The 115,343-nt window shown below is 40.3% G+C and carries 122 protein-coding genes and 2 pseudogenes (2 of these 124 only partly in view); 56 read left to right on the top strand and 68 right to left on the bottom strand.

The genetic code is table 11. The features are described 5' to 3' along the window. Window positions 1–864, bottom strand: partial view of an MDR family MFS transporter gene (locus tag MHB83_RS13965; RefSeq protein WP_137055674.1) — the 5' portion only. Its footprint begins 657 nt before the window's first position; the window shows 864 of its 1,521 coding nt (coding positions 1–864); its start codon is at window positions 862–864; its stop codon lies beyond the left edge, outside the window. A gap of 170 nt (window positions 865–1,034) precedes the next feature. Here MHB83_RS13965 and MHB83_RS13960 point away from each other — a divergent pair, with 170 nt between their 5' ends. The 17 genes from MHB83_RS13960 (at window position 1,035) to MHB83_RS13880 (ending at window position 21,534) form a co-directional block, all read left to right on the top strand. Beyond that, window positions 1,035–1,454, top strand: coding sequence for a MarR family transcriptional regulator (locus MHB83_RS13960; RefSeq protein WP_050945458.1), 420 nt, complete (start codon window positions 1,035–1,037; stop codon window positions 1,452–1,454). 369 nt (window positions 1,455–1,823) lie between these two features. Beyond that, window positions 1,824–3,302: a T7SS effector LXG polymorphic toxin gene (locus tag MHB83_RS13955; protein WP_342496408.1), complete on the top strand. Its 1,479-nt coding sequence runs from the start codon at window positions 1,824–1,826 to the stop codon at window positions 3,300–3,302. A gap of 14 nt (window positions 3,303–3,316) precedes the next feature. Then, window positions 3,317–3,757 (top strand): rhs-associated protein, encoded by a 441-nt coding sequence (locus MHB83_RS13950; RefSeq protein WP_212046441.1) that lies wholly within the window; start codon window positions 3,317–3,319, stop codon window positions 3,755–3,757. Between the two features lie 482 nt (window positions 3,758–4,239). Beyond that, a complete protein-coding gene (locus MHB83_RS13945) occupies window positions 4,240–6,276 on the top strand; it encodes a BglG family transcription antiterminator (RefSeq protein ID WP_342496407.1) in 2,037 nt (678 codons plus the stop codon). Between the two features lie 15 nt (window positions 6,277–6,291). Further along, window positions 6,292–6,558 (top strand): PTS sugar transporter subunit IIB, encoded by a 267-nt coding sequence (locus MHB83_RS13940; RefSeq protein WP_050944853.1) that lies wholly within the window; start codon window positions 6,292–6,294, stop codon window positions 6,556–6,558. Between the two features lie 25 nt (window positions 6,559–6,583). Continuing rightward, window positions 6,584–7,846: a PTS ascorbate transporter subunit IIC gene (locus MHB83_RS13935; protein ID WP_106028859.1), complete on the top strand. Its 1,263-nt coding sequence runs from the start codon at window positions 6,584–6,586 to the stop codon at window positions 7,844–7,846. 17 nt (window positions 7,847–7,863) lie between these two features. Continuing rightward, window positions 7,864–8,559: a D-allulose 6-phosphate 3-epimerase gene (alsE, locus tag MHB83_RS13930; RefSeq protein ID WP_335355807.1), complete on the top strand. Its 696-nt coding sequence runs from the start codon at window positions 7,864–7,866 to the stop codon at window positions 8,557–8,559. Between the two features lie 178 nt (window positions 8,560–8,737). Beyond that, window positions 8,738–9,778, top strand: coding sequence for a LacI family DNA-binding transcriptional regulator (locus tag MHB83_RS13925; RefSeq protein WP_335355808.1), 1,041 nt, complete (start codon window positions 8,738–8,740; stop codon window positions 9,776–9,778). A gap of 217 nt (window positions 9,779–9,995) precedes the next feature. Continuing rightward, on the top strand, window positions 9,996–11,252 hold the full coding sequence (locus MHB83_RS13920) for an ABC transporter substrate-binding protein (RefSeq protein ID WP_310023941.1): 1,257 nt from the start codon (window positions 9,996–9,998) through the stop codon (window positions 11,250–11,252). A gap of 30 nt (window positions 11,253–11,282) precedes the next feature. After that, window positions 11,283–12,215 (top strand): sugar ABC transporter permease, encoded by a 933-nt coding sequence (locus MHB83_RS13915; RefSeq protein WP_050944858.1) that lies wholly within the window; start codon window positions 11,283–11,285, stop codon window positions 12,213–12,215. Further along, complete coding sequence (locus MHB83_RS13910; protein WP_335355809.1) at window positions 12,215–13,045, top strand: carbohydrate ABC transporter permease; 831 nt, start codon at window positions 12,215–12,217, stop codon at window positions 13,043–13,045. Before MHB83_RS13915 ends, MHB83_RS13910 begins: the two co-directional genes overlap by 1 nt. 31 nt (window positions 13,046–13,076) lie before the next feature. Then, entirely contained in the window at window positions 13,077–14,417 is a 1,341-nt protein-coding gene (locus tag MHB83_RS13905) for an alpha-glucosidase/alpha-galactosidase (protein ID WP_342496406.1), read from the top strand. Between the two features lie 336 nt (window positions 14,418–14,753). Continuing rightward, entirely contained in the window at window positions 14,754–16,214 is a 1,461-nt protein-coding gene (locus tag MHB83_RS13900; RefSeq protein WP_003211356.1) for a CoA-acylating methylmalonate-semialdehyde dehydrogenase, read from the top strand. A gap of 222 nt (window positions 16,215–16,436) precedes the next feature. Continuing rightward, complete coding sequence (locus MHB83_RS13895) at window positions 16,437–17,972, top strand: glycoside hydrolase family 43 protein (RefSeq protein ID WP_342496405.1); 1,536 nt, start codon at window positions 16,437–16,439, stop codon at window positions 17,970–17,972. Between the two features lie 53 nt (window positions 17,973–18,025). Continuing rightward, a complete protein-coding gene (locus tag MHB83_RS13890) occupies window positions 18,026–19,291 on the top strand; it encodes a glucuronoxylanase (protein ID WP_226805255.1) in 1,266 nt (421 codons plus the stop codon). A gap of 129 nt (window positions 19,292–19,420) precedes the next feature. Continuing rightward, window positions 19,421–20,128 (top strand): response regulator transcription factor, encoded by a 708-nt coding sequence (locus MHB83_RS13885; RefSeq protein ID WP_050944863.1) that lies wholly within the window; start codon window positions 19,421–19,423, stop codon window positions 20,126–20,128. 2 nt (window positions 20,129–20,130) lie between these two features. Next, window positions 20,131–21,534 (top strand): HAMP domain-containing sensor histidine kinase, encoded by a 1,404-nt coding sequence (locus MHB83_RS13880; RefSeq protein WP_342496404.1) that lies wholly within the window; start codon window positions 20,131–20,133, stop codon window positions 21,532–21,534. 54 nt (window positions 21,535–21,588) lie between these two features. Here MHB83_RS13880 and MHB83_RS13875 read toward each other — a convergent pair whose 3' ends face one another. Further along, window positions 21,589–21,897: a DUF4870 domain-containing protein gene (locus tag MHB83_RS13875; protein WP_050944865.1), complete on the bottom strand. Its 309-nt coding sequence runs from the start codon at window positions 21,895–21,897 to the stop codon at window positions 21,589–21,591. Window positions 21,898–22,272: 375 nt separating this feature from the next. On the opposite strand from MHB83_RS13875, the gene MHB83_RS13870 reads away from it, so the two are divergent. The 7 genes from MHB83_RS13870 (at window position 22,273) to MHB83_RS13840 (ending at window position 29,172) form a co-directional block, all read left to right on the top strand. Further along, a complete protein-coding gene (locus MHB83_RS13870) occupies window positions 22,273–23,115 on the top strand; it encodes a PRD domain-containing protein (protein WP_050944866.1) in 843 nt (280 codons plus the stop codon). A gap of 119 nt (window positions 23,116–23,234) precedes the next feature. Further along, the gene (locus tag MHB83_RS13865) at window positions 23,235–25,124 is read left to right on the top strand and encodes a beta-glucoside-specific PTS transporter subunit IIABC (protein WP_251190467.1); all 1,890 of its coding nucleotides are present in this window, start codon (window positions 23,235–23,237) and stop codon (window positions 25,122–25,124) included. A gap of 14 nt (window positions 25,125–25,138) precedes the next feature. Next, the gene (locus tag MHB83_RS13860) at window positions 25,139–26,614 is read left to right on the top strand and encodes a family 1 glycosylhydrolase (protein ID WP_106032518.1); all 1,476 of its coding nucleotides are present in this window, start codon (window positions 25,139–25,141) and stop codon (window positions 26,612–26,614) included. 192 nt (window positions 26,615–26,806) lie between these two features. Continuing rightward, a complete protein-coding gene (locus MHB83_RS13855) occupies window positions 26,807–27,217 on the top strand; it encodes a MerR family transcriptional regulator (protein WP_342496403.1) in 411 nt (136 codons plus the stop codon). Between the two features lie 18 nt (window positions 27,218–27,235). After that, window positions 27,236–28,162: an alpha/beta hydrolase gene (locus MHB83_RS13850; RefSeq protein ID WP_342496402.1), complete on the top strand. Its 927-nt coding sequence runs from the start codon at window positions 27,236–27,238 to the stop codon at window positions 28,160–28,162. 196 nt (window positions 28,163–28,358) lie between these two features. Next, complete coding sequence (locus MHB83_RS13845) at window positions 28,359–28,631, top strand: DUF2651 family protein (protein WP_050944871.1); 273 nt, start codon at window positions 28,359–28,361, stop codon at window positions 28,629–28,631. Window positions 28,632–28,749: 118 nt separating this feature from the next. Beyond that, the gene (locus tag MHB83_RS13840; RefSeq protein ID WP_268458542.1) at window positions 28,750–29,172 is read left to right on the top strand and encodes a cytidine deaminase; all 423 of its coding nucleotides are present in this window, start codon (window positions 28,750–28,752) and stop codon (window positions 29,170–29,172) included. Between the two features lie 43 nt (window positions 29,173–29,215). Here MHB83_RS13840 and MHB83_RS13835 read toward each other — a convergent pair whose 3' ends face one another. Then, window positions 29,216–29,983, bottom strand: a complete 768-nt coding sequence (locus MHB83_RS13835) for a pentapeptide repeat-containing protein (protein WP_253622568.1) — start codon at window positions 29,981–29,983, stop codon at window positions 29,216–29,218. A 168-nt stretch (window positions 29,984–30,151) separates the two neighbouring features. On the opposite strand from MHB83_RS13835, the gene MHB83_RS13830 reads away from it, so the two are divergent. After that, window positions 30,152–31,297, top strand: coding sequence for a choline esterase (locus MHB83_RS13830; protein WP_253622569.1), 1,146 nt, complete (start codon window positions 30,152–30,154; stop codon window positions 31,295–31,297). A gap of 245 nt (window positions 31,298–31,542) precedes the next feature. Here MHB83_RS13830 and MHB83_RS13825 read toward each other — a convergent pair whose 3' ends face one another. Continuing rightward, complete coding sequence (locus MHB83_RS13825) at window positions 31,543–31,731, bottom strand: hypothetical protein (RefSeq protein ID WP_253622570.1); 189 nt, start codon at window positions 31,729–31,731, stop codon at window positions 31,543–31,545. A gap of 220 nt (window positions 31,732–31,951) precedes the next feature. Between MHB83_RS13825 and MHB83_RS13820 the strand changes: the two genes are divergently transcribed. From MHB83_RS13820 to MHB83_RS13800, 5 genes are all read left to right on the top strand, one after another. Continuing rightward, the gene (locus tag MHB83_RS13820) at window positions 31,952–33,121 is read left to right on the top strand and encodes an NAD(P)/FAD-dependent oxidoreductase (RefSeq protein WP_050944880.1); all 1,170 of its coding nucleotides are present in this window, start codon (window positions 31,952–31,954) and stop codon (window positions 33,119–33,121) included. Between the two features lie 42 nt (window positions 33,122–33,163). Further along, window positions 33,164–33,844: a TetR/AcrR family transcriptional regulator gene (locus MHB83_RS13815; RefSeq protein WP_170965983.1), complete on the top strand. Its 681-nt coding sequence runs from the start codon at window positions 33,164–33,166 to the stop codon at window positions 33,842–33,844. A 162-nt stretch (window positions 33,845–34,006) separates the two neighbouring features. Then, a complete protein-coding gene (locus MHB83_RS13810) occupies window positions 34,007–34,657 on the top strand; it encodes a PAS domain-containing protein (protein ID WP_137054543.1) in 651 nt (216 codons plus the stop codon). Window positions 34,658–34,668: 11 nt separating this feature from the next. Next, window positions 34,669–35,043 (top strand): RidA family protein, encoded by a 375-nt coding sequence (locus MHB83_RS13805; protein WP_050944882.1) that lies wholly within the window; start codon window positions 34,669–34,671, stop codon window positions 35,041–35,043. 72 nt (window positions 35,044–35,115) lie between these two features. Beyond that, window positions 35,116–36,219 carry a threonine synthase gene (locus tag MHB83_RS13800; RefSeq protein WP_253622571.1) on the top strand — a complete coding sequence of 368 codons (1,104 nt, stop codon included), beginning with the start codon at window positions 35,116–35,118 and terminating at the stop codon, window positions 36,217–36,219. Between the two features lie 1,043 nt (window positions 36,220–37,262). Here MHB83_RS13800 and helD read toward each other — a convergent pair. Next, a complete protein-coding gene (gene helD, locus MHB83_RS13795) occupies window positions 37,263–39,608 on the bottom strand; it encodes an RNA polymerase recycling motor HelD (protein WP_342496401.1) in 2,346 nt (781 codons plus the stop codon). Window positions 39,609–39,720: 112 nt separating this feature from the next. On the opposite strand from helD, the gene MHB83_RS13790 reads away from it, so the two are divergent. Further along, window positions 39,721–40,362 (top strand): TetR/AcrR family transcriptional regulator, encoded by a 642-nt coding sequence (locus MHB83_RS13790; protein WP_050944885.1) that lies wholly within the window; start codon window positions 39,721–39,723, stop codon window positions 40,360–40,362. Between the two features lie 169 nt (window positions 40,363–40,531). Further along, window positions 40,532–41,449 (top strand): class I SAM-dependent methyltransferase, encoded by a 918-nt coding sequence (locus MHB83_RS13785; RefSeq protein ID WP_050944886.1) that lies wholly within the window; start codon window positions 40,532–40,534, stop codon window positions 41,447–41,449. A 22-nt stretch (window positions 41,450–41,471) separates the two neighbouring features. Here the strand turns inward: MHB83_RS13785 and MHB83_RS13780 are convergent. After that, window positions 41,472–42,111 (bottom strand): annotated as a pseudogene (locus MHB83_RS13780) (IS3 family transposase); the annotation flags it as partial. A gap of 112 nt (window positions 42,112–42,223) precedes the next feature. On the opposite strand from MHB83_RS13780, the gene MHB83_RS13775 reads away from it, so the two are divergent. Beyond that, window positions 42,224–42,538, top strand: coding sequence for a hypothetical protein (locus MHB83_RS13775; RefSeq protein WP_335355678.1), 315 nt, complete (start codon window positions 42,224–42,226; stop codon window positions 42,536–42,538). A gap of 349 nt (window positions 42,539–42,887) precedes the next feature. On the opposite strand, the pseudogene MHB83_RS13770 reads toward MHB83_RS13775, so the two are convergent. Both MHB83_RS13770 and MHB83_RS13765 read right to left on the bottom strand, forming a co-directional pair. After that, window positions 42,888–43,056 (bottom strand): annotated as a pseudogene (locus MHB83_RS13770) (acetyltransferase); the annotation flags it as partial. After that, window positions 43,047–43,220 carry a maltose acetyltransferase domain-containing protein gene (locus MHB83_RS13765; protein ID WP_249118362.1) on the bottom strand — a complete coding sequence of 58 codons (174 nt, stop codon included), beginning with the start codon at window positions 43,218–43,220 and terminating at the stop codon, window positions 43,047–43,049. The pseudogene MHB83_RS13770 and the gene MHB83_RS13765, both read right to left, overlap by 10 nt. 205 nt (window positions 43,221–43,425) lie before the next feature. Here MHB83_RS13765 and MHB83_RS13760 point away from each other — a divergent pair, with 205 nt between their 5' ends. The 3 genes from MHB83_RS13760 (at window position 43,426) to MHB83_RS13750 (ending at window position 45,303) form a co-directional block, all read left to right on the top strand. Then, window positions 43,426–44,604, top strand: coding sequence for an MFS transporter (locus tag MHB83_RS13760; protein ID WP_321998928.1), 1,179 nt, complete (start codon window positions 43,426–43,428; stop codon window positions 44,602–44,604). Window positions 44,605–44,798: 194 nt separating this feature from the next. Beyond that, window positions 44,799–45,134 (top strand): hypothetical protein, encoded by a 336-nt coding sequence (locus MHB83_RS13755; protein ID WP_003210975.1) that lies wholly within the window; start codon window positions 44,799–44,801, stop codon window positions 45,132–45,134. 43 nt (window positions 45,135–45,177) lie between these two features. Continuing rightward, the gene (locus tag MHB83_RS13750; RefSeq protein ID WP_003210976.1) at window positions 45,178–45,303 is read left to right on the top strand and encodes a hypothetical protein; all 126 of its coding nucleotides are present in this window, start codon (window positions 45,178–45,180) and stop codon (window positions 45,301–45,303) included. 53 nt (window positions 45,304–45,356) lie between these two features. On the opposite strand, the gene parC is transcribed toward MHB83_RS13750, so the two are convergent. The 3 genes from parC to MHB83_RS13735 form a co-directional block, all read right to left on the bottom strand. Beyond that, complete coding sequence (gene parC / locus MHB83_RS13745) at window positions 45,357–47,795, bottom strand: DNA topoisomerase IV subunit A (RefSeq protein WP_212046464.1); 2,439 nt, start codon at window positions 47,793–47,795, stop codon at window positions 45,357–45,359. A 2-nt stretch (window positions 47,796–47,797) separates the two neighbouring features. Beyond that, complete coding sequence (parE, locus tag MHB83_RS13740; protein WP_335355675.1) at window positions 47,798–49,765, bottom strand: DNA topoisomerase IV subunit B; 1,968 nt, start codon at window positions 49,763–49,765, stop codon at window positions 47,798–47,800. A 414-nt stretch (window positions 49,766–50,179) separates the two neighbouring features. Next, entirely contained in the window at window positions 50,180–50,593 is a 414-nt protein-coding gene (locus MHB83_RS13735) for a CoA-binding protein (protein ID WP_050944892.1), read from the bottom strand. Window positions 50,594–50,747: 154 nt separating this feature from the next. On the opposite strand from MHB83_RS13735, the gene plsY reads away from it, so the two are divergent. Continuing rightward, the gene (gene plsY / locus MHB83_RS13730) at window positions 50,748–51,329 is read left to right on the top strand and encodes a glycerol-3-phosphate 1-O-acyltransferase PlsY (protein ID WP_003212462.1); all 582 of its coding nucleotides are present in this window, start codon (window positions 50,748–50,750) and stop codon (window positions 51,327–51,329) included. Between the two features lie 99 nt (window positions 51,330–51,428). Further along, window positions 51,429–51,716, top strand: coding sequence for a HesB/YadR/YfhF family protein (locus MHB83_RS13725; RefSeq protein ID WP_003210876.1), 288 nt, complete (start codon window positions 51,429–51,431; stop codon window positions 51,714–51,716). A gap of 39 nt (window positions 51,717–51,755) precedes the next feature. Here the strand turns inward: MHB83_RS13725 and MHB83_RS13720 are convergent, their stop codons facing one another. The 7 genes from MHB83_RS13720 to acnA all read right to left on the bottom strand — a co-directional run bounded on the left by MHB83_RS13720 (window position 51,756) and on the right by acnA (window position 56,550). Continuing rightward, entirely contained in the window at window positions 51,756–52,067 is a 312-nt protein-coding gene (locus MHB83_RS13720) for a hypothetical protein (protein WP_050944893.1), read from the bottom strand. A gap of 3 nt (window positions 52,068–52,070) precedes the next feature. Then, window positions 52,071–52,493, bottom strand: a complete 423-nt coding sequence (locus MHB83_RS13715) for a thioesterase family protein (protein ID WP_003211985.1) — start codon at window positions 52,491–52,493, stop codon at window positions 52,071–52,073. Between the two features lie 103 nt (window positions 52,494–52,596). Then, complete coding sequence (gene tlp, locus MHB83_RS13710) at window positions 52,597–52,839, bottom strand: small acid-soluble spore protein Tlp (protein ID WP_003211760.1); 243 nt, start codon at window positions 52,837–52,839, stop codon at window positions 52,597–52,599. A gap of 13 nt (window positions 52,840–52,852) precedes the next feature. Then, window positions 52,853–52,996, bottom strand: a complete 144-nt coding sequence (locus MHB83_RS13705; protein WP_008357830.1) for an acid-soluble spore protein N — start codon at window positions 52,994–52,996, stop codon at window positions 52,853–52,855. Window positions 52,997–53,047: 51 nt separating this feature from the next. Then, entirely contained in the window at window positions 53,048–53,173 is a 126-nt protein-coding gene (locus tag MHB83_RS13700) for an FbpB family small basic protein (protein WP_003211002.1), read from the bottom strand. A gap of 71 nt (window positions 53,174–53,244) precedes the next feature. Next, entirely contained in the window at window positions 53,245–53,748 is a 504-nt protein-coding gene (locus MHB83_RS13695; protein WP_050944895.1) for a TlpA disulfide reductase family protein, read from the bottom strand. 72 nt (window positions 53,749–53,820) lie between these two features. Continuing rightward, a complete protein-coding gene (gene acnA, locus MHB83_RS13690) occupies window positions 53,821–56,550 on the bottom strand; it encodes an aconitate hydratase AcnA (protein WP_050944896.1) in 2,730 nt (909 codons plus the stop codon). Window positions 56,551–56,770: 220 nt separating this feature from the next. Here acnA and sspO point away from each other — a divergent pair, with 220 nt between their 5' ends. The 4 genes from sspO (at window position 56,771) to MHB83_RS13670 (ending at window position 58,273) form a co-directional block, all read left to right on the top strand. Continuing rightward, complete coding sequence (gene sspO / locus MHB83_RS13685) at window positions 56,771–56,917, top strand: small acid-soluble spore protein O (RefSeq protein WP_003210995.1); 147 nt, start codon at window positions 56,771–56,773, stop codon at window positions 56,915–56,917. Window positions 56,918–56,933: 16 nt separating this feature from the next. Then, window positions 56,934–57,080: a small acid-soluble spore protein P gene (locus MHB83_RS13680; RefSeq protein WP_003211331.1), complete on the top strand. Its 147-nt coding sequence runs from the start codon at window positions 56,934–56,936 to the stop codon at window positions 57,078–57,080. Window positions 57,081–57,182: 102 nt separating this feature from the next. Then, window positions 57,183–57,584 (top strand): spore coat protein, encoded by a 402-nt coding sequence (locus MHB83_RS13675; RefSeq protein WP_050944897.1) that lies wholly within the window; start codon window positions 57,183–57,185, stop codon window positions 57,582–57,584. 260 nt (window positions 57,585–57,844) lie between these two features. Beyond that, a complete protein-coding gene (locus tag MHB83_RS13670; protein WP_044141405.1) occupies window positions 57,845–58,273 on the top strand; it encodes a DUF2621 domain-containing protein in 429 nt (142 codons plus the stop codon). Between the two features lie 171 nt (window positions 58,274–58,444). On the opposite strand, the gene MHB83_RS13665 is transcribed toward MHB83_RS13670, so the two are convergent. After that, complete coding sequence (locus tag MHB83_RS13665; protein ID WP_050944898.1) at window positions 58,445–58,927, bottom strand: CcdC protein domain-containing protein; 483 nt, start codon at window positions 58,925–58,927, stop codon at window positions 58,445–58,447. Window positions 58,928–59,021: 94 nt separating this feature from the next. Continuing rightward, entirely contained in the window at window positions 59,022–59,729 is a 708-nt protein-coding gene (locus MHB83_RS13660; RefSeq protein ID WP_113387035.1) for a cytochrome c biogenesis protein CcdA, read from the bottom strand. Between the two features lie 214 nt (window positions 59,730–59,943). Between MHB83_RS13660 and MHB83_RS13655 the strand changes: the two genes are divergently transcribed. Next, window positions 59,944–60,111 (top strand): aspartyl-phosphate phosphatase Spo0E family protein, encoded by a 168-nt coding sequence (locus MHB83_RS13655; protein ID WP_003211291.1) that lies wholly within the window; start codon window positions 59,944–59,946, stop codon window positions 60,109–60,111. Window positions 60,112–60,374: 263 nt separating this feature from the next. Here the strand turns inward: MHB83_RS13655 and MHB83_RS13650 are convergent, their stop codons facing one another. The 6 genes from MHB83_RS13650 to yneA form a co-directional block, all read right to left on the bottom strand. Next, window positions 60,375–60,593 (bottom strand): YneF family protein, encoded by a 219-nt coding sequence (locus tag MHB83_RS13650; protein ID WP_003212379.1) that lies wholly within the window; start codon window positions 60,591–60,593, stop codon window positions 60,375–60,377. A gap of 84 nt (window positions 60,594–60,677) precedes the next feature. After that, window positions 60,678–61,124 carry a sporulation inhibitor of replication protein SirA gene (gene sirA, locus MHB83_RS13645; protein ID WP_003212113.1) on the bottom strand — a complete coding sequence of 149 codons (447 nt, stop codon included), beginning with the start codon at window positions 61,122–61,124 and terminating at the stop codon, window positions 60,678–60,680. 198 nt (window positions 61,125–61,322) lie between these two features. Beyond that, the gene (gene tkt, locus MHB83_RS13640) at window positions 61,323–63,326 is read right to left on the bottom strand and encodes a transketolase (RefSeq protein ID WP_050944901.1); all 2,004 of its coding nucleotides are present in this window, start codon (window positions 63,324–63,326) and stop codon (window positions 61,323–61,325) included. A gap of 187 nt (window positions 63,327–63,513) precedes the next feature. After that, a complete protein-coding gene (locus MHB83_RS13635) occupies window positions 63,514–63,744 on the bottom strand; it encodes a DUF896 domain-containing protein (protein WP_003211509.1) in 231 nt (76 codons plus the stop codon). 69 nt (window positions 63,745–63,813) lie between these two features. After that, window positions 63,814–64,461, bottom strand: a complete 648-nt coding sequence (locus MHB83_RS13630; protein ID WP_003211322.1) for a recombinase family protein — start codon at window positions 64,459–64,461, stop codon at window positions 63,814–63,816. A gap of 17 nt (window positions 64,462–64,478) precedes the next feature. Beyond that, window positions 64,479–64,790 carry a cell division suppressor protein YneA gene (gene yneA / locus MHB83_RS13625; protein ID WP_003211955.1) on the bottom strand — a complete coding sequence of 104 codons (312 nt, stop codon included), beginning with the start codon at window positions 64,788–64,790 and terminating at the stop codon, window positions 64,479–64,481. A 159-nt stretch (window positions 64,791–64,949) separates the two neighbouring features. Here yneA and lexA point away from each other — a divergent pair, with 159 nt between their 5' ends. Next, complete coding sequence (gene lexA, locus MHB83_RS13620) at window positions 64,950–65,570, top strand: transcriptional repressor LexA (protein ID WP_003212311.1); 621 nt, start codon at window positions 64,950–64,952, stop codon at window positions 65,568–65,570. A gap of 45 nt (window positions 65,571–65,615) precedes the next feature. Here lexA and MHB83_RS13615 read toward each other — a convergent pair whose 3' ends face one another. Next, on the bottom strand, window positions 65,616–66,050 hold the full coding sequence (locus tag MHB83_RS13615) for a hypothetical protein (RefSeq protein WP_003212431.1): 435 nt from the start codon (window positions 66,048–66,050) through the stop codon (window positions 65,616–65,618). 294 nt (window positions 66,051–66,344) lie between these two features. Here MHB83_RS13615 and MHB83_RS13610 point away from each other — a divergent pair, with 294 nt between their 5' ends. After that, window positions 66,345–66,887, top strand: a complete 543-nt coding sequence (locus MHB83_RS13610; RefSeq protein WP_003211360.1) for an IseA DL-endopeptidase inhibitor family protein — start codon at window positions 66,345–66,347, stop codon at window positions 66,885–66,887. 32 nt (window positions 66,888–66,919) lie between these two features. Here MHB83_RS13610 and MHB83_RS13605 read toward each other — a convergent pair whose 3' ends face one another. From MHB83_RS13605 to MHB83_RS13575, 7 genes are all read right to left on the bottom strand, one after another. Beyond that, window positions 66,920–67,768, bottom strand: a complete 849-nt coding sequence (locus MHB83_RS13605) for an STAS domain-containing protein (RefSeq protein WP_342496400.1) — start codon at window positions 67,766–67,768, stop codon at window positions 66,920–66,922. A 148-nt stretch (window positions 67,769–67,916) separates the two neighbouring features. Further along, a complete protein-coding gene (locus MHB83_RS13600) occupies window positions 67,917–68,297 on the bottom strand; it encodes a NucA/NucB deoxyribonuclease domain-containing protein (protein ID WP_223251181.1) in 381 nt (126 codons plus the stop codon). 262 nt (window positions 68,298–68,559) lie between these two features. Continuing rightward, window positions 68,560–69,468 (bottom strand): trypsin-like serine protease, encoded by a 909-nt coding sequence (locus MHB83_RS13595; protein WP_003212025.1) that lies wholly within the window; start codon window positions 69,466–69,468, stop codon window positions 68,560–68,562. A 196-nt stretch (window positions 69,469–69,664) separates the two neighbouring features. Further along, window positions 69,665–72,808, bottom strand: a complete 3,144-nt coding sequence (locus MHB83_RS13590) for a bifunctional cytochrome P450/NADPH--P450 reductase (RefSeq protein WP_212046466.1) — start codon at window positions 72,806–72,808, stop codon at window positions 69,665–69,667. Window positions 72,809–72,833: 25 nt separating this feature from the next. Then, the gene (locus MHB83_RS13585; RefSeq protein WP_340901412.1) at window positions 72,834–73,379 is read right to left on the bottom strand and encodes a TetR/AcrR family transcriptional regulator; all 546 of its coding nucleotides are present in this window, start codon (window positions 73,377–73,379) and stop codon (window positions 72,834–72,836) included. A gap of 253 nt (window positions 73,380–73,632) precedes the next feature. Next, the gene (locus tag MHB83_RS13580; protein ID WP_137054583.1) at window positions 73,633–74,343 is read right to left on the bottom strand and encodes a DUF421 domain-containing protein; all 711 of its coding nucleotides are present in this window, start codon (window positions 74,341–74,343) and stop codon (window positions 73,633–73,635) included. Window positions 74,344–74,407: 64 nt separating this feature from the next. Beyond that, the gene (locus MHB83_RS13575; protein WP_342496399.1) at window positions 74,408–76,624 is read right to left on the bottom strand and encodes an RNA ligase; all 2,217 of its coding nucleotides are present in this window, start codon (window positions 76,622–76,624) and stop codon (window positions 74,408–74,410) included. 110 nt (window positions 76,625–76,734) lie between these two features. Between MHB83_RS13575 and MHB83_RS13570 the strand changes: the two genes are divergently transcribed. Continuing rightward, window positions 76,735–76,926, top strand: coding sequence for a TIGR00366 family protein (locus tag MHB83_RS13570; RefSeq protein ID WP_137054585.1), 192 nt, complete (start codon window positions 76,735–76,737; stop codon window positions 76,924–76,926). An 11-nt stretch (window positions 76,927–76,937) separates the two neighbouring features. Here the strand turns inward: MHB83_RS13570 and MHB83_RS13565 are convergent, their stop codons facing one another. From MHB83_RS13565 to MHB83_RS13530, 8 genes are all read right to left on the bottom strand, one after another. Further along, a complete protein-coding gene (locus MHB83_RS13565; protein ID WP_050944906.1) occupies window positions 76,938–77,846 on the bottom strand; it encodes a DMT family transporter in 909 nt (302 codons plus the stop codon). A 144-nt stretch (window positions 77,847–77,990) separates the two neighbouring features. Further along, a complete protein-coding gene (locus MHB83_RS13560; protein ID WP_342496398.1) occupies window positions 77,991–78,713 on the bottom strand; it encodes a lactate utilization protein C in 723 nt (240 codons plus the stop codon). After that, the gene (locus MHB83_RS13555; RefSeq protein WP_342496397.1) at window positions 78,713–80,134 is read right to left on the bottom strand and encodes a LutB/LldF family L-lactate oxidation iron-sulfur protein; all 1,422 of its coding nucleotides are present in this window, start codon (window positions 80,132–80,134) and stop codon (window positions 78,713–78,715) included. Before MHB83_RS13555 ends, MHB83_RS13560 begins: the two co-directional genes overlap by 1 nt. Window positions 80,135–80,155: 21 nt before the next feature. After that, window positions 80,156–80,872, bottom strand: a complete 717-nt coding sequence (locus MHB83_RS13550) for a (Fe-S)-binding protein (protein WP_003211416.1) — start codon at window positions 80,870–80,872, stop codon at window positions 80,156–80,158. A gap of 240 nt (window positions 80,873–81,112) precedes the next feature. Next, entirely contained in the window at window positions 81,113–82,708 is a 1,596-nt protein-coding gene (locus MHB83_RS13545; protein ID WP_342496396.1) for a M48 family metallopeptidase, read from the bottom strand. A 261-nt stretch (window positions 82,709–82,969) separates the two neighbouring features. Then, the gene (locus MHB83_RS13540; RefSeq protein WP_342496395.1) at window positions 82,970–83,821 is read right to left on the bottom strand and encodes an SDR family oxidoreductase; all 852 of its coding nucleotides are present in this window, start codon (window positions 83,819–83,821) and stop codon (window positions 82,970–82,972) included. Window positions 83,822–83,923: 102 nt separating this feature from the next. After that, complete coding sequence (locus MHB83_RS13535; RefSeq protein ID WP_342496394.1) at window positions 83,924–84,337, bottom strand: Rrf2 family transcriptional regulator; 414 nt, start codon at window positions 84,335–84,337, stop codon at window positions 83,924–83,926. A 48-nt stretch (window positions 84,338–84,385) separates the two neighbouring features. Then, window positions 84,386–84,859, bottom strand: a complete 474-nt coding sequence (locus tag MHB83_RS13530) for a VOC family protein (RefSeq protein WP_050944912.1) — start codon at window positions 84,857–84,859, stop codon at window positions 84,386–84,388. A gap of 160 nt (window positions 84,860–85,019) precedes the next feature. On the opposite strand from MHB83_RS13530, the gene MHB83_RS13525 reads away from it, so the two are divergent. Continuing rightward, window positions 85,020–85,463, top strand: coding sequence for a DUF2188 domain-containing protein (locus MHB83_RS13525; RefSeq protein WP_268458593.1), 444 nt, complete (start codon window positions 85,020–85,022; stop codon window positions 85,461–85,463). Window positions 85,464–85,486: 23 nt separating this feature from the next. On the opposite strand, the gene MHB83_RS13520 is transcribed toward MHB83_RS13525, so the two are convergent. Next, window positions 85,487–86,335, bottom strand: coding sequence for a Ku protein (locus MHB83_RS13520; RefSeq protein WP_342496393.1), 849 nt, complete (start codon window positions 86,333–86,335; stop codon window positions 85,487–85,489). Window positions 86,336–86,451: 116 nt separating this feature from the next. On the opposite strand from MHB83_RS13520, the gene MHB83_RS13515 reads away from it, so the two are divergent. After that, entirely contained in the window at window positions 86,452–88,317 is a 1,866-nt protein-coding gene (locus MHB83_RS13515; protein ID WP_342496392.1) for a DNA ligase D, read from the top strand. 34 nt (window positions 88,318–88,351) lie between these two features. After that, window positions 88,352–89,047 carry a YoaK family protein gene (locus MHB83_RS13510; protein ID WP_050944914.1) on the top strand — a complete coding sequence of 232 codons (696 nt, stop codon included), beginning with the start codon at window positions 88,352–88,354 and terminating at the stop codon, window positions 89,045–89,047. Window positions 89,048–89,088: 41 nt separating this feature from the next. Here the strand turns inward: MHB83_RS13510 and MHB83_RS13505 are convergent, their stop codons facing one another. The 3 genes from MHB83_RS13505 to MHB83_RS13495 all read right to left on the bottom strand — a co-directional run bounded on the left by MHB83_RS13505 (window position 89,089) and on the right by MHB83_RS13495 (window position 91,529). Beyond that, window positions 89,089–89,310, bottom strand: a complete 222-nt coding sequence (locus MHB83_RS13505; protein WP_008343948.1) for a hypothetical protein — start codon at window positions 89,308–89,310, stop codon at window positions 89,089–89,091. Between the two features lie 458 nt (window positions 89,311–89,768). After that, window positions 89,769–90,881 (bottom strand): tetratricopeptide repeat protein, encoded by a 1,113-nt coding sequence (locus MHB83_RS13500; protein ID WP_050944915.1) that lies wholly within the window; start codon window positions 90,879–90,881, stop codon window positions 89,769–89,771. A 255-nt stretch (window positions 90,882–91,136) separates the two neighbouring features. Then, window positions 91,137–91,529 (bottom strand): hypothetical protein, encoded by a 393-nt coding sequence (locus MHB83_RS13495; protein ID WP_233421740.1) that lies wholly within the window; start codon window positions 91,527–91,529, stop codon window positions 91,137–91,139. Between MHB83_RS13495 and MHB83_RS13490 the strand changes: the two genes are divergently transcribed. Then, window positions 91,528–92,433 carry a DUF4573 domain-containing protein gene (locus MHB83_RS13490; protein WP_342496844.1) on the top strand — a complete coding sequence of 302 codons (906 nt, stop codon included), beginning with the start codon at window positions 91,528–91,530 and terminating at the stop codon, window positions 92,431–92,433. The genes MHB83_RS13495 and MHB83_RS13490 overlap by 2 nt on opposite strands. Here MHB83_RS13490 and MHB83_RS13485 read toward each other — a convergent pair. Both MHB83_RS13485 and MHB83_RS13480 read right to left on the bottom strand, forming a co-directional pair. Continuing rightward, window positions 92,417–92,761, bottom strand: a complete 345-nt coding sequence (locus MHB83_RS13485; RefSeq protein WP_034660755.1) for an S-Ena type endospore appendage — start codon at window positions 92,759–92,761, stop codon at window positions 92,417–92,419. The two genes, MHB83_RS13490 and MHB83_RS13485, sit on opposite strands and share 17 nt — an antisense overlap. 74 nt (window positions 92,762–92,835) lie before the next feature. Beyond that, the gene (locus tag MHB83_RS13480; RefSeq protein ID WP_050944918.1) at window positions 92,836–93,489 is read right to left on the bottom strand and encodes a CotZ-related putative spore coat protein; all 654 of its coding nucleotides are present in this window, start codon (window positions 93,487–93,489) and stop codon (window positions 92,836–92,838) included. Window positions 93,490–93,895: 406 nt separating this feature from the next. Between MHB83_RS13480 and MHB83_RS13475 the strand changes: the two genes are divergently transcribed. Further along, a complete protein-coding gene (locus MHB83_RS13475) occupies window positions 93,896–94,267 on the top strand; it encodes an iron chaperone (protein ID WP_050944919.1) in 372 nt (123 codons plus the stop codon). A gap of 52 nt (window positions 94,268–94,319) precedes the next feature. Here MHB83_RS13475 and MHB83_RS13470 read toward each other — a convergent pair whose 3' ends face one another. Both MHB83_RS13470 and MHB83_RS13465 read right to left on the bottom strand, forming a co-directional pair. After that, entirely contained in the window at window positions 94,320–94,901 is a 582-nt protein-coding gene (locus tag MHB83_RS13470; protein ID WP_050944921.1) for an undecaprenyl-diphosphatase, read from the bottom strand. A 139-nt stretch (window positions 94,902–95,040) separates the two neighbouring features. Next, window positions 95,041–95,580: a GNAT family N-acetyltransferase gene (locus MHB83_RS13465; protein WP_050944923.1), complete on the bottom strand. Its 540-nt coding sequence runs from the start codon at window positions 95,578–95,580 to the stop codon at window positions 95,041–95,043. A gap of 207 nt (window positions 95,581–95,787) precedes the next feature. Here MHB83_RS13465 and MHB83_RS13460 point away from each other — a divergent pair, with 207 nt between their 5' ends. Further along, on the top strand, window positions 95,788–96,249 hold the full coding sequence (locus MHB83_RS13460) for a macro domain-containing protein (RefSeq protein WP_050944924.1): 462 nt from the start codon (window positions 95,788–95,790) through the stop codon (window positions 96,247–96,249). A 79-nt stretch (window positions 96,250–96,328) separates the two neighbouring features. On the opposite strand, the gene MHB83_RS13455 is transcribed toward MHB83_RS13460, so the two are convergent. The 9 genes from MHB83_RS13455 to spoVK all read right to left on the bottom strand — a co-directional run bounded on the left by MHB83_RS13455 (window position 96,329) and on the right by spoVK (window position 106,107). Then, window positions 96,329–96,805 carry an immunity protein YezG family protein gene (locus MHB83_RS13455; RefSeq protein ID WP_050944926.1) on the bottom strand — a complete coding sequence of 159 codons (477 nt, stop codon included), beginning with the start codon at window positions 96,803–96,805 and terminating at the stop codon, window positions 96,329–96,331. Window positions 96,806–96,808: 3 nt separating this feature from the next. Then, window positions 96,809–98,734, bottom strand: a complete 1,926-nt coding sequence (locus MHB83_RS13450) for a T7SS effector LXG polymorphic toxin (RefSeq protein ID WP_340900602.1) — start codon at window positions 98,732–98,734, stop codon at window positions 96,809–96,811. An 89-nt stretch (window positions 98,735–98,823) separates the two neighbouring features. Then, on the bottom strand, window positions 98,824–98,964 hold the full coding sequence (locus tag MHB83_RS13445) for a hypothetical protein (protein WP_309216768.1): 141 nt from the start codon (window positions 98,962–98,964) through the stop codon (window positions 98,824–98,826). After that, complete coding sequence (locus tag MHB83_RS13440) at window positions 98,965–100,074, bottom strand: hypothetical protein (RefSeq protein WP_212045883.1); 1,110 nt, start codon at window positions 100,072–100,074, stop codon at window positions 98,965–98,967. Window positions 100,075–100,568: 494 nt separating this feature from the next. Continuing rightward, the gene (gene glnA, locus MHB83_RS13435; RefSeq protein WP_003211015.1) at window positions 100,569–101,903 is read right to left on the bottom strand and encodes a type I glutamate--ammonia ligase; all 1,335 of its coding nucleotides are present in this window, start codon (window positions 101,901–101,903) and stop codon (window positions 100,569–100,571) included. 59 nt (window positions 101,904–101,962) lie between these two features. Next, window positions 101,963–102,373, bottom strand: a complete 411-nt coding sequence (locus tag MHB83_RS13430) for a MerR family transcriptional regulator (RefSeq protein ID WP_212045882.1) — start codon at window positions 102,371–102,373, stop codon at window positions 101,963–101,965. Between the two features lie 91 nt (window positions 102,374–102,464). Next, a complete protein-coding gene (locus MHB83_RS13425; RefSeq protein WP_050944937.1) occupies window positions 102,465–103,745 on the bottom strand; it encodes an aminotransferase class I/II-fold pyridoxal phosphate-dependent enzyme in 1,281 nt (426 codons plus the stop codon). Between the two features lie 18 nt (window positions 103,746–103,763). Then, on the bottom strand, window positions 103,764–105,026 hold the full coding sequence (gene hflX / locus MHB83_RS13420) for a GTPase HflX (RefSeq protein WP_050944939.1): 1,263 nt from the start codon (window positions 105,024–105,026) through the stop codon (window positions 103,764–103,766). Window positions 105,027–105,147: 121 nt separating this feature from the next. Continuing rightward, window positions 105,148–106,107 (bottom strand): stage V sporulation protein K, encoded by a 960-nt coding sequence (gene spoVK / locus MHB83_RS13415; protein ID WP_003211912.1) that lies wholly within the window; start codon window positions 106,105–106,107, stop codon window positions 105,148–105,150. Window positions 106,108–106,427: 320 nt separating this feature from the next. On the opposite strand from spoVK, the gene MHB83_RS13410 reads away from it, so the two are divergent. After that, window positions 106,428–107,186, top strand: a complete 759-nt coding sequence (locus tag MHB83_RS13410) for an N-acetylmuramoyl-L-alanine amidase (RefSeq protein ID WP_050944941.1) — start codon at window positions 106,428–106,430, stop codon at window positions 107,184–107,186. Between the two features lie 67 nt (window positions 107,187–107,253). Here the strand turns inward: MHB83_RS13410 and MHB83_RS13405 are convergent, their stop codons facing one another. From MHB83_RS13405 to MHB83_RS13365, 9 genes are all read right to left on the bottom strand, one after another. Beyond that, window positions 107,254–107,871 (bottom strand): hypothetical protein, encoded by a 618-nt coding sequence (locus MHB83_RS13405; RefSeq protein WP_050944943.1) that lies wholly within the window; start codon window positions 107,869–107,871, stop codon window positions 107,254–107,256. 84 nt (window positions 107,872–107,955) lie between these two features. After that, on the bottom strand, window positions 107,956–108,936 hold the full coding sequence (gene nrdF / locus MHB83_RS13400; protein WP_003212452.1) for a class 1b ribonucleoside-diphosphate reductase subunit beta: 981 nt from the start codon (window positions 108,934–108,936) through the stop codon (window positions 107,956–107,958). A 17-nt stretch (window positions 108,937–108,953) separates the two neighbouring features. Next, window positions 108,954–111,056, bottom strand: coding sequence for a class 1b ribonucleoside-diphosphate reductase subunit alpha (nrdE, locus tag MHB83_RS13395; protein ID WP_003212060.1), 2,103 nt, complete (start codon window positions 111,054–111,056; stop codon window positions 108,954–108,956). Beyond that, window positions 111,016–111,408, bottom strand: a complete 393-nt coding sequence (nrdI, locus tag MHB83_RS13390) for a class Ib ribonucleoside-diphosphate reductase assembly flavoprotein NrdI (protein ID WP_008360380.1) — start codon at window positions 111,406–111,408, stop codon at window positions 111,016–111,018. Before nrdI ends, nrdE begins: the two co-directional genes overlap by 41 nt. Window positions 111,409–111,673: 265 nt before the next feature. Next, window positions 111,674–111,886: a hypothetical protein gene (locus MHB83_RS13385; RefSeq protein WP_003212415.1), complete on the bottom strand. Its 213-nt coding sequence runs from the start codon at window positions 111,884–111,886 to the stop codon at window positions 111,674–111,676. A gap of 79 nt (window positions 111,887–111,965) precedes the next feature. Further along, on the bottom strand, window positions 111,966–112,298 hold the full coding sequence (locus MHB83_RS13380; protein WP_137054605.1) for a YmzC family protein: 333 nt from the start codon (window positions 112,296–112,298) through the stop codon (window positions 111,966–111,968). Between the two features lie 161 nt (window positions 112,299–112,459). Then, window positions 112,460–112,681 carry an RNA chaperone Hfq gene (gene hfq, locus MHB83_RS13375; protein ID WP_003211269.1) on the bottom strand — a complete coding sequence of 74 codons (222 nt, stop codon included), beginning with the start codon at window positions 112,679–112,681 and terminating at the stop codon, window positions 112,460–112,462. 25 nt (window positions 112,682–112,706) lie between these two features. Next, the gene (gene miaA, locus MHB83_RS13370; RefSeq protein ID WP_342496391.1) at window positions 112,707–113,663 is read right to left on the bottom strand and encodes a tRNA (adenosine(37)-N6)-dimethylallyltransferase MiaA; all 957 of its coding nucleotides are present in this window, start codon (window positions 113,661–113,663) and stop codon (window positions 112,707–112,709) included. A gap of 69 nt (window positions 113,664–113,732) precedes the next feature. Beyond that, window positions 113,733–114,134 carry a YmaF family protein gene (locus MHB83_RS13365; protein WP_003211728.1) on the bottom strand — a complete coding sequence of 134 codons (402 nt, stop codon included), beginning with the start codon at window positions 114,132–114,134 and terminating at the stop codon, window positions 113,733–113,735. 104 nt (window positions 114,135–114,238) lie between these two features. Here MHB83_RS13365 and MHB83_RS13360 point away from each other — a divergent pair, with 104 nt between their 5' ends. The 3 genes from MHB83_RS13360 to MHB83_RS13350 all read left to right on the top strand — a co-directional run. Continuing rightward, complete coding sequence (locus MHB83_RS13360; protein ID WP_251190513.1) at window positions 114,239–114,487, top strand: spore coat protein; 249 nt, start codon at window positions 114,239–114,241, stop codon at window positions 114,485–114,487. A 113-nt stretch (window positions 114,488–114,600) separates the two neighbouring features. After that, on the top strand, window positions 114,601–115,143 hold the full coding sequence (locus tag MHB83_RS13355) for a TetR/AcrR family transcriptional regulator (protein WP_342496390.1): 543 nt from the start codon (window positions 114,601–114,603) through the stop codon (window positions 115,141–115,143). Window positions 115,144–115,145: 2 nt separating this feature from the next. Beyond that, window positions 115,146–115,343 carry the 5' portion of a multidrug efflux SMR transporter gene (locus tag MHB83_RS13350; protein ID WP_003211368.1) on the top strand. It continues 120 nt past the right edge of the window, so the window shows 198 of its 318 coding nt (coding positions 1–198); the start codon lies at window positions 115,146–115,148; its stop codon lies off the right edge, out of view.

Genomic DNA, 115,343 nt, shown 5'->3' with positions numbered 1-115,343 from the left:
AATGAAGACGGCAAGAATAATAAATGTTCCGCCATATAAAAACGCCAAAATTTGAGATGTCGCAAATAAACGATTTTTAAACATCCAAAATGAAATAATCGGTTCCTCCGCTTTACGCTCAACAATAAAGAAGATGGTACCAAACACAACAAACACGGCAAAAAGTGTGAGGATTTGCACCGAATCCCATGCATAGGATTTACCGCCAAGCTCAAGAGCGAACATCAAGCTGACAACCGCCACGACAAGTGTAATAGCACCTGACCAGTCAATTTTCTGCTTGCGATGTTCTAGTGATTCATGATAGTATCTGGCGATCAAGAACACACTAACAATACCAATTGGCACGTTAATATAGAAAACCCAATGCCAGCCGATTGAATCTGTGATAATAGCTCCTAATAGTGGTCCTAGTACACTCGATAAACCAAACACTGCACCAAACATACCGGACATTTTCCCGCGTTTTTCAGGCGGGAAGATATCAAAGATGATCGTAAACGCGATCGGAAGAAGGGCACCGCCTCCAAGCCCTTGAATGGCTCGGTAAATAATGAGCTGATCCATCGTTTGTGCGATACCGCAAAGCGCAGATCCAATTAAAAAGAAAATAAGTCCAAACAGAAAAAAACGCTTTCGACCATACATATCAGAAAGCTTTCCGTAAATCGGCATTCCAGCCATTACTGCCACCATATAAGAAGCCGTCACCCAAGCAAATTTATCAAAACTGCCCAAATCTGCTACGATGCTTCCCATTGCTGTTGCAACAATGGTATTGTCCATCGCCGCCATAAAAATTCCTAACAGCAAACCGATGACAACTAAGCGAGTGGATGCCTTGCCTTTATCCACATGATTCATTTCATTTACCTCCTGCTTACGTTCTCTCCTTATTTTTGCTATGATCAACTTAAATATAAAGTAAGAGAACATTTATCTTGATGATCAAGATAAATTGATTTTAAAGGGAGGAGAACAAGTTGTCAATAAAGAACGACGCAGAAGACAGAGCAGACCTGATCATCCATACAATGAGGCGCCTCGCCACACGAACGGTTTTATTCCACCAAGCGGCCGCACAATCGCTTGGCCTTTTCCCAACAGACCTCAAATCAGCCGATTTATTAAACGAACTCGGTCCTCTCACAGCAGGAGAATTAAGTGAAAAAACAGGTCTTAGCTCAGGTGCGGTCACAGCTCTGATTGACCGCCTTGAAAAAGCAGGCTACGCCAAAAGAGAAAAGGACCCAAAAGACAAACGAAGAGTCATCATCGTTCCATTAACAGCAGGGAAATCACAGGTAAAAGAACTCTTTCGATCCTTATCGGCATCAACAAAACAGCTTACAAACGAATACAAACGAGAAGAATTAGACTTAATTATTCAATTTATTACCGAAGCAGCAGATATTATGGATCAAGAGCTGCAATTACTTAAGTCTAAATCGTAAGAGAGCACACTGTTGCGGGTGTGCTTTTTCTATGAGCTGTTCAAATAAGATAATAAAAATTTGCAGATTGGTCGATTAGTGACCACTTCCTTACCATGTAAGTGTTCTACAACACTTGTATAAAATGGAGCAACTCAAACGGTTTTAATCAAAGGATGGTTGTAAAAGTCTCCTTTTAATTATTACTGACGATGGCGTGGCTAAGGCGTTCTTTTAAAACACGGATTATTTACATATTAAGTACTGTTTTTGTATCTATATTCCTATTTAATGACAAACTTTGTGTTGGTAAAATTGACCTTGTCAATGAATAGGAAGGAGTGAATTCTTCTGGGGAAGATACTTGATGCAAAAGCACTAACAAGTGCCATGGATGCAAGGGCAAAACACTACCAGGAACTCCGTGAACAAATGGTCAATTTGAAAAAGACACTTCAAGGCGTGGCTAACCTCGGTGATGATTTCACTGGAAAAGGTGCCGATAACATTAAAAGCTTTTATAAAGAACTGGCTGGAAATGTAGATATGTTTATCAGCTTCATTGATAAGCAAAAAGCCTTTCATGAAGGTGTTTCTGGGACACTTGATGATACGAGTTTTGGCGGCGAAACCTTCGTAGAAGAACACTTTTTAGACAACGCTGTACATATGGGCATCAAAAATGCCAAAAGCATTGTGAAGGATCAAAAAAAGGCGCTTAAAACGATTTTTCAAGACATCGACGACCTCATTTCTCTAGAAGTATTTGATAGTCAAACCTTTGATGAAAAAATTGCAGATGCGGAAGACGAGCGAAAAAAGACGATCAAAGACCTAAGAGAGCTTGATCAAAATTTAAAAGATGAATATGCTTTGTCAGAAACGGAGCAGCAAGCTACAATGGCATTGTATACGGAAATGATGAATGCCACAAATGACGGAAAAGCCATTTCGCCTATGAATTTTGACAAGAAAGCGTATCAAAATAGTGAAATCTACAAGGCAAAAAGCGATATTGAGAAGCAAACTTCTGAATATCTGAAAATCAAAAAAGAACAAGAAGAGGCCCGTGAGAATGCAAAGGAACAGGAAGCACTCGCCAACCGTCCTTGGTATGAAAAAGCACTTGATTATGGCGGAAATATCGTCAATGAATTGACAGGTGTGAACGATGCAAAACGTGCCGCAACAGGTGTTGACCCGATCACAGGTGAAGAGCTCACCGCAGGACAGCGCGTCGCCGCAGGCGGCATGGCAGCAGCAGGTTATATCCCAATCGTCGGATGGGCAGGTCGTATTTTCAAAGGTGGAAAAGCCGTCTATAAAACAACTCAAGCCACATCAGCCGCAGTCAGAGCAGTCGACATTTACAAGACATCGCAAAAATCCTTTGACGCCTTAAAAACATCTCAAAAAGGCTTATATGGTCTTACCGCCACCAACGGTTTCAGCGAAGCGATTACAGGGCGTGATATGTTTGGGAATAAGATCTCAAAAGAACAGCAGGAAGCGAGTATGAATGCGGCTCTGGGAATGCTTTTGCCGTTTGGGGCGAAAGGGATTCACGGTAAAATAGGGGTTAAGGCTACAAATAAAAACAAGTCATATGAGCAATCTCGAAATGAAGCATTGGTTTGGTTGGAGGAAAGAGGCTTCAAATCTGAAAAACAAACCTTTGGAAAATTTGGATATACTAGAAATAAACCTATAGGTAGACAAACTGAGGACGGTAAAGTAGGTTTCCGAATCGAACATGATAGTAGAAGTGGTGCTCATATTAACGTTTGGGCTGGGAAAGAAAAGGGACCGCATTTTCAATTTGATGCATCCGAAAAAACAGTTAAAAAAATACAAAAACATTTTAGATAAAGGGGTTAATTTTATTGAATACTTATGATGAAGATCTAATAAAGGATTTGGAATTAAAAGACCTTCTTAATTGTGTCAAAGTAAATAAAAATCCAGAAATTTATTTAGATTTAATAGAACAAAAATTTGAATTTGATGGGTCGAAAATAGATTGGTTACAAACTAATAACCATCATAGTAAGAACTCAAATAATGAATCTTTACTTCCTGATGCTCTTCTATTTATAACTGAATTAAAAGAAAAATATTTAGCTAATAACTTACAAGTAATTTACATAGGGGATAATCTTACAGAGTTTGGGTACCAGTTTGAATTAAAGCATATAGAAGAGTTACTAGTCTATTTTTTAGATATCCCACAGCATCACTACTTTGTACCATTAGAAGGTGATTGGTGTATTTGCATTTCTTATGAAAACTATTTGGATTTCGGTTTTAGTTTAAACAAGAAATAATTTTAAGCGTCACGTATAGGAAAAATAAAAGATTATAGAAAGTAGAAAAACCTTGATTGACTTTATGCCTTTCAAGGTTTTTGCGTTTATTGGGCTTTAAACCGAGAAAAAGCCGACAAAAAGGGAACCTTTTTCAGCGTGGATCATCAGTACATATTGTGTGAATAAGAATGCCAAAAGCATTGTGAAGGGTCAAAAAAGGCATGTGAAACGATTTTAAGGACATTCATGACCTCATTACGAAGGGTTTGTTTCTATCACGAAAAAAAGACAAAGGACTAAAATAAACATTACAAGTCTGAAAGCATACTCATACGGGTGTGCTTTTTCTTATAGCAAAAGAGCACCCAAAAACCTGCACAGCATTTGCTGAAAACATTTGGGCTTCTTTGACGCAGGGGAGTTGATTAGACTTATAACCAAAGGGAAGAAGGGAGGAATTCGAACTGCACTTAACCAAAAGGGGTACGACTTTATTATCGATGCTGATTCACACGACATCTTATTTATCAATTGAAGATTTACAGAACCGACTGAATGTCTCTACTCGAACCGTCTACTCTGAAATCAAACGAATGAATAGCTGGCTGAAAACTCATGAGCTTAGTGGCGTTCAGCGAAAAGATCAACTTGGCTACTACTTACTCACACATGAAAAAAAAGTCATTATTCAAAAAGCGAACACCATTCTCGTTGGTTCTGATTATGAACCATGTGTAAAGGAAAGAAGGGCGATCCTGCTCTTATCCATTGCATGCAGTGAGAAACGTCTAAAAATTGATGATTTTATGAAGCTGACCAAAGTGAGCCGAAATACATTGCTTGAAGATATGAAACAGCTAAAAGAAGCACTTTCAAAGCAGCAGCTCACGCTTCACTATCAGGCAGCCTGCGGCTATTTGATTTCAGGAAAAGAAAGAATGATTCGATTGGCGCTGAAACCTTATATTCATTCCATTCGCACCATGATAAAAAACGAAAAAGCGTTTCCATCTTTTTGGTTAAAGGGGCCAATTTCATATAAGCGGTTAAAGCATCTCCTCGAGCAGTCAGAACAAGAGCTTAAGCTCGAGTTTGCAGATGACATGCTGGATCAGCTCTCTTTGGATCTCTTTTTCTACTTTAAGCGGATGAAGCTAGGACGTGCTGTACACCTTTCAAACGAAGAAAAGCGTACATTGCAGGAAACAGATGAATGCTTGGAGGCTATTCGTTTCATGGCACGAATTCAAAAAGAAACTGGCCTTCAAGTTCATGATGATGAAATCTATTTTCTTAGCACTCTATGGCTCAGCGCCAAGAAACAAAAGCTTCCATCAAGTCAAAAGCCAGAAGAGCATCTCATTCGCACCATTGCCAGACAAATGATTGTTGATTTTCAGCGATATGCATGTATCTCCTTTCAAGAGTACGAAGCCTTGGAGCAAAACTTAACCATGCATCTCATTCCTGCCTATTACAGACTCATCTATCACATCGATATCAACAATGAATTAACAGAATCTATTAAAAAAACACAGCCAGAGGTGTTTGACATCACTCAAAAGGTCGTATGCCATTTAGAAAAGGCGACCTGCTCCAAGATAAGTGATCATGAAATTGCTTACGTGGCGATGCATTTTGGTGGTTGGATGAGAAGAGAAGGGATTTCGCCAATTGTGCGGCGTTCTGTATACATTGTTTGCGGCGAAGGAATTGGCACAAGTCATATGCTGAAAACACAGCTTATCGAATTAATCGGTTATATCGATGTACGTGATCTATTATCAAAGCGCTCATATGAACAACTGTCATCGATTGATGTCGACTTTGTTGTGTCAACAACACCTATTTCGTTTAAAGGAAAGCCAGTTCATCTCGTTCATCCCATCCTTACTGCCTATGAGAAAAAAACCTTACTTCAATATGGAGAAGGTGCAGAAACTAGGTTTGATGAGAAAAATGTGAACGCTTTATTCAACATCATTCAACAACATACCATCGTACAAAATGAAAATGCACTGCTTCGTGATCTTAAAGCGCTACTGCATCCCGCATATGTATCCCATCAGAAAGGGTGGAAACCAGTGTTAAACGATTTATTAACAGAAAAAACCATTCATCTCCAACAAACAGCAGAAACATGGCAAGAGGCCATCACAAAAGCAGCGCAGCCTTTACTCGATCAAAATGCCATTCAGAAAGGTTATGTGGAGGCCATGATTCAGTCCGTTCATCAAAATGGACCTTATATTGTGATCGCGCCACAAGTAGCCATTCCGCATGCTAGACCAGAGGACGGCGTGAACGAATTAAGCATGTCACTCATGTCATTCGAACGGCCCGTTTTTTTCTCTAAGGATGAAAAAAAACAAGTTCGTCTCATCATTGTGCTAGCAGCCATTGACAGTATCACTCACCTGAAAGCGCTCAAACAGCTGACCATGCTGTTAAGTGATGAAAAACGGAGGAAACAACTGATTGAAGCAAATGAATTAGCATCGGTGCAAAAACTAATTGATCAATTTTCACAACGATAAAGGAGGAAAAAGAGAATGAAAAAAATTCTTGTTGTGTGCGGAAACGGATTAGGAAGCAGCTTTATCGTAGAAATGAATGTCAAAAAAGCATTAGAAGAGTTAGGGCTTGTAGCTGAAGTGGACCATACCGATCTCAGCACAAGTAAAAATGAACTGGCTGATCTATATATCGGAGCAACAGACATTATCGATCAGCTGGATGACGGCACAAGAAAGGTCGCTGGATTAAATAACTTGTTAGACCAGGAAGCTATTAAAGACGTCCTTCGTAAACACATTTAAGCCACGAAAAAGGGGGATTCACATCATGATAGAACTGATCATGAACGATATATTGGGCACACCAGCCATTCTCATCGGTTTGTTTGCACTAGCTGGTTTACTTTTGCAGAAAAAATCAGCTGCCGATACCGTGTCAGGCACCTTAAAAACAACGATGGGTTTTTTAATATTAGGAGCGGGCGCCACAGTCGTGTCTGATTCACTTGGCGTTTTTCGAAAAATGTTTGAAGCAGCATTTCACATTCAAGGGGTTGTCCCAAATACAGATGCCATGGCAGCCATTGCTCAAAAGGAATTCGGGACACAGACGGCTCTCATTATGATTTTTGGCATGCTGGTCAATTTATTATTGGCAAAATTCACCCCCTTTAAATACGTCTTTTTAACAGGACACCATACCTTGTATATGGCTGCAATGCTCGCAGTCGTTCTTTCGACAGCAGGAATGCAAGGAGCGCTTCTTGTCACTATCGGTTCAATTATATTAGGGACCGCTATGGTCATTGCACCCGCTATTCTTCAGCCATTCACAAGGAAAGTCACTGGAAGCGATGATCTTGCGCTTGGACACTTCAGTACCTTCGGTTATTTTACAGCGGGAATGATCGGAAAATGGATCGGTCGTCCAGAGAGATCAACAGAAACCATTCAAGTGCCTAAATCACTCGGCTTTCTACGAGATACATCTGTGGCCATTTCAATCACGATGGCTTTGCTCTTCTTTGCGATTGCACCGTTTGCTGGTATTCCCTTTATAGAACAAATGAGTGGGGGCACGAACTTCGCCGTCTTCATTCTCATCCAGGCGATAACCTTTGCTGCTGGTGTGTACATTATTTTAGCCGGGGTTCGGATGGCAATCGGTGAAATCGTGCCTGCTTTCAAAGGGATTGCCGATCGTTTTGTGAAAGGGGCAAAACCGGCACTTGACGCACCAACCGTTTTTCCATTTGCTCCAAATGCAGTCATTATCGGTTTTTTATGCAGCTTTGCAGGAGGCATTGTATCCATTTTTCTTTTACCATTGTTTGGTTTAACTGTCATTGTTCCTGGTCTAGTCCCGCACTTTTTTTGCGGCGCTACAGCAGGAGTGTATGGTAATGCAACTGGAGGCGTGAGAGGGGCTGTCGCTGGGGCATTTGCAAATGGATTGCTTCTTTCTTTTTTACCTGCTTGTTTATTACCTGTGTTAGGAACCCTTGGTTTTGAAGGGACAACTTTTGGAGATACAGACTTTGGTATCATCGGAATCTTGATTGGATTGATCAAGCTTTTATTTCAACTGTAAAAAGGAGGAACCTGGGAATGACAGCCATTTTTTCACCTTCACTGATGTGCATGGATTTAACGCATTTCCGCGAACATATTCATATTCTCAACACAAGAGCAGATCGATATCATGTCGATGTCATGGATGGTCATTACGTGAAAAATATCACCTTATCACCCTTTTTCATAGAACAGCTCCGAAAACTGACAGATAGACCAATTGATGTGCATCTTATGGCTGAATTCCCCCAAGAATTTTTAATTGATGCCTGTATTGATGCTGGCGCAAGCATGATCTGCTTACACCCAGAGGTCGTGCAAAAGGACGTTTTTAGGATCATTCGGCATATCCATCAAAGAGACTGCGAGGTTGGCTTTGTCTTAAATCCAGCCACACCAATTGCAGTGTTAGATTCCTATATACATTTAATAGACCGAGTGACGATCATGACGATTGATCCAGGCTTTGCAGGGCAGCCTTTTATTAAAGAAATGCTTCAGAAAATGAAACAGGTGAAAGATGTAAAAGAGAAGGGAGGCTACACGTTTTCAATTGAAGTAGACGGCTCCTGTAATGAGAGCACGTTCCGGCTGCTTGCTGAGGCTGGAAACGAGATCTATATTATCGGTACCTCAGGTTTATTTGGACTTCACCATCAACTTGATACAGCTTGGGAGACAATGAAGCAATTGTTTTCAAAAGAAACAGCCTCAATTGAATCACGTTATTAAAAGAGGATGAAACCCATCCTCTTTTTTACGCAACTTTACTAAAACATCGTATCTAACCAAAACATACTCGAAAACAAAATAAAAAATCATAACTTCACACTTGAAAGCGCTTTATCAACATGTTATCCTTCAAATATCTTTAGTAAATATTTAGTCAAAAACCAAGAGGAGTTTGCCTATGACCACACTCAAAGATATTGCTCATGATGCAAAAGTGTCCGTTTCTACTGTATCCCGTGTGTTAAATGGCGATCAAACCCTTGCCGTTTCGCACGCAACAAGACAAAACATCCTCGACATTGCAAAGAAGTTAAACTATACCCCAGTGAGAGCAAGAAAAGCCGATCAAACAGAGGAAAAAAGCCCATCTGAATCCCCAATCATTGGTATCGTTGTCGCTCAATCCATTGACGAAGAATTAAATGACCCCTTTTTTTCATCGATTCGAAAAGGAATTGAAAAAGAATATGCCAAACAAGGGCTCTCCACCCTCCATACCTTTCGCCTGAGAAGCATGGATAAAGGGGCGATGCTAAAGGATATTGACGGTTTGATCGTCATTGGACGAATTAGCCCTGATACGGTGGAAAAAATGACAAATCGAATGGAACACATTGTTTTTATCAATCATTATGCGGATGAGGATTTATATGATTGTGTACATGTCGATTTTGTCAGAGCGGCAGATCGAGCGATTCGCCATCTGCAATCGCTTGGCTATACACATCTAGGCTATATTGGCGGAAAGGAGCGAGAGCATTATTTCGAAGGTAATGCTGTGATTGAGGACGAAAGACAAACGACGTTTATGAAAAGAATGCAAGAGGCAGGTAGTCTTCATCTGGATGACATCCATATTGGAGAATACTCCATGCAAGAAGGCTATACGCTCATGCAGAAGGCCATTAAAAAAGGAAACCTGCCACAAGCCTTTTTTATCGGAAGTGATTCAATGGCGATCGGTGCAATGCGAGCGCTCAACGAAGCCGGTCTGCGTGTTCCTTTCGATGTATCCATTGTTGGGTTTAATGACATTGAAGCGGCTTCATTTTCAAGCCCGCCGCTTACAACCGTCAAAGTATATACAGAAGAAATGGGGGAAGTCGGTCTGAAGCTTTTGCTTGAGAGAATAAACGGCAGAAAGCTTCCTCTAAAAGTCGTCGTGCCAACAAAACTCATCGAACGAGGCAGCACATGTCTCATCCATGAAAGGGGGTGAACCCGAGATTTCAGCAAACAAAAAAGAGACAAAAAAGCAGAAAGCAAGCTGCTAGCATGATGGCCAGATCATGCGAAGAACAAGGCAGCCTACTGGTATGCTCTCTTATCTCTTTGAAAAGAATAGAATTCCAGTATAATGGACTTCTTTTGTTTCCGCAACTGCATGAATTCTACCGATTATCGTCTGAATTTTCAGTGATTAAAAGGAGGAAACCATGAATAAAAAAATCATGCTACTCACTGCGGCCTTTATCTTGACCATTCTTTTGTCTGCTTGTAGCAATAACAGTACGTCCGAAGCAAACGGAAAGGTCACCCTAACTCTCTTTTCGACGATGAGCAACAGCGGGGAAAGAAAAGCGTTTGAAGAAGTGATTCGTGAGTTTGAAAAAGAGCATCCACATCTTCGAATCGATGCCAACTTCCCAGGCAACAGCTATGAAGATACGATCCGCGTCAAAATGGGGGCAAACGATATGCCGGATCTGTTTGACACACATGGCTGGGCAAAACTGCGCTACAGCGAGTATGTGGCTGATTTAAAAGAAATGGATTGGGTGAAACAGCTTGATCCTTCACTCGATCAAATTTTAAAGGACCAAGATGGCAAAGTATACGCGTATCCGCTGAATCAAGCAAAAGACGGGCTTAGCTTTAATGCCAATCTATTAAAGGACTATGACATTGAAATCCCTAGAACACTTGATGAGCTAAAATCCGCTTTGCTGACAGTGAAGGAAAAGAGCAAAGGAGAGGTTGTGCCGCTCTGGATACCAGGAGGAGACAACTCAAATATCGCCCAAGTCTTTGATGAACTCGCCACACCTTTATTGATCACCAGTCCAAACCACCGATACGGAAAAGACCTTGAAAACGGATCATTTGATTGGTCTCTCTATACACCGCTTGCACAGTTCATGAAGGAGCTGAAGGATCAAGATCTTTTAAACAAAGATGTCCTCACAGCAAAACTATCTCAAGCACCTGAACTGATGGCACAAAACAAAATAGCCTTCACCTTTGTCGGAGGCTCATTAGGACCTGAAGCATCTGAACTCAATCCATCGATCAAAGTAGGGACGATGCCAGTTCCATCTATTCATGAAGGAGATAAGCAAAGCTGGATTGGAGGAGAACGGTTTACGGTCGCTGCATGGAAAGACTCCAAGCATCTAAAAGAAGCAAAACAATTCATTGATTTTCTCGCAAAGCCTGAAAATGCGAAAAAGATCGCAGAAGGCACATCCTCTGAAGCAGCCTTAACGCAAGTGAAAGCGAAAAACTATTACTCTACGTTTTACGATCAATACGAACAGGTGAAGATTGAACCGTATTTCGATCGAAAATACTTACCAAGCGGCATGTGGGCTGTCATGGCAACATCGGGTCAAGAATTATTAGCAGGCTCCATTACACCAGAACAATTATCGAAGAAGATGGAAGAAGAATATAAGCGTCTGAAAAAACAATAGCAGGCTCATGCTGAAACAGGAGTGAAGCCAATGAATGACATCACAAAAGCACAGCAGCCAGCCGCATTCACCTCTTTACCAAAACAGAAAATGAAAAAAAGCCAGAATTCATCCCTTTGGTGGATGTACTTGCCAGCTGTTCTCGTCGTCAGTACCTTTATCATTTATCCTTTTTTGAACGGAATTCAGCTATCTTTTACGAATTGGAATGGGTTCTCACAAACTTATGAATGGATTGGGCTGGATCAATATAAGCGCCTGCTTCAGGACCCAACGACATGGCTTGTTGTTAAAAATACACTTCTATACGGCATCGGTAGCACCATCTTACAAAATATCATCGGACTTGGATATGCTCTTTTATTAAATCAAAGCTTAAAAATGAGAGCGATCGCAAGAACAATTGTCTATTTACCTGTCATGATTAGTCCGATTGCGATGGGCTATATTTGGTATTTTGTGTTTGCTTACCAAGGCGGTGCCTTAAACGATGTGGTGACGCTTTTTGGATTTGATCAAATGAATGCGCTTGGCAATCCGCAACTAAACACATGGATCATTGTGCTCGTCAACACCTATCAATTCGTCGGGATCGCGATGATCATTTATTTAGCAGGACTGCAAAGCATTCCTAAGGATTATTATGAAGCCGCACAATTAGACGGTGCATCCAGCCTCCAGCAATTCAGGCGAATTACATTGCCTCTCCTTATACCGTCTATCACCATTAATGTTGTGCTAAATGTCATTGGCGGGCTCAAGCTCTTTGATGTCATTGTGGCGCTTACTGGCGGCGGACCTGGAGATTCCTCGCAATCGATGTCGACCTTTATGTATGATCTGTATTTCAAACGTCAGGATGCAGGCTATGCAGCAACGCAAGGGGTCTTCATGGCGGTCATCATCCTTGTCATTAGTGTCGCAGCGCTGATGTATTTCAAACGAAAGGAGACCGAGGTGTGATGGAAAATGCCTTTAAACGTAAGAAGAGATGGTACACCTTCCTCGCCCTTTTGGTGACATTGCTTCATCTCATTCCATTTTATATCTTGGTAACGACATCATTAAAGGGGATAGGAGATTTCAGTTCAAAATGGCTGTTTCCAAAAGCGCTTCATCTTGAAAACTTTCGCACGGCATGGACAGAGGCTCAGCTTGGCCAATCCTTTTTGAATACCGTGATCATTACGTTCAGCTCTGCTGTATGCCTCATCTTTCTTGGCTCTCTTGCAGCCTATCCGCTCGCAAGGAGAAGCACAAAGCTAAATCAAGCAGTTTATGTTTTATTCATCGCCATTATGGTCATTCCACCACTCACAGCCCTTGTCCCTCTCTATAAAATGGTCGTTCAAATCGGGATGATGAACACCTATCAAATCGCTATTTTAAATAATGTCGCTGCTTTTTTGCCGCTAACGATTTTCTTATACGCAGGCTTTATCCGGTCGACCATTCCAAAGGAGCTTGAAGAAGCAGCCCGTATTGATGGAGCTGGGACACTTAGAGTTTTTTTCACCGTCATTTTTCCGCTTCTGAAACCCATTACCGCTTCTGTTTTAATCATTGCCTGTGTGTATATTTGGAACGACTATCAATTTGCCATCTTCTTTTTGCAAGATAAAGAGATGCATACACTCACAGTCGCCTTATCCCATTTTTTTGGTCAAAATCAACATCAGCTTCAGCTCGTTGGTGCTGCTGCGCTCATTGCAATGCTGCCGATGGTGACGATGTTTTTACTGTTGCAAAAATATTTTATCGCAGGGCTTTCACAAGGCTCTGTCAAAGGGTAGTTCAATATGGATGCGAAAAGGAGAGTCGTCTATGTCTAAAATTACATTTATCGGTGCAGGGAGTACCGTGTTTGCTAAAAATATATTAGGAGATTGTTTGTTCGTCCCTGCACTAACCGGTTTTGAATTCGCTTTATATGATATCGACCACAACCGGCTGAAAGAATCCGAAACGATGCTCCGCCATTTAAAAGAGAACTACGGTGCACATGTGGCCATTAAGTCCTATCACAACCGAAAAGAAGCCTTAAAGGATGCGAAATATGTGATCAATGCCATCCAGGTTGGAGGCTACCGGCCAAGCACGGTGATTGATTTTGAGATTCCGAAAAACTATGGGTTAAGACAAACGATTGCGGATACGGTTGGCATCGGCGGCATCTTCCGCTTCCTTCGAACAATTCCTGTGATGCTTGATTTTGCAAAGGAGATGGAAGAGGTTTGCCCAAATGCTTTATTGTTAAATTACACAAATCCAATGGCCACACTGACAGGCGCGATGCAGCGCTATACACAGGTTCAAACAGTGGGTCTTTGTCATAGTGTGCAGGTGTGTACAAAGGATCTATTTGAATCACTTGAAATGGATCATGAAGGCATTGAAGAAAAAATTGCCGGCATTAATCATATGGCATGGTTATTAGAAGTGAAACGGGACGGAAAAGACTTGTACCCAGACATCAAAAAAAGAGCAAAAGAAAAGCAGCAATCGCGGCATCATGATATGGTACGTTTTGAGCTGATGGATAAATTCGGGTACTATGTCACTGAATCCTCAGAGCACAATGCCGAATACCACCCTTATTTCATTAAATCACGCTATCCAGAACTGATTGGTCAATTTAATATTCCGCTTGATGAATACCCGAGACGCTGCGAGGAACAAATCAACAACTGGAATACCATGAAGCATGACCTTGTGGGCAATACACAGATCACACATACTCGCTCAAAAGAATATGGTTCTCGTATCATTGAAGCGATCGAAACGAACGTTCCCTTTAAATTTGCTGGGAATGTGCTGAACACAGGAGGCCTCATTCACAACCTGCCTGAAAAAGCGTGTGTCGAAGTGCCGTGTGTTGCAGATCAGAGCGGTATCATGCCATGCTATGTCGGAGAGATCCCTGAACAATTGGCTGGACTGAACCGGACCAATATCAACTCACAGCTCATGACAATCGAAGCAGCAATCAGCGGCAAAAAAGAGCACATTTATCAAGCGGCATTACTTGATCCACACACAAGCGCTGAACTATCGATTGATGACATCATCAAATTATGCGATGAACTCATTGAAGCACATGGTGAGATGCTTCCGCATTTTGCAGAACCGAATCAATATGCCGCATCAACCAACTTACAGAAATAAACCAGCCTCTACCTGATGCTACGCGCATCAGGTTTTTTTATGCTGCAAAAAGAGGATTGACTGAAAGCGTTTTTAATATTATGATTTTTCTAAAGTTAACCAACAGTTAATCAAAAATACATCATGAATGAATCACATTCCGGAATCATTTCTCACAAACAAATGGACGGTTGGCAACCTTTCACACGTTAGAGCAAGCTTTTATCACAACGTAAACCAAAACGACAATAATATTTGACAAAGAGTGTATACAGATGGGCGCCCATTAGATGAGACAATGACAACCAAACACATCCTATAAGCATGACATTTTTTCATAAAAAGGAGAGAGGGAACATGACCAAAACAGATGTACAAATGTTGAAAAATTATATTGGCGGACAATGGATTGAGGCAGAAACTAGTCAAACAGAGGCAGTATATAACCCAGCTACTGGCGAGATCATCGCAGAAGTGCCGCTATCAACAAAAAAAGATGTCGAACGTGCGGTACAGGCAGCACAACAAGCATTTACCACTTGGTCGAAAACCCCCGTTCCCCGCCGTGCCCGCATTTTATTTAAATATCAGCAGTTACTCGTTGAAAAATGGGATGAGCTGGCTGAACTCGTCACGATTGAAAACGGAAAAAGCATAACAGAAGCAAAAGGAGAAGTGCAGCGCGGGATTGAATGTGTCGAATTTGCCGCTGGTGCACCAACCTTAATGATGGGAAAACAATTACCAGATATCGCATCTGGACTCGAATCCGGCATGTACCGCTATCCAATTGGCGTCATCGGCGGGATTACACCATTTAACTTTCCGATGATGGTCCCTTGCTGGATGTTTCCGCTTGCCATTGCGTGCGGAAATACGTTTGTTTTAAAACCTTCAGAGCGCACGCCGATTCTTGCCGCGCGATTAGCCGAGCTATTCGAAGAAGCAGGTCTTCCAAAAGGGGTTCTCAACATTGTCAATGGGGCTCACGATGTCGTCAATGGTCTGCTTGAACATCAAAAGGTCAAAGCCATTTCATTTGTCGGCTCTCAGCCAGTCGCAGAATACGTCTATAAAAAAGGCACAGAGCATGGCAAACGTGTCCAAGCACTTGCAGGAGCAAAAAATCACTCCATTGTTCTCAAAGATGCAGATTTAGACGCGGCAACGAAACAAATCATTGGTGCTGCCTTTGGATCAGCAGGAGAGCGCTGCATGGCTGCGGCCGTTGTCGCAGTGGAAGAAGAAGTGGCAGATGAGCTCATTCAAAAATTAGTTGATGAATCGAACGAGCTCGTCATTGGAAATGGAATAAATGAAGAGGTCTTTCTTGGTCCAGTCATTCGAAAGGAACATAAAGAACGAACGCTTCAATACATCCAGTCAGGGATTGAAGAAGGCGCAAGTCTCATTCGTGATGGCAGGAAAGATCACGAAACAAATGGAAAAGGGTATTTCGTTGGACCAACGATCTTTGACCATGTGACAAATCAAATGAAAATTTGGCAGGACGAGATTTTCGCCCCAGTCTTATCCATTGTTCGTGTCTCTTCACTAACAGAAGCAATCGACCTGTCCAATCAATCAAAATTTGCGAACGGTGCCTGCCTGTATACAGACAGTGCATCAAGCATCAGAGAATTTCGCGAAAACATCGACGCAGGGATGCTCGGCGTCAATATCGGTGTTCCCGCACCAATGGCATTTTTCCCGTTTTCCGGCTGGAAGGATTCTTTCTACGGGGACTTGCACGCGAATGGAACAGACGGAGTAGAGTTTTACACAAGAAAGAAAATGGTGACCGCGCGTTATATGTGATCAACAATCATAAATAAGCTAAGAAAATGCAGTTCCAAAAGGAGAACTGCATTTTTTTGTTGTCTCCTAGTCAAAAAGTAAGGGTTTTCATCGTTGTTTTAGCAGCGATTCTCCCAAGAAATCATCCTTTGTATTCATTCTTCATCAGCGTCTATCAACATAATTTGAAATTGGGCGTAAACCCCAAGATTAGGAAGATGAAAACAGGAGGAAAATGACACGATGAGAAAGAGGATGAAGTGCGGTTTAGGTTTATTGATTCTTGCTTTGGTACTGAGCTGTATACCTGTATATGATGCGAGTGCAGCAAGTACCCCCATTGCAAAACGAGTAGGAAATGCAAATCCGCTCATAGACCATCACCTGGGGGCAGATCCGTTTGCGCTCACCTATAACGGAAGAGTGTACATTTATATGTCGAGCGATGACTATGAGTATCACAGCAATGGAACGATTAAGGACAATTCTTTTGCAAATTTGAATAGGGTTTTTGTCATCTCTTCGGCGGATATGGTGAACTGGACAGATCACGGAGCGATTCCAGTAGCAGGTGCCAATGGGGCCAATGGCGGGAAAGGGATTGCCAAATGGGCAGGCGCATCTTGGGCTCCAGCCGCTGCGGTGAAGAAGATCAATGGGAAGGATAAATTTTTCCTTTATTTTGCTAACAGCGGTGGAGGGATTGGCGTCCTGACAGCGGACAGCCCGATTGGTCCATGGAAAGATCCTATCGGAAAAGCGCTCGTCACGCCAAATACACCAGGGATGTCAGGTGTTGTATGGCTGTTTGATCCAGCCGTATTTGTAGATGATGACGGGACCGGTTATCTATATGCTGGTGGAGGCGTTCCAGGCGGTTCAAATCCAACGCAGGGACAATGGGCCAATCCTAAAACAGCAAGAGTTCTGAAGCTAGGGCCTGACATGACAAGTGTGGTCGGTAGTGCATCAACCATTGATGCTCCTTTCATGTTTGAAGATTCAGGGATGCATAAGTATAACGGTACCTATTACTATTCCTATTGCATCAATTTTGGCGGCTCTCACCCAGCAGATAAACCACCAGGCGAGATCGGCTATATGAGGAGCTCAAGTCCTATGGGTCCCTTTACGTATAAAGGACACTTCTTGAAAAATCCGGGTGCATTTTTCGGTGGCGGCGGTAACAACCATCATGCTGTGTTCAATTTTAAAAACGAGTGGTATGTCGTGTATCACACACAAACGGTGAGTTCTGCCTTATACGGAGCAGGGAAAGGCTACAGATCTCCCCACATTAATAAGCTTGTGCATAATGCTGACGGCTCCCTTCGAGAGGTCGCAGCCAATTTTGAAGGCGTTAAACAGCTTTCCAACTTAAATCCTTATCAACGGGTAGAAGCTGAAACATTCGCTTGGAATGGGCGCATTTTAACAGAGGCCTCCTCAGCACCTGGTGGGCCAGCCAATAACCAGCACGTCACAAACATTCAAAACGGCGATTGGGTGGCTGTCAGTAATGTCGATTTCGGATCGAGAGGTGCCAGAACCTTTAAAGCCAATGTAGCAGCCGCTTCAGGCGGACAAATTGAAGTACGTCTTGGCAGTCCAGACGGTAGAATTGCTGGAACACTCAATGTCCCTTCCACAGGCGGAAACTGGCGAGAAATAGAAGCGGCAGTAAACGGGGCAACGGGAGTACACAACGTATTTTTTGTCTTCAAAGGAAATGGTGCCAACCTATTCCAATTTGATTCCTGGCAGTTTACTCAAAGGTAAACAAAATCTGATGCTACGGCATCGATTAATGGTTGATGGGAGAGTGGGAAAATTTGATGTCCATAATCAAAAAACCAATTTGCACTTTATTGGTCTGCTTCACTATGTTGTCTGTCATGTTTTTAGGGCCTGGGGTAACTGAGGTGTCAGCGGCAGATGCGAATATTAATGTCAACGCGGAAAGACAAGTGATCCGCGGCTTTGGCGGAATGAACCACCCGGCCTGGATTGGTGATTTGACCGGCCCTCAAAGGGATACCGCCTTTGGCAATGGACAGAATCAGTTAGGATTCTCCATTTTACGGATTTATGTAGACGAGAACAGAAATAATTGGCACAGAGAAGTCGCCACCGCCAAAAGAGCGATAGAGCACGGCGCTTTGGTGATCGCTTCGCCTTGGAATCCTCCAAGCCATATGGTAGAGACTTTCAACCGTAATGGTGCGTCTGCAAAGCGGCTGAGATACAATCAATACGCCGCATATGCTCAGCATTTGAATGATTTTGTGACATTCATGAAAAATAATGGCGTCAATCTCTATGCCATTTCTGTACAGAACGAGCCTGATTATGCACATGAATGGACATGGTGGACACCTCAGGAAATCCTGCGATTCATGAGAGAAAATGCTGGCTCCATAAATGCACGTGTGATTGCACCAGAATCCTTTCAATACCTTAAGAATATCTCAGATCCTATCTTAAACGATCCGCAGGCGCTTAGAAATATGGACATTCTCGGTGCCCATCTGTACGGAACCCAAATCAGTCAGCTTCCGTATCCTCTTTTCAAACAAAAAGGAGGGGGAAAAGAGCTGTGGATGACAGAGGTCTACTACCCGAATAGTGATAACAATTCAGCGGACCGCTGGCCTGAGGCATTAGGGGTATCAGAGCATATTCACCATTCAATGGTGGAAGGGGACTTTCAGGCGTATGTGTGGTGGTACATCCGGAGATCATACGGTCCTATGAAAGAAGATGGAATGATTAGCAAGCGCGGATACAACATGGCGCATTTCTCCAAGTTTGTGCGTCCAGGGTACGTCAGAATTGATGCAACGAAAAGCCCTGAACCGAATGTTTTCGTCTCAGCCTATAAAGGAAACAATCAGGTCGTCATTGTCGCGATTAACAAAAACAATACAGGAGTCAATCAACACTTTGTCATGCAAAACGGAACTGCTTCCCAAGCGTCAAGATGGATCACGAGCAGCAACAGTAACCTCCAGCCTGGAACTGACTTAAACATATCAGGAAATCAATTTTGGGCTCATCTCCCTGCTCAAAGTGTGACAACATTTGTGGTCAAACGCTAAAAAACACCAAAAGCCAATTTTCTCATTAACAAAGAAAATTGGCTTTTTCTGTGTAAATAGAAAGTTGATTTTTCACGACGTCTCCACTTTGGGTATAATAATAACAATGACTTCAGGAGAGTGATCATAATGCCAAAACTTCAAAGCAAAGTATTGATTATAGATGACGAAAAAGAAATCTTAGAATTAATCCATACCGTATTAACAAGAGAAGGCATTGACCGGGTGATAACAGCTTCAACTGCCCGTGATGGGCTCTCGCAATTCCATCAAGAACAACCCGATCTCGTCATACTGGATATTATGCTACCAGACGGTGAAGGCTACGATATTTGCAAACAAATCAGAGACGTCTCGCATGTTCCGATTATCTTTTTATCAGCAAAGGGAGAGGAATCAGACAAAATTGTAGGACTTGCCATTGGCGGTGATGATTATATTACAAAGCCGTTCAGTCCAAAAGAAGTCGCCTACCGGGTAAAAGCCCAGCTTAGACGGTCGTCATACTTACAGCCTTCTCAAGCAGAACCCATCATCAAAAAAGGGCCATTTGAGTTAAACGAGCAGCAAGCCGAACTGACGAAAAACGGAGCGGCGATTGAGCTCACTCCGAAAGAACTTATGCTGATGACCTATTTCTTGCAGCACCCGAATCGCGTGATCAGTAAAGAAACGCTTTATCAAACGGTTTGGGGAGAGGATTTCTTCGGTTCTGATAATACGGTGATGGTTCATATACGAAGACTTCGGGAGAAAATAGAAAATTCCCCATCTACACCAGAATTTCTCGTAACGGTTAAAGGACTTGGCTATAAATTCGTTGTAAAGGATGCGTAAAGATGAAATGGCGATTAACAGGCAGATATATGGTCTCTGTCATTATCGTGACCATTATCACGGTCTTTATTAACTTATTTGGATTCATGATTTGGCTTGTACTACAAGCAAGCAGCCAGCAAAACGAAGAAAATACGCCGGAAACCTTCACAAGAACATTTGAACAATACATCACCTTGTCCGATCAAGATATCACTGTGAGCAAAGAAGGACAGCAAGCCTTAAAACAACAAAATGCATGGATTCAAATATTAGACGAAAATGGACAAGATGTTTATCATGCACAAGCACCTAAAGGCTTAAAAAGCAAATACACACCTATAGAAATCGTAAACTTACATAAATATAAAGATAAGCAATTGATGTCGACTATCTATGCTGGGGGGAAAAATGGAAAGGGCAAGGAATACAGCTACTTTATCGGATTTAAGGACCCTTCCATCGGAAAATATTTATTTTCGTTCAATACGAAAGACTTAATATCGCAATTCAATATCGGGACGATGATTTTATTATCGATTGATGCCATCATTGCCTTAGTCATTGGATACTTATTCAGCCGGCAGCTCATCAAACCGCTCGGCCGTGCCATTTATGGCATCCAGCGGCTCGCAAACGGAGATTATACGACGAAGCTGCCAACTAAGGGGATATATAAAGATGTCTTCTATAATGTCAATCACTTATCAGAACAGCTCGCTTCAAGCCAAAAAGAAAAAGACAAATTAGAGCAAATGCGGGAAGAGTGGATCAGCCATATTTCTCATGATATTAAAACACCATTATCCTCCATTCAAGGCTATGCAGAAATCATGAAAGATCCAAATTATCCTCTTTCAGATCAAGACATCAAACATTATGCCAGCATCATAGAGAATAAATCACTGTACATCAAAGATGTCATGGAGGATCTCAATTTAACAACAAGGCTGAAAAATAACGACGTGATGCTGCATAAAGAGCTGGTGAACATTGTACCGTTGCTGCGTGAAACGTTAATTGATATCCTCAACGATTCGAGATATGCAGATCAGACCATTGAGCTGCAAACGAATGTAGACAAGCTTATGCTGAATATTGATACGATCCTCATACGAAGAGCGGTCACCAATCTCATTTTAAATGCCCTTGTTCACAATGATGCTGATGTGAACATCATTGTACAGCTTGAACAAAAAGAAAACACCCACATTACGATTCAAGACAACGGCAAAGGAATCGAAGAGGCAGAGCTAGAAAAAGTGTTTGACCGCTACTATAGAGGGACAAATACAGGAGGGACACATGCAGGCTCTGGTCTTGGAATGGCGATTGCAAAGGATATTATCCAAAAACACGGCGGGGATACTACGATACGCAGTATGATAGGGGAAGGAACAACGATTGATATCCAATTACCCGCATGAACGGACATACAAAAAAACGGTTCTGCTCAATCACAGAACCGTTTTTTTCAACTATTATTCTGAAAACACTTTAATGCCTTTCACAATGTTCCAAATGAAGAAGTAGATCGCGACAAGGAATGTCACAGCATACGTTGCAATTAAGAACGGACCAGCATGACTGATATCGTTCATGCCAAGTAACCCTGAACCGGCAATACCGATGCCAAAAATCAAATAAGGAATTAAATGCGTCCAAAGCGATTTTTTCGCATGATATTTCACTTCGTCCTTTCCTAAGAAATAGACGATAATTGGAAACAGAAACGGTGCAAAAAAGATACTGAAGTAACATAATGAAGACAAAATTTTATTTTCTCTCAAACCTTTTCACCTCTATGATTGATTTAGAAGAGGGGACCATTTGACTCTTCCCTCACTTCCTTACAACCCCATTGTACAACCTCAACCTTAACTTGTATTAATCCGAACCTTACAGCAACCTTAAAAATGTTAAACCGTAAAATGATCAATGAAAGATAAAATGATTATAGGTATTTCAATCTATTTTTTCAGAAAAAATAGTTGACTTTGGTCATCCCTCTGTTTAAAATAAAGTCGTAACCGATGCAGGAGTGTTACTGATATGATCAGGCACCACCAAGTCAGGTAAACAGTTTGTACATTTTGTACGTTGTTTGCTGAGATTTTGGTGTTTTTTTATGCTTTTTTTAGCATTTTAGGTAAGGTGGGATGAGGATGTTCACCGTCGTTAAAGTTTTAAATAATAATATCGTATTAGCTCTAACAGAGACTCAAAATGAAGTCGTTGTTTTTGGAACAGGAATAGGTTTTAAAAAGAAGAAAGGTGATACTCTTGATGAGAGCGCTGTCAGTAAGACATTTTATTCTGATCAGACGTCTCCATTAGAATCTCAACTTGCCGCTATCCCAACTGATATCCTTTTATTAACTGAAAAAATCATTCGTGTGGGCGAAGAGATGTTGAATAAGAAGTTAGGTTCCAGCGTGCTCTTTTCGCTATCCGATCATCTTACCTTTGCTATTCAAAGGCACGAAGAAAAAATGGCGTATGAAAACCCCATTGTGTGGGAAATTCCACATCTCTATTTTCAAGAATATCAAATCGGGAAAAAAGCACTGACAATTATTCAAAAAATGATGGGCATTTCTTTTGAAGATACTGAAGCTTCACTCATTGCCCTGCATTTTGTAAACGCTCAAATAGATGGTCAGTCTATGGGAGACACCATTAAGATGACTCACCTCACGAAGGAAATCGTCAAAATTATTCAAAATATTTTCGAGATGATATTGGATAAATCATCCATTAATTATTCGAGGTTTATCACACACTTGAGATATTTTATTGTGAGGCAGGAAACCAATCACCCGCCGCAACAGATGGATGACTCGTTAAAAGAATTAATTCAGGATCGTTATATGAAGAGTTATGCCTGCGGATTGATTATCAAAGAAATGTTAAAACGAGAATTCAATTGGAATGTGACAGAAGACGAACTTGTTTTTTTAGTCATCCATATTGAAAGAATCACAAAGGAACACCAAAAAAATAACTGATTTCTTTTAGGCGTGTTATGAAAAAGCATTAACCTAAACAAATCTCCATGAAGAAGAATGATCTTTTCTCATGGCGGATTTTGTTTAGGTTTTTTTTGTGAAAATGAAGGGGTGAAGGCATGGAAAACAAAGAATTGGCTCAAGAAATTGTGAATTTAATCGGTGGAACCGAAAATATATCTCAAAGTTGGCATTGTATCACGAGACTAAGATTTAATCTCAACGATGAAAGCCAAGTAAAAGTAGATGAGCTGAAAACATTAGATGGGGTTTTAGGTGCACAATTTCAAAGTGGACAATTCCAAGTCATTATTGGAGCAAAGGTAGCAGAGGTCTATGAGGAAATTGATCATCTGGTTGGTCATAGCAGCAATGAATCTGCTCCTGTTAAAAACACGTCAAAGATGAATCCAATTGAAGTCGTATTCGATGTGATCAGCGGGATTTTCACACCTATTTTGCCAGCGATTGTTGGGAGTGGATTGATCAAAGGGATCATGGCACTGCTTGTTAGCTTAGGCTGGCTGACGGAAACAAGCGCTACCTATCAAGTGCTTCAAATCTTTTCAAATGCTGTCTTTTACTTTTTACCTTTCCTCATTGCTTATTCGGCAGCGAAGAAGTTTAAAACAAGAGAATCTCTCGCGCTCGCATTAGCAGGAATTTTACTATATCCAACGATGATCGAAGGTGCAGCAAAAGGAGCAGACCCGTTAAGCTTTTTAGGGTTAAGTATTCCACTAAATAATTACACATCTTCCGTATTACCAATTATTTTAGGTGTGCTATTACTAAGCTTTGTCGATAAGTGGATAACAAAAGCGATCCCAAAATCCTTAAGTATCGTATTTACACCGGTACTGAGCCTGATGATCACGGCTCCTCTTACACTGGCTTTTATAGCTCCTATTGGAAACGTTTCCGGGCAGTATTTAGAAATCTTTTTCACTTCTTTGTTCAATTTCGCTGGTCCGATTGCCGGTTTATTAATGGGCGGCTTGATGCCACTCATTGTGTTAACTGGGATGCATTACGCATTCTTCCCAAGCACGTTAGCCAGCTTTGAAAAAGTGGGTTACGATATCATGCTGCTTCCGATGAATTTCATTGCGAATATGGCACAAGCAGGTGCTGTGTTAGGGGTCATCATCCGCACCAAAAGGGTAGAAACAAGGTCTTTAGCGCTTTCAACATTGCTTCCTAGTTTCTTTGGTATCACTGAACCAGCCATTTATGGAGTCACGCTTAGACTAAAAAAACCTTTTTATGCTTCATTAATTGGCGGCGCAGTCGGTGGATGCTTTTACGGTTTATTTTCAGTTAAAACGACAGCCTTTTCGATCCCAGGCATTACTTCACTGCCCACTTACATTATGAAAGGAACGAATAATTTCCAGCTGGCTCTGATTGGAATCGCTTTGAGCTTCATTGTGTCACTTCTCGTCACCATTTTCCTTGGATTTAAGGAGTCAGTCACCGTTAACGAGCAAGCAGCAGAAAAGCCAAATCACACTGTGAGTACAGAGAATCAACAAATGTCTAGACAAACAAGCCCTTTCGAAGTTCAAGCACCTATGAGTGGAAAGGTCATTCCTTTATCTGAAGTGAATGATTCAGTGTTCTCAAGTGAAATGATGGGGAAGGGAGTCGCAATTTTGCCTGATAAGGGGGTGGTACAAGCACCGTTCTCAGGAAAAGTAGTGACTGTTACGCCTACTAAACATGCCATCGGACTCGTTTCAGATGATGGAATTGAATTATTGATCCACGTGGGGATTGATACCGTCAGCCTAAATGGCCAATTCTTTGATGTACTGGTAAAAGAGGGCGATGAGATGAAGACCGGGGATCATTTATTATCGTTTGATATAGAAGGAATTCAATCAAACCATTTAGATGTAGTGACACCTATTATCGTCACAAATTCAACGCAATACCTTGATGTGATTCATACAGGTGACGCTCATGTCACCGCAGGTCAAAATAAGCTCTTAATGCTTATTCACTAATATAAAGAGAAGGGATGATTGAAATGAAGAATGTAAAAAAAGGATTTTCAGATGATTTTTTATGGGGTGGCGCAACTGCTGCCAATCAAATAGAAGGCGCGTACTTAGAAGGTGGCAAGGGCCTATCGACGTCAGACTTTGCTGCATATAAAGATCCTTATGAAAAAGGAAAAGTGAACAACTTTACTTTCGATGTTAGTTCAGCTGAATTAAAAAGATACAAGGAACAACCTGATGAATTTGATTTCCCGAAAAGACGCGGAATCGATTTTTACCATCGATATGAAGAGGATATTGCACTATTTGCAGAAATGGGCTTTAAAGTGTTTCGCTTGTCTATATCATGGGCAAGAATCTTCCCAACTGGTTTAGAGGAAAAGCCGAACGAAGAAGGATTGGCTTTTTATGATCAAGTATTTGATGAATGTGCGAAATATGGAATTGAACCGTTAGTCACGATGTCTCACTATGAAATGCCGATTACTTTAACAGAGAAATATAATGGATGGATGAGTAGAGAGCTTGTGCCGTTGTTTGAAAAATATGCCCGCGCCATTTTAGAAAGATATAAAGATAAAGTGAAGTATTGGATTACATTCAATGAAATGAATATGAACCTCAACAGCCTTTACACCGGTGCTGGAATTTTAGAGGACCTAGTAGACCATAAATTACAGGCTGCGTATCAAGCGTCACATCATCAATTTATCGCCAGCGCTCTCACAGTGAAGGCAGCAAAAGAAATCATTCCTCATGCACAAATTGGCTGTATGATTAACCAAATTGAAGCCTATGCAAAAACAACAAAGCCAGAGGACCAGCTGCAAGCGGTAAAATCGAACCAATTGAATATGTTCTATCCAGATGTTCAAGCTAGAGGAGAATATCCAACATACATGGTAAAATACTTTGCAGACAACGACATCAAGCTGGATATCAAAGAGCAGGATGAACAAATTTTGAAAGAGGGCATTGTTGATTTTGTGGCAATCAGCTACTATATGTCCCACGTTGCAGAAGCGCGAGAAGATGCGGCTGAGCTAGCGGGTACATTTGATAGTCCAATCAAAAATGAGCATTTGGAGCTATCACAATGGGATTGGCCAATTGATCCGATGGGACTCCGCATTTCATTAATCAAGCTGTATGACAGATACCAAAAGCCTTTATTTGTTTGTGAAAATGGACTTGGCGCAAGAGATACATTGACACCAGACGGAGAAATACACGACGATTATCGAATTGATTATTTAAAACAACATATTGAACAAATGAAAGAAGCAGTCAAAGAAGGTGTCGACTTAATGGGGTATACGCCTTGGGGATGCATCGACTTAATTAGCTGCGGAACTTCTCAAATGAGTAAACGCTATGGTTTGATCTATGTAGATCAAGACGATAGAGGGAATGGTACATTAAATCGTTACCGAAAAGATTCCTTCTACTGGTACAAAAATGTGATTGCAACAAATGGAGAAGATTTATCATAATCCAGATTGAATGATGAAAACATCATTGCGCCCGCCTTTATTTGCCGGGTGCGATGGTGTTTTATTTGTTTACCGAAAAGAAACCCAAATCATGTCATAGCAAGCCAATAAATGTTTCACCTTGACCTTGAAGTATAGTTCAACCTTTATAATATATATATAGTAAGACAAAATAATGACAAAGGAGTAACGATGGAGTTGATGACTAGAGGAGAACTTGCCAAAAAAACAGGAATAAGTCCTGCCGCAATTCGTTACTATGAAGAGCACAACATATTACCTGCTCCAAGACGACGTTCAAACGGTTACAGATTCTATACAGAAGACTATGTTGTGAAGATTCAATTGATCAAAGATGCGAAAACATTGGGTTATTCATTAAAGGAAATAGCTGAAATCATGGACATGCTAAGTCAAGACATAGAACTTGATACGCTAAGAAAAATTGTCCATCTTAAACATGAAGAAATTGAAAGGAAAATCAAAAGCCTTCGTCTCATTCAAGACCTTTTATCTAACTTATTAAAAACTCCTGAAAAAAAAGTACAAGTCTACCTGGAATCATTTCGTGTACCAAATGAGGATGATCAATCATCATATTGAGTGAAAGGAGAGAAAAAAATGAGTGTAGAAATTTATCATGGTGAACGTTCTGAAGAAAGTATTCAATTTGAAACATTATTCGCTTCGCAAAGTAATAAAGAGAGTTTTTCTAGTATCGAGCACACAAAAAAATTTCTTGAGCAAAAAGGAATTGAAAATACGCAGCCTTATGCCATTGGAGATGATGTGAAGTTAATGAGTGAGGTACAAGAGCAAACATTCGAAGGCATGCAAGTTTTCACATTAAATGAACAAGCATCACAAAATCAAAAAGTCATTCTCTATCTACATGGCGGTGCATGGACAAATCAGCCTTTGAATGTCCACTGGTGGTTCATGGATAAAATGGCGCAATCACTAGGTGCGAAAGTGGTCGCTCCTATTTATCCAAAAGTGCCTCATTATAGCTATAAGGATACGTATCCGAAAATTCTTAACCTATATAAAGACCTTCTGAAAACTGCCGGAAGTGCCAATCAATTGACGATTATGGGAGATTCAGCTGGTGGAAACATCTCACTTGGTCTGGCGCACCTTTTAAAGAAGGAGAATCTGCCACAGCCGAAGGATATTATTTTATTATCTGCATGTGTCGACATGAGCTTAAGCAATCCTCTCATGTTTGAATATGCAAAAAAGGACCCGATTCTAGGTTATGAAGGAATGGAAGCCATTGCAAAGATTTGGATAGCTGATCAACATGTAACTGACCCAATGATCAGTCCCATTTACGGTGACTTCAAAGGACTTGCGAAGATTACTCATTTCATTGGAACACATGATATGTTATATCCAGATGCCATAAAGCTCGATGAAAAACTAACAGAACAAGGAATTGACATCAAAACCTTTGTTTATCCTGAAATGCTTCATGTATTTGTTGTCATGCCAATCCCTGAGGCACAAGATGCTCAGGAGAAAATCATTCAGGTGATCAATCGTTAGGGATTCCGTTCACACCAAAAAGACTGCTTCCTTTTAAGCAGTCTTTTTAAATATAATCACAATATCCATTCACTACAGATTCCACTTCCTTAAATTCCAATTTTTGTTTACAACGATCGTATTTCCCATTAATATAATGATTGTTCGCTTCTTCATTGGATTTAAATAAATGACGGCTAGTAAAGGAGAGTGAATGATGATTGTTTCCTTTCTTCAACCTATGGCTCTGATCTTGTTTACATTGCCTTTGTTATCTTTGATATGGGGGATTGTCGGCTATTTCATCTTTAAGCGGGTCTACGTCGTTCTAGTGATCACATTTGCAGCTTCAACCGTTTTTATCTTTGCCTATACGGGGTTCGATTTGTCGAATATGTATTGGGTCGTCGCAATGACTTTTCTATGCATGTGTACCTCTCTCATCACAAAAATCATCCAATTTATGATTCAACGCTATAAAAAAGCATAAAGAAGCTTATGCCTGCAAACATAAGCTTTATTTTTGTTTCCACTCATCTTCGGGCAAACAGTTCATTACCTAATGTTTGGTATAATAGATACGAGCATGGAAGGGGAAGGAGAACACGTTGGAAACTTTTGATTTATCCCAAGAAGATCTTGAATTAATAGACGAAGCAAAAAAGAAGATTATCAGTCTTTATGAAGATGATAAACACCATGTAGGGGCAGCGATCCGCATGAAAACAGGAGAAATAATGTCGGCTGTCCATATAGAAGCCTATATCGGACGGGTAACTGTTTGTGCAGAAGCCATTGCGATTGGCAGTGCTTTATCGAAAGGACATAAGGATTTTGATACAATTGTGGCAGTGAGACACCCCTATTCAGATGAAGAAGATAGAAAAATTAGGGTAGTAAGCCCTTGCGGCATCTGCCGAGAGCTCATTTCAGACTTCGGACCAGCATGTTTTGTCATCATCGAGATGGCTGGGGAGCTGGTCAAGGTGAAAATCGAAGAACTCATACCGCTCAAATATACTCGAAGCTGATGTGCCCCATAGATATACAGTAGGAGGATGGATGCAGAAAACGTCAAGTGTGATCCTTACTGCATCCAAGATGACTGAAAAATCGCTCAACAAAAGCAACCCCATATATTTTCTCCATATGATTCATGTTAAAAATATACTGTTCCATATGCTCAAGCTTGCGCAGACTACGCACTAGTATTTTCCGTTCATCGTCAGAAAGAGCAGGGTCATCATTTACCTTCTCCAAAGCCATTTTCACTCGTGCAGATACCTTTTCAACATAGAGTTGGTTTTTGGATGCTGGCGGAATACATGCCGACAGGTCACAGCCTGTAAAACGAACACCGTCAAGGGTGCAGTTTTCAAAATCGGCGATCAGCTTTTGTTTGCCATTTCCCTCAAACGTTATATCTATTAGCTTACCAGCAAAGGTACAATTGACGATATTCGCTACCTGTAAAACGCGGTCATTGAATCTACATTTAGAGAAAATGCAATCGATAAACGTAGCATTCTCCAAGGTCATTCCCCTCATATCGCAAGAAGAAAATACGCAATTGGTGAAGACAGCTTCGTTTTTGCCAATGCCCACAGAACGCAAGTCGGAACGACTAAAAGTACAATGATCAATCGTACTACCGGCAAAAAATCTTGCATTCGTGAGATCACACGTATCAAATACAAGATGATCCAGGTGACAGCTCCAAAAAATAGGAGAACGAACATTTGAGTTGATGATTGTCGTTCTGCTGATTGTTTCGTGTTCATACCTGGCAATATCAGAAAATGATTCGTAGTCTATTGATATACCAGACTCAAGTCTTCTCATCGCTATCACCCTATCATTTCTTCAGAATTTTTTACAATCAAGAATTCCATTCAGCAAGTTCATTTCATTTTTCTTATCACTTGTATTTGACTCAAGATTATATCACAAAACGATACTCACCCAGCAAAGAACAGATATCCATTTTCAAGATGAAAGGGGCATAAAAGAATGAAAAGGTATGACACATTCCCAAAACCAATCGGTAGCTATATAGCCGGCCGAATCCAGATGGATTTTGAGTATACCGCATCAGATCACTCAAAAAGAGAATTGACCGCGTTTATATACTATCCATCTGATAGCAGCGAAGGGAAGACTGCATCAACGTACATGTTTCCTGAAGTCTACGAGATGCTTCATGAGCAGCCACTTGTCACTGAATATTTGAAGGAAATAAACTTCTTCTCTACCGATATCAAGACTCATTGTTATGACGATCTTGCTCTTTCCGGGAAGGAAAAGCGCTATCCAGTGGTATTCTATGTTTGCGGCGGGGGTGGTTCACCAGAATGGGGGACAGCCATCTGTACAGACATGGCAAGCCAAGGGTATGTTGTCGTCAGTATCGGTCATCAGGATAGCACCATGTATAAACGGAAAGATGGGAAGCTGGTGAATGTCTCAAAGGATTTTTCGGATGTCATAATGACGTTTTCTGAAGATCCAGAGATGATGGCGCTGGCTAGTAAGATGAAAATGCGGCCTGACGATGAAACGGCTATTGAGATGTGCCGTAACGTCCTTACCTTGCCAACCATTAACAAGTTAACAAGATATAGTGAACAACAGGCAGAAGATGTAAGGTACGTAGCCGATTATCTTCACAAACTAGACTCTGGAGAATGGAAGTCTATCTTTCGTAACAGACTGCTGCTCGGCATCGGCATGGGCATCGCAGGGCATTCTTATGGCGGGCCTACAGCGGCTATTGTTTGCCGGGATGACGACCGGTTTGTCTGCGGGGTTGGCTTAGATAGTGGTGCATTCGGCCTTCTCGACAGCGACCTCAATAAACCCTTTTTGCTCCTGTTTTCTGAACCGAATTATTATATGAATGCGATCATTGGTGATAACAACAGCATGGAAACCTATTATTTCTCTGTTGATGGTGCTGCACATTTAGATTACTGTGACATCGTGTTTACCGGTGTAGATGAGGAACTTAGAGGCACAAGGGATGTATTAGAGATGCGAAATCTTGTGACGGACTATACGAAGACCTTTTTTGATCATTACATCCTGCAAAAGGCTGTACGTGTAGAAAGCCTGTCATATGAAGGTGTAGACTTAATCAAGAAAACCAGCAACAAGTGAGATAGGGGAAGCTGCTGATAGCAGCCTTTTAAAGAGTCAGTTTAAAGTTGAATAACTTATTTAATTCATAAGCAAAAAGAGCAGTCAACAACCTCTCTTTTTTCGTGTGTTAATCTTTATGTTTTTTAATGGACTTTTTGTGATATGAGTCAGCTTATATCACATTCTTTAAATTCATATCAAGGTAAGTCACAAAAACGTAAACACATCTCCATTGTTCCAATGATAGATTGTGTTTAGGTTTTTTAGCGATTGAATCGTTTTCGAAGAACTAGGCATGAGATAGCAAAAACTGCGAAAGCGCCTGCTGATCCAGCAGCAAACATCAGCCCAGATTGTTCTAATTTGGATTTGAATAACAAAGGGACAGAAAGAATGAGCGCGGCACCACTAAAGCCCAATCCTAATATCAACATTGCCAATAATTTATTCATAGAAACACCTCTTACACTCACAATTTGAACAATGAAAACCTTTAATATTCCTAGATGGAGTGTATCATATGATGGCGGGCGAGTGGTTTCTTTTCATTAAAACACAATCGTGAAACAAACAAATTTCAAACGAACACTGTTCTTTACGAACAATGTTCGTTATAATATAAATGAGATGTAGCTTTAAACGATTTCCATAAAAGAAGAGGAGATGCATACGATGACGGCATTATCTAAGAACCAAAAGCAAATCGCTATTATTGGAGGAGGACCTGGGGGGCTAACACTCGCCTTAATTCTGCAGAATTACGGTATACAAACAACCATCTACGAACGGGAGATGCATGACAAGAGTCTTGAACGAGGAGGCTCACTGGATATTCACGAAGAAACAGGCCAAAAAGCATTAAAAGAAGCAGGAGTTTATGAGAAATTTCAAAGGAATGCCCGTTATGAAGGAGAAGATTTCCGATTACTTGATAAATCAGGAAGAATTTATTTAGATGAAGAAACGGAATCAGATCAAAAAGGCACTCGTCCAGAAATTGATCGTGGTGTGTTGTGCGAACTGCTGTTAGATCAAATTGATGCTGCAAACATCAAATATGGATATAAACTAGAAAGATGCGTTTCATTAGAAAACGGCATGACGGAGCTTCATTTTGAAAACGGGGTTGTCGAGACAGTTGACCTTTTGATTGGGGCTGATGGTGCATTTTCTCGTGTGCGTCCTCTGTTAACAGATATTGAGATTGAATACTCTGGGCTCACGATGCTGGAATTGAATGTCCTAAGCGTAGAGGCGAACCACCCTGATTTAGCTGAATTTAATAAACGTGGTAAGATGTTTGCTTTAGCTGATCACAAAGGGATAATTGGGCAGTTGAACGGAGATGGACGAATCAAAGTGTATGCAAGCCTTATGGTAGAACGCAGCTGGATCGAGACTTGTGGTATACCGTTTCATCAAGCGAAAGAAGCAAAAGAACAATTATTAGAGTTATTTAGTGATTGGGATGATCAGCTGAAAAAGTATATTCGTTATGCAGAAGATGCCATCATTCCAAGACGGATTTATACGCTTCCTACCGGTTTTAAATGGAACCGTCATAAAGGAGTAACGCTTATCGGTGATGCAGCTCATGTCATGTCACCATTCGCAGGCGAGGGTGTAAACATGGCGATGTTTGATGCAAGGGAGCTAGCACTTGCTATTGTCCGACATCCTCATGATATTGAAAAGGCCATTGAGGAATACGAAGACATGATGTACGAATATTCATCGGAAAAGGCACATGAATCGGAGAATAGTTTAAAACTGTGTTTTTCAAAAGACGCTGCGGTCAAGCTTGCAGATATGATGAATTCTTTTCAAGAAAACGGTGATTGATGCTCAATTTACTATTTTACTTTGACATGTTATAAAGAGAGTATGAACAATTCAAATCGTCGTATTATAAGTCGCCGGTCTCGGCCGGCTAAAGAGCCCTTAAGCCGTGAGCTCATTGTGAAAACGGCCTATGAGCTTCTTAAGGAGCAAGGGATAGAGGGCATGAGTATGCGTAAGGTGGCTAAAGCATTGGATACGGGACCTGCATCCTTGTATGTCTACGTGAACAATTTTCAAGAACTCAGTGCTTACGTATTGGATTATGGTCTCGGCCAAATGGTTTACCCAGATTCAGAGAATGGCACATGGAAAGAACAGTTATTTGACATATTGCATACTTATTTCCTACTGCTATTCGAAAAACCTGGTCTCGCTGAAATTTCTCTTTCCACCATCCCGCAAGGAACGAACTTTCTTCAGTTGACCGAACGTATTCTCGCTGCATTAAATGAAGGCGGGATCAAATCTACATCCGCTGCATGGGGAGTAGACCTATTGCTGTTATACGTATCTTCGGTAGCTTACGAAAAGGTCTCTTGGAAGAAACATGACTCTTCGCAGATTTCAGACATTAAAAAAACATTTCATGATGCAGACAAAACGCGTTTTCCTTTCATTCATAGTGTAAAAGAAGAAATGTTTGCAGGTGATACCATATCAATGGAACGGTTCAGGTGGGGAATTGACGTCATTTTGTATGGAATCCAGAAAGAAATCAATTAGAAAGGAGCACAAGCAAAAAGCAGTCAATGGCTGCTTTTTTTATATGGTGATTTTCACATTTATGATCTTGTGAGCATCATGATATATAAATAAATCTATATATTGTTTTTATATATAAAAAATTATATAATCTAGTGGAATAAAAAAATGAGGTGCTTAGGCATGGAACATATTAAAAATTTATTAGAGAGTTATATTCCTTTAGCAAAATCTACTGCAAAAATGTTTGGACCAAATTGTGAAGTGGTGATTCATGATTTAACGAACCCTCAAGCATCTGTCATGTTTACAGTAAATAACCATGTGACAGGAAGACAAATCGGCCAATCATTTGATCATCTAGTAAAGACTGTATTACAATCAGAAGATTTTAAAGAAGATTATCTGGCTGGCTATACATTTGTAACAGAAGATAAGCGTACGATTCGTTCTTCGACTTCACTAATACGTGATTCAAAGCAAAAAGTGATTGGTGCTTTCTGTATCAACTTTGATGTTGAAGCCCTGCATCAAATGCAGCAATTTATGGATACTTTTCTTTCTACACAAGTGGAAGCTCCAGAGAAAGAAACAACATCAAATGATGATCTTGAAAATGTGGAAGAAATAGTAGATCAATTGATTCAACAAATCATTCAAAACAGTGTTCACCCAGTCATGAAACGTCATGAAAAAATTGAACTAATTAAATTCATGGATGAAAAGGGCATTTTTTTAATGAAAGGATCTGTTGAGAAGGTCGCATCTATGTTAGGCATTTCCAAAGTAACCGTCTATAGCTATTTGGATGAAATCAAAAATAAATCGAGGTAAGGAGAGTCAAAATGGAAAGCATACTCGAGGTAGGAAATCTAAAATCAAACGGACACTATGCATTCGCAACCATTCATCAAAACACGGTCTATGTTTCAGGACAATTTGCCATCAATCCCGAAACGAGAGAAAAAGAGTTCGGCCCCATTGAAGAAGAGACATTACAAGCGCTTAAGAATGTAGAGATGATTGTAGAGGCTGCTGGAAGTAACAAAGAGAAGATTTTGCGCATGACATTATACATTTCGGATATTCACTTATGGGACAAAGTTGATGCGGTTTATACTGACTTTTTTGGTGAACATAAACCAGCACGTACTATTGTACCAACGAATGAATTACATTTTGGTTTCAAAATTGAAATTGATGCCATTGCATATATTTAAGATCTTTTTTTGCCTACTCTATATAAAAAATTATATTTCGTATAAAAAAATATTTGAAGGGGTTGATGATTGATGAATCAATTGATTTGTAACCATTGCGGGAAAAAGTATGAGATGACACCAACTCTATGGAGATGTGATTGTGATGGAGTATTAAACCTAGTGAAAGATACCCCAAAAATAGATATCACAGCTTGGGATCACTATCCAAACTCATTATGGCGTTATGTTGAAACCATGCCATTTTCAAAAGATTCTAAGACTTGGGAAACTGTCACAATGGGGGAGGGTCAAACCCCTTTAATCGTTCTAGATCCTAATGAGCCAAACACTTATGTAAAAGTTGATTATATGATGCCGACATTATCCTTTAAAGACCGAGGAGCCGCTGTTTTGATGACAAAGGCTAAGGAACTCGGGGTATCAAAAGTGATTGCTGATAGTAGTGGGAATGCAGGAACGGCGATTGCAGCTTATGCAGCACGCTGCGAGATTGCCTGTGACATCTATCTAAGCGATGACACTTCTCCTAAAAAGGTCGCTCAAATAAAAGCCCATGGAGCAACGATTAAAGAAATTCGTGGTACTCGAGAGGATATTGCAGCCGCAGCCCAAAAAGCAGTAGACGACGAAGACGTTTTTTATGCAAGCCATGTCTATAACCCTTATTTTTTTGAAGGAACAAAAACATACGCCTATGAAATCTATGAGCAACTAAAAGGAGCACCTGATGCTTTAATCATTCCGGTTGGAAATGGTACTCTCCTCCTAGGTGCGTATTATGGTTTTAAAGAGTTATTTGAAAATGGTCTCATTCATAACATACCGAAAATCGTTGCAGTACAAGCGAAAAACTGTGCACCCCTTGTGAAAGCTTATCAAAATGAAGAAAAATCAGCAGCACCTGTGACGAATAAAGGGACCTTAGCAGAAGGGATCGCCATTGCTGCCCCGGCGCGCTCCAAACAAATTTTAGAAGCTGTACTAGATACGAATGGTACATTTATTGATATTGAAGAAGATGAGATCTTAAATGCACGATCTAAACTGAGTGAAAAAGGATTTTATGTCGAAGTGACATCTGCAGTCAATTTTGCTGGCTACATGAAATATCAAAAGGAACCAGAAGAAACCATTGTCATACCTCTTTGTGGTGCAGGGATTAAATCAAAATAACCTTAGGGGAAAATCACGCAGAACTCAGGTAGAATAGAGAGTTGCGTGCCTCGTTGACCTATTATATGATCAATCAGGAGTGACGTTTGCGAGTGTTGAAAACATTGATCATTACAATTTGAAAACGGAGGAATGATTCGTGGGATTGGATTTTACTCATTGCGAAGCACATTGGTCTTACACCGATTGAGAACTTTGCAGATGACATCATTCCTTTGCTGGAACTTTCGGATTCTGATAGCTACTTAATGCCAGATGTTTGTAGGACCGTTGCAGTTAGATTACGTCAACTGATCCACAATTGGCCTGATGATGATATAGATAAAAAGAACGCTCTCTATCTGGCAGAAGGAATGGAGTCAGCTCATCAACAAAATGAGCCAATAAGCTTTATTTAAAATTAAGAATTGTCATATGACAGCTCATTTAACTCAAAAACCTCTATGACTGGTTTAATTAATTGAGGACGTAGAGGTTTTTGAGATGATGCACAGAAGGGAAGATGTACAAGAAGGTAAATATAGATCCATTGAATGCTTCATTGACACTAGTGAAATAAGGATTCTATAATTTAATGGATCCAATTTTTATACTCTTTTCATAGAAGTTAAAAATGGATCCATAATAAACGACTAATAAATCAAAATAAAGATAAGAAGTAGCAAAGTTTTCTTCTCCTAGCAAACCAAGTGTAAACACCATGGAATTAGAAGGTGAAAATTGTTAGCTATTCGGCACCTACACATTCCTCCAAGATTATTTCATCATTTGACTCCGAAATTAGTAAAGAAATGTAGACTTCGTACAGTTACAGATAGTTGATGACTTAAAAAAGAGCCAGCTCTTTTTGGGGTCCTACCAGCCAAACGCGGAAAACATACGCTAAGACAATTTCTAGATGGATAAAGCCGATTTTTCCTACGCTAAGGATTCATCGGCTTTCATATTTAATGTCAAAGAAAAAGAAGCATCCGCAAATCTGGCAGGAATTGAAGTGATAGGGCGGCTTTTAAACGCTTAGCAATTCCTCATTGAAATTATACTCAAACTGTAATCTCATACGAATTTTCAGGAATCTTATTCATAAACGTGCTCATTTCCCCTACGGAGAAAAGATGAAGCTCGTGCATAGCCCTCGTACATGCAGTGTAAAAGAGTTTCCTTTCAAATTCTCTTCCATATTTTATATTAGAAGCATCGTATATGATCACAGCATCAAATTCGATTCCCTTTGCTAAATAAGCAGGGAGAATTAAGATACCTTTTTGATAGGAAATCGCACTTTGTTCAATCATCTTGAGATCCATTTGCTTACTCAATTGCTCATAGGATTCCTTGCATTCTTTTCCCGTTTTACATATCACAGCGATTGTTTCATGGTTTGCTGACTGCAGTTGACGAATCTTCTGTGTTATTCGAGATTGAAGGGTGTCAAGATCCTCAACCTTCGTAAAAGTAGGCTTCTGACCATCTCTGTTAAAAGCTTCAATAGTTTCTCCTTCTTCTATAATTCCCTTTGTGAATTCAACGATTTGACGAGTTGAACGGTAGCTTTTCGTTAACTCTACTCTCTCAAAATTTTCTTTTACATATAATTCGCTTGATAGTAAGGTTGGTGCATTTAGAGTATGGGCATATATCGCCTGATTAAAATCACCTAGAATCGTCATTCGGCAATAAGGAAAAAGCTGCTTAAGAACAAAAAACTGAAAGGGTGAATAATCCTGTGCTTCATCAATTAATAAATGGCGTATTCTTGTGTTTATTCTTTTTCCCTCAAGTTTATCTTGGAGATACAAATAAGGCGCTGCATCTTCATACGTCATTTCTTTTCTTTGCAGCTTTTTTAATGTATACGAACAAATTTCTTCCCAACTTTCAGGAAGTGTATCTTTAAGCTTTTGAAGGATGTTGTCTTTCTGTTTAAACAGTTGACAGTAAATCGCCGCTACATTAATAAACTTTAGTTTCTTTACAGCTGTTCGTATTGGTTTAAAGTGTTTTTTGACAATCATTTTAGCTATTTTCTTTTGCTCCTGTTCAAAATCGTCGAACGTATTCTCAGAAAATCTTCCTTCCTTCAGTAGCTCACTATAAACTTTTGTATACTCTTCAAGTTCTAACAGATCACTTTCTTCTATTACCCAATCTTTGGTTCTTTCCAATTTTTCTTTCTTTCCTAACTCTTTTAGAAGCCATTCCTTTACTAACTGCATACGATTTGGAATGGAGATAGATGCATCTAGTGAATAAAAATAGTTTTTAATTTGTTCAGCTCTAATCAACATTTCTCCTCGGAAAGAAATATTTTTAAAGATAAGCTCTTCACTCGAGAGAATAACAACATAGGAATCAATCAAAGCTTTAAAATCGCTACTCGCTTTATACCGTATTCCTTTTCTTCTTGCAGGATACTTTTTATGGTCCTGACATGTAAGCATATATTCCATTTGCGTAAACGGATGTTCAACATCAAATTGTTTTCCAAGACGCTTCTCCACATATTCTTGGAATGTGAGCTGCTGCATATTGTCCTCCCCTAAATCAGGGAGGACAGAAGCAATGTAGCGATTAAATAAAGAATTAGGTGAAAAAAGCATAATATTTTCAGCCGTGATCTCATTCTGGTAGTGATATAGCAAATAAGCAACTCTTTGAAGAGCTGCAGAGGTTTTCCCACTTCCAGCAACCCCTTGTACAACTAAATACTTGCTTTTCACGTTACGAATAATCTGATTTTGCTCTTTCTGAATGGTAGCAACAATGCTTTTCATATTGGTACTCGCATTATTGCCAAGTACTTCTTTCAAAAGTTCATCGCCAATGGTAACATCCGTATCAAACATCGTTTTGATTTGCCCATCTCTCGTGATAAACTGACGCTTTAACTCTATTTCTCCTTGAATTATCCCTTCTACTGTTTCGTATTGGGCTGATCCTGGAGAGTAATCATAATAAATACTGGAAATAGGGGCTCTCCAATCATAAATAAGAAATGTTTCTTCATTTTCATCCATTAAACTCGAAACTCCAAGGTACACGTTATTTGTTGTCTCCTTACCATTTTCGAGAAAATCAACACGGGCGAAATATGGAGAATCTTTTAATCGAGATAAGGTCTTCCTCTGCTTATCTAGCTGACGGTGCGTTCTTTCTCTCTCGGACAGCATCTCCGCCTGCTGTCTAATGCTTGATAAGGTTTCACCAGCATCTTCAGGATTATCTAGATTTATTTTTACATCATCCCAAAAGGTTTTCTTTAGATGATTGACATCTTTCTTTAATCCACCAGAATCATGATCCAACTTAACGACTTTTTTTTCAATTTCTCTTAAAACAATACGAATGCGCTCCTCTTCATACTTTCGCACTTGGTTTCCATTCTTCACCTCTTCACACTCCTTAAAGATGTTAAAAGTAAATAAATAATACATCATTGACCGTCGGTCGGTCAATGATGTATCTTTAAAAGACAATTATAAGTCTCGAGGGGGGAGTTCCATGAAAAGAATTGTCAAAAAACCCGAAGAAAGAAGAAGCGAGATTATTTCCGTCGCAAAAGATTTGTTTTCATCTAATGGGTACGAGAATACTACGATTAGCGATATTATTAAAAAAATTGGAGTTGCAAAAGGCACTTTTTATCATTATTTCAAGTCAAAAGATGAAATTGCGGACGCAGTAATTCAAGACTCTATTGATTCAAGTGTTCAAGTGTTTAAACAAATTAATAATAACTCCGATTTAAAAGCAATAGAGAAGTTTATAAATATTATTCAGTTTTTTTCACAGGAAACATCAAATCATTTCAGTGATGGATTAATGACTCATTTACATCACAAAGATAACGTTCTTCTACATCAGAAAATGAAAGTTTGCATGATAAAAGAATATGTACCAATTATTTCATCTGTTTTGAAGCAAGGAGTAGAAGAAGGTGTATTTCACACGGATTTTCCAGATGAAATTACGGAATTCTTATTAGTCGGACTCCATTTTATGCTTGATCCCAGCCTTTTCTCATTGACTCACGAACAGCTCATTGCCAAACTAGATGCGATTGACGAGATTTATGAAAAACTATTAGGTGCTCCAAAAGGTAGCTTCCCTTCAATAAAACAATATTTCGAAAAGTTGTATTGACCTTGTTAAAGCATTTAAGGTTACGAAATAAAACAAAAAAATTCGATTTACGCTTGACAAAATTTTTATTTGTGCTATAATTTACTTTTGTTTTTTTCGGTTATATAATAGGGTTCTCCTGGCCAGGGGAACCCTATTTTTTTGTTCTATAATAAAGGAGAGTGTTTGTATGAAGAAAGATGAGTCAAGTGTAACTTCGTTAATATCAGCTTTTGGCAGATCCTATCATAGTCAATTTGATGATACCCCTAAAATCTTTAATGATTATTTAGCTAAAGACTTAATTTCCGAAAAAGAATTTAATGACATCAAAGAGAATATGGTTCAAGGCATACATTTCTTCAACAAAGATATCGCACAAAAATTCGAGGGGAATACAGAAGAAATATTAAAATGGATTACACAAGTACAACTTTCTCCAATAACCTTATCACGTGCTGCGTATTGCGAAAAAGTATTACTTAATGAGGTAGCTTTAGGTTTAAGACAATATGTCATACTTGGCGCTGGATTAGATACTTTTAGTTTTCGACATCCAGAATTGGAAAACATCTTAGAAATATTCGAAATTGATTATCCTACTACACAGGAATTTAAAAAGAAAAAACTGGACGAGGCTAATTTAAAAATCCCAAGTAATCTTCATTTTGTTTCTATGGACTTCACAAAAAAATTGTCCTATCAAAACCTAACAGGTAAAGGATTTGATAACAAAAAGACGTTCTTTAGTCTTTTAGGTGTTTCATACTATTTAACTAAAGAGGAAGTTTCAAGCTTAATAGATTATTTATTCACCAAGGTTCCATCAGGAAGTTCAATCGTTTTTGATTATGCAGACGAGAAACTATTCGAAGAAAAAGGAACCTCTAATAGAGTTGAAAATATGTTGAAAATGGCTTCAATAGGCGGGGAACCAATGAAATCATGTTTTTCTTACTTTGAAATTGAGAAGATGTTAGAGAAATCCGGTTTATTAATTTACGAACACCTATCACCGGCTCAAATTCATGAACTTTATTTTAAGAATCGTAATGATTACTTATCTGCTTTTGAAACGATTCATTACATTCATGCGATAAAAAAATAAAACATATTAAAGATACTTAATACACTTCTCCATTAAATAGATCTAATATGAGCGAAAGGTAGAGCTTTTGCCCAAATAATTTGAACTCAGTCATATCTGTGACCCATTTCTCATTTGGCTTATCAGCTTGAAGGTGACGAGCTAAAATATTAGGCGCTACTTTGCCAACTAAGCCTTTGTATGAACGATATTTCTGCATTCGAACCATGCGTTTAGACCTAGTGATTTCATGATGCGCTGTACTTTTTTGTGATTGACTAGTTCATCACGAATACGGCGGTATCCGTATCGGCCATGATGTTCTTAGTAAATATTTTGAATCATTTTTTCAGATGGACATCTCGGTTATGAAGATTCCAATGTTTCACCAAATAGTAGTAGGTACTTCGCGGAATACCTGCGATCTTAAGCAGTGCTTTCACCGGGTATTTATGCCTTAAATCAAAGTTCCATCGATCCTTTAGCTGGTGCTTGCTTTCCTGTTTTTTTCATAGACGGACGCCCCTTTTTCATTGATTTGGGGGCGTCTTCTCCTTGTGTTTCCATGATACGCTGCCAGTCCCAAAGCGTAGTATCAGAAGGCAAATTAAAGAGTGCAGCTGTTTCCATGATAGACGTCCCATGTGAAGTACGTCTAGTTTATATTGGACTGGATAATTTGTATATGACATGGAGTAGATCTGGCAGGGGATTCTTGCAGAATCCTCGTGCTTGATGGTAAGCCTAACTCATACACAGCAAGAGAACAATATAATTCTATTGTGCGAGAGGGATGTGCACAAACTGCTCAAACGATTACAGGGGGTGGGAAGGGCAGTTAGGTCCGGAAGTGACCACTGCGCTGTATTTATTTCAGATAATTCACTACTCCAATTTATCGGTATTGAAGAAAATCGAGAGTTCTTTAATTCGACTAAAAGATCACAAATTGATTTTGGTCTTGAGTTATTTGGTGATAATAAGCCCAATACTAGGAAAGAGGCTTTAACAGAGATTTTTGAGGCAGAAAGGGCTTGTTTAACTGGCGATCCACCCTTTGCGAAAGGCCTTTTGAAGTTAAGTATTTCAATAAAGATAACAAGCTTTTAAAAACATTTTTTAATATGTGGGTGAAGTCGAGGGATGGCAATTAGGTAACAATAATTAAATTCAAAATAATTTATTGAACATAGAGGTTTTTGATATTACATACAAAAGGGCAGTTGGAGATGGATAAGAGGGAGTGTACAACAATGGATTCACATTTACCTTCTAGTACAGAACAATTGCATTGCGTCTGTTTATTTTCATTTCTTAGTTTACATAATATATATTCTAGGAAGTTAAACAACGAATACATTTTTCATGTCTCAAATCTAAGTATACTTATCTTATTGAGACAAAAAAGGAAAATCAAAATCCTTCGCTTATTCGCCAGATTTTGATTCATCTAGATATTTCATGATTTTGCAGGATTTCCGCCAACCACGACGTTTGCTGGAACACTTTTTGTCACAATCGCCAATGGTGACACCTGGATTAATAATAACACCGCCGCCAATCCAGACGTGGTTTCCAATGGTGACTGGCTTGCCAAATTCAATGCCTTTTGCACGTTCTATTGGTTCAAAACGACATCATTTCCGCAAGCGCCTAATAATTCCTTTAATAAAATGGCTGTTCTTTTTTCTGGCTGATTGGTTTGCTGGTATGCAAAGGTCAATTGTCTCGCTCTTTCACGATCTGCGATCAAGGTTTGGTCACTAGATACATAATGTTTTCCTTGGATCATTTTATCCTTCTCACTTTTCATATTGATCCTCTCCTCCCCTTTTTCTTTATTTTACCTTCTCTTCAGAAGAATTTGTGAAGGCATGATTTCTTTTGAATAGAATTGGCCATGTTCCTGCTATAAGTTATTTACGAATCGACCCGTCTCATTTATAATCGAGTAGATTTGTTCAGTAACAGATACATCTTTAAATGTGAGGGATTACATGGAATTAAAGTGGTATAAAGCAATCATCATCATTTTCACGATGTCTGGTATTTCCATTTCCACATGGTTTTCACGGACACCAGAAGTGAGAGATTTATTACAAGCCAATACAGGAACGATGGGACTCATTTTACTCGGATTATCCGTTGGTTCAATTGTTGGGCTTGGTCTTTCAAATGTATTTGTTCGAAAAAAAGGCGGACGATTGGCAATTGTGATTAGTGCTTTTTTGATGTTTCTTGGATTCACCACTCTTGCTATTGGTTCGACCCTCTCTTCTATCTTTGTCGTCACGGCCGGGCTATTTCTTTTTGGAGCAGGCTCAGGGATGTGCAATGTGGCGATGAACCTAGAAGGGACAGAAATTGAATACAGGATTAAGAAAACCATTTTGCCTATATTGCACGCTTCCTTTAGCATTGGCACTTTAATTGGAGCAGGTGCTGGCATTCTTTTTATTCATCTAGGGGTCTCTGTGTTGATTCATTTACTTGTCATTGCCCTTCTCTTCTTTCTCAGCATCCTAATTTGTACCCGGTATATTCCGCATGGGACTGGAATGGATCAGCATGAGAAGCAGTCGCAGTCAGATACAATAGATGATACTCAAACGCCATGGCTGAACAAACGGACGATATCTCTTGCGATGATCGCCTTATGTCTTGCGTTTGTCGAAGGGTCTGCTAATGATTGGATTCCACTTGCAATGGTGGATGGATACCAGGTTTCACATTCCATGAGTACCGTCATCTATGCATTATTTTTATGCGGGATGATTAGCGGCAGATTAATCAGCGGACGTTTGATCGACCGTTTCGGCAGGGTGTTATTGCTAAGAGTTGCGATTGTATCAGCTGCTGCTGGACTATTCTTGGTCATTTTAAAGATTTCACTTGTGGTATGTATGATATCGATCTTTTTATGGGGACTTGGCGCTTCTTTAGGCTTCCCGCTAACCATTTCTGCAGCTGGTGATGATAGCCGGTACGCCGTGAAACGCGTCAGCATTGTGACCTTATCAGGTTACACCGCCTCTCTTTCTGGGCCGCCTATATTAGGGCTGCTTGCCAATCAAGTAGGATTGCTTCATGCCTTTATTTTTGTGTTATTCGCCATATGTATTGCAGGAATCTTTACAAAAGCTGTCGCAAAACCGCGTACATCACAAGTTCACTAAAAGTGTCTGATCCTCGATCATGGCACTTTTTTTAAATTTAAAAAATAAAATTGAAACCTTTCATGAAGTGAAACAGTCCTATAAATGTCCCGATGTTTATCGCTTTTTTAAAGAGGGAAAGTAAAAAAATAAGACTTTTCAAATAACAGAAAACGTGGTAAGATCATGAAAATAAACAGGAAGGGGTGAGATAAATGAAAAAAAATATGCTGCTAAAATTAGCTGTCTTATTCATAGCACTCGCAAGTTTTCATTTGTTCTCAATGCCTCATTCCGTTCAGGTATACCATCATGCAAAGGTGGTTGCCGATCAAGAATCACATGAGATGAAAATCGCTCAGACCATGGGCGATGAAAAGAAACAAAAACATGTGAGCGCAGTATTTGCCGCATTTACAGTACTGCTGATGATTGGCAGTATGACAGCTGGATTTGCACGCATCACTCATACTGATCAATATGACCGGAAAAAGAAGCATTTACTTGCAGTGTTCTATCAATCTTCTTATTTCCGACTGTCTCGTGTTTAACCCAACCATCTAAATCAAAACAAAAATTGGGAGGTTTTACACGATGTTATTTTTCTTAAGAGTATTCATTCTAGGTCTATTCTCTGTCACTTCACTTTCTCTTTTCGTCTACCAAGGAATTGAAGTAGTGCACGCCATTACAAACATGTTTGGCAGCCACGAGAGCTAAATGACCCGTATATAAAAGAAACCCCCTGTTGATCGCAGGGGGTTTTCGTTTGCTTATTTATTGTCATCTGGTGCAGGTTGAGGTGTGACAAGGACATGCGTTACTTCTCCCTGCTCTTCCTCATCTACAATAAATGATCCATTGCTATAACGGTCATTCGCTCTGAGAGTAGAGATATCAAGCGGAATCGTTGCACCCTTCTCTGTATCCATTTCAAGTGTGTCGTGCAGTGATGCAGCAATGACAGCCACAATACGATGCGGGTTTTTCTTTAATTCTCTTAGCATCAGAACTCCGCGTTTGGCTCTAGATGTTTTATCAAATTCAGAGAGGTTCATTCGCTTCACAGCCCCTCTTTGTGTCGTCAGCACAAGGACATCGTTTTTCGGATCAATGATCTGGCCAGAGACTACTTCGTCCCCGTCCTTCAAGTTGATGCCTTTAACACCAGCCGCTCTCGGACCAACAACACTTACTTCTTCTTCATCAAACCACAATCCGTAGCCATTTTTCGTCGCAATAAACAATTCCTGCTGTCCTGTTGTCACATGGACATCCACGAGTTCATCGTCCCCTTTTAGGTTCAAGGCGACAAGTGGTTTTGAATAGCGCTGCGCTTTATATTGAAGAAGTTCTGTTTTTTTCACCATTCCGCCCTTTGTAAAAAACAGCAGATACGATGTTTCATCAAATTCTTTAATTGGAATGGCTTTTTGGATGGATTCATCACGATCAATAGAAATGATATTCGTAATATGCTGCCCCATGTCTTTCCATCGTATGTCTGGCAGCTGATGCACAGGACAATAAATGTAGCTCCCTTTATTCGTGAACAATAGAAGGACATCTGTTGTATTCATTTCAAACTGATGAATCAGGCGGTCTGTATCCTTCATGCCAAAGTCCTTACCGTTAGATGCAGCATAGGAGCGCTGGCTTGTCCGTTTGATGTACCCATCCTTCGTCACCGTGACGTAAACATCCTCTGAGGCAATCATCACTTCTAGGTTAATCTTAATTTCTTCGATTTTTTCCTCAATGACAGATCGTCTCTCATCAGCATATGTCTTTTTGAGCTTTTTCAAACTGTTTGTAATGACCTTTAGCAGCTTTTTCTCGTTACCTAAAATGTCTTCAAGTTCTGCTATACGCACATCAAGCTCACTTGCTTCGTCTCTTAATTGCGTAATATCCGTATTCGTTAAACGATATAACTGGAGGGAAACAATTGCTTCTGATTGTGCTTCTGTAAAGTCATATTTATCCATCAAGTTGTTTTTCGCATCTCGCTTATCATTAGAAGAGCGGATTGTGGCAATGACTTCATCTAAGATGGATAGCGCCTTAATTAATCCGTCTACAATATGGTGGCGTTCCTTCGCTTTTCGAAGCTCATATGCTGAGCGATTCGTCACCACTTCTTTTTGATGAGCAATATATGCATCAAGTATAGTTGTCAGCGTCATTAAGGTTGGTCTACGATTATGTATCGCCACCATATTAAAGTTATACGGGATTTGCAGATCTGAGTTTTTATATAAGAAATTCAAAACACCATTTGCATCTGCTTCTTTTTTCAGCTCTACTACGATTCGAAGTCCAGTCCGGTCAGTCTCGTCTCGAACCTCTGAAATTCCTTCCACTTTTCTTTCAATTCGGAACTCGTCCATCTTTTTGACAAGGTTGGCTTTATTCACTTCATAAGGAATCTCTGTGATCACAATTTGCTGGCGCCCGCCGCGGATGGTTTCAATCTCCGCTTTTCCGCGAATCATGATCTTTCCTTTGCCTGTTTCATAGGCCTTCTTAATGCCGTCTACCCCTTGAATGATACCGCCTGTTGGGAAATCTGGACCTTTGATGACCGTCATTAAGTCCTCAACCGTACAATGCGGCTGTTCGATTCGTTTAATGACACCATCAATCACTTCTCCTAGATGATGCGGCGGGATATCAGTGGCATAACCAGCGGAAATCCCTGTTGATCCATTCACGAGAAGGTTTGGAAACATTGCTGGTAAAACAACTGGCTCCTTGCTTGTATCATCAAAGTTTGCGACAAACTCGACCGTTTCCTTGTCTAAGTCCTTTAATAGCTCTGAAGCAATCGCAGCTAGCCTTGCTTCCGTATAACGCATGGCAGCAGGCGGATCACCATCGATACTCCCGTTATTTCCATGCATCTCAATGAGCACATTCCGTACTTTCCAATCCTGACTCATTCTCACCATCGCTTCATAAACAGATGAGTCACCGTGCGGATGATAGTTACCAATCACGTTACCGACTGTTTTCGCGGCTTTACGGAAGTTTTTATCTTGCGTGTTTCCTTCTGCGTACATCGCATATAAAATTCTTCGTTGTACAGGCTTTAGTCCATCTCGCGCATCTGGAAGCGCGCGGTCTTGGATAATATATTTACTATAGCGACCAAACCGGTCTCCGATTACTTCTTCTAATGGTAAATCATGAAATCGTTCTTGTTGTGCCATGTTTAAACCTCCTCAGCTAGCGACAAGTTTTCATTTTCAAGAATGTTGCTTTCCTCATCAAGTCCAAAGGCGACATTCTTTTCAATCCATTTACGACGTGGTTCTACTTTGTCACCCATCAATGTCGTGACGCGGCGTTCCACACGTGCAGCATCGTCGATTTTAACCCTGACAAGTGTTCTCGATTCTGGATTCATTGTCGTTTCCCATAGCTGGTCGGCGTTCATTTCACCTAAACCTTTATAGCGCTGAATCGTGTACCCTTTTCCAACTTTCTTCAGTACGTCGTCCATTTCTTCATCAGACCATGCGTACTCAATGACTTCTTTTTTACCTGAGCCTTTGCTGACTTTATATAAAGGCGGTAGTGCAATAAACACTTTGCCATGCTCAATCAGCGGCTTCATATAGCGGTAGAAGAACGTGAGCAGAAGCACTTGAATATGCGCTCCATCCGTATCAGCATCTGTCATGATCACGATTTTGTCATAATTGATGTCTTCTACATTAAAATCGACACCGACGCCTCCACCGATCGCATGAATAATGGTGTTGATTTCTTCATTTTTGAAAATATCAGCAAGTTTCGCTTTTTCTGTGTTAATGACCTTTCCACGAAGCGGCAGCACCGCTTGGAATTTACGGTCACGTCCTTGTTTTGCTGACCCGCCCGCTGAGTCGCCCTCTACAAGGTACAATTCGTTTCTTGCTGGGTTTCTAGATTGAGCAGGTGTTAATTTACCGCTCAGTGTTGCTTCGGACTTTTTCCGTTTCTTGCCGCTCCTTGCTTCTTCACGTGCTCTTCTAGCAGCTTCTCTTGCCTGCTGCGCTTTAATCGCTTTTCTCACAAGAAGAGTCGCTGTTTCACGGTTTTCTTCAAGGAAATAAGCCAGCTTTTCAGAAATAACAGCATCAACAGCTGAGCGAGCTTCACTTGTTCCAAGCTTTCCTTTTGTCTGGCCTTCAAATTGAAGCAGTTCTTCAGGAATTCTGACAGAAATAATAGCAGCCAGCCCTTCGCGAATATCAGTGCCCTCTAAATTTTTGTCTTTTTCTTTTAAAAGGGCTACTTTGCGCGCATATTCATTAAAGGCTCTCGTCATCGCCGTTTTGGCACCAGACTCATGCGTACCGCCATCTTTTGTTCTCACGTTATTGACGAAAGAAAGAATATTTTCCGAGTAGCCGTCATTGAATTGAAATGCAAAGTCTACTTCGATGGATTGATGCTCTCCTTCAAATGAGACCACTTCACTCAGAACATCTTTTTCTTCATTTAAATAAGCAACGAAGGCTTCAATGCCCGTCTCATAATAAAAGGTTTCTTGTACATCATGTCGTTCATCAATCAGCTCTATTTTTAATCCTTTTAATAAAAAGGCAGATTCTCTTAAACGTTCTGATAATGTATCGAAATTATAGGTTGTAACGCTGAACATCGATCGATCTGGTTTAAAATGAATCAGTGTTCCGGTTTTTTTCGTTTTTCCGACTTTTTCAAGTGATGTGGCAGGCTTTCCGCCGTTTTCAAAGCGCTGATGATAAATAAAGCCATCACGTTCAATTGTGACAGTAAGCCACTCTGACAGCGCGTTTACAACAGATGCCCCAACTCCGTGAAGCCCACCACTTGTTTTATATCCGCCTTGACCAAATTTTCCGCCTGCGTGAAGGACCGTTAAAATGATCTCAGGTGTCGGTTTTCCAAGCTTATGCATACCAGTAGGCATCCCGCGTCCTTTATCCTGGACGGAAATGCTATTATCTTTATGTATTTTGACAACGATATGATCTCCATGGCCAGCGAGTACTTCATCGACAGAGTTGTCTACAATCTCATAGACAAGGTGATGAAGACCGCGTGAATCCGTTGACCCAATATACATCCCTGGACGTTTACGGACCGCTTCAAGCCCCTCTAGCACCTGAATAGAATCATCGTTATAATCTACTTGCTGCTTTTTAACCAAATGCTTAATCCCCTTTCACTAACAAACATAACCGGCAAACCATCAAATGATCTCTCTAGATTTTAATGATGATCATGCTGCTCATTACTGTCCACTTTAATAAGCTGCATCATCACCATGCATGTGTGATTCAACAACACATGCTCCTTAACGGCTATGAGAATGTTCTACATTCTGCAATGAGAACTAGAAGTCCATTATAAACAAGACTGTTTGATAAGCCAAATGCAATCATATGATGATTTTTATAAAACGGAACAAATGTTCTGTTTTTTATCTTATCGCTCTTTTGCTTGTTATGCAAGATCACCGATATGTCCCTGTCGCCTTATTTTATCGCTTTCTTCTAGAATCGCAAATATATTTCTGTAACAAAAAAGCAAAAATCCTTGAAAACCAAGGATTTTTGACGATTTAATGAGTTTTTGTCATTGCATGAGCCACCTTGATACATACATCCATGATGGCGACCTTGCCATTTTCCTCAATCAGCCTTTTCGCTTCTTCGTGATAAATGCCTTGCTGCGCCCAAAAAACAGGTGCGTCTATTTCAAGAAATTCTTCTGCTACCTCGGGCAAAAACTCTGAACGTCTAAAAACATTCACGATATCAACAGGCTCTTTGATATCTTTTAGTGAAGCGACTGCTTTCACACCAAGTGCTTCATCGATCGTTGGATTCACCGGAATGATCTCATAACCGGCATCCTGCATCGCTTTAGACACCATATATGACGTTCGGTGCGGTTGATCTGATAAACCAACAACAGCAATTCGTTTACTGCTTTTTAATATACGGCCAATTTCTTGTTTCGAAGGATGATTCATCCAAACACCCCTTTTCCTCTATTTTAGCGAACTTCTGCTTAAAAACAAAGCTGAATCCATCTGCTTTTGATTTTTTCAAAAAAAGATCCCCATGTTTTTCATAAGATCATGTTAAAATGTAAGACAAGAGGGAGAATATAAAGGAGTTATGCAGATGTTAATTGCTTTGATGTTTATTTTGGCTTATCTTCTCGGCAGTATTCCATCCGGTCTCATTGTCGGGAAAGCTGCAAAGGGGATTGATATCCGTGAACATGGCAGCGGCAACCTTGGTGCGACGAATGCATTTCGTACGCTTGGCGTAAAAGCAGGGTCTATCGTTATTTCTGCTGATATTTTAAAGGGGACTCTCGCTTCTGCTTTACCGTTTTTCATGCAACTGGACATTCATCCCTTATTAGTAGGGGTTGCTGCTGTTATCGGTCACAGCTTTCCTATCTTTGCAAAATTTAAAGGGGGAAAAGCAGTCGCTACATCTGGCGGCGTGTTATTATTTTATGCCCCATTCTTATTTATCACGATGATCGCTGCTTTTTTCTTATTTTTATACATTAGTAAATATGTTTCATTATCATCTATGCTGACCGGCATCTATACATTCATTTACAGCATATTCACCAAAGACGTATTCTTAATCATTGTTGTTGCCGTTCTTGCTGGTTTTGTGATCTACAGACACATCGCCAACCTCAAACGAATCCTCAACAAAACTGAACCGAAAATCAAATGGCTCTAGCCGTTTCATAAGTTTCATTCTGTGGTAAAAGTAAAGAAAAGCTGTTTTTTGCATCCTGCATTTTAAAAAACAGCATGACTTCAAAAAGGGGCGATCACATTGAAATTAACGATAAAAGAAGATGCACTTAATTGGTACAAGGATGAATTAGATTTAGAAAAAGGTGATCAAGTTCGCTTTTTTGTGAGATATGGCGGGTGCAGTAATGTACAAAAAGGCTTTTCTCTCGGCGTCGCAAAAGATGAACCTCAAAATGCCGGCGCAACCGCTGAAATAGAAGGTATTACTTTCTTTGTAGAAGAAAGTGATATTTGGTATTTTGACAACCATGATCTGCATATTGATTATAACGAGTCTGTAAAAGAACCAGAATTTCATTATGAATAAACAAAAAAGATACCTCATCCCTCGGGTATCTTTTTTGTTTTATCCTTCAATATATAGCCCATACTCCTGAATGTTTCCTAAAGACCGCTCCTTTTGCAGGATTCTTTTTTGTGGTTCACCGATCAAGTCAAAGTGAGGAAACCCTGCGCGGTCATGAATCCATTCTTTTTTAAGTCCATGCTTTTCTCCCCATTCAATTAACTGCTTCATATCCTGACAGGCTGCTTTAGTGACGGTATTAGCATGCGGGAAACGGTCATCAAGCCAATAATGAGTTAAAAAGGCCATTTTTCCCTGCTGAACAGCTGATTTCCACGCATTTAGATCGCTTCTTTTAAGACCAAACGCCATAAGTTAAACCTGCTTCTTCGACTGTTCATATACTTTGTGCCAGGCAGGAAATGCTTTTCTAAATTGAATAGGTCTAAAGGTGTCTTTGTCTACACAAATATGCGAGGTTGTCCCTGTAATCGCTGTTTGTCCATCAGGCTTTTGAATTTCGTAGCCATACACCGTTTTGAGTCCATTGTATTCTTCAATCCAAGTATGAACGGTCGCTGTTTCACCGTACAGGAGTGGTTTTTTATATTTCACCTGCAAATCTATAACGGGTGCAAGAGCGCCGTCTGCTTCTAGCTGCGCATAGGAAAATCCTAATTCTTTAATCAGTGCTGTTCTGCCGACTTCCATCCAGATTAAATAATTGGCATGATACACAATGCCCATTTGATCTGTTTCTGCATAACGGACTTCTATTTCTTTTTTAGATACATACACGTTTTCATCGCTCTCCTATCAAAACCTAAGATCTCTGCCATTTTACCACAATCGAAATGGTTCTTCTAAAAGGAGGCAATAAAATAAACCAGGGATCCCTGGTTTATTCAGTATAGCCATTTTTTCTTGCTGCTTCTTCGTCCTTGATTTCAGAACGCATCGCATCTATGCTCATTTTTCGATTTTCATTTTTTTGCTTAATCATCTGTTTTTCTTGATCTGTCGAAAGGGCCATCGCTGCTTCAGATTCATCGATATTGTCAAGGGTGTTTTCAATCATATCTTGCAGCTTTTCAACATTATCAGAACGATCATCTGGATTGGATTGATAAGACTTTCCATTCATCTTGATTCCCTCCTTATTCGCCCTTCGTCTGGATCACATCAGGCTGTTCATTTGATTTATTATGCATCTTTTTACCTTTATTGCGTTTGTATGCTACAGGTTTTGTCCCTAAATGGTCTGGTGTAAACTGCGCTTGTTTATCATGCTCTCTACCCATCATTCATCCCTCCCTCTTCTTTAGGATGAACGAAAAAGGATAATTCATAACTTATTTCTGTCTAAATCGCTCTTCCAACTTTTCTTCAAGCTGGTTTAAAAATTCCTCATTGCTTAATAATTCTTTTTTATTTTCAAGTACAAGCTCTTCAAATGTACGGCGTTTTCTTCTTCTCATTGTACTCACCTCCAGTGTTTGTATTTCATTTTCGCCAAAACATTTAGAAAATAAGCAAAAAAGCTGAATCATTATAGATCCAGCTCTTGCTCAATTTCTTTTTTTGTCAGCATTTGATGCTTCACAGACATGATGCGTCCTTTTTCATCTAATATGTATGTCGTGGGGTATGAAAGCACCTGATATCGTGCTTGAATGCCTTTTTGATCCAATAAAATAGGAAAGCTCAGCTTTAATTCATCTGCAAATGCTGCAACATGATCTTCACTTTTTTCAGTGGTCGTTAAATTCACTGCAAGTACTTCGACCTGATCATATTCGCTTCTAATTGCGTCTAGATCCGGCATTTCTGTCCTGCATGGCTTACACCATGTCGCCCAAAAATTGACGAGCACCTTTTTCCCTTTGTAATCAGATAACGAGGCCGTTTGACCATCAAGGGTTTTAAGTTCAAAATCAGGGGCTTGATCCCCTTTTTCAAGACCGATTGCGGGCTCTTTTGGTTCAAGTAAATTCCACACAAGTAAACCAATCAATACAAGTAAAACAGCGCTTGCTATTCCTTTTTTCCACATGATTGATCCTCCACTATTTTAAAAAAGAAGAGAAAGCTGTCTAGGCGCCTTCTCTTCTTTGCTGTATGAGTATTAGTTGCTTGCCAATTTTTCACGAAGTACCATTTGAAGGATACCACCATGACGATAGTAGTCAATTTCGACTTCACTGTCAAAGCGAACAACCACTTCAAATGTTTTCTCATTGCCATCTGTATCAATTGCTTTCACAGTGACAAGATCACGTGGACGAACTGTTTCATCAACTTCAACTTCAAATGTTTCTGTTCCTGTTAGTCCATAAGTTTCTGCACTTTCTCCGTCTTTAAACTGTAACGGAAGTACACCCATGAAGACAAGGTTACTTCTGTGGATACGCTCAAAGCTTTCAGCTAGAACGAATTTAATTCCAAGAAGGTTTGTTCCTTTTGCAGCCCAGTCACGGGAAGAACCCATACCGTAGTCTTTACCTGCTAAAATCGCAAGACCTGTGCCATCTTCTTTATAACGCATGCATGCATCATAGATGGATGTTACTTCACCAGTTGGCCAGTACGTTGTATATCCGCCTTCTGTTCCTGGTGCGATTTGGTTCTTAATACGGATGTTTGCAAAAGTACCTCTCATCATGACATGGTGGTTACCACGGCGAGATCCATATGAGTTAAAGTCTCTAGGAGATACGCCTCTTTCTTGCAAGTATTTACCCGCAGGTGTGTCTTTACCAATCGCTCCAGCAGGAGAAATATGGTCAGTTGTCACAGAGTCACCGAACTTCGCAACGACGCGCAAGCCTTTAAGCGGTTCAACTTTACCAGGTTCAACTGATAGGTTTTCAAAGAATGGCGGGTTGTCAATGTATGTGGAATTTTCATCCCATTTATACAAAGCATCATCTGTCGTTTTAATTTCATTCCAGCGGTCATTGCTGTCAAATACAGTTTCATACTCTGAACGGAAGAGTTCAGGTGTGACTGTGCTTTTCACGACACTGTTGATTTCGTCCATTGATGGCCAAATGTCATTGAAATAAACGTTCTCACCGTTTTTATCAACACCGATAGGGTCTTTTGTTAAATCGATATTGACCGTACCAGCAAGTGCATATGCCACAACTAATGGTGGAGATGCGAGGTAGTTTCCTTTTACAAGCGGATGGATACGTCCTTCAAAGTTACGGTTACCTGATAAAACAGAAGTGATCAGCAGATCATTTTCAGAGACAGCATCCTCAATTTCTTGTGCAAGCGGTCCTGAGTTACCGATACATGTTGTACAGCCATACCCAACGATGTTAAATCCAAGGTCTCTTAAGTATGGAAGAAGTCCTGAGTTCACGAGGTATCCTGTCACAACCTTAGAACCTGGCGCTAGTGACGTTTTCACGTAGTTTGGCACCTTCATGCCAAGCTCACTTGCTTTCTTCGCAACAAGACCTGCTCCGATTAAGACGTAAGGGTTTGATGTATTCGTACAGCTCGTAATCGCTGCAATCGCAATCGCACCTGTCTTCATCACAGCTTTTTCACCATTTGCTAGATCAAATTCAATTTGTTTATCCAGCTCTGATTTTTCTAATCCAAACCCTTGGTTACCAGCTGGGCTTTCGATGTGTTGATGGAACGTCTCTTTCATTTCTGAAAGTGGAATCAAATCTTGTGGACGCTTTGGACCAGATAAGTTTGATTCAATTTGAGAAAGATCAATTTCCACAACATCCGTAAAAATTGGGTCCTCTACATCTGGCGTATAGAATAAGCCATTTGCGCGAGAATATTCTTCAACGATATTAATTTGCTCTTCATCACGTCCAGTAAGGCGAAGGTAAGCAAGAGCTTCCTCATCTACTGGGAAGAATCCGCAAGTAGCCCCGTATTCAGGCGCCATATTCGCAATCGTTGCACGATCTGCTAGCGGCAGCTGTGCAACACCTGGTCCGAAGAACTCAACGAACTTGTTGACTACGCCTTTTTCACGCAGAACTTGTGTCACTTTTAATGCAAGGTCAGTTGCAGTCGTTCCGTTTGGAAGTTCTCCAACTAATTTAGCACCAATGACTTCTGGTACTGGGAAGTATGAAGGCTGACCGAGCATACCAGCTTCCGCTTCAATACCGCCAACGCCCCATCCAAGTACGCCGATACCGTTGATCATGGTTGTATGAGAGTCAGTACCAACCAATGTATCTGGGTAAGTGATGATCTCGCCATCTTCTTCAATCGCATGAACAACACTTGCAAGGTACTCTAAGTTTACTTGGTGAACAATCCCTGTTGCAGGCGGAACAGCTTGATAGTTATTAAACGCTTTCTTTGCCCAGCTAAGGAAGTTATAACGCTCTGCGTTACGTTCGAATTCTAAATCCATGTTAATGTTTAATGCATCTTCAGTTCCAGCTTTATCAACTTGTACTGAGTGATCAATAACAAGGTCAACTGGAATTTCAGGGTTGATTTTATCCGGATCCCCACCTACATCTGCCATTGCTTTTCTTAATGAAGCAAGGTCAACGACGGCTGGTACACCCGTGAAGTCTTGTAAAATAACACGAGAAGGTTTAAATGGAACATCAATTTCTTTGACCTCGGCAGTTCCCCATTTTGCCAAGTTTTCAACGTGTTCCTTTTTGATCACTCTACCGTCTACTTGGCGAAGCACTGATTCTAAAAGTACCTTAATGGAATAAGGCAGCTTAGAAACATTTCCGATTCCTTGTTTCTCTAGTGCTTCTAACGAATAATAGTGATACGTTTTCCCATTTGTCGAAAACGTTTTTCTAGATTGAAAAGCGTCTTGTTTAGCGACTTGCTGCTGTTTCGACATATCCAAAATCCCCCTTTTGATGATCAAGATCAATTTCAATTCTCAGAAAAATCGTCGTATTTCACCACAATTTTCTCACAATTTCATCTTAAAACAAATTCATACATAAGTAAATAACAATGCTTTTATTAAATTCAATAAGTTTAACTTATCATTAGGAAATGATTACTCTTCATAAACGAAGCGGGGCGGGCTCATACTACAAATGAGGTGATAGAACATGACAAAACGTAAAGCAAATCATGTGATTGACGGCATGAATGCAGCCAAAAGCCAAGGTAATGGTGCAGGCTATATTGAAAATGACCAACTCGTTTTAACAGAAGAACAAAGACAAAACAATAAAAAACGTAAAAAAAACCAATAGGAAAGGAGCAAGCATCATGACGAATAAAAACACAGGAAAAGACATCCGTCAAAACTCGCCTAAGGAGCATCAGGGCGGACAGCCTGAGCCATTATCAGGCAGTAAAAAAGTAAAAAACCGCAACCATACAAGACAAAAGCACAATTCTCATCACGATATGTAAACATTCTCCTCTCATCCCGTGGCAAAACGGGATGTTTTAGGTCTTTCACACATTTCAGTTCTCAACATATCATTTATTATGAGATGTGATGGAGGAGTGTCTATGGAGAATGAAAAGCAATCGAATTCCTCTGATTTTCTAGAAATAGATGATTGGCTCAATGTTTTAATGGATGATCCATTTGCCTGGTATGATGAACACCTCCCAATTGACCTTTATGAAACAAGCCGTGATTATATTATTGAGATTGATGTCTCCACCCTATCGATCACCGATGTAAAGCTGACCTTCGCTGGACATGAGCTGACTCTCTGTTGCACGGTACAAAAGCCAAATGTTGAAGGCGAACAGCCAATTGAAAAAAGTGTCATGCTCCCTTTTTATTTGAACGACAAAGAGATTGAAACAGAATACGAAAACCGAATCATTTCGATAAGAATTAAAAAAAGTTCCGACCATCCACGCGGGGCATTTTCCTTTCAAATCCCGCACTTCAAACATTAAGAGCCCACCTTCATTTGGTGGGCTCTCTTCCGTTCGTGTCAAGTCAATACCTTTTGCGAACCACCATGGCCAAATAGTAGAGTCGCTATATGATAAGGTATTCTTTTTCTACTAGATGGTTTGGGTCTTTCTAGTAAATGGGCAGTTATGAATGAAAAAAGGCGTTCATAGAGATGAGAGACATACATTTTTGTTATTTTCTTCTATCATCGCTTCATGTAAAATAAAATAGAGAGACGAGGGGTATAAGGAGTGAGAACATGTTAAGCGGCTGGTTTTTGTGGTTCATTTTATTTTGGGGTACGGTGATGATCGGATTACTCGCAATCGGTGGCTTTTTTATGTTTCGCAAATTTTTAAAACGATTGCCGAAGGAAGATGGGAAATCAGAGCTTGATTGGCAGGATGAATATATCCAAAAGAGCCTCCACCTATGGCGGGAAGAAGACAAACAGCTTTTAAATGAGCTTGTATTACCTGTTCCAGAGCTGTTTAGAGATGTCGCCAAAGAAAAAATTGCAGGGAAAATTGGCGAGCTGGCTTTAAAAGAACAAGCTGCCAGCATTAATTTAGACTTAATCATTCGCGGCTATATTATCGCTACACCAAAGCGTGATCATAAGTTTTTATTGAAGCGCCTTCAAGAAAAAAACATCGATCATACGCCATATGAGGCGTTATTAAAATAACCTCCTTTATAAAAAGGAGGTTCAGCGTGTAGACAAACCCTCGCATTCTTTGTCAGTCTGTGCGCTGGTGCTCACCCTTCCTAGACTTCAAAGGTTTTCTATCACGCTGAAAAGAAAGAAGACAAAGGGCTAAAATAAAGATCATTTTAGCCCTTTGTCAACAATCTGGGTTTAATTCATTTGAACCTGCTGCGGATCTAATTGCTTAGACAGCTTTCTAAACGACAAATACATGGCAACGCGCCAAGGTACAATCATGCCAAAGGCAAGTATCCAAAACATTCCGCTTAGAGAGCCATAATCAATAGAAGAACTCAGGATCGTCTTCATCCCGATACGAAGAACAAGAAGTCCAATGAGAATAAATACAAATGCTTTTGACCGCTTTAAGTAAATCTCGTTCCCTCTAATTTCAAACTTCGATGTTTTGATTAAAAAGATGGAGAAAAACATCCCCACTGTGATCGCTTCAAGAAATTCAGCTCCAGTTACTCGAAACATAGGAACAAAAAACATCAAAGCTCCAGTGCTCATGAAAATAGGAGGTAATATAATTTTTTTCGCGGTTGCCGGTTTTGCAGATGACTTAATGCGAATAAACATGACGGCTACCGCCATACATATTGCAATTATAGAAGAGATTAAGACCATCATATCAAATCATTCCTTTATTCTTTAAGGTCAGCCTATGTATAATATACTCCAATTGACGAAAAAAAACCATTCGCCGCGACTGTAGAAAACGATTTCAAAAGCCTGTAAATCCGCCAAACAAGGATGAGAACATGATGATAATCCATGTGAGGAGATCAAAGAACAGCAATATCCCTACCACAATCATAATGATCCCGCCAATTTTCATGATGAGCTGCTGACGCTTTCTGATCCACGCCATTTTCGTAATGAAAAAGGAGAGAACAAAAAAGGGAACGCCAAATCCAAATACATACGCAATCATATAAGGCACAGCCGACTCAGGATTGTTACTCGCCAGTGCGATAACAGCAGATAAAATAGGTCCTGTACAAGGTGTCCAACCAGCGGCAAAGCCCATTCCAATGAGAATCGATCCAAAAAAACCAGCAGGTCGGTTTTTGAACTGCATTCTCTTTTCGCCCATGAGGAAAGAAGGCTGAAATACACCAAGCGTCATAAAACCAAAGAAAATAATGAGGATAGCTCCAACCTGACGAATCGCTTGATGGTAATCATCAAAAAACTTCCCAACAAACGATGTCCCAAAGCCTATCGCAATAAAGATAATAGAGAAACCAATTAAAAAGAATAAGGTATGAAGCAGACTTCTTCTTCTCAGCATCACCTTCTCAGATTTCACTTCATCCATACTAACGCCCGTAATATAAGATAAAAACGCTGGATAAAGCGGCAGACAGCACGGTGAGATAAAAGAAAGGAATCCTGCTCCGAAAGCTAAAAAGTAATTCAAATCTGTCAAAAGAACACCCCCTTCTTACAATATACAATAAGAGATGACAAAATCATTTCATTTTTTTTACATCCTCTCAATAAAGATGGTCTATTCTCTTAAAACCTTATATAATTTAATTTGACATCGAGATAACGAATCCTTTAAATTTGAAAATAAACCTGAAAATGGATATAATAGAATCGATTCTTTTTATCAAGATTTGCATGAAAGGAACATGACTTTGGTAAAAACATCATTATTAACTCAAATCGAAGAAAAAAGAGAAGAGCTGATGAAAGTTGTGATGCACAATGGGATGACATCAACAGTGACCATCGAACATAGCCAGCAGCTAGATCATCTCCTCTTACAATATCAACGACACTTACACTCAAACTCAGCCAACTAATCATATCTCATGATATTTATCATGCTGCACGATTTTTAGAACAGTTGATATGTGTGACCATAAACGAAACAAAAACCTCTGATAACAGGGGTTTTTGTTTTTTTACAGGAAGCTGACGCCAAAATAAAAACCACCTTCCCTGCTTCATTTAGGCAAGTACAGTGGTTTTAAAGCGTCTGATGAAGGTGAATTCAATAAAGAAAGGACAACGCTTGTCCATTCTTTATAACCATGTTCCATCTATGATCATAATATCGTACGTATTATTTCGCTTGGTTGTTCATGGCTTTCATCATTTGATTGATTTTCTTCTGGGACGGTTTCATGCCCATTTGCATCATCATCATTCGAAGCATTTGTTCATTAATTGGTGGATTCTTTTTCAAGTAGCTCATCATATACTTACGAGCAATAAAGAATCCGAGTGCAACTCCTGCAAGCAGTGCAACAACGCCTACAAGGATGACAACCCATAAATCCATAATTCTTCCTCCTTCATGTTGTCTCGTATAAAGTGTACTAAACAAAAGGCTATTATACAACATTTCACGTTCAAATTTATTTTTTTAAACAAAATTCCTCACTTTTACCGGATTGAGCCACCCGTGCTTCTTTGAACCGAAGTCCATCGCAAGGAAGCAAGGACTAATTTTTCTCAGCACTTCAAAAAACACTGCTTCTGCTTCATAACTACCGGTGGCAGACATTTGGATATAACGATCTTTTATGATAAATGCAGCCGTTCCTTTTCCATCAGGTAAGGAAGCGCTGTATATCGAGCCAATTTGTGTATAGTGAACGTTCGTTAAGTTGTTCATTAATCGCTGATGCATATGAAAAGCAGGGATTCGTTTCGTCACGTAATCCACTTGTTTCACAAGCATCACCAATTCATCTTCCGTGCGGTTCGTCCAGTGTAACGACTCAAACAAATGAAACAAAATTGATTCTCTGCCAAAATAATGATGCGCAAATTCATCCTCAATCCAATAAATATAATAATGGCGTTCCATGTCTATCCCTTCCTTTCACATTTCGTCAATCTCGTATATTGCTTGTATTATACAAAAATGTGAAAGAAAGAATTGTCTATATATGAAGCAAGAAGAAACTAGTTTTGTCAAAAAAACAAGAAAAAAGAAAAAAGTTTGCAGAGCGGATGAAAATGCTCTGCAAACAGATGAAAAAAAGCATGATGCTTGGAGACTTCGTTATTTGTTCAGCTTCGCTTTCACACGGCTGACGACATTGCTGACCGTGAAGCCGTATTTCTCAATAATGGTTTCACCAGGTGCAGAAGCGCCAAATTTATCAATGGCAATTACGTCACCATCAAGACCAGTGTAACGCTCCCAGCCAAGTGAAGCCCCCATTTCAATCGCAATACGAGCCCGCACTGCTGTAGGAAGGACTGATTCTTTGTATTCGTCTGACTGCTGATCGAAACGATCCCATGCAGGAAGACTGACAACAGACGCGCGGATTCCTTCTTTCTCAAGTGCTTTTTGCGCTTCAATCGCTAAACCGACTTCAGATCCAGATGCGAGTAGAAGTGCTTCTGGCTGCGCATCAGCAGCTTCAACGACGACGTATCCACCCTTTTCTACTCCCTCATATGCCTTCTCAGGTGCTTGGTCAATCGTTGGAAGGTTTTGACGAGTCAGAACTAGTGCTGTCGGTTTATCCGTTGAAGATACAGCCAGTTTCCACGCTGCAGCTGTTTCGTTTCCATCCGCAGGGCGAATGACAGAAAGGTTCGGCATCGCACGTAATGAAGCAAGCTGTTCAACCGGCTCATGCGTCGGACCATCTTCACCAACAGCGATACTGTCATGAGTAAAGACATAAGTGACTGGAAGTCCCATTAAGGCAGCAAGACGAATCGCTGGTCTTAAGTAATCTGAGAAAACAAAGAACGTTCCGCCGAATACACGAAGGCCGCCGTGAAGCGCCATACCGTTTAACGCGGCACCCATTGCAAATTCTCTGACGCCGAACCAAATGTTCTTACCAGCATAATGATCTTTACCAAAATCGTCTGTGTTTTTAATCGTTGTTTTGTTTGAACCTGCAAGGTCAGCAGACCCGCCAATGAAGAAAGGTACTTGCTTCGCAATGCCATTTAATACTTCGCCTGAAGAAGCGCGGGAGGCAAGACTTGAACCTGCTTCATAAACAGGAACCTCTTGATCCCAATTCTCAGGAAGCTTTCCTTCAATCGCAAGCTGCAATTGAGCTGCAAGCTCAGGGTATTCTTTTTCATATTGCGCAAATAATTCATTCCAAGCTGCTTCTTTTTTCTGACCAGCGTCTTTTACAGCTTCTTTGAAATGATCGTACACTTCAGAAGGTACATGGAAATCTTCTTCAAACGTCCAAGAGTAAGCTTCCTTCGTCAGCTTGGCTTCGTCGCTGCCAAGTGGTGCACCATGCACACCAGAAGTTCCTGCACGGTTTGGCGATCCGAAGCCGATTGTTGTTTTCACTTCAATCAGTGTAGGTCTGTCTGTGCTTTGTTTTGCCTTTTCGATAGCAGCCGTCACTTCTTCAATGTTGTTGCCGTCTTTCACATAAAGAACTTCCCAGTTCATCGCTTCAAAACGATTCTTCACATTTTCAGAGAATGAACGATCTAGGTCGCCATCTAAAGAAATATCATTTGAATCATAAAGGACAATTAAACGGCCTAAGCCTAAATGACCAGCAAGGGAAGCAGCTTCAGAGGAAATTCCCTCCATTAAGTCTCCATCTCCGCAAATGCTGTATGTATAGTGATCTACAACATTAAAGTTGTCTTTGTTATACGTTTCCGCAAGATGTCTTTCTGCAAGTGCCATACCAACTGCCATGGCAATCCCCTGTCCTAAAGGACCTGTTGTAGCATCGACGCCATCTGTATGTCCAAATTCAGGATGTCCAGGTGTTTTGCTACCCCATTGGCGGAATTGTTTTAGATCATCGATGCTCAAGTTGTATCCGCTTAAATGAAGCATGCTATATAGAAGCATAGAACCATGTCCCGCAGATAATACAAAACGGTCTCTGTTAAACCAATTTGGGTTTTGCGGACTTACGTTTAAGTGATTCGTCCATAAAGCGTATGCCATTGGCGCAGCACCCATCGGCATTCCAGGGTGGCCGGAATTCGCTTTTTCAATTGCGTCTATGGAGAGAGTACGTATTGTTGCAATAGATTTCAATTCAATCGTTTCCATATAAATCCCCTTCCGTATCTTGTGTACACCATTATCATAAATCTACTGTCCTTTTTTCACAACTATTTCACGCTGAAAAAGAGTGATTTTGTCACATTTAGTTTATCGATCACCTAAAAAGTTATGCAAATATGAAAAAAGATGAGAATATCCTTCCCATCTTTTCAAAATTCAAGAAACCGAAAACTTAATGAAGGTTTTGATCTCTTTCTCTTTTTAATTTTTCTGGTGTGACATCGTTTCCTTCAGGGTCAACGATTTTCACGGTTTTAAGTGTATTTTTCATAGAAGAACGAAAAGCTTTTAAATACTCTTCTCTTAATTGCTTTTGTTCTGTTTTTTCAGCGTCTGACAAACCGGTCTCTTTTGACTTTTTTGAAAGCTCATTGATTCTTGCAAGCTGATTTTTAGAAATCATGACTAACTCCTTTAAAGCATTTTCTCTACATACTACTAAATATCAATCATTTTGACAACAAATCAAGCTTTAGGTGGTCAGACCTTTTTCATATTCTTGATACCTTCTATGGACCGTTGCTTTTGAAATGTCGAAACCTAGTGCCTGAAGAGTTGCTGCGATTTCTGCGAAGGTCATGTTATTTTTTCTTAATCGAACAATTTCTGAAATCGGCACTTCAATACGCTCACGGCCAGGCGCATGATCCTGCTGTTTTAAATTCAGTTCGGGCTGATACCCGCGTTCTACGGCTCTTCTCATTCCCCGCTTGATTTTCAGGTTATGAATTTTTCGTTGATACTCTTCAACGACTCCTACGATCTCAATCACCATTTCATCTGCTTCTGAAAGCTCAAGTTCGCCTCTATGAAACGTACTGTACACCTTTACATTCTCTTTAAAAAGACAATGAAGAAGCGCAATTTTTGCTTGTCCTCTTCCGAGACGTGTTTCATCCTGGATAAGAACAGCATCAATTGACTCTTCTTTTAGTGTAGCTAGCATATCAAACACACCATCGCGATCTAGATCATACCCGCTTGCTTTTTCTTTAATGACTTTAACCACATTCATCTTGTGCATAGCAGCTAAAGCTAGCAATTCTTCTTCTTGTCTCTTCAGTGAGGTTTCCTGCTCTTCTTTGACAGTGCTTACTCTCGCATAGATGATTGCATTCATGTCTTCAATCGACCTTTCTACTGTACTGTTGCAAGTTGATATACGACTGGATGCTCTTTTTTGACTGGTATGACAAGGATGTCACCAGGCTGGATTTCTGTTGAAGCAAGATCGTTGTGCTGAGTGACCCAGTCAATAAACGCATTTTTATCGATTGATTTGCTGTCGTTTACTTGATCAGCTAACCCCCAAAGAGTATCCCCTGATTGAACTTCTATTTTAACATACTGATTTGGATCATTATGGCTTGTGACTGCAATAAGTGAGAGAAATATGCCAACGATGAATGAGAATACCCCAATAAAAATAATAGATTCTTTTAACCTCATAATGTCATCTCTCCTAATAGAATGTGTGTTCGTTCTTTCTGACACTTATTATAAATACGAACAAACGTTTCTGTCAAACGTTTTTTTCGAACCTATGTTTGTACTGTTAGGAAAAACATGCTATAATTTCTTTAAAATTGACGTTTTGAGGTGCAAAAGATGACGAAGCTATCAAAAAGACAACTCGATATCCTGACATTCATCAAAGAAGAAGTAAAAAGCAAGGGCTATCCCCCATCCGTTCGTGAAATTGGAGAAGCTGTCGGTCTAGCATCCAGTTCAACGGTTCATGGACATTTAGCTAGACTAGAAACGAAGGGCTTAATTAGAAGAGACCCGACAAAACCTAGAGCGATCGAAGTACTAGATGAAGAGGAAATGAATATTCCAAAGAGTGCTGTAATGAACGTACCAGTCATCGGAAAAGTAACAGCAGGCCTGCCTATTACGGCTGTTGAGAATGTAGAAGAGTACTTCCCTCTTCCAGAGACTTTTGCAGCACCAGATGAACAAGTATTTATGCTTGAAATTATGGGAGAAAGTATGATTGACGCAGGAATTTTGGACAAGGACTATGTCATTGTGCGTCAGCAAAGCACTGCTAACAATGGAGATATTGTCGTCGCCATGACAGAGGAAGATGAAGCGACAGTGAAACGTTTCTATAAAGAAGATACACACTTTAGATTACAGCCAGAAAATCCATCTATGGAACCGATTATTTTACAGAATGTAAGTATACTAGGTAAAGTGATTGGCGTCTTTAGAAATATTCACTAAAAAAAGCCGGTATTTCATCAGTTAATGATGAGAACCGGCTTTTTTTTATGAACAAGAATAGGCAAGAATACTCGAGCTTGGGAAGGAACCAAATGTAAAGTTCGGCCAAATAAAGCCAGTTGTTCTCCCGAAAGGCTGTGAAGATAGAACATACATTAAAAATACTTGACCGTTTCTCATAAACACAATCGTCCACCTTCTATTACATCCCGCGGCAAATTGAACCGATTGCTGACCTCCACCTGTTTGCCCTGAAATAAGTGACTGCATGCTTTGAGGCTGTGATAATGCTTGCTGATATTGCGAAACGATATGCTGTGGTGGGGCTGGCGGGGCTGATCCACTAGATCCGGGCCCAGTGCCTCCTCCTCCGATTGGAAACCCTGGAAATCCTCCAACTTGAGAAGGGAGCGACGGCCAACCTTGCATCTGCCTATCATATGAGTACCCATTCCACATACCTTCATACGGATAATACATATTCAACACCACTTTCTTAGACATTCATCACGATAGTATATGTCATAAATGAAAAAGCGTGTTGAACGTCCAAACAGAAACTTTTCCAAAAAACGTTTTGTTCTTCTTTAGAACGGTTAAATAGTAGATATAAAGAAAAAATAAAAAAATGAAAACTTTTTGCCACCCTCAAACGTTATATATATAGAAAGAAAAGAAATAAAAAACATTTCAATTTAATACTTGTAATATCTCTGTAATTATTGTAACATTTGTAACATAAGAAGTTTTCATTGAGAAAAGGAGGCAATCGCCTTGAAAAAATTATTCGTTTTATTAACTGCTATTATGCTTATGATCTCATTACAATCTACAACATTGGCCGCTTCTAAAAAACCAGCCACTTTGACAAATAAAGAAGCGTTACATATTGCCCTTGATGCACGGGAACACTTTTGGAGTGCGATGTCAGGCTACAAAATTAATGAACATTCTGATTACAAATTAAAATCATTTAGCTATAAAGACATGACTTACAACTATCTTTCTAAAACATTTGATACAAAGAAAAAACTAAACAGCTACCTATCTCAAGTTTTCACAAAAGAAGCCATCAATCAAGGTTTAAAAGACTACCAGTTCATTGTTCATAAAGGCAAAATGGCTGTTCCAGTCGGCGACGGAGACAATATGCTTAATTGGGATAAAGCGACACCTAAACTTGTCTCTAAAAAACAAACAGTCCGCACATATGAATTCACTGTCCCAACACTTGATGGACGCAAAGTACAAAGAACGGTTACGTTCGAAAAAGGACAAAAAGATTGGAAAGTCACTAAAATTGACGCTGTTATCTAAATAAAAACCAGGCCATTCAATCGGCCTGGTTTTTATATTGAAGTAAATTCAGTCATGCGGTCTAAGGCGTGAGCAAGTGATGATGCCGTGCGAAATTCATTAAAAGGAAGCCCGAGCTGCACAGCGGTTTGGGCAATTTCTGGTCTGATTCCTGAAATAGTTGTCTCTACTCCAATTAACCGAAGTGATGTGACAAGATCAAAGATTTGATGAGCCACCATTGTATCAATAATGACAACGCCCGATAAATCAATACATAAATGCTGTACACCTTTTTGTGAGCACTGTTTTAGCGTATTTTCTAAAATAATCTTTGCTCTCGCTGTATCAATATCACCTACTAACGGCAATAACGCAATATGACTTTTTAAGACAATGACAGGTGAGCTCAGCTCGTAAATCATGTCTCTTTGTGCCACGAGCTTCCTCGTTGTATTTTTCACATATTGCTGGATGAACATATGAATGGAAATATTAAACGCCTCTGAAATTAAATCATACCAATAAAAGATGCGGTCAATATCAATTTCATCTTGACGCTGTTTAATAAATTCTTTTAAGTAATGAAGGACCACTCTTTGATTGGACATGTATTCTCTCACAACATAATCTAATGGTGTGTTTAAATGCTTTGGGTCACTGGCTAAGTCTTCAGACCACTTTTTAAACTCAGTATGTAAATACGTCTTGTCTTCAATAATAGCACGTATAAAATGCTGGTAATAATCTTGATTTTGCCGTTTTAGCTCTGATATGATGCTGGAATCTGTTGAACGATATATTGATTCTGGATCATCATCTTCAATTGAATCATACCAAGTTTCAGTCAGTTTCTCTGCATGTTGCATGAAATAATCGTATAATGCACGGTTCTTATCCATAAGCATATGTCCCTTCACATTTTCTTCTTGTCTGTCTTTGTACCTTATAGGATCCATTGTACCACTGAATCTTTTGCCCCTGCTAGCTCCAATACGCTCTGATCATCATCAAAAAAGGCACCTACTCACAGGTGCCTCTCTTTTAGTTTTATTTCACAATAAATAAAATTCTTTTCCCATCAGGATACCCGCTCATCTGGTGTCCGACCCATGAGCCCGCTCCCCTATTATCAGACGGGCTGACATATTGAACACTCGCCCCTTTTCCTCCTTCAAGACAAACTGCCATCGGCCACTCATCTCGGTCGAATCCAGGCTTAGTCGGAATGCCTTTTAATGATTCTTGCCTGCGGGCATCTGCTCCATTTCGGTCTATCGTACACACATCTGAATGCCCTTTTCGAATGGCTTCTTGAATATGACTGCCTGTTTCAGGGTACCGTTCCTTTGGAAATTGAATGACATGATCATATCGATCCGCACCTTTTGCCGCATGTTCCTCCCCAAATCCACCTAACAGCGTGCCCATCCATATCACAAAGCATAAGGCGACAGCAGTAATCCAGCCTCTTCTCATTTTCAAAAAAGCGTGACCTCCTCATTTTTCTCAAGTAGAATCTTGACTTAAAGGAAATGTGTCATTTTAATGTATGAGTTGTTCACGAATGACATGTGAAAAAAATGAAGAGGCTGAAAACTCAATGAATCTTTCAAGCATAGACAGATAGACACTTGTATCCACATAAAAAAGCTTGTCCCCTATGAAGGAAACAAGCTTTATGTTCTAGCTTTTATTGCGCTTTTGCATAGTTGATAAATTCAACAAAGGCAGCTGTCGCTTTCGGACCGCCATTAATCGTTCCGTTTGAATACCCTGCGTTATGAACCCCAACGATTTGCTGATTTTGATCTAGCATCGCTGAGCCTGAATTTCCGCTAAATGTATCAATCGTATAGTATGCGAGATTCGTATCTTCTCTTGTCACAGGACCTGACATCTCCCATTGCGACACCTTGCCAGTCGATCTCATTTTATCACCTGGATATCCAGAAATTTTAATCGTTGTTCCAGTTAAGTTTGTCACCTGACGGATGGAACGATAACCGACTGTATTGCCAATGTTCGTATCTGTTTTGATCACGGCAAAATCATATTGGCTCGCACCTGTATTGATATATCCGCTTGGTACATAGAACTCTGTCATATTTGCTGACCCATTTACCGCAGTGCTATCATTCATCCCTGGATACACCGATCCTTTTGCACTATAACTTCTCGATGCTGTATTGTACACGCAGTGTCCGTTTGTCAAAATTTTGTTAGGGGCAATGAGTGTCCCCGTGCAGCTGGAGCCGCCAAATGTAATATAAGCAATTGAATTATATGGTGCTACTCTTGTATTTGCTACTTTTGTTCTACCATCGTCTCCAATGACGACTTTAGTTTGAAAGTCTTTTACATATTTTGATAGTGGTTTTACTTTTTCACCAACAGTTGAAGATAGATCATCCACTTTATCAAAGGATGAGGGGGATTTCGTATCATTGTGGAAATCACTTGAAGAGATCACCTTTCCATCAGAAGTCACCATGTCATAATCAGATGTTAGTACTGAATCCGATGCGGCATGGGCAAAACTAGGCACACTTAAAGCACCAAAAACGAGTAGAGAAGGGAGTAACATTTTCACCTTTTTCATCATATTCCTCCTTTATGTCCTATATCAAAAATGATACGATTGTTCCATATTGGAGTAAATGAGAGAATATTCTTATTTTTTACAAAATATTTCATTTTCAAATTAGGTGTTTTGTATCTTTCAAACTTTCATTCTATCGATCTCACCTCTCTTGATGAAACAGAAAAAACCGCCTAATTGGCGGTCTTCCCTCTTGTCAGCTCCATACATCTTTTACATATCTATTATTATTCGCAAGGGTTGTCAGCCAATTTTCAGCTGCTTCCTTCGAGCATTGTTTCTCGTGTTGATAGAGGTCGATCAGTGTAGCCTCTACATCTGGTGCCATGACTTTTCCGTCCCCGCACACGTAAAGATACGCACCTTGGTCAAGTAACTTGATCAGTATGTCGCCGTTTTCTTTCAACAAATGCTGGACATATACTTTTTGCTCTTTGTGACGAGAATAAGCCCGGTGGATGTGGACAACTCCTTTTTGCGCTGCAAGCTGCATTTCTTCAAAATACAGATCATCTTCATGAGGGTGACGGCAGCCAAAATATAGGTGAGCTTCGCCTAGTGGTTTGCCTTCCTTCTGCCATACTTCTCTTGCCTGAACAAACCCTCTAAATGGAGCGATTCCTGTACCCGGTCCGATCATGATCATCGGTACTTCAGATGAAGGCGGCAGCTGGAATCCTGCCTGCGCTTCGTGGAGGAAGCAGGCGACTTCTTCTCCTTCCTGCAGACCGCATAAATAGTTTGATGCGACTCCGGCATATTCTCCGCGGCCGCTCCACGCTTTCCCTTTCACAACCGCCACTGTGATACTGACTCTTTTTTCATCGACCTTTGGTGAGCTAGAAATAGAATAATAGCGCGGCTTCAAACCTGGTAAAAGTGCTAAAAAGTGCACAAATGACAGCTCACATGCTTCATATTGATCTAGTAAGTCAAGCATGGTTACTCGTTTCTTTAAAATAGCTTCTTGATACGCTTCACCAGCCATTTGCTCAAGCTCCACGCGGTGAGGCGGACAAACTGTATATGCGGCGAGCTCTCTTAGCTGCGTACGTGTTGCAGGCTCTTGAAGCTCAACATGCGACGCAAGTAATTCTCTCATTTGAATCGGCTGATCTAAAGGTAAATGATTTGCTTTTTTCTCAGAAGAAAGCTTGATGTGCTGCTTAGGATCTAGATTGAAGCGATTGATCACCCGCTGAACGAGTGCATCACTATTTTTCGGAACAATTCCGATATGATCCCCTTCTTTGTACTTTTTCCCTTCAGGCAATTGCAGTTCTATATGTCTTGTTTGCCGCTCACTTTTTTCAGATTGTAATTCTTCATTTTTCAGTACAACAGCTGAAAAGGCACCATATGTTTTCGCCACAGGACGTTCTACTAGCTCATTGGTATAAGCAACTGATAGCTTTGGGTTTTCTTTACCTTTTTCTTGGAAGGTGAGCTTAAATTCTTTTGCGAGCTGCTTGAAGACCGTTTTCTGAAATGCTTCTTTATCCTCATCCATATCTCCGCCTGCATCACCTTCTCCTAAATCAGCTGCACGCTTCGCACCTTTTCTTTCAAGTGCTTCATCAATGAGACGAGGAATACGCTGGTACGTACTCGCCCAATTTCGATCTCCGCATCCAAACACAGCAAACGTCACGTTTGTTAAATCCTGCTCTTTATCCTGCGTGACCCAATCCACAAATTTTTTCGCATGGTCAGGCGGATGTCCATTATATGAAGCGGTCACGATGAAGACTGCACCCTTATCTGGTAATTGACGTGTATAGTCATCAAGCGGAGCAGTGGTCACATCAAACCCTTTTGCTTTTCCTTCTTCAGCCAATTCGTTTGCGATTTGTTGCGCTGTGCCAAGATTTGATCCATATAAAACAAGCAATGGTGTACCATGACTCTCCACTTTTGACTCATCAGATTTTGTGCTTTTTTTCGCCTCTTCTTTCGGTGGTGCCATAAAGAGTTGCTGCTTTCTTGGCCGCACTTTGATTTTAAAATCGTTTGGCTTAATCGTCAGAGATTCTTTTAAATCAAGTTCATATGATGTGTGATCAATCAATTCCAGGTTGTGCAGGACCATTGCCAGTACCATTGTGGCTTCATGAAGGGCGAATTGCATGCCGATACATGCACGCTGTCCATTCCCAAAAGGCTTGTAGGCATGCTGCGGGATCTTTTCAGGGTGTAGAAACCGCTCTGGTTTAAATTCTTCCGCATCCTCTCCCCATACCGCTTGATCACGATGTAACTTAGGTAGCAGCACGGAGACACTTTGGTTCTTTTTAATCGAATATTTCCCTCCGATGACGGTGTCCTCTTTCGCATAAAAAGAGAACGTAGGCGCTGTTGGCCAGAGGCGAAGAGATTCATTTAAAACCATACGTGTGTAATTTAGTTTTTGTACCTGCTTAAATGTTGGCAGTCCGCCTTGCAGCACATCATCTGCTTCTTGGACAGCTTTCTTTAATTTTTCAGGATTCTTTAATAAGAAATAAATCGCAAAGGATAGCAGCCCGCTTGTTGTTTCGTGCCCAGCTATTAAGAAGGTAATGATTTGATAGCGAATATTTTCATCTGACAGGCGCTCTCCTGTTTCAGGGTCCTTTGCATGCAGCATGAGGGACAGTAAATCATCGCCCGTTTTATCTTGTTTTTTCCGTTCTTGAATAATGTCATCTACTAATTGCTTCATAAAATCAACATTATCTTCAAATTTTTTTCTTCTTTTGATCATTAGCTTATCTGCAACCGGCAACCGGCTCGCCTGATCCATCGCTTCGCTTAAACCATTCACCATACTTTCGATGAATGGATGCTGATTTTCTTTATAAAAACTGTTAAACCTGAAATCAAAACCACAAAGTCCGATCGTATCTAAAGTAAGCTTTGTCATATCCTCTGCTACTTCAATTTCTTCATCACGGCCTGTTCTTTGCCATTTTTGTACAAGCTGTGTGGCAATATCGAGCATCATTTCATGATAGCCCTTCATGGCCTGCTGACTAAACGCCGGCATCAAGATGTGGTGAGCCTTTCTCCAGTTCGGTTCTTCTGTCCAGCTCGTAAATAACCCATCCCCTGCAAATGCTCTTACTTTATTGAGACTAGTCCCAATGTATTTATCAAAACGGCTCTCATCACATATTTCTTGGAAAAGTTCATGATTAGAAACAAAAATACTTGTTGCTTTTGAAAATTCAAACTGAAAGATCGGTCCTAATTCATCTGCCAGCCGCCAAAAGGTTTGAGAAAGCTCCCCCTTTTTGATATGGGGAATATTTTTAAAAGGTCCGTATGTTTTTGGTTTTGGAATGATTGATGTTTGTTGCATGTGCCCACTCCTTTTCATTCATTCATTAAGATGCGACGCTGATAGCGCGCCATAAACTTTGCTCAATGTCCTCTAGAAATTCAATCGTTGGCTCTATTTCTTCTGCAAGAATTTGTTTATGCAGCTGTACAAAGGCACCAAATACAATCGATAAAATGGTTTTACCTGAAAGATTTGGATGAATCCCATCCTTTTTCCCTTCTTCAAAGATAAGGAATAGTTCATGTAACAAATGCTGCATTTTCTCTTTGCTCGTCTCGTCTAAGTAATGGGATCGTTTATCAATTTCTAAGAAATATAGCCCGCTTGGATTCTCCTTTGTAAATAAAACCAAGCAATAAAATACATGCTTAAAGTACGCCCGAATACTCGCCTTTGGATCTGGACTGTTTGTGTTCATTTTTTCGATAAATGCAGAAAGGCTGCGCTGGTACAAAATATTGACGAGTGCCTCTTTACTGTCGAAATAACGGTAAATGGTTCCCGCTCCGACGTTTGCTCTTTTTGAAATCATTGGCATCGTGGTCCCATCAAAGCCCCGTTCAATAAATAAGTCTAGTGAAGCCTTCATGATCTGTTCTTGTTTATCAGTCACTGCTTGCACTTCATCCCCTCCTCGCCCCAGGAATGAACGTTCATTCCGCAAACGGTATATTATATTAATATTTTAATTTGTTCTATATACACTTAAACACATTTATTTTTTTCCGTCATCACATTTTCTGAAAATAATAATAATTGAGAAATGATGCCTAGTCAGACAGCATCCAAACGACTTATAAACATTGACGGATATGTGTCATGCGGGTGACCTCCGCACTATATCATTCTTGATCAATCGGAGAGTGAATGTGGTCGTCATATGTATCAATATATAAGCTGCCATTACTTGAACGGACTGCGTATACAATGTCCTTTAAGGAGAGCTGCCTTTTCTTAAGCTCTTCATCTATCCACTCCACTGTTAATTGATTTTCTTGAATGTTTTTCAAAATGAGCTTTCCGTCCATGATCACTTCAATAGGCATGTAGCCCTCTGCCTTCATATACAATTGAAGATCCTTTCGAGTGACATTTTCAAACGAAGGATATTTTTTCACTGACATATGTCCATCTGTTTCAATTATGGCAAATTCAACTTCGCTAATATCAAAAATGTCTTTTTCTCTCAGCTGCTGATTTAAATAATCAAGGGTATATCTCATTCCCTTCATATTCTCTTCAAGAATTTTGCCATTTTGTATGACAAGGGTTGGTTTACCGGCCATAAATCCTCTCAATTTTCGGCTCCTTAAAGCAATGAGCGAAATCACATAAATGATCATGACAAGCGTGACAAAGGAAATCGTCGTGTGATGAAACGGAAGCGTTGTATTAAACGCGAGACTCGCCGCAATTGAACCTAAGCTAATGGCTGCTATAAAATCAAAAATATTCATTTGCGCTATGGTTTGCTTTCCAAGAAGACGTGCTCCGCCAAATAAAATCGCAAAAGCAAACATCGTTCGTAAAATGACTTCAATATGGTCAGGCATGTAAGGGTCCACCTTTCAATTGCATCAAAAAAAGCCTTTTCCTTAGAAAAGACTCCTTTTTAGACTATGCATTTATTCCATCATTATTCAATTGGGCTGCATCGCTTTGCTCAAATTGTGAGCGCAGCTCAATAATGGAGCTATTTCTGACAGCATTGGCATCTTGCTCAAGAAGCCACGTATAAAATCTAGCTTGCTCCGCTGTTTGCAATGCCTGCATATATTTATGCGTGGAACGCTTCTCTGCAACGCGCTGTTTGATCGCGCGCATCTGCTTCCAGAATTGATAATAAGGAAGCTTGAGCTTGGTCATCAAGCCGCGATCATCCTCAATGACATATCCCTCTTCTTTGATCGAGTCGTCATGAGAAACGGCCTGATACCATTTATAAAAAGACGTCCAATCATGGAACACAGCCACTTCCTGCTTGCTGGATATTCCAAGCTGTTCGCTTACTCTTTTCACTTCAGTAAATGGTGCCTTTTCATAGCTTAGCTGACGCTTCACTATATCAAGCAAAATGAGTTGATCATGATCATATGTGATAATATGTGGGTCTTTCTCTGGCAAAATGACTTCAAACACAAGAGATGCATTGTGGTCACGTACGTATGATTTGATGTAGTCGACCTGCACGTCTCCGAAGGTCTGATAGAATAACTCCTCGACCCAGGAAGCATGCTGATTTTGTTTCACATGAGATGTATACGATTTGGACGTAAACACCAATTCATCTTCCATTTCGTTATACCCAACCGTCCCTAAATATCCATTTGCTTTATCATAGACGGTGACAGGAAATTGAAGGTGGTTTACTAGATGATGCATTTTTGTCTCCGGACGCTCATCAATGTTAAAAAATTTGTTGTAGCTTCTTGAAACAATCTGCTTTGACACCATATTGACAAACAAGCCTCTTGCCTTCACATTCACATCATCCCACTGCCGTTCACTAAACGCTTTTTTCGTAAAATTAAAAGATGAAATGTGGTGCGGAAGCTTTAATTCCTGTACATACTCATGCTGATCTAAGTGAGCTAAAAAGTCATCTAGTGAGATATCTGGTTGAATAGTGGCTGATGGTTTTTTCTCAGAAGCTCTATAGATTGGGTTGTCAATTTCATGAGTCTCAATCCCGTCAGCTGTGATTTTCAACACTCTCAGCTGTCCCCCGAATTCAACCTGGCCTTCTAGATTATAAGACCTTTCCGCTGCTTGAATAGGCAGCCTGTATAAATTGCGATGCCCGTGAATTTGAATGACATCTAATCCAGCAGTATTTTGAACAAACAAATGATCAATGTCATCTGAATATTCACCTACACCGTGGATGAGCTGCTGTGTTGAGACATGCAATAGCTCTTCTGGCAAATGAGCAAGCCCCCCGTGGGTAACAAGAAATGTCTTGCCATGGTACGTAAAATAAGTAAGCTGATGAAATGTCCTAACAAACTTTCGTACTTCTTTTAAATCAAAGTCTGCTGCTTCAATCTCAGGTGCAGTATGCCGGTTAAACATATTACTTTTTACTTTTTCACCATGTGCAAACCGGTATAAATGCTGATCATGATTGCCCTCAATCACGATGACATTCCGGCATTCTCTATGTGCGAGCATCCATTCTAATACTTCCTTGTTTTCTATACCTCTATCAAGCAAATCACCTGCAAAGATATAAAGTTCATTTTCTTTAATATCTCCTTGCAAATAGGTGGTCAGAGCGGTATGACAGCCGTGAATATCTCCAAAAACATGAATGGCCTCATATTGATCGAAGGATCGAGGCTGATAGGTCATCACTTGCGGATATTCCTCAGGCTGCAAGACAGTCACCCATGATGGGACCTTTTCTGTTTTTAACCGCTCATTCATTTGATATAAAACAGACTCCCGCACAACTTTGTGAGCTACCCGTGAGCGATTTTGCAATAGAGCTGTTTCAAGCGGCACCTGCGTGAAATCGACGACATACACCCTGTAACGATACGATGTGGCCAGCGATTTATATTGAGATATCGATTTGCTTGAAATATGCGTGGCATCAATCACAGTAAAGTCTCCGCGTTCCATACGTGCTGTAAGCAATTCAAATAATAAAGACCAGACTTTGTGGTCATGCTTGCTTGAAATTTCTGGTTTCCCATTGACAGATAACTGCGGAGGCTGGGTCAAAAGACGAATCTGATCCGCTGATAATGTGTAAGGCTCTAAGCCTTGGGCTTTGATCCAAGTTGATTTCCCTACGCCTGGGAGACCTCGTAAAAGGACTAAAGTTCTCATATTGGTTCTCCTTTAATAAGTGATATTTTACCTATTATAGATAAATGATGGATAAATCTCAATCTTTTATCGATTATGGTAATATATAGATAGAAAGGGAGGTTTTACGTATGTCTAATGGGGAGAATATGGCATTTAATATTGGTGATCTTCTATTTCAAGTGTTCTCTCTTCTATTCATTGCTGCTATCGTGACGATCATTGTCATCGCTTTTCGAATGATCAGAAGAAAAAGAATGGAATTGAAGAAGGTTGAGGAAAGATTGAACAAAGTAATTGAAAAAAACGATTTAAAAGAGTAAAAATCCGGAATTTAACCGGATTTTTTTTGTTTCATCACAATCCCTTGCCGCTGCTGCATCAAAAAGAAAAAGACGCCTAAAAGGACAAGAAAACCGCCACACATTTGGAGCAGCGTGACTTTCTCTCCAAGCAGCCATACAGCAAGAATCGTGGCTCCAACAGGTTCGCCAAGGATACTCATTGAAATGGTTGTGGCATTGACATAGGTTAAAAGCCAATTATTAATGACATGAGACATGGTGGGAATGATCGCAAGCAATAAAAAGATTCCCCACTCTTTACCCGGATAGCCTGTAAAAGGCGTTTGCTGAATCAAATTGAATAAAATTAAAAAAAGACCGGCAAAACCAAACACACAAAAACTATAAATCCAATGAGATATCTTTCTGACAGCCTGTTGACCTATTAATAAATAACAAACAACCGCGATCACACTTAAAAAGGATAAAATGTCTCCTAGGATGGCTTCCTGGCTATGACCTATGTCTCCCCACCCAATCATAAGTGCACCAACAATTGCGGCACACATCGTCAAGAGTGCAGGCAGCGTGGTTCGTTCACGGAAAAAGAGAAAGCCGCCTAATAAGGAGACCATCGGCTGAAGGGCGATGATAATAGTAGAGCTTGCCACAGTCGTCAGCTTCAATGAGCCAAACCACAACACAAAATGGAGTCCTAAAAAGAAGCCTGACATACATAAGAAAAACCAATCTCTTCGCTGAATCGAGAGAAATTCTTTTTTTCGTGGCAGAATAAACGGTAGCATAAAAATCGCGGCAAAGATCATTCGATACATGCTTAAAATAGCAGCAGGTGCATTTGACCATTTCACAATGATAGCAGAAAACGAAATGGCAATAATTGAAATCACAAGCGGTAGTGCAATTGATTTCTTTTGAGCAGTTGACTTCATGTCCATAAGCAGCTTCCTTTACATCAGCAGTAGATGAGAAGTTCATCTTGTATGTCGTCATCTTACTATGTCCAATCCGCTAGAGGCAAGATGATTTTAAAACTTATGTACGCTTTTTTTGCATGAAAAAAGGCTTTCTTCTCGAAAGCCCTATTCATCATCTATCAATAGATAAACCGCCCGAACTGGACCATGAACCCCTACTACTAAATTCATCTCGATATCCGCAGAGTTACTCGGACCTGATATAAAATGAATAGCACCTTTCGCCTGCTCTCCCTCCTCTACTGAGCGATTAAGAGCCGAAACAGCTTGAATCATCCGCGGAACCACCGTGCTTTTTTCGATACACACGATATACATCATCGGTAAAAAATGGAGCGCTCTTCCTTGGCCCTGATGGGATGAAAGGACGACTGTACCTGATTCTGCTAAGGTGTAATCACTGAATACAACCGAATACGCCGCTTGCTCTGCCAGCCTGATATTTTCTTCCCTTGAAGCCTCAGCATTCCAACTGGTGACTGCGAATCCTTCGTGCTGCAAGGTGTCAAACATCGGATAAAATCCATATTGTTCAAAACGATGATCGCCCGATGTCATCACAGAACCCTCTCCATACTCTGTCATCAATGATCGTAATACAGAGGACGCTTCCTCTGGTGTTGTTTCGACCACTCTTGTATGAATTCGTTGACATTGCACCTTCAATTGCTCGACTAGCTCTTCTTTAGACAAAAGTCCGTTTGTTTCCCACTGAACTTGATGCTTCCAAGCTGGACGCTGAATAGATGCAGACGAGGAGGAATCCTTCCCTAATTGCTTACGGATATGAGCTAAAAACGACTCTCGTTGAGAAATGGTTCCCTTCATCACTGCTCCTCCTTCTGTCTCTTTTTAAACCAATCCCTGAATCTTTCTTTACTAGGAGCTGGCAGGTCACGAATATCTGTCCAATTCTTTAAAGGACCTGTTCCTTTTGAAATCTGTCCGTTTGAAGCCATACGATTCATCAATACAGGAGCTGCTTTTGTTCCGAATTGATACATCCCGGGAGTCGAAGCGCCCATTCCGAACATTTTCATCGCCATCATTTCAGCTTTAGACGCTCTCCCCTCTTTTTCCACGATGACTTGACGATGTTTTATTAATAACTCGTGAAGCGGGATCTTTACTGGACAAGCATCTGTGCAGGCCGCGCAAAGGCTGGATGCAAAGGGGAGCTCTTGGTAGTCATCATAGCCGCCAAGAAGCGGCGATAAAACAGCACCAATTGGCCCCGGATAAATCGATCCGTATGAATGTCCGCCCACATGCCGGTAAACTGGGCACACATTGATGCAGGCTGCGCACCTGATACATTGGAGAACAGGCTGAAAGGCAGTACCTAATATATTGGACCGCCCATTGTCCACAATGACCAAGTGAAATTCTTCTGGTCCATCCACTTCTTCTTCTCCTTTTGGTCCAACGACAGAAATGTAACTCGTTAATTTCTGACCGACTGCACTTCTGCACAAAAGACCAACGAGGACATCCAGCTCCTCCATCGTTGGAACAATCCGTTCCATGCCCATAACGGCGATATGTGTCTTCGGGATAGCCGTGACAAGATCCGCATTCCCTTCATTTGTCACAAGGCAAATGGAACCTGTATTGGCGACAGCAAAATTACAGCCGGTGACACCAATATCTGCTTCGAGGAACTTTTCACGTAAGATGGCTCTCACAAAACTCGTCATATCTTCAGGTGTCTCTGACATCTCATATCCGAGCTTTTCGTAAAAGACTTCTCGTATTTGTTCTTTCGTCATATGAAGAGCAGGTGCCACAATATGTGAAGGAGGTTCATGATCATCTACTTGCAGAATATACTCGCCAAGATCGCTTTCCACCACCTCACAGCCGATCTCTTCAAGGGCTTGATTCATTTCAATTTCTTCTGTGACCATTGATTTTGATTTAACGATCTTTTGGGCCGCCTTTTTCTGTGCCACATGTTGAATATACGCCGATGCCTCTTCCTTTGTTTTTGCAAAAAAGACATGTCCCCCGCGTGCACTAACACTTTCACTTAATTGGTATAAGTAGTCATCAAGATGCGTCAGCGTATGCTGGCGGATTTCCTCGCCAAGCTCACGCCACTTTTCCCAGTTGCCAAGCTCTTCGCTCGCAGCTAGCCGCCTTTCATACAGGCGTTCCTGTGCTGAGGAAACAGCAACTCTCATGACTTTATCTTCTAACCCTTCCCCGATTCGTTCTTTAAAGGCCTTCTCTCCAATTTTCATACTCATGTGCCGTTCCCCCTCTTAAAGTCAGCGGCTATTTAATACCTCTGCGATATGCATCACTTGAATGGGCTTATCAAGACGATTCAGCCTCCCGCCAATATTCAGCAGGCAGCCGCAGTCAGCACCAATGATGTATTCAGCGTGTGTCTCCTCTATGCTTTGGACTTTCTCATCGACCATTTGCTCAGAAATAGGAGTCATTTTTACTGAAAAGGTTCCTCCAAATCCGCAGCAATTTTCGGCGCGCGGCAATGGTGTCATCGTCAAATCTTTGACATTTGACAACAGTGTGAAAGGGGCTTCCTTAATTCGCAGCAGTCTCGTCATATGACAGGATGTGTGATAGGTTGCGTTTCCTTTCAGGCTCGCTCCGACATCTGTGACATGTAATATATCAACAATAAACTCGGTTAATTCATATGTTTTCTCAGCAAGTGCCTTAGCTTTTGCTGACCACACTGGGTCTTCTTTTAAAAGATGAGGATATTCTAAAAACATCGCCTTACAAGAACCTGACGGCGTCACGACATATTCAGCTGATTCAAAGGCTTTGATCATGTTTTTTGCTGCTTTAATGGTTTCTTTTGTATAGCCGCTGTTAAAGGCTGGCTGCCCGCAGCACACTTGTGCCTCTGGAAATTCCACTTCTACACCGAGCCTTTCTAATACTTCCACTGTGGCCTTTCCTACATTTGGCTGCATGGTGTCAATTAAACAAGTAACGAATAAATGGACTTTCATCGGCGAACTTCCCTTCTTTGCTGCAATTTGATTCATCAATTTGGTCATCTGATGACGAAATAACAGGCCTTATTTTCATTTTAATCCCAAATTTCTGAAATTTCAACGAGGTGATTTGTCTAAATTTGGACATATGGCTCGTGTAGCTTGAATGAAAAAAACGCCCTTTTGATAGGACGTTTGAGAAAATTTATTTTGTAATCATTTCACGAATTTTTTCGTTAATAGGAGTGAGATGGCCTAATTTTTCTTTATGTTCTCAATTCTTTTTTCGAAAGAGGGATGACTTTCACGCCATTCAGACTTTTTTCCATAATCTCCATCTTCTTCTTCAATAAGGCTGCTTAATTTAATCAAAGTATTGAGATACAGTGTTTTATTCCCAAGGTGGAAAACAGCAAAGTTATCAGCCTGAATCTCAAATAACCGGCTGATTTTCTTTGGCAGCCATTCCGTAATGAAGATCATGAGAATTACTCCTACTGGGAAAATAAGAACATATTGCCACCATCCGTTGGCAAGCATAACATGTCTGGCATAATACATACTGATGCCCATAAATAATGTTACGATCAAAGTTAGAAACATGGTATAATGCGCATGTTTTAACTTCGCATGCCCCATTTCATGGTATAAGATGGCACGAATTTCATCTTTTTCAAACTTATCTAACAACCCTTCTGTCACATACACATCAACTCTTCTTTTAAATGGAAGTTTAAATGAATATATCCAGGCATTCACATCCTGTTTTGAGTCTTTTTTCACCCAAATATTCACCTTTTGGTTTGTCTTATACTCAATATCCTTGCGAATATACATGAATGCTTCTGTATTCAAAACTTCATATTTGTTTATTATTTTTTGTATGATTGAGTAACCAAAAATAAATAATATGATTAGGGCGAAGTACCAGCCACAAAAAAGAAAAAGGTTATCCATGATCTTCGCTTGAAATGACAAAGGAAGTAATAAATAAGATCCGAAATATAACAAGGATAATGTGGCAGCACCAAACAAAACGACTTGCTCCCTAACATTCATTAAAAACGAATTTCCTGACGCACCTTCATTCTCTTCTAAACCTTCAGGCGTATCTTTTGTAGTATACTCAAATGAATAAGCTGTCAATAAGACTGACAGGAAACTAGGTACAAGTATAGAGAGAATGATGCTTAATACATAAGAGCCTGTTATTGATAGCGCATATCCCATTAAGAAAAAATAATTTAATCCCAAGGGAAGAAAAATGGCTAGAACAAAGGGAATAAATAATGTGAATAGGTTTTTCATAGATTCATGAAGATTAAAAAATAAAAATAACATAGCTGGAAAAAGAATTCCTATTAAGGTAATTAATATAATATATGTGGTATTATGCTTAAAACCTGTTTTGACCTTAGTAGTTTCTGTTAGATTCGTTAGATTGTATTTAGAGAAAAAAGGATTTTGCGATACCTGTTCCATCTTAATTTTATCATCATGAATAAGTACAAAACCTCTTCTTAGAAAAACCATTGCTTTTTCTTTCATTAATTTGTTAGTTTCAATCGCGCTAACTCTATTCCTAGATGAAATCTCCGTGAAATTTACTTGCTTTCCCCCCAATTGAAAGGCTGCTTCTGAACGATCTTTGGAGTCATCATCTTGATAGGTTAATAAAAAATCACCCTGATAAAGAGAATGGGAGATTAATACTTTTGGATTGTTATCTTTGTTCGAATCAAGTAGAACAAAAGGAGAAACAACTGCTGAACGGATACCAACTTCAATCAAAATGACTATTATTGTTATAATGCTTGCAATAAGATAAGAAAGGGAGGCTTTTCGTAACATTTCGTCACATCCTGCTTATGTAGATTTTAAAAGGTTTCATATGTTAAGAAAGAGTAATAACCATTATATACGTCCATTATTCAGAAGAACTAATTGAAAATCTAACCTTTATTATTAGCTTCCCTATGCTAGATTAAGCAGGAAGAATAAACAAATAATAAGCCTAAATTCCATTTTAGTCCCAACTTCCTGCAATTTCAATGAAGTGCTCGTGTAGCTTGAATGAAAAAAACGCCCTTTTGATAGGACGTTTGAGAAAATTTATTTTGTAATCATTTCACGAATTTTTTCGTCGATAGGTGTTAACGGCCGTCCTAATAAGGTTTCGAAATCATGGCTTTCAACGGCTAAGGCACCATCGCGAATTCCGCTTTGAATGGCTTTGACAAATGGCACAGCTTCTTTTGGTACACCATTAGAAGCTAAAAATTCCCCAAATGTGTCGACATCCATTTGCTCCACTTTGATCTCTTTTCCGCTCACCTCACTGACAATGTGAGCAAGTTCAGTGTGTGTCCGAAGAGGGCCTGACAGTTCATATATCTCCTTGTCATGTTTAGAAAGTGTTAACGCATTTGCCGCCGCTTCTGCGTAGTCATTTCTTGTTGCCCAGCCAACCTTGCCATCACCAATTGGACTTAAAAATGGTGCGCCGCTAACGGCTGCTAGTATCGTATTTTTTTCATTTTCTACATACCAGTTGTTTCTTAGAAACACATGAGGAATGCCAGAGGCCACAATGGCTTCTTCAGTTTTTGCGTGGTCGTGTGCAAGGACAAGCTGACTCTCTCTTGCATTCACAACGCTTGTATAAGCAATAAAGGATACACTGGCTGCTTTGGCCGCTTGGATGGCAGCCGTATGCTGCTGCACGCGGTCACCATCCGCAGTTGAAATGATCAAAAGGCGGTCAATGCCTTGAAAGGCTGCCTTAAGGGTGTCTGGCTGAGTAAAGTCTCCGCGGCGTACATCCACCCCGGCTTCCTTTAAATGTGCTGCTTTTTGCGGATCTCGAACACTCACCGCAATTTGTTCAGCTGGTACCTTTTTAAGTAAATGCTGGACGACGAGCGATCCAAGCTGTCCTGTTGCGCCTGTTACTAATAACTTCATAATGTTTGACCTCCTCATTTTGTGATTCACGGTGATGTGCATACGTTATAATCAAAATGGTTACAACAAAAGTGTAAAAAAAGCTCCAATGTATGAGCTTTTTTATTCCGCCTCTGTCAATAATTGCTGAATTGTCACTTGCTTTAGGTGATTCTCAAGTGCAGCTTGTGCTTCTTTTAGTTCATGCCGCAGTCTTGTATCCATCGCTTGACCAATCGGACATGCGATGACTGGCTGATGGAAGTTAAACAATTCTTCATCCTCGCTTACATCGACAGCACGGTACACATCTAACAGCGTGATTTCCTCTGCCGGCCTTTTTAAGTAAGCACCACCTACTCCGCGGCGTATCTCAATAAGATCCGCCCGTTTGAGCATTGCCATCATTTTTCGAACAATGGCTGGATTTGAATTCACACTTTCTGCAATAAAATTCCCTGTACACTCTTTTGGAACACCTGCAATAAATGACAAAATATGAACAGCAATCGGATACCTGTTGCTAATTTGTTTCACAATCTTTCACCACCGTTGTAATCAATATAGTTACAACGAGTGATTTTGTCAATCAATAAACGGATTTTTCTTTCGATCCCAGTCCTCATATGTCATGATATCGTGGTCTTCTTCTGTATCAAGCTCAAGCGGGGCAATGCATTCAAGCAGATTTCCATCTGGGTCAAGAAAATAGATCGCTGCATGAAATTGCGGCGGATTATCGAGAACTAAAGGCTGCTTCTCTTCTGAAAAGCCAAACATTGGGTGAATGCTGATGCCTTTTTCAACCAGCCAAGCCTTGATTTGTTCGATACTAGAGGTTGTAATTTGAAAAGCAACGTGCCGTGTCGAGGGATGATATGGGAAGTCATTGATATCTACTTTCCACAAGCCAAGCCAGCTCTTCCCTTTCTCAATCCATAAAAAAGCAACTCGTTCATTTGCGTGAGCAAGTGTCAATTCCAATTTTTCATAAAACGCAATAGATTTCTTTAAGTCACTCACAGGTAAATGGGCTTCATACAAACCTTTTATCATCATCAAAATCACTCCTTTTCTACCTTCTATTCTGCGGGAATTGATGAGATTCTGCCTCAGCAAAACGATGTATTTTATCCCCTTCATTGGTTTGAGAAGAATGATATGTTTGATCGATTACATATGGGGGAAGTTGTTCAAATAAAAGAAAGGAGCGCTTTATATGCCTTGGACGATGAAAGATTATCCTGCTTCATTTAAATCATTAGACAACGTCATTCGAAAAAAAGCGCTTGAGATTGCGAACAAAATGATGCAGGAAGGCTATGACGAAAGTAGAGCCATCCCAATTGCAATCAGTCAAGCGAAAGAATGGAAAAAGAACGCAACGGAGAAAGAGATCGAGAATGTCTCAGCTCATGGTTCTGTCACGCCATCTAAAGACAGCAGCTCCGCAAGACCAGAGCTTATGGATCATGCGCAGCATGTCGTCAAACACGAAGAAGGCTGGGCGGTTCAAACAGAGAAAGCAAAACGAGCAAGTGAGGTCAAAGAAACGAAACAAGAAGCCATCGACCGGGCAAGTGAGATTGCATCTAATAAAGGGACTTCTGTTGTTATCCATAGAAAAGATGGGAGCATTCAGGATGTGTTAAAACCGCAGTAAGACCGCTCAAAAGCGGTCTTATTTTATGCATTCTTTTCTTTTTTCGCTGGTGCTTTTCTTTTTTTAGGTGCTGCCTTTTTCGCTTTGGCTGGTTTTGATCGGTCGATTGAAGCCTGTAGAGCTGCCATTAAATCGGTCACATTGGATGCAGGATCTTTTTTGTCTGTCGTTTCTGGCTGAACTGTATGTTCTCCAGATATTTTATCTCCAATTAAATTCATCAGCTGTTCTCTGTATTCATCCTGATAGGCAGCTGGATCGAAAGTTGTGGTTAATTGCTCGATTAAAAGAAGCGCTGTATCTAACTCCTTTTTTACAATGTTTTCTTCTTGGGGGATATTCGGTACATCTGATACCTGTCTAATTTCATCAGGGAAATGAATGGTTTCCATCAGTAAAATATGTTCATAGCATCTAACGATTGCTAATTGCTCCTTTGAGCGGATCATAATCTTTGCGACACCAATTTTCCCCGATTCCTCTAAAGCTTTTCTTAATAATGAATAAGCCTTCGCTCCGCCGGTATCTGGTGATAAAAAGTAACTTCTTTCATAATAGATTGGATCAATCTCTTCTATCTTCACAAAATCAATGATTTCAACGGCTTTTTCTTCATTTTCTTTTCGCAGTTTTTCAAGCTCTTCCTCGTCCAATTCAATAAATTTATTTTTCGCATATTCATACGCCTTCACAATTTGTTCTGGCGCTACCTCTTCACCGCAATTGGCACATACTTTCTTGTAGTTAATGGGCGTGTGACACTCTTTATGCAGCTGCCTTAATTTAATGTCTTTGTTCTCTGTAGCGGTAAACAGCTTCACTGGAATATTGACTAGTCCAAAGCTAATGCCACCTTTCCAAACTGTATGCATCGCGTCGCCTCCGTTCTTTTCTCCTTACTATGCAATGTTTTCGTTAGACTTATGTATGTAAATGAAAATTTCATCCCACTCTAAGAACACATTATACGAGGAAGTGACATGCACAAATGAAACCTATGCGATTAACGGCTGCACATGAGGTTCCTACGGGTGCAGACTGGGTGTATGAATTAAAATATGACGGCTTTCGAGCCATTCTGACGTGGGATCAAAACGAGATTCATTTAGAAAGCAGAGCCGGAAAACGATTAAATGAACAGTTTCCTGAGGTGATTGAACAGTGCGAACAATTAAGGGATCAGTTTGCTCTTTTTTTACCTCTGACGTTTGACGGGGAATTGGTCTTTTTACTGGATGAACAGCAAAGCGATTTTGCGAGGGTTCAGCAAAGAGGCAGGCTGAAAAACAAAGAGGCGATTAAGCAACAGGCTGAGCGGTTTCCATGTCATTTGATCGCATTTGATCTATTAAGATGCAAAGGGCAATCTCTAATTGATTTACCGTTGATAGAAAGGAAAAAACAGTTACAGCAAGTTTTCCAAGCAGCAAAACTTCCGCCATCTGTACAGCTTGAGCACCCTTCCCTTCTTCAACTCATTCATACAGACACAAATCCTGAAAATATGAAAAAGCTGATGACGACGTATTTAGCAGAAGGACTCGTTGCGAAAAAAGGGACGAGTAAATGGCACGACAATACCCGGTCAAAAGAATGGTTGAAAGTCAAAAACTGGCGATATGTCTCTGTCATAGTGACTCATTTTGATAAAGAAAATAGCTACTTTCAAGGCTGTATTTATCAAGATCATCAACTCACCGAGGTTGTCCAATTCAAGCATGGATTTTCTAAAGAAGAAGAACAAACGCTTCGTACGCTCTTTCAAACAAAAGGCAAGCAGGCAGGGGCATCAGGATATGAAATCCCACCTTCTATCGTCGCGAGCATTGCTTGTATCTCCTTTGATGGATCCGCCTTAAGAGAGCCGCGTTTTTCTTCCTTTTTACTAGATACTGATCCAGCGACGTGTACGTTTCAGCAAATGCTCAAACAGCTATATCCGCTCCCTGCTGTGATTGACATCACTCATCCCGAAAAACCGATTGTGCCAGCTCTTCATCTGAACAAGGCAGATTACTTACTTTATTTAAGACAAGCCGCTCCCTATCTCTTGCCCTTTTTACGTGAAAGACGGCTGACTTTAATTCGGTTTCCTCATGGTGCCGGGGATGAATTCTTTTATCAAAAGTCGACACCTGATTATGCGCCAGATTATGTGTTGACCGATCAAGCTGATGATATTTCATACACGGTCTGTAATGACCCTCAGACGCTTCTTTGGCTTGGCAACCAGCTTGCAATGGAATTTCATATTCCTTTTGAAACAAGGGATACGAACCGGCCGATCGAAATCGTCTTTGATTTAGACCCGCCGTCTGTTAACGAGTTTCATCTAGCCATAGAAGCTGCCAAGCGAATCAAAACGCTTTTAGACGGTCTCTTTCTCACAGCCTTTATTAAAACAAGCGGTGGTAAAGGACTTCAAGTTTATATTCCATTAAAGAAAAATGCCTTCACATATGAAGAAACGAGGACATTTACCGCGTTTATATGCCAATTTTTATGTGAACAAGCCCCTGAGCTATTTACTTTGGAACGTCTTAAGAAAAAACGCGGCAAGCGCTTGTATTTAGACTATATTCAGCACGATGCTGGAAAAACAATCATTGCGCCCTATTCACCAAGAGGAAATGAGCTTGGACTTGTAGCGACACCGCTTGAATGGGACGAACTCCATCAAGATGGACTTCATCCTTCTTTGTTTACCATGCCAGCTGTGATAGAGCGTCTAAAGGAAAAAGGCGATCCATTCCGACGCATGAGGCACCTTGCAAATGATGACACTTTCAGACAAGTTTTGCACCGGCTTGAGGACATTATCCCGGCACATAAGATGGACATACGCGGTCATTAAGCGTTACACTTACTCATTAGAGAGTAAGAAAGGGATGACCATTTTGACCGCACATTCATTTCGAAATATAGCACTTATTTTCTTGTGCCTTGCAGCAGGTATTGTGGATGTGATTGGCTATTTGAGCTTAGGGCATGTATTTACAGCCAATATGACAGGTAATATTGTGCTACTTGGCATTGCAGCAGGAAGCTCCTTGCAGCTTACGGCCCTTCATTCCATCACCGCACTGAGTGGATTTGTATTAGGGATTTTACTTGCTGTTGTGATAGGCGGAAAGCATGAGAAAACATTTTGGCCAAAAGCCGTTACACGTATCTTTATCATAGAAGTCCTGATACTGCTTCTATTTGCTCTCATGACCATTTTCCCTTATACACAAGGTGCTTATTTTATGCTCATTATCCTTTTAAGCATGGCCATGGGCCTGCAGACAGCGGCCGCCCGCAAATTAAATGTGGCTGGCATTTCCACAACGGTTCTAACGAATACACTCGCCAACCTATTTGAGGATTTGGCTCAGCGCATTTCACATCGGGAAAAAAGAACAGCTCCCATTCAGCATGTCAGTTTCATGCGAATAGGCTCTATTGTCTTTTACTGCCTAGGTGCTGCATTAGCGGCATACACAGATGCATTTGATCCGTTTATCATCATTTGGCTGCCTATCTCTATCCTAGGGGTCATTGTGATCACTGCTGCATTCAAGCACTTTCATCAATTGAAATAGCCAATCGAAAGATGGCTATTTCAATCTCTGTAATGAAACCACTAATAACTTCTTACATAAAAACCAGGAGGACGCCCCATAATGAACGTGGAGCCATATGGAGAATATCCAGAAAATGTCCCGAATCCACCATATCCAGGATAACCTCCTAAACCAGAGAACACGCCAGGGCTCACATAATACCCGCCAAAGCCAATATGTGGCCCCACTGCTCCTCCGCTAAAACCGCCTCCGTGAAATCCTCCATACACCCGTGGGTCCATACAATCACCTACCTTCTAGATACACTTCATCTCATCATATGCATGACAAATGGAGCGGTGTTCCCGCTTTTTCTTTTACTTCTATGTACAATAGATCAATTTGAGAAAATTTGAATGAAAAGTCCTGCAAAAAATTAAATTAAGCAAAGAAAGGTGACCTTTTTAACTTGTTGCTCTGCCCTATGTTTATTTAGAATAATGAGGCAGGTAACAAATTTGCACACCCCCTTTGTTGCGAATTCTTCTTATTAAACGTTCTTGTAGCGTTTAATAAGAAGAGCCTATTAAAAGTCAAAAAACCCTTGCTGACGATAATCAACAAGGGCAAGAGATAAATGGTGGATTAACCACCAATGATTTTTTCTGCTACTTCGAAAGAACCCGCAACGTTTTGAGTCAGAACTGACGCAGCGATCGCTAAACCTACAACGAATAATACTTTTAAACCTGTTTTCATCTTAAATCAACCCCATTCTTTTCATATGTAAATCCGCTTCTAAACTTTTGTTCAAATAAAAAACAGACTGCTCATAAAGTGCTTGCTTTTCACAATACTTAGCCGCAAAATGTGAAAGCTCTTTTACTTCATGATATTCATTCTTCTCTTCTAACTTTCTTAATTTCTCATCAATTTGTTGAAATCTTTGTGGTGCATTCGTTAAGTAAAGGTCATGGACGATGCCTATTTTCAGCTGAAACACTTCATGAGAAGCATCTTTTATTCTCGCATACGCAGCCTCTATATAGTGGCTTGCACGCTGCTTTTCACCAATCACACAGAGTTCCCGGCTCATCAGATACGTAGAATGGAAAAAGAAATCCGACTCGTAATATTCTTGATGGGACAATGCTTTTTCAAGATGACGTATTGATTCTTTCGGTTTATTCCAAAATGAATATAAAATGGCCACATTGTGATGAAGCTGAGCCAGCATAAAATCATCCTGCTCGCTTGTCAAAACCTCTTCCGCCAAACGATAATTTTCAAGCGCCTCTTCATACCGGCCGATCTCTGTTTGATTCGCCGCTATGAGGGAATATGAAAGTGCCGTTCTTCTTTCATAATGCTTGTGCCGTTTATAAACGTGAAGGGCTCTCCTGATATAGCTTAGTGAGAGCATGATATGACTAAGCCGGTAGTAAAGCCAGGCCACCTTAAAATCAAAATCAGCACGTTCGATCTCACTTGGAATTTTATCTAAGAGCTTTTCAGCACTTTGATACATTTGCAATGCAACCTCGTAATTCCCTTGATGCTGCTCATACACACCCTCATAAAAATCAAAATAGTAGGCAAGGCGGTTAGATAAGTCATCCTCTTTTTTCCCGTGGAGACCTTCCATACTTTTCGTTGAAACACTGCCCTTTTGACCTCTTAAATTGTACATGAGAATGTGATGCCTCTTCTCAAGAAGAGAATAGTACATAAGGATGTCCGCATCATCAATTTCCTCTACTGCTTGTTTCGCTTTAGCAAATAGCCGTTCTGCCTCATCTGCATGATCTTTTTTAATTTCCATGTTCCAGTCATTTAATAATGATGCCAATTCCGCAACAGGAATCTTGCTCATTCTACACCCCCAATCACCTTCAGCTGCATCACATGATTTCACTAAATATGGAACTTCTATTAGCAATTGCTAATTAGTCCATTCGAGATCATTTTAATATGAATCACTTAAATCTTCAATAACCGTTTCCTTTGAAAAAGCTTTTCTTTTTTCTAACCAATGATGTTTGCGTAAAAATTCCGTCTTTTTTCGGTTTTAAAATAAACAATCATCTCGGATGAAATGAAAAAAGCCCTTTTTGGGGGCTTTTTGTACTTATTCCAATCGTATGATGGTAAGTGCCGCTCCAACAGAACCTCCCCCAAGTAACACCACTGTTGCGACTAAACCGAAAATTTGGAGAGAAATTTGGTTACCTGCTGCAAGTGTTGTAATGAGTGATACGTTGTAGGTAGATGCCGATAAAGCGGGTGTTAATATAGAACCAGGAATGGCAGATCCGCTGTTAACCAGCCTTGTTCCAGCAAGCAGCGCTGCATTTGTGTTCACTTGATAAGTGATGAAATAGCGACCCGAGACTGGCACTGTAAAAATCGTATTTCCACCACTTGCCGTAAAACCATCTAAACTCTGATTATTAGGCAAAGAAACCGCTGTCCCGCCTAGGACAACAAGCACTGTACTTCCCGACGTATTAGACGCGTACATTGAGTTAGCGGTTACAATTGTACCGGTTGGACCTGTTGCTCCTGTTACTCCGGTTAATCCTGTTGATCCGGTTGGACCAGTTACTCCCGTTGTTCCGGTTGGACCAGTTGAACCCGTTGCTCCCGTCGGGCCAGTTACTCCCGTTGAACCCGTCGATCCGGTCAGGCCAGTTACTCCCGTTGGGCCTGTTGATCCGGTTAAACCTGTTAATCCGGTTGGGCCGGTTGAACCCGTTGCTCCCGTCGGGCCAGTTACTCCCGTTGAACCCGTTGCTCCCGTCGGGCCAGTTACTCCCGTTGAACCCGTCGATCCGGTCAGGCCAGTTACTCCCGTTGGGCCTGTTGATCCGGTTAAACCTGTTAATCCGGTTGGGCCGGTTGAACCCGTTGCTCCCGTCGGGCCAGTTACTCCCGTTGAACCCGTTGCTCCCGTCGGGCCAGTTACTCCCGTTGAACCCGTCGATCCGGTCAGGCCAGTTACTCCCGTTGGGCCTGTTGATCCGGTTAAACCTGTTAATCCGGTTGGGCCGGTTGAACCCGTTGCTCCCGTCGGGCCAGTTACTCCCGTTGGGCCTGTTGATCCCGTTGAACCTGTTGTTCCGGTTGGACCAGTTGATCCGGTTAATCCTGTTGATCCGGTTGAACCCGTTGATCCTGTTGGGCCCGTTGATCCTGTTGGACCTGTTACTCCCGTTGAACCTGTTGATCCTGTTGGGCCAGTTACTCCGGTTAATCCTGTTGATCCGGTTGAACCCGTCGATCCGGTCGGGCCAGTTGATCCGGTTGGGCCAGTTACTCCTGTTGGACCCGTTATTCCTCCACACATATTAAGCTGGGCACACATGCCTCTCACTTCTTTCAAACTGTGGAATCTTCAAGACATACACACTAATACTGATAATTGAGAGAAAAAGAAACGACAATACTTCCAGTCGAGGTCCCACCCGTAGCTACAATCCCAATGGAGTTAAGATCACTTAGCGTAATGGATCGACTCTCTCCTGGAGGTACAGTGAAATCTGGAACAGCCGCACCGTTGACCTCTAATGTCACAGTTGGAGCTACAGCCACGATTCCGTTGTTTTCCACCATAATGGTCCCGTTTATGACAAATGGTGTTCCATCCGTCCAGACGACTACTGGATCCGCTGCTGCTGCTAAATCGACTGTGAAGCATACCGCATCATTCACAAAGCCTGTTTGCTCATTACTACACCCGCCTAAAATAGCCATTTTAACCCTCCTTCAACCTATTCTTGATAGACTATGATCTAGTGATCTACGAAGATTGTGCGCTTATCCCAGACTCAAAGCCTTATTTTTTTCCTTTGTACCATGTTCAATCGAATGTCTAAACATGCTTGCACCTTTTCAGTGGTTTGATGATTGAAAATCAACATCATATCTTTTACAGTAATCGATCGACTTTCTCCTTTTTGAACACATATATCGTGACATGATTTTTTCGTTTGAATCGTGATAGAAACCGGCACATCTTGATCATCATGATGATGCAAAATCACTGTTGCTGCATTTGGTAATTTTGTTCCATTTCGCCAGATTTCAACCGAACTGGGCGATGTTGAAAAACCAAGAAGGAGGTGGTGAGGTTCTATGTTCTTTAAAATGATCGCATCATAGACTGGTTGTTCTGCTTCAATCATTCCGCATAAAAAAGAAAGATCAACAAGGATCTTTGAACTGGATCGATATAAAACTTTCTGACAGCACGCCGATCGCATGCAGCATGGAACAAGAAGCTCTAACACCACACAATTTTGTTCTTCATTGATGGAAATCAAGGAAAAATAGCAAGTCTTAAACACACTTTTTTCAAAGAACACCCATGAGTAGAAAGGTTCTCCATCTTCCATGAGTAGCAAAAAAGAAGGACTCATTGAACGCTTGTGAGTAAAGCTTTCATTTTTTGTTTGATTGTTTATCTCTTTCAATTTACTCATCAACAGGTTTGTCACTTTCCATCAGCCCAATTCAATGCTGTATACAATCCATATGGTCTTTTATCATATGTGTCTTTGACTATTTTGTGCGATTCGCCTATAGATCAGTAAACTAATTATCAGCACAGCTTTTCATTTATCCAGTTTCTTTATATAATATGATCAATAACTTCCGCGCCTCAGTAGCTCTAGAAGGGAAGAGCGCCGTAAAACAAATTGTAGCTAGCGGGTCGCAAGGCAAGGGTTTCAGAAGCACCGAAAAGCACATGAGCTGAGACAGGCGAAACTCCTGTCGGTGAAATTCCGTAGGGAAGCGTGTTGCCCCTAGCCTATGCTTACGAAAGGAGTGCGGGTTCGAATCCCGTCTGAGGCTTATGAGGTCGATGGAATGGGAGGATAAAACATCATGCATGTGTTTAAAGAATATGTAAGCAACATCGGTAATCCAGAGCTGAAGCAGCGCACGCAAGACATTTTACAATGGATATTAGACACATTCCCTCAACTAGAACCAAAAATTGCTTGGAATCAGCCCATGTTCACAGACCATGGCACATTTATTATTGGGTTTAGCGTGGCAAAACATCACATTTCTGTCGCACCAGAAGGAAAAGGAATCGATCACTTTTCAGCTGACATTGTACAAGCGGGTTACGATCATGGAAAAAAGATGTTTCGCATGAAGGAAAGCTTACCAGTTGATTATCCTCTCCTAAAGAAAATCATCGAATTTAATATTGAAGACAAAGCGGATTGTACAACGTTTTGGCGAAAATAAAAAGTACCCCGATCTGAGCCATTATCAGATCGGGGCATTTTGCTGCAACATGTTATTTTGTTCTCTTCCTTACAACGTTCTGCTCAAGCCACTCATAACATGACAAGATGGCATTCACGCTCCTTTGACATATCGGCAAATAGACAACTGCAACCGCTATTAAACACGCTATAACAGCCCCTGCTAAGACATCAAAAGGATAATGGACACCTACCCATATCCTAGAAAAACCAACGGCGCACGCTATGATCAGCCAATAAACATGGCGTTTGTGAAAAAGCCAAAAGATCAGACATACAGAAAAAATAAAGATGGTATGATCACTCGGAAAAGAGTTATTCACTTCCTTTTGAATCAAAAGATTGACATGACTCATTTCGGCAAAGGGCTGCTGGTTGGAATAAAAAAATCCTGCAATTTTCCCAATTAACTCTGCCAATATGAAAGTAAGTCCAGCAGATACCACCATCCCCCTATTGGTTTCACTTCGATTTTGAAACCATATGAACAGACACGTGAGCGCTGCTAACAGCACAGTATATTCAGCTAGTCCAATGAATATCGGATTCAAATAACCATGATCGATACTGAGCTGATTCACCCACCTAAATAAATCTTCATTATATCGCTGCATCTCATTTCATTCCTTTTTCCTCGATTTATGATAAGGATAATTGAAATAAGATGACTCTTCCATCGATTGAACGAACAAACCATGGAACCATATGACATGTTTGTCACTTTGCTGTCACTGACATCATTTACTTACTGCTCTATAGAGAGTGATGCTGCCATTCCTTTTTTAGTAAAGCATATTGGTACGTGTTTTCATATTTAGGGGTGCCATCCTCATATGTAGTAAATGAAATAAACTCAAGAAAAAGGCCTTCTCTCCGCATGCCTAATCGCTCACATAATGCCTGCGAACGGACATTATCATCTTCTACATAGGCATAAAGCCGCCTTGCTGCCTTTTCTACAAATAAATAGGACAAAAGCGCCACAGCGCTCTCTCGTGCATATCCCTTTCCTTCATATGCTTCATTGATATTCCAGCCGATTGAATACGTATCAGGATCCTCTTTTAAATGAAACAACTCACCGATAATCTGCCCACTTTCTTTTAAACAAACCGCTACATATGAATGGTCTTCTTTTCTCTTTTTCACTATAGCCAAAGCTTCTTCTAATGAAGAAATTCGATCAGCGAGGAAACAATTTACTCTTGGATTAGACAAGTACTCAAGCATCCCTGCTGCATCTTCATCGCAAAACGGTCTAAGCATTAAACGATTCGTTTCTAATTGATTCATAAATGACTCCTCACTGTTCTTGCTTTATTTCGTGTTTTCTAGTCTCTTCATATTTTAGATGACATGCACCAGCTTTGACAATCAAGTTATTCTGAAGTGTCTTCAAATAAACGAAACTCATAAAAAGCATTTTGCTATTAAATCATTTGGTCAAAACTGATAAAATAGAACTTATGTTTCTATTTTATGAAAAAGGGGTTACACGATATGATCAAAACAGTGGATGGCAACATTTTAGAGGCAAGTGAAGACATCATCTGTCACCAGGTGAACTGTAAAGGGGTCATGGGCGCTGGATTAGCCAAACAAATCAAAAGCAAATACCCCAATGTGTACAAAGAGTATAAAGAATTATGTACAGAACAAGGAGATGACTTGTTAAGCTCCGTTCAACTCATCACAACTAATGACGGAAAAACAATTGCCAACTTATTTGCTCAAACCGGATACGGAAGAAAAAGAATGCAAACGGACTACGATGCCTTACGCAGCTGCTTACAAAGCCTAAAAGACACAGTAACCCATTCAAATGAAAAGAAAAACCATACTTCCATCGCCATTCCCTACGGGATCGGCTGCGGACTGGCGGGCGGCGATTGGGCGATTGTGGAAGGCATGATTGAAGAGGTATTGGGTGGGTGTGAAGTGACGGTTTATCGGTTTAAATAATGGAATGAGTTTTTTATGATATGAAATATATCAAATACAGGCACATAAAAACCCTCCTTGATTAGGAGGGTAATGCGTGTTAGTTGTCGTCTTTATTTTTTAAATAATTTAATACAGCTTCTTTATCTTCCTCATCTTCAGGGAGAAATCCAAAGGTTTCATATTCCCAAACTGCTATTCTTTGATCACCATCAATTCCTAATGAATAAATATCTTTGTATCCATACTCAATAGAGAATTTTCCTGGTTGCTCCATTTTTATAATTGCTGTCGACCAATCTCCGAATCCATTTTTTATATATTCTTTTTTTAAGTTTTCTAAAGAATGGAGAAGTTTTAACAATAACTTTTTATAAATAGAGTTACTAACACTATATTTTCCAGGAATATTATGACCATAAATCAATTCTTCACTGTCTGGGTTGCAGAAATAAAAATTCACTTCTGACGAATCATCCACGATTTCTGCATACATCCAAACTTTATCCCATTCAACAGGAATCATTTCATTTAATATTTCTGCTATTTCTTTATAGTTTTCTTCTATTTTTTCCACAATTCAACCTCCTGGCTTATTTTTAATAGTTCTAAATCTCTTTTGGTCTCCGATTTTATATTCTACAAGAAATTCTGCAGGTCTTAATGAATCATTTATATAAACAGGCTCAATTTTGACCTCTACATACTTTGGAGGATCAGCCGTTAATGCTTTTTTCCACTTTTGCTCCATCTCATACCATTTCCCGCCACTACGATTAATCTGTGAATTCATCGGAAGCAGGTTATCAATATCACCTGAACCTTTAAAAATTGACGCAATTAAATGCCCACCATCATCATCCAGTAATCGATCTGGCTTGCCTGAATTAGATTGGGCGTATTGGTTTCTTTTGACCTCTCCGTATTTTAAATCACTTGCTTCAACTTTGACAATACGTCCGTAGTGATCGGTTGTGTAGGTGTAGCCTTGCTTTGTTGAATAAACGACATTTGGTTTTAATACTTTTTTACGTTTCCATCTCACATAGTGGTCTCCGTAACTGACAACGGTTGGCGGTGATTTTTGTGCTGGTAAGCGTCTGCCTGTCTGAGAGATGCCGTAGCCTGAGTTGTTGTCTAGACGCTTAGCCATGGAGAGGAGTTTATTTTTAAGTTTTTCCCCGTCAAATACATTGTACGGGAGCTTCGGTCCACCAGCCATTTGAAACTTTGGTGAGTACGGCAATAGATTCGGAATAGAGACTCTGTCTAATGATTTTGCTCCTTGTTCAAGCCCTTTCTTCACTGTAGTTTTGGCCGCGGTTGTCCCTGTTTTTGTGATGGCTCCTGCCCCTTTGGAACCAAAGACGATTTCTGCTAGTGAACCAGTCGCATAGGCGAACCAGTGTGAACGAGAATACGCATCACCATCTATGACTTCTTTTTGGAATGAGTCTGAAATTGATTTTCCAATCGCTTTCGATGTTTCAATTGGATGAGAAACAGCCGTAATGACTGATTCTACGGCACCACCAGGGTCTGTCACAAGATCATATATTCCGGTCACTGTATCTTTGGCCACATCATATAGACCAACTGCAGCACCTTTTACACTATCAACGAATACCTCTGATGCTTCTTCCTGCGCTTTGATTTGGAGCAGCTGGCTGTAATACATTTTTTGATCGTAAGAAAGATTTTCATATCCAATTTCGTCTACAATCTCAAAGTATTTCGCTTCTGATATACACGAAGGATCATTGAGCTTTTCTTTCAATTCTTTAATTCTTCGTTTCTCTTTTTCTTCTTTTTTCACTTTTAAATATGCTTTCACCTGTGCATCGATTTTATCATGATTCTTGTACACATCTGTCTCATGAAATGCTTTTGCATCATAATACATGGGCTGAGCGTTCTTACCTTTTCCTGTAGCAGCCATCATTTTTGTATAAAAAGTTTTGAGGTGATTCTCAATCTCTTCTGACTTTGCGTATTCTATTTTTAGCTCATGATCTATTTTATGTAAAGCATCAATTGTCTCTTTTCTTTTTTTGTTCGCATCGTCTAAATGTTCATTGACCTCTTTACTTGAAAATGTGTGTAATTCAATTAAATCACTGATATCGTCAAAAATAGTGGAAAGAGCTTCTTTTTGTTCCTTGACCATATCTTTATTATTCTGAATGCCTTGCTTCAATTGAGCATCTAGGAAGTGCTCATCAATAAATGTACTCCCGCCTAATGATTCATCATCCAGCTTTCCTTTCACTCCATCTAAAAAAGCTTTTTGCATATCGATAAAATCAAGATAAGTGTCTGCGTATAGTGCAAGATCATTATAAAAAGCTTTGATATTATCTGCACCTTTTCCAGTAAACTCATCACCTAATCCCGATACACCTTTTAATGCTTTTTTCACAAGTTTCATCTCTTCTTGAAGCTCATGATAGGCCTTTGACCTCTGTTCGACAGCTGATAGTAAAGATGGAGCATCTAATATTTTCATATAAAAAAGACTCCTTTTATGGAATATTCTTTTACTAGAATACCATAAGGAGCCTGACACTTTAATCCACTTTATCGTTTTTTAACCAATTATCCTCCAGAGCTGCCTCTTGATGCGACTGTTTGGACATCTTCATGTTGAGGTTGAGGCTGAATCGAACCATTTGTAAAGAAAAGTGTACTTATTGCTACCACAGCTATTGATAATGTAATAAAAATTGACTTTTTCATTTAATTCACTCCTTTTCCTACAAATTGACTTGCATGTAAGGCTCTTTTATAGTAATTCAATGATTGTTGCAGTAAGCCCTTGTCCTCTAAATATTTCGCCACATCAACCAAGATTTCCTCTAAATCAACCCATACTCTTTTTTCTTCAAGCTCTGCACACAAATTATTCATATTGGCCAGTTGAGTTTCATTTGTTTCATATAATAGTTCTTTTAACAATTTAAATTTGATTTGAAAAATATGATGGTTCACTTGTTCCGACAAAGAAATGCCTAGATCAATCCATTCAATCACTTCATGGCTTTGATTTGATATTTCTATCCTAGCTAGTTCATATAAACATCTCATTTTTAATAATATTTGTTTTTCAATTTCTTCATAACTCAGCGTACGTCTAAAGAAGACTGATGCTTTCTCAGCATTCTCTTTTTTACTTTCCAAAAAACCCATGCTGTAATAGAGGTGAATAATTAAATGATTGTCATTGATACTTCCGATCATGTTCTCTGCTTCGCAGAAAAGTTCACTTGCTTTCTCATATTCAAATTGATCGATTAAGTTCAGCGCATGTAGCATTCTGCAGTTAATTTGTCTTTTGATATATGATTCATGTGCATTAAATGTGTCACAAGCAATTTGAGCATGATATTTAGATAGGAAAGTCATTTTCAAATCATAGAACAGAACAGCTAATTTATAATGAAATTCAGCTTTTTCTATTTCATCATCAACATAAGCTAACTTCTTTTCAGCTATTCTGAAATAACTTAATGCCTTATCATAATCTTGCAAGTAGTCATGATAGATCCCATTATAAAAGTAGAAGTAATATGACATGAGTTTATTTGTTTTTTCTTCTTTTTCATCTGGTGCATTTCTCTCAAAAAATGGCTTATCTAAATTTCTGCTAATATTCTGAAGTTTCAGCTTAAGTCTAAAGCTCAAAAGTTGATAATACAAAAGAATATCTTGATTTTCTTCCATTTGTTCGATTGCCCTGTCTATATCATCTTGCATTTCAATAGCTGCCGATAAATTTCCTTTTTGTATAGCAAGATTCCAAGTGTTTAGCATGTTCCCTACCTCCTGAGAGGCAATTAATTCTGACATCCCTTTACCCCCTTCTAAACAAATCCTTCTAATATTTTAACACTAGATTTACAACATATGTAAAGTCAAACTGTTCATAATAGAAATTTTCGGTATCCCGCAAATACGATAATAATTGAGTGAAGTGACATCAGAAGAGAGAGACTTCTGATATTTATTTCTTCTAAAGGGCTACCTACATCTTCTTAAAAAATTGATAACTTCGATCTGAAAATTCAACCATCAATCTCATAAGATTTTTCAAAAAGTGATTTAACAAAACTACTTTTTATAATTGTTATAGTCAAACCCCTCAAATAAGAAGGGACTTTAATTATAATGAGCTTTTGCCAAACATAGCTTTTATTTACATTCTTGATGCTAGCCCTTCGACACCCGCCTTGTAATCTGAGACATCTATGGTTTGTGGGTAATGCCTGCTTCATTTTGAAATATTAGAAACACCCACAAAAACAAAAACCCCCTGAAGCCAATGGCTCCAAGGGGTTTCTTGATTAATACTGAGACATATACTGATCGCGTTCCCATGGGTGTACTTGGGTTCTAAACATATCCCATTCGATTTCTTTTGATTCGATGAAGTGTTCGAATAAGTGATCGCCTAGCGCGTTGACCATGACTTCGTTTGATTTCAGCAGCTCAAGTGCTTCTGCAAGTGTTGCAGGCAGATCAGCGATGCCGTTTTCAAGGCGCTCTTCTTTGTCCATGACATAGATGTTTCTGTCAATTGGTGCTGGTGCGTCTAGTTTGTTTTTGATTCCGTCAAGACCTGCTGCAAGTAATACGCTTAATGCAAGGTATGGGTTTGCAGATGGGTCTACGCTGCGCACTTCTACACGTGTGCTGATGCCGCGTGATGCAGGGATACGGATTAATGGGCTACGGTTTTGTGCACTCCATGCCACGTAGCAAGGTGCTTCATAACCAGGTACAAGACGCTTGTAAGAGTTCACCGTTGGGTTTGTGACCGCTGTAAAGCTAGTTGCATGCTTGACGATACCTGCGATAAAGTGTCTAGCCGTCTCGCTTAATTGTAAATCTGCTTTTTCATCAAAGAATGCGTTTTTGCCATTTTTGAATAATGATAGGTTACAGTGCATACCAGATCCGTTTACACCAAACAATGGTTTTGGCATGAATGTCGCATGAAGACCATGCTTTCTCGCGATCGTTTTGACAACGAGTTTGAACGTTTGAATGTCATCACAAGAACGGATGGCGCCTGCATATTTGAAGTCAATTTCATGCTGTCCAGGTGCTACTTCGTGGTGAGACGCTTCAATTTCAAAGCCCATTTCTTCAAGCTCAAGCACGATATCACGGCGGCAGTTTTCGCCTAGATCTGTTGGTGCAAGGTCAAAGTATCCACCTTTATCGTTTAATTCAAGCGTTGGCTCGCCTTTTTCATCTAATTTAAATAAGAAGAATTCTGGCTCAGGTCCAAGGTTGAAATCACTAAATCCTAGGTCTTCCATTTCCTTTAAGACACGCTTTAAGTTATTACGTGGGTCTCCATCAAATGGCGTCCCGTCCGGCTTGTAAATGTCACAAATAAAGCGTGCAACTTTACCTTTTTCTGCTGTCCAAGGGAATATAACAAATGTGTTGAGATCTGGGTATAGATACATATCTGATTCTTCAATACGTACGAAACCTTCAATAGATGAACCGTCAAACATACATTTGTTATCGAGAGCTTTTTCTAACTGGCTCACAGGAATTTCAACATTTTTAATCGTTCCGAGAATGTCTGTAAATTGCAGACGGATGTACTTTACATTTTCCTCATTTACTAATTTTACGATATCTTCTCTTGTGTATTTTGCCATTTCGTAAAACTCCTCCCCTACAAAAGGTAAAATTGTATAGCAATGCTTTTGCTAATTGGTTAACGGAAGAACCTTGACATATCCCCCTGCCTAAAGGTCGTTCCTTGTTGGAAACGTCCAGCCTGAATGAGTTCCTTCTTCAGTAGCTTCCTGAGTTCATCATCTGTCAAGTTGTGCTTCGCTGTGGATTTCTCCTCGGTCTTTGCATCAGACGCTGGATGTTCTGCCTCAGCATTGGCAAAAAGTTTTTTGATTCCTGCCATGTTTACACCTTGTTCGATGAGGTTTTTAATTTCTAGTAATTTATCAACATCATGGAAAGAAAATAATCGGCGATTCCCATCACTTCTTGCTGGAAATACTAAACCATTTTCCTCATAATAGCGAATTTGCCTTGCAGATAATTCTGTTAGCTGCATGACAATCCCAATTGGGAATAAAGGCATTGAGCGGCGAATGTTATCACTCATCTCAACTGTCTCCTCCTCTTTGCTTAAATTTATTATATGTCATGTTATATTATGTGTCAACATTATGTTAGGAATATTAACATGGATTTTTTTATCGAGCAGGTATGTCGATGAAACCTTGTTCCAATAAGGCATCTACAGCACTGCAAATCGCATTTTTCACATGGGCATACGTGAGTCCGCCTTGAACGTAGGCTGTATAAGGCGGTCTGATTGGTCCATCGGCTGACAATTCGATACTAGCCCCTTGGACGAAGGTGCCCGCTGCCATAATGACATCATCCTCGTAACCCGGCATATAGCTTGCATGCGGTGTGACGTGACTGTTGATCGGAGATGCATATTGAATCGCCTGACAGAATGCAATCATTTTGTTAGGATCACCAAATTCGACGGATTGAATTAAATCCGTTCTTTTCGCATTCCACGCCGGGTTCGTTTGGAACCCGAGCTTCTCAAGAAAACGAGCCGTGAACACTGCACCTTTTAAGCTTTGCGCCACAACATGCGGTGCTAAGAAAAATCCTTGATACATTTCCTGAAGCGCATAAAGCGAGGCACCCGCTTCACTACCGATGCCCGGAGATGTCATTCGATAAGAGCAAGCTTCTACCCATTTTTCTTTTCCAACGATGTAACCGCCTGTTTTGGCAAGCCCGCCGCCTGGGTTTTTAATAAGGGAACCCGCCATAAGATCCGCTCCCACATGACATGGCTCTTGTAATTCAGTAAATTCACCATAACAGTTGTCCACAAACACAATGATTTCTTCATTGATCTCTTTTACAAATGAAATCATTTGCTCGATTTCTTCTATTGTAAAGGAAGGTCTTGAAGCATAGCCTTTCGAACGCTGAATGCCGATCATTTTTGTTTTAGAGGAGATTGACTCTTTTACTTTGTCATAATCGACGGATCCATCTTGTCTTAAATCAATGGCCTTGTAATCAATCTGGAAGTCTTTTAATGAGCCTGTCCCTTCTTTGCCGCGAATCCCTACAATTTCTTCTAGCGTATCGTATGGTTTTCCCGTCATATAGATCAATTCATCGCCAGGTCTCAGCACACCGAATAATGCAATGGAAATGGCATGTGTGCCGGAAATGATCTGCGGACGCACAAGGCCGCTTTCTCCTCCGAAGACATCCGCATAAATTTTTTCTAGCGTGTCTCTTCCCATATCATCGTAGCCATATCCAGTTGTCGGGTTAAAGTGAGAATCACTGACTCTATGCTTTCGGTAGCTTTCAAGCACCCGCCACTCATTTTGTTCACTCTTTTGATCAATTTGCTGATGCATGTGAAAAATGTCTTGTTCTGTTTCTGCTGCTACTTTTTCTAAAATACTGCCGTGTTTTAATGTATGAAACATCTTGATTTAATTCCTTTCTTACAACATATACTTCTTGATTTGACCTAATATGGTCTGCTCCTCACCGCTAAACCCGGTGATGTCATAAAGTTCTGCTTCTTTTTGAAATTCTAGCGATTCCACGAGCGTTTCTGATTTTAATGCGGAGATGAGCTTTCCTTCATACGCTGGAATCTTCACATGATAGGGCTTTAAAAAGTTTTGTTTCAGTTCTGCCATAATATCCGCTTTTAATCGCTTTACATCTTCTTCGCGCCTCGCACTGATTAATAGATGACGATGCTTTGAAGATGGGATGAAATCCGGTCTGATTTGATCTTCTTTGTTATAAACCGTCAGCATTGGAATACGATCTGCTTCTAATTCCTCTAAAAGCTCATGAACCGTCCGTTCGTGACCTTCGTAATCCTCATTAGAAGAATCAATGACATGAAGCAAATAATCGGCTTCCTTCACTTCTTCAAGAGTGGAACGAAATGCCGCAATGAGTGTTGTTGGGAGGTCTTGGATAAAACCAACGGTGTCTGAAATCAGCACACTATAGCCAGATGCTAATGTCATCTTACGTGTCATTGGATCAAGTGTCGCAAATAGCAGATCTTCTTCATGGCTATCTGCATCTGTTAATTGGTTAAACAAAGTAGATTTTCCGGCATTCGTATACCCAACAATGGCAATTTGGAACACACCATTTTTCTTCCGGCGTTCCCGGTATCTTGTCCGGTGCTCTTTGACTGTAGATAATTGCCCGTTAATTTCGTGAATACGGTTTCGAATATGGCGTCTATCTGTTTCAAGTTTTGTTTCACCTGGACCTCTTGCGCCAATTCCTCCGCCTTGCCTTGAGAGGCTGATCCCTTGTCCGCTTAGTCTCGGCAAGGCATACTGAAGCTGGGCAAGCTCTATTTGCAGCTTCCCCTCTCTTGTCCGGGCTCTTTTTGCAAAGATGTCTAAAATCAATTGTGTCCGATCGATAATTTTCACATCTAAGGCAGTTGCCAAAGCTTTTAGTTGACTTGGAGACAGTTCGTCATTAAAAATAATGACATCACATTCGAATTCCTCGCAAAGCACTTCAAGCTCTTCTACTTTCCCTTTACCGATATATGTTGCGCTGTCTTGTCTATTTCTCTTCTGCGTCATTACGCTGACAGCTTCACCGCCAGCCGTTTTGGTTAAGGAAGCTAATTCTTCCATTGAGTATTGAAAGCGTTCATCCGTGACATGCGGCAATTGACAGCCGACAAGGATCGCTTTTTCTGTCATTTCATGTTCATTCAACGTCAGTTGTTTCCTTTCTGTACTTAAGTTTTCAGTAGTACCATCATACCAAACACACCACACGTATACCACTATTCGGATGGTTTATTTTAGTATCTCTTTATAAAAAGGATACGCCATTTTAAGTAGGCGTATCCTCTTTCATTTGGAGATCGTGACTTTTAATCGTGAGCAAATCTTTTTTATCATAATGATCCACAAGCAGGAGTCTCATCGCTTGGGTACGAATGGCCTTTTCAATCGTGTTTCGCACAAAACGGCCGTTGCTGAATTTTGCAGGACTCGTGGTGCTTTTAATGTGCATTAAGTAATCTCGCAGCTTCCATTCAGCTTCTTGAGTAAATATATATTCTCTGTCAGCCATCATCCGTTTGGCAATGTCCATGAGCTGATCGACGGTATAATCAGGAAAGCTGATATTGATTGGAAATCTCGATTGCAGGCCGGGGTTTAATGATAGAAAATGATCCATTTCCTTGGAGTAGCCAGCAAGAATGAGAATGAATTCGTGTTGTTTGTCCTCCATATGTTTGACTAGGGTATCAATCGCTTCTTTCCCAAAATCCTTTTCGCCTCCGCGGGCAAGAGAATAGGCTTCGTCGATGAACAAAATGCCGCCTAGTGATTTTTTAATTAAATCTCTTGTTTTTTGAGCAGTATGACCAATGTACTCGCCGACTAGATCTCCGCGTTCCGCTTCAATTAAGTGACCTTTTGAGAGGACATTCATTTCAAAGAAAAGCTTCCCGACAAGTCTTGCAACCGTTGTTTTCCCTGTGCCGGGATTCCCTTTGAACATCATATGAAGCGCTTGTTTACCTACCTTTAACCCTTGTTCCTGCCTTTTTTGATTGACAAAGATCCAAGCATAAATCTCTTTTATGTTTCGTTTCATTTCATCCATACCGACAAGGCTGTTCATTTCACGCTCTATTTCCCGTAAGATGCTGTGTTTTGCCTCATTTTTCTGCAAGGCTTCTAGGTATTCTGCCTCTGAATCTGCATCAACCAATACTTGTTTTTGTCCGTTAAGTATAATATTGATTTGGCCGTTGTTTTTATATGTGACAGCTCGCTCCAACGTATTCACCTCTCGCTCTTCTCTCTTTATTCTATTCGGGTGGAGCTGTAATCGTGACAATCGCCCGCTTAAGCCCAAGTTTGCTGTCAAAATGACCCGAGATTCCGAATATTGTAGGGATTTCTGCGGTTTCCCAGGAAATGATGTGCTATTTCCATTGTATTCATCCCATTTAGGCGGACAAACCAACAATTTGTTTTTTCTTAGAAAAATGTAGCTTTCTCATCACAAATTGTGCAGAAAAGAGTCTCAATGATTTCCGCATTTTGTACAGGCAATTTTTCTATTTTCTCATAAAATAAAGACGAGGTGATGAATAGATGGTGAAAATTTTTATTGATCCTGGCCATGGAGGAACAGATTCTGGAGCTGCTGCTAATGGACTTTTGGAGAAAAATATCACACTGCAAATCGCGATTTTATTGAGAGATATGTTGATTAGTGATTATGATGACGTTTCCGTCCGCTTAAGTCGTTCTATTGATCAATCCGTTACTTTGGCCCAGCGTACAAATGCGGCAAACAGCTGGGGAGCTGACTATTTCGTGTCTATTCATATTAATGCAGGCGGGGGCACAGGTTTTGAAAGCTATGTGTATCCTGGCGTTTCAGCACCAACCACCACGTATCGCAATGCCCTTCATGATGAAATTGTTCGCTCGGTGGATTTTGCCAACCGCGGCAAGAAAACAGCGAACTTCCACGTTCTTCGAGAAACTTCTATGCCCGCTATTTTAACAGAGAATGGTTTCATCGATACGACAGCTGATGCAAATAAGCTCCGCAACGCAACCTTCCTTCAAGGCATCGCTCGCGCTCATGCCACTGGATTAGAGAAAGCCTTTCAGCTGAAAAAAAAAGCTAGTAATCTTTATAAAGTTCAGGCTGGAGCTTTCAAGGTGAAAGCCAATGCAGATGAATTAGCAGCCACGCTGAAATCCAAAGGCTTTGACGCCTTCGTTGTATTAGAGGGCGGCATGTTCCGAGTGCAAGCCGGGGCTTTTCGTACAAAGCAAAATGCGGATGACCTCGTCGCAAGATTGAAACAGGCCGGTCATGACGCATTCGTTTTCCAATAACTGAAGCTTGTTATAACGAAATAAACCGGCTCAAGTCTGCTGCTGAGCCGGTTTATGATTGATTCCTTTATGCTAAAATGTTCACGACAAATTGAGACCACGTTTCAAGTCGATCGAAGTATTCAGGCTTTTTCAAATCGGATGCTTTCATCCATTTTCCTGAGATTTGATCTGTTTCTTTCACTTCTACATGAGCGCCTGGAGATAATTCAAGCGCCGATAACAGTCCAATGTGCACACGGCCGACACTGTTGTCATCATCATTAATTAAACCAAGGGTTTTCATCTCAAGTTTGTCTTCTTCTTGAATAGAAAGTTCCTCGTCTAGTTCACGATCCGTATTTTCTTTTAGAATTTCAGCAAAGTTTTTGCCTTCGATGAAATTCATGTGACCACCAAAGCCAAGAGATAACTTATGATGCAATCGAGTCTCTCCCCCGCCTTGAAGCCTTTCATATACATACACTTCGTCCTCACGCTTAATCACGACATAAGGAATCGGCTGCTTGAAGTCAGGATTTTCTTCCGCATCGCCTCTGCGCATCTGCTTGAAGTGCTCTTCGATTTCTTTCATAATGGTGTTGATTGTTTTCTCTTCACTATTCACACCATTAAACGCAAGCGTTTCGTTTTGGAATACGCGTGTGCGCGGTGCAACTAGTATGATTTCATCCATTTTTCCCATGTTCGGTAACCTCCAGTATGTAACGCATTATATGAAATGGCAAAAAGCCAAAACGAGTGATGCGTTTTGACTTTTACGCCTTACTTATGATTCATCTCCAAAGAAGAAGTCGTCATCTTTTAACGGCTCAACCGTTGCTTTTTTGTAGCCGTTCCCTTTCATTGAGAAGAAGTCATGCGATTTTGTTTTTGTATTGAGTCCGTTCAATACAATTGGATTGATCTCTTCTTCTTCAAAGTAAGGGGCAAATCCAAGGTTCATTAACGCTTTATTGGCATTGTAACGAATGAACTTTTTCACATCATGCGATAAATTGACTTGGTCATATATATCTTCCGTGTAATGAAGTTCATTTTCATAAAGCTCGTTCAAGAGGTCAATCGAGAAATCATATAGCTCTTTTTGCACGTCAGGTGTTTGTTTGTTGTAAATTTCTTGTGCTAATAATCCAACATATACACCGTGAATCGCTTCATCACGCAAAATCAAGTTGATGATTTCACCACTTTGCATGAGCTTTCCTTGTCCATAGAAATAAAGCGGGTAGTAAAAACCACTGTAAAATAGGAAGCTTTCTAAATAAACAGAAGCAACCATTGCTTTAAAGAGGGAAATCGGATCGTCCTTTTGAATCGAACGGTATAAACTGACAATCATATCTGCTTTCTTTTGCAAGAATTTATTCTTTTTGACCCATTCAAACACTTCACTGATCGTTTCAGTTGGTGCGAGTGTCATGAAGATATTTGAGTATGATTTCGCATGTACCGCATTTTCCATCATCGCCATAAAGTTTAATACTGCTTTACGCTGATGGCCTTCTACATGTTCAGCCACAATCGGCATCCCTGTATTTCCTTGTTCTGTATCAAGTAAAGTCAATCCAGCAAGTACCTTCATGTACGTATCTCGCTCTTTTTCACCTAGATATTTCCATGTTAAGAGGTCCCCGTTTAAGGAAATCTCTTCAGGAAGCCAGAACTGCTTCACATTTTGGTTGTAAAACATTTGTGTAAAATCATCTTCGTGTTTTGACCAGTTGGCTGCATCATAAATTTTTGTCACGTTAAACTCTCCTTTAATCAAACAACACAAGAAAGACAGCCTTCCTGCCCTGTATCCTTCGTTCTTGCATAATAAAGTGTCTTAATGCCTTTATGGTGTGCATACAGATCGATGCGGTTTAGGTCACGCGTTGTCATCGTATCTTTCAGGAATAGTGTAAAGCTGATTCCTTGATCGACGTGCTGCTGAATCGTTGCGATCATATCGACCACTTTAAACATATCCATATCGTACGCTTCTTTATAGAAGAACCAGTTTTGCGCTGAAAGACCTGGCATTGGGTAATACGTTTTGCTGTTGCCGTATGTTCTTTCTTCGATACGTTCCATAATTGGCATAACAGAGGCTGTTGCCGATTGCACATAAGAAATGGAACCTGTTGGTGCAATACATAAGCGGTAGCTATGGTACATGCCATTTTCCGCTACAAAGTCTTTGAGTGCTGCCCAGTCTTCTTTTGTTGGAATGTGCATGCCTTCAAATAATGCTGCTGCTTTTTCTGTTTTTGGTGTGAAATCATTCTCCACGTATTTATTGAAGTACTCGCCCGTTGCGTAGCCAGAGCCTTCATAACGATGGAATGTTTCTCCTTTTTCTTTTGCAAGCTCACTTGAACGTTTAATTGAATAGTAGTTCACCATCATAAAGAACGTATTCGCGAAATCTCTTGCTTCTTCACTTTCATAGGCCATTTGGTTTTGAGCCAAATACCCGTGAAGGTTCATCGCACCAAGTCCGATTGATTTCATCGCTTTGTTCGCTTTTCGAACAGCCGGTGCATTGCGAATATCTGTTGTTTCAGATACAAGCGTGAGTGAGTCTGTTGCTAGTTTGACCGTTTTTTCGATCGATTTGTTTTTCATGACATTCATGATATTTAATGAACCAAGGTTACAAGAAATATCAAGACCAATTTCATCTTCTTGATCATAGTCCGCGTAAGAAGAGACCTCTGAAGCTTGAAGCACTTCTGAGCAAAGGTTTGAGAATTTCACTCGTGAAATATGGTTTAATGCATGCTCTCTATTCACATTATCTTGGAACATGATATATGGATAGCCAGATTCTGAGCGAAGAACAGCCAATTTTTCAAGAAGCTTTCTCGGATTGACTTTTTCTTTTTTGATTTTCGGGTTTTCTACAAGCTCATCATACATTTCTTCCATGTCCATCTCATCAAGATGCTGTCCATATTCTTTATAGACTGTGTGCGGATAGAAGGTGTAAGCTGTTTTATCTTCTCTGGCAAGCTCAATAAATTTATCCGGGATGACGACACCGATGGACAATGTTTTCACACGCACATCTTCATCTGCAGAGATTTTTTTTGTATCTAAGAAATCATTAATATCTCTGTGGAAAATATTAAGGTAGGCACTACCTGATCCTTGTCTTTGTCCCATTTGATCTGCATATCTGAATGCATTATCAAGAAGCTTCATCACGCCGACGACACCTTTTGTCGCGTTTTCAACATCTTTAATTGCTTCGCCTTTTGCACGAAGCTTTGACAAGTTCAAGCTGACGCCGCCGCCTAATTTTGAAAGCTGCATTGAAATATCAATCGCTCTTGAAATATCGTTTAATGAGTCATTCACTTCAAGCAAGAAGCAGCTCACAAGCTCACCGCGTCTTTTACGTCCAGCGTTTAAGAATGTTGGTGTACTTGGCTGGTATTCCTGATTGATCATCAGTTCTACAAACTCAAGGGCTTTTTCTTTATCTCCGCCCGCAAAGAAAAGCGCTACAACTGAAATGCGGTCTTCATAGCGTTCAAGGATTTTCTTTTTATCATTTGTTTTCAGTGCATAGTCGTTGTAAAACTTAAACGCACTCATGAATGATGGGAATCTAAATTTCTTCGCATATGCAGCTTCGAATACCTCTTTAATATCTGCCATGCTGTATTGTCTTAAAAATTCTTCCTCATAGTAGTCGTTTTCTATTAAGTAATCAATCTTCTCTTCTAAGTTGTGAAAGAAGACTGTGTTTTGATTAATATAATCTACGAAATAACTATGTACAGCTTCTTTGTCCTTATCGAACTGAAACTTTCCTTCTTTTTGAATCATAATCTCGTTATTTAATTGTATCCACTTTGGAACCTGATTTTGTGACAATTCTTTCTACCTCCTGTGTAAACAATTCAACATCCCTTTTTGTTCCGCTTAGTTCAAAGGTGTGCAAAATAGGAACTTGATATTGTTTAGAAATCGTATCGGCGCTTTTGGCAAAATTATCTCCCCATACTTTGTTTCCACTCACCGCTACACCTAGTAAAAGGTGAGCATTTTTCTCTAAAAAGGATTGAGTAGTACTAGGGACTTGTCCAAATCCTGTCGTAAAGGTGACGAGAATAAACGGCGTATCCAAAAACTCTTCTCCAGTCAATTTTCGTTTGTCTGTAAAAGGGGTCTTGTCCAAAAAGCGTTGAACATTTCCTGTTTTTGAATCAAATACGATTTGAATCAATTCCATCACGACCTAGTTTTTAGTATTGTTGATCATTTCGTTATTCACTATATATAGTATACTATGTTTTTTCAAAACACAACATATAGATGTTCGAAACGAAAAAAATCAACCAACCCGGCCGAACATTCATAGCCGAACTCGTACGTTCAAATAAATAGAGCAGAACAGGATCTAAAAATAGACTGCTCTACTCTCTATTCAACTGAAACCGAAATCTATCATAACACGAAAAAAAATCGCTTAGTAGACTAGACTTTTTGTTTTATTTTTTGTAGGCATCGCACTGTAAATCTTCTGACACTTCTGTAATTTCCACTTCAACACCTAATTCTTTTAGCACCGCTTCAAGCGCAGAGACGATTGAAGCTTCTCTGACTAATTCTTTCCCATTTACAGAAACGCTTGTTCCATATTCAAAACAGGAGTCGTCTTCACAAGTTTGTTCCCAATGATTAATTTTAATTTTGTGTGTCATGAACTCATCCTTTTCTGTCTAGATGTCTGATGCATGATTATAGTGTAGCGACTTCACATTCATTTGTAAATTTACGTGCTTACTCTTCTACAGAATCGTCATCATCATCATCATCTTCGTCCCACTCATCTATGTATTTTGTTTTAATAAGGGTCAGTTCTCCCTCTTTTTCATCAAACCGGTACACATGTACTTCATCATCTTTCACAACAGCAAAGTGATTATTTTTTAGTGCAACAGCTGATTGTAATAGGCCATCTATATGTCCATGATCATCTTGATTAGAATAGTTATGCCAGCTTTCCTGTCTTGATTCAATGTTTGAAATGGCGCATGATCCAAATAAGACAACAATCCCAATCAATAGAAGGATCACTCTAATCCTTCTTAATTCAAGCTCTGCATTTTCCATATCGCTTCCCTCACCTTTCTTCATATCCAATAAGGGATTATACGCAGAATAGGCAGAAAGGTTTCATGGCATGCAAAATAGCCCCTCTGCACTGACAAAAAACGTAGCGGGTTCCGGCCGGTTTATTCGCAGATGCATGGGGCTATTAGGTCGAACATATCCTATTCTAATTCTAGATTTACATTCTTTTGAGGTGCAAATGTAGAAATGGCGTGTTTATAAATAAGCTGCTGCTTCCCTTCTGTTTCAAGCAGCACCGTGAAATTGTCAAAGCCTTTCACTTGACCGCGAAGCTGAAAGCCATTCAGTAAGAATACTGTAACAAATGTATTGTCTTTACGAATTTGATTCAAAAATTGGTCCTGAATATTAATCGGTTTCATGTTTCGTCCTCCTTGATTCTGATAACTACAGTTTCGCTTTAAGTCCAAGCTTTCCTGCTATATATGCGAAAATTTCCTCTTTTTTGTCTGAAAAGTGGCAAGGCGGTGTCATGTCGAACCAAGTGACATCCATTTTATTACGGAACCATGTGAACTGACGCTTCGCATATCTACGGGAATTTTGCTTTAATTGCTGGATAGCTTCATCAAGTGAGCAGTCACCTTGAAAATACGCATACAACTCTTTATAACCAATCGCTTGAACCGATTGACAATCCTTCAAGCCAGATTGATAAAGTGCGCTCACTTCCTCAATTAAGCCTTCATCTATCATCATATCAATTCTTTGGTGAATGCGCTCGTACAAAAGCTCTCGATCCATTTTGAGCCCAATGAAGGCTGTATCATAAAGAGGAACTTCTTGATGACCATTTTGCATCTCCGACATTTTCTGACCTGTTGTATGGATCACTTCCAGCGCCCGGATCACGCGGCGGATATTATTCGGATGAATGGCTTTTGCAGCATCAGGGTCTACTGCCTTTAGCTTTTCGTGCAGCTGAAGGGAGCCATGCTGCTGTTCAAACAGCGCCATTTCTTCTCTAAAAGCAGGGTCACTTTTCTCATCGGTAAATGTGTAATCATATAAAACAGATTGGATATACAAACCTGTTCCGCCGACGATCATGGGTGTTTTCCCTCTAGCGGCAATCTCTTTGATTTTCATACGGACCAGCTGCTGAAATTCAGCTGTAGAAAAGGATTCGTCCGGCTCTTTAATATCAATTAAGTGGTGCGGGACACCATCCATTTCTTCAGGGGTGATTTTAGCTGTTCCAATGTCCATTCCTTTATAAATCTGCATAGAATCACCACTGATAATTTCTCCATTAAATGCTTTGGCTATATGAATGCTCAGTTTTGTTTTGCCGACAGCCGTCGGTCCTACTAATACAATCACTGGTTGTTTCGTTTTTTTCATAACATCACTCTCTTTTACAAACTGCCTACAGTATAGCATAACTTCTCTTTCTCTCCTATATAATGCCCATCACCAGCCGAGTGGTTCATTTCCGACCACTTCATATGTTTTTCCTTTTAAGCGGTGCGTATGCGTCGGCCGCTCTTCGTCCGGACTATAGACGACTCCTCCGTACGGAATGGGGACAGAATCGTTATAGGCTGAAAACGTAACTTCCTCAATCTCGTGATAGTGGGTACCATCTAATCTCGGTATCGCAGGCCCTGTGACGCCGTAGTATCTGTGGAAATGCCCTCTCTCAAAAGAGGTGACCCCGCGATAGTAATGAGTATGCTGATCGGTATTGCTCCCATTGACAGGCTGAGAAATACCTTCTATTAAATGATAATGCTCTTCTGTTACATCCGTTCGTGCTTTATAGGCATGAGCATGCGGCGGGCATTTTGCCCAATCAGATGGATACAGGCCCATTTTTAACATTCCTCCTTATCATAGGCGTTCATCCAAACACATATAGGCCAATCGAATACACTGATGTCAGTTACAGTGATTTTATGTGAGAGGAGCCTTTTTTTATGAATTATTTTGATGCACCGCCATTTATGCAAGAAGACATGAGAAGACCTTTTGGTTTTGGATTTGGACGCCCGGGTTTTGGGTTTGGGAGACCTGGATTCGGGTTTGGTAGACCCGGATTCTTCGGACCTCCATTTTTAGGTGGTTTTGCTGGAGGTCTGCTGGCTGGGTCTCTGCTTGCGCCAGGCTATGGCTATGGGTACCCTTATCCGCCGTACCCGCCATATGGACCATACCCTTATTATTAAACATGCCTTTTAAGTGAAAACAACCTTTCATAAAAATGAATCGATTGACACACTAGTTTTTCATGGGTTAACATTTACTTTACCGACCGTTCAGTAAAGTAGGTGTTTTTTTTATGTCTAAAACCAAAAAAGAGCAAATTTTTGAGGCAGCTGCTCGTACGATTTTAAAAGAAGGATTAAGTCAGCTTACCCTTCAACATGTAGCAGAGCATGCAAATATGACCAAAGCCGGTCTGCTTTATCATTTTGCAAGCAAGGAAGAGCTCATCCAAAAAATGAATGACCACGCGATTGTCTGCTTTCGTCAGCAGCTTGAGTCGTATCAGGAAACATACAAAAACGAAAAGGCTCCTTATGTACGTGCATATATTTTGGCGACATTAAATGATCTTGATATGCAAAACACGACCCAGTTATGTACAAGCATGCTGGCCACCATGTCATTTGATGAAGCGTTATTGAACCCTTGGCGTGATTTTTATGCAGAGTTCAAAGCGAAAGCAGCTGAGGAAATCAATGACCCTGCATTGAGCCAGCTGATCCGCCTTTCATGTGATGGAATATGGTTTTCAGAAATGTTTCAGCTTGAACCGCTGAACCGAGAGGAAAAAACCCTTTTACTTCATCGGATTTTACACCTATTAGAGGAGGGATAATCATGATCCTCGGATATCTTTTTCTAGCTGTGGCTATTTTTTCAGAAGCCATTGGCGCCGTGATGTTAAAATTCTCAAATGGCTTTACTCGCTTTAAGCCTAGCGCTGTCGTTGTTGCTGGGTATACACTTGCCTTTTATATGCTGTCATTGACACTGAATATCATTCCGCTTAGCATGTCTTACGCAACATGGTCTGGG

The sequence above is a fragment of the Bacillus sp. FSL K6-3149 genome (assembly GCF_038630515.1).
GTDB classification, from domain to species: Bacteria; Bacillota; Bacilli; order Bacillales; family Bacillaceae; genus Bacillus; species Bacillus pumilus.
Note: the sequence above shows the minus strand (reverse complement) of the source record. Positions and strands in the feature narration are given on the sequence as shown.

Coding starts and splice junctions, on each gene's coding strand:
- MHB83_RS13765 (WP_249118362.1), bottom strand. CDS start 43,220: ATGATCCAAGGAAAACATTATGTATCTAGTGACCAAACCTTGATCGCA.
- MHB83_RS13835 (WP_253622568.1), bottom strand. CDS start 29,983: ATGAGAAGACTTGAGTCTGGTATATCAATAGACTACGAATCATTTTCT.
- MHB83_RS13515 (WP_342496392.1), top strand. CDS start 86,452: ATGAAACCTATGCGATTAACGGCTGCACATGAGGTTCCTACGGGTGCA.
- MHB83_RS13700 (WP_003211002.1), bottom strand. CDS start 53,173: ATGAGAAGAAGAAAACGCCGTACATTTGAAGAGCTTGTACTTGAAAAT.
- lexA (WP_003212311.1), top strand. CDS start 64,950: ATGACGAAGCTATCAAAAAGACAACTCGATATCCTGACATTCATCAAA.
- MHB83_RS13405 (WP_050944943.1), bottom strand. CDS start 107,871: ATGGGAAAAATGGATGAAATCATACTAGTTGCACCGCGCACACGCGTA.
- MHB83_RS13385 (WP_003212415.1), bottom strand. CDS start 111,886: ATGACACACAAAATTAAAATTAATCATTGGGAACAAACTTGTGAAGAC.
- MHB83_RS13900 (WP_003211356.1), top strand. CDS start 14,754: ATGACCAAAACAGATGTACAAATGTTGAAAAATTATATTGGCGGACAA.
- miaA (WP_342496391.1), bottom strand. CDS start 113,663: ATGAAAAAAACGAAACAACCAGTGATTGTATTAGTAGGACCGACGGCT.
- acnA (WP_050944896.1), bottom strand. CDS start 56,550: ATGTCGAAACAGCAGCAAGTCGCTAAACAAGACGCTTTTCAATCTAGA.
- MHB83_RS13505 (WP_008343948.1), bottom strand. CDS start 89,310: ATGGACCCACGGGTGTATGGAGGATTTCACGGAGGCGGTTTTAGCGGA.
- MHB83_RS13920 (WP_310023941.1), top strand. CDS start 9,996: ATGAATAAAAAAATCATGCTACTCACTGCGGCCTTTATCTTGACCATT.
- MHB83_RS13355 (WP_342496390.1), top strand. CDS start 114,601: ATGTCTAAAACCAAAAAAGAGCAAATTTTTGAGGCAGCTGCTCGTACG.
- MHB83_RS13870 (WP_050944866.1), top strand. CDS start 22,273: ATGTTCACCGTCGTTAAAGTTTTAAATAATAATATCGTATTAGCTCTA.
- glnA (WP_003211015.1), bottom strand. CDS start 101,903: ATGGCAAAATACACAAGAGAAGATATCGTAAAATTAGTAAATGAGGAA.
- MHB83_RS13525 (WP_268458593.1), top strand. CDS start 85,020: ATGCCTTGGACGATGAAAGATTATCCTGCTTCATTTAAATCATTAGAC.
- MHB83_RS13575 (WP_342496399.1), bottom strand. CDS start 76,624: ATGAGAACTTTAGTCCTTTTACGAGGTCTCCCAGGCGTAGGGAAATCA.
- MHB83_RS13820 (WP_050944880.1), top strand. CDS start 31,952: ATGACGGCATTATCTAAGAACCAAAAGCAAATCGCTATTATTGGAGGA.
- MHB83_RS13605 (WP_342496400.1), bottom strand. CDS start 67,768: ATGGATAAGAACCGTGCATTATACGATTATTTCATGCAACATGCAGAG.
- MHB83_RS13650 (WP_003212379.1), bottom strand. CDS start 60,593: ATGGATTTATGGGTTGTCATCCTTGTAGGCGTTGTTGCACTGCTTGCA.
- MHB83_RS13945 (WP_342496407.1), top strand. CDS start 4,240: ATGCTGATTCACACGACATCTTATTTATCAATTGAAGATTTACAGAAC.
- MHB83_RS13545 (WP_342496396.1), bottom strand. CDS start 82,708: ATGTTACGAAAAGCCTCCCTTTCTTATCTTATTGCAAGCATTATAACA.
- MHB83_RS13895 (WP_342496405.1), top strand. CDS start 16,437: ATGAGAAAGAGGATGAAGTGCGGTTTAGGTTTATTGATTCTTGCTTTG.
- MHB83_RS13785 (WP_050944886.1), top strand. CDS start 40,532: ATGAAGAAAGATGAGTCAAGTGTAACTTCGTTAATATCAGCTTTTGGC.
- hfq (WP_003211269.1), bottom strand. CDS start 112,681: ATGAAACCGATTAATATTCAGGACCAATTTTTGAATCAAATTCGTAAA.
- MHB83_RS13475 (WP_050944919.1), top strand. CDS start 93,896: ATGCATGTGTTTAAAGAATATGTAAGCAACATCGGTAATCCAGAGCTG.
- MHB83_RS13630 (WP_003211322.1), bottom strand. CDS start 64,461: ATGAATGCAATCATCTATGCGAGAGTAAGCACTGTCAAAGAAGAGCAG.
- MHB83_RS13595 (WP_003212025.1), bottom strand. CDS start 69,468: ATGAAAAAGGTGAAAATGTTACTCCCTTCTCTACTCGTTTTTGGTGCT.
- MHB83_RS13855 (WP_342496403.1), top strand. CDS start 26,807: ATGGAGTTGATGACTAGAGGAGAACTTGCCAAAAAAACAGGAATAAGT.
- MHB83_RS13460 (WP_050944924.1), top strand. CDS start 95,788: ATGATCAAAACAGTGGATGGCAACATTTTAGAGGCAAGTGAAGACATC.
- MHB83_RS13790 (WP_050944885.1), top strand. CDS start 39,721: ATGAAAAGAATTGTCAAAAAACCCGAAGAAAGAAGAAGCGAGATTATT.
- MHB83_RS13755 (WP_003210975.1), top strand. CDS start 44,799: ATGAAAAAAAATATGCTGCTAAAATTAGCTGTCTTATTCATAGCACTC.
- MHB83_RS13560 (WP_342496398.1), bottom strand. CDS start 78,713: ATGAAGGGAACCATTTCTCAACGAGAGTCGTTTTTAGCTCATATCCGT.
- MHB83_RS13530 (WP_050944912.1), bottom strand. CDS start 84,859: ATGATGATAAAAGGTTTGTATGAAGCCCATTTACCTGTGAGTGACTTA.
- MHB83_RS13360 (WP_251190513.1), top strand. CDS start 114,239: ATGAATTATTTTGATGCACCGCCATTTATGCAAGAAGACATGAGAAGA.
- MHB83_RS13485 (WP_034660755.1), bottom strand. CDS start 92,761: ATGGCTATTTTAGGCGGGTGTAGTAATGAGCAAACAGGCTTTGTGAAT.
- MHB83_RS13885 (WP_050944863.1), top strand. CDS start 19,421: ATGCCAAAACTTCAAAGCAAAGTATTGATTATAGATGACGAAAAAGAA.
- MHB83_RS13815 (WP_170965983.1), top strand. CDS start 33,164: ATGAACAATTCAAATCGTCGTATTATAAGTCGCCGGTCTCGGCCGGCT.
- MHB83_RS13880 (WP_342496404.1), top strand. CDS start 20,131: ATGAAATGGCGATTAACAGGCAGATATATGGTCTCTGTCATTATCGTG.
- MHB83_RS13465 (WP_050944923.1), bottom strand. CDS start 95,580: ATGAATCAATTAGAAACGAATCGTTTAATGCTTAGACCGTTTTGCGAT.
- sspO (WP_003210995.1), top strand. CDS start 56,771: ATGACAAAACGTAAAGCAAATCATGTGATTGACGGCATGAATGCAGCC.
- MHB83_RS13915 (WP_050944858.1), top strand. CDS start 11,283: ATGAATGACATCACAAAAGCACAGCAGCCAGCCGCATTCACCTCTTTA.
- MHB83_RS13445 (WP_309216768.1), bottom strand. CDS start 98,964: ATGAAAAAGTCAATTTTTATTACATTATCAATAGCTGTGGTAGCAATA.
- MHB83_RS13675 (WP_050944897.1), top strand. CDS start 57,183: ATGGAGAATGAAAAGCAATCGAATTCCTCTGATTTTCTAGAAATAGAT.
- MHB83_RS13845 (WP_050944871.1), top strand. CDS start 28,359: ATGATTGTTTCCTTTCTTCAACCTATGGCTCTGATCTTGTTTACATTG.
- alsE (WP_335355807.1), top strand. CDS start 7,864: ATGACAGCCATTTTTTCACCTTCACTGATGTGCATGGATTTAACGCAT.
- MHB83_RS13425 (WP_050944937.1), bottom strand. CDS start 103,745: ATGTTTCATACATTAAAACACGGCAGTATTTTAGAAAAAGTAGCAGCA.
- MHB83_RS13860 (WP_106032518.1), top strand. CDS start 25,139: ATGATTGAAATGAAGAATGTAAAAAAAGGATTTTCAGATGATTTTTTA.
- MHB83_RS13565 (WP_050944906.1), bottom strand. CDS start 77,846: ATGGACATGAAGTCAACTGCTCAAAAGAAATCAATTGCACTACCGCTT.
- MHB83_RS13450 (WP_340900602.1), bottom strand. CDS start 98,734: ATGAAAATATTAGATGCTCCATCTTTACTATCAGCTGTCGAACAGAGG.
- MHB83_RS13955 (WP_342496408.1), top strand. CDS start 1,824: ATGGATGCAAGGGCAAAACACTACCAGGAACTCCGTGAACAAATGGTC.
- MHB83_RS13470 (WP_050944921.1), bottom strand. CDS start 94,901: ATGCAGCGATATAATGAAGATTTATTTAGGTGGGTGAATCAGCTCAGT.
- MHB83_RS13495 (WP_233421740.1), bottom strand. CDS start 91,529: ATGTACGCGTCTAATACGTCGGGAAGTACAGTGCTTGTTGTCCTAGGC.
- MHB83_RS13480 (WP_050944918.1), bottom strand. CDS start 93,489: ATGAGTAAATTGAAAGAGATAAACAATCAAACAAAAAATGAAAGCTTT.
- MHB83_RS13600 (WP_223251181.1), bottom strand. CDS start 68,297: ATGGGCACGCTGTTAGGTGGATTTGGGGAGGAACATGCGGCAAAAGGT.
- MHB83_RS13805 (WP_050944882.1), top strand. CDS start 34,669: ATGGAAAGCATACTCGAGGTAGGAAATCTAAAATCAAACGGACACTAT.
- MHB83_RS13750 (WP_003210976.1), top strand. CDS start 45,178: ATGTTATTTTTCTTAAGAGTATTCATTCTAGGTCTATTCTCTGTCACT.
- MHB83_RS13500 (WP_050944915.1), bottom strand. CDS start 90,881: ATGAGCAAGATTCCTGTTGCGGAATTGGCATCATTATTAAATGACTGG.
- MHB83_RS13810 (WP_137054543.1), top strand. CDS start 34,007: ATGGAACATATTAAAAATTTATTAGAGAGTTATATTCCTTTAGCAAAA.
- MHB83_RS13670 (WP_044141405.1), top strand. CDS start 57,845: ATGTTAAGCGGCTGGTTTTTGTGGTTCATTTTATTTTGGGGTACGGTG.
- MHB83_RS13695 (WP_050944895.1), bottom strand. CDS start 53,748: ATGTGGAAAAAAGGAATAGCAAGCGCTGTTTTACTTGTATTGATTGGT.
- MHB83_RS13520 (WP_342496393.1), bottom strand. CDS start 86,335: ATGCATACAGTTTGGAAAGGTGGCATTAGCTTTGGACTAGTCAATATT.
- yneA (WP_003211955.1), bottom strand. CDS start 64,790: ATGAGGTTAAAAGAATCTATTATTTTTATTGGGGTATTCTCATTCATC.
- MHB83_RS13615 (WP_003212431.1), bottom strand. CDS start 66,050: ATGTATTATCCGTATGAAGGTATGTGGAATGGGTACTCATATGATAGG.
- MHB83_RS13830 (WP_253622569.1), top strand. CDS start 30,152: ATGAAAAGGTATGACACATTCCCAAAACCAATCGGTAGCTATATAGCC.
- MHB83_RS13430 (WP_212045882.1), bottom strand. CDS start 102,373: ATGAGTGATAACATTCGCCGCTCAATGCCTTTATTCCCAATTGGGATT.
- MHB83_RS13665 (WP_050944898.1), bottom strand. CDS start 58,927: ATGATGGTCTTAATCTCTTCTATAATTGCAATATGTATGGCGGTAGCC.
- MHB83_RS13380 (WP_137054605.1), bottom strand. CDS start 112,298: ATGGAAAATGCAGAGCTTGAATTAAGAAGGATTAGAGTGATCCTTCTA.
- MHB83_RS13910 (WP_335355809.1), top strand. CDS start 12,215: ATGGAAAATGCCTTTAAACGTAAGAAGAGATGGTACACCTTCCTCGCC.
- MHB83_RS13925 (WP_335355808.1), top strand. CDS start 8,738: ATGACCACACTCAAAGATATTGCTCATGATGCAAAAGTGTCCGTTTCT.
- MHB83_RS13540 (WP_342496395.1), bottom strand. CDS start 83,821: ATGAAGTTATTAGTAACAGGCGCAACAGGACAGCTTGGATCGCTCGTC.
- MHB83_RS13760 (WP_321998928.1), top strand. CDS start 43,426: ATGGAATTAAAGTGGTATAAAGCAATCATCATCATTTTCACGATGTCT.
- MHB83_RS13865 (WP_251190467.1), top strand. CDS start 23,235: ATGGAAAACAAAGAATTGGCTCAAGAAATTGTGAATTTAATCGGTGGA.
- MHB83_RS13935 (WP_106028859.1), top strand. CDS start 6,584: ATGATAGAACTGATCATGAACGATATATTGGGCACACCAGCCATTCTC.
- MHB83_RS13555 (WP_342496397.1), bottom strand. CDS start 80,134: ATGAGTATGAAAATTGGAGAGAAGGCCTTTAAAGAACGAATCGGGGAA.
- MHB83_RS13735 (WP_050944892.1), bottom strand. CDS start 50,593: ATGAATCATCCTTCGAAACAAGAAATTGGCCGTATATTAAAAAGCAGT.
- tlp (WP_003211760.1), bottom strand. CDS start 52,839: ATGAATGGAAAGTCTTATCAATCCAATCCAGATGATCGTTCTGATAAT.
- MHB83_RS13550 (WP_003211416.1), bottom strand. CDS start 80,872: ATGAAAGTCCATTTATTCGTTACTTGTTTAATTGACACCATGCAGCCA.
- MHB83_RS13720 (WP_050944893.1), bottom strand. CDS start 52,067: ATGGCGTTTGGTCTTAAAAGAAGCGATCTAAATGCGTGGAAATCAGCT.
- MHB83_RS13850 (WP_342496402.1), top strand. CDS start 27,236: ATGAGTGTAGAAATTTATCATGGTGAACGTTCTGAAGAAAGTATTCAA.
- plsY (WP_003212462.1), top strand. CDS start 50,748: ATGTTAATTGCTTTGATGTTTATTTTGGCTTATCTTCTCGGCAGTATT.
- MHB83_RS13825 (WP_253622570.1), bottom strand. CDS start 31,731: ATGAATAAATTATTGGCAATGTTGATATTAGGATTGGGCTTTAGTGGT.
- tkt (WP_050944901.1), bottom strand. CDS start 63,326: ATGGAAACGATTGAATTGAAATCTATTGCAACAATACGTACTCTCTCC.
- MHB83_RS13905 (WP_342496406.1), top strand. CDS start 13,077: ATGTCTAAAATTACATTTATCGGTGCAGGGAGTACCGTGTTTGCTAAA.
- MHB83_RS13410 (WP_050944941.1), top strand. CDS start 106,428: ATGGTGAAAATTTTTATTGATCCTGGCCATGGAGGAACAGATTCTGGA.
- MHB83_RS13800 (WP_253622571.1), top strand. CDS start 35,116: ATGAATCAATTGATTTGTAACCATTGCGGGAAAAAGTATGAGATGACA.
- MHB83_RS13705 (WP_008357830.1), bottom strand. CDS start 52,996: ATGGGTAGAGAGCATGATAAACAAGCGCAGTTTACACCAGACCATTTA.
- MHB83_RS13590 (WP_212046466.1), bottom strand. CDS start 72,808: ATGCAACAAACATCAATCATTCCAAAACCAAAAACATACGGACCTTTT.
- MHB83_RS13580 (WP_137054583.1), bottom strand. CDS start 74,343: ATGCCTGACCATATTGAAGTCATTTTACGAACGATGTTTGCTTTTGCG.
- MHB83_RS13365 (WP_003211728.1), bottom strand. CDS start 114,134: ATGGGCCTGTATCCATCTGATTGGGCAAAATGCCCGCCGCATGCTCAT.
- MHB83_RS13585 (WP_340901412.1), bottom strand. CDS start 73,379: ATGAAGGCTTCACTAGACTTATTTATTGAACGGGGCTTTGATGGGACC.
- MHB83_RS13960 (WP_050945458.1), top strand. CDS start 1,035: ATGAGGCGCCTCGCCACACGAACGGTTTTATTCCACCAAGCGGCCGCA.
- parC (WP_212046464.1), bottom strand. CDS start 47,795: ATGGCACAACAAGAACGATTTCATGATTTACCATTAGAAGAAGTAATC.
- MHB83_RS13635 (WP_003211509.1), bottom strand. CDS start 63,744: ATGATTTCTAAAAATCAGCTTGCAAGAATCAATGAGCTTTCAAAAAAG.
- MHB83_RS13940 (WP_050944853.1), top strand. CDS start 6,292: ATGAAAAAAATTCTTGTTGTGTGCGGAAACGGATTAGGAAGCAGCTTT.
- MHB83_RS13440 (WP_212045883.1), bottom strand. CDS start 100,074: ATGTCAGAATTAATTGCCTCTCAGGAGGTAGGGAACATGCTAAACACT.
- MHB83_RS13510 (WP_050944914.1), top strand. CDS start 88,352: ATGACCATTTTGACCGCACATTCATTTCGAAATATAGCACTTATTTTC.
- MHB83_RS13570 (WP_137054585.1), top strand. CDS start 76,735: ATGTCTAATGGGGAGAATATGGCATTTAATATTGGTGATCTTCTATTT.
- sirA (WP_003212113.1), bottom strand. CDS start 61,124: ATGGAACGCCATTATTATATTTATTGGATTGAGGATGAATTTGCGCAT.
- MHB83_RS13680 (WP_003211331.1), top strand. CDS start 56,934: ATGACGAATAAAAACACAGGAAAAGACATCCGTCAAAACTCGCCTAAG.